The organism is Collinsella aerofaciens, from assembly GCF_028209885.1.
Lineage (GTDB): Bacteria > Actinomycetota > Coriobacteriia > Coriobacteriales > Coriobacteriaceae > Collinsella > Collinsella aerofaciens_BA.
The window spans coordinates 1-95,318 of the sequence record NZ_JAQLEM010000005.1 but is presented as its reverse complement, the minus strand read 5'-3'; the positions used below and the strand labels follow the sequence as shown (position 1 = coordinate 95,318).

Genomic DNA, 95,318 nt, shown 5'->3' with positions numbered 1-95,318 from the left:
TGGGGATGACCCTGCGTCCCCGCGCGGGCGCCCCCGGTTATCCAACCTCTTCGATAGGAGCTTTTCCCACATGGCAGACATCGCATTCGAGAAGGACCTCTCCGTCGCCGAGACCGGAATCGAGGGCCTCAAGGTCGTCGACCTCGCCGTCCACGGCGACTCGCGCGGCTGGTTCAAGGAGAACTGGCAGCGCGCCAAGATGACCGCCCTGGGCATCCCGGACCTCAGGGTCGTCCAGAACAACATCTCCTACAACGACAGCCGCGGCGTCACCCGCGGCATCCACGCCGAGCCCTGGGACAAGTTCATCTCCGTGGCGCGCGGCAGCGTCTTCGGCGCCTGGGTGGACCTGCGCGAGGGCAGCGAGACCTACGGGAAGGTGTTCACCTGCACGCTCGACCCGTCCAAGGCCATCTACGTCCCGCGCGGCGTGGGCAACTCCTTCCAGGCCCTGGAGGACGGCACCGCCTACACCTACCTGGTGGACGCCCACTGGTCCCTCGAGCTCAAGAAGACCTACACCTTCGTGAACCTCGCCGACCCGGAGCTTAACATCCAGTGGCCCATCCCGCTGGACCGGGCCACCGTCTCCGAGGCCGACCTCAACCACCCGATGCTCAAGGACGTCGTCCCCATGGCGCCCAAGAGGACGCTCGTCACCGGCTGCAACGGCCAGCTGGGCCGCGCGGTGCGCGCGCTGGCGGAGGAGCGCGGCGTCGCCAAGGACTTCGACTTCTGCGACATCGACACCTTCGATATGTCAGACCCGGACGCCTACACACAGTACGACTGGTCGCTCTACGGCACCGTGATCAACTGCGGCGCCTACACCGCCGTGGATAGGGCGGAGACCGCCGAGGGCCGTGCGACCGCCTGGAAGGCCAACGCGACCGGCCCCGCCCTCCTCGCCCGCACATGCTCTGATCACGGGATCACCCTCGTCCACGTGTCCAGTGACTACGTCTTCGACGGCACCGCCGAGGTGCATGACGAGGACGAGCCCCTCAGCCCGCTGTCCGTCTACGGCCAGACCAAGGCCGCCGGCGACATCGCCGTGGCCGGGTGCCCGCGCCACTACATCATGCGCTCCAGCTGGGTCATCGGCGAGGGCCGCAACTTCGTCAAGACGATGAAGGGCCTGTCCGACCGCGTCGCCGACCCCGAGGACGGGCTCGAGCAGGTCACGGTCGTTGACGACCAGCTGGGCCGCCTGACCTTCACGCGCGACATGGCCGAGGCCATCTTCCACGTGCTGGGGACGCACGCCCCCTACGGCACCTACGACTGCACCGGCTCCGGCACCGTCAAGTCCTGGGCCGATATCGCCCGCGCCGTCTTCGAGGCCGCCAACGGCAACGGGGACAGGGTCGTGCCGGTATCGACCGCCGACTACTACGCGAGCGCCGAGGGCCCCGTCGCCCCGCGCCCGGTCCACTCCGCGCTCGACCTGTCCAAGCTCGAGGCTGCCGGCTTCCACATGCCCGACTGGGAGGAAGAGCTGGGGGAGTACATCAAGACGCTCTAGCCGCTATTAACTTTTCGAGAGTAAAAGCCGCCGTTCTTTAACGGCGGCTTTTCTTGTTGGTGGCTATCTGCGCAGTGGTGCCAATAGTATTTTGCGGAAGATCTACCTCTCGCTTGGCATGGAAGTAGGGTGGCCGGGCTGGTCGTCGTAGGCGTATTTGCTGTACACGTTGACCTCCCACTGCTTTTTTTCGACCTTTGCTACAGAATCTAGGATGAAGCCGGTCGCAAGGCTCAGGCCGCACAGGAACATAAACGAGGCGGCGAGCATAGCGGTGGGGAAGCGCGGGACGAGGCCGGTCTGGAAATATTCGACAACGATGGGCATGCCCAGGGCGAGGCCGAATACCGCGAACAGAAGCGCAACGAGGCTGAAGAACTTCAGCGGGCGGTAGTCCTTGAACAGCGTGCCGATCATCGCAACGACTTTAATGCCGTCGCTTACGGTATTGAGCTTGGACTCGGAACCTTCCGGACGGTCGCGGTACTCGATGGGCACATCCTTGATGCGCCAGCGGTGGTCGACGGCGTGGATCGAGAGCTCGGTTTCGATCTGGAAGCCCTCGGAAAGCACAGGGAAGGTTTTAACGAACGGGCGGCTCATGGCACGGTAGCCGGTCATGACGTCATCGAAGCTGTAGCCATAGATCCACTTGATCATGGCGCGGACCAGATTGTTGCCAAAGCCGTGGAAGGCACGCTTGTTCTCCTCGGCATAGGTGCCGTTGGAAAGGCGGTCGCCTACGGTCATATCGGCCGTGCCGTTGAGGATAGGCTCGCAGAGGGCTTTGGCCGCCTCGGCGGGGTAGGTGTCGTCTCCGTCGACCATCAGGTAGCAATCGGCGTCGATGTCGCGAAACATCTGGCGGCACACGTTGCCCTTTCCCTGGCGCGGCTCAAAACGCACCGTGGCGCCGTGCTCTGCCGCGATGTGTGAGGTGTCGTCCGACGAGTTGTTGTCATATACGTAGACCGTCGCTTGAGGAAGCTCGCGATGAAAGTCGTCGACGACCTTACCGATTGTGAGCGCTTCGTTGTAGCAGGGGATGATGACGGCGATGGATTCAGAATTCACTCAATGCTCCTTACTCATTCAATCCTTGAAAGTATAGCCGTTTGGACTTGTCATCCTTAGATGTGGGTTAGTTCTCCAGTTTTGTTGCGCGAATCGTTTGCAGGGCCGTCGGGTCTATACTGTTCGTTTGTCAACGATTACGAGTAAAGGAGTTGCATCCGTGTCGGATCAGACAAAGCAACAAGAAACTCGCAGTCTGCCTGCGACGTTTGCTAAGAACGAATTTGAGAAGGACGCGTTTATCCTTCGTCAGCTGGTTACCAAGGATTTTAAGATCAAGTATCGCCGTAGCGTTCTGGGCGTCGCATGGTCGGTGCTCAATCCGTTGCTGATGATGATTGTCATGGCCATCGTGTTCTCGACGATTTTTGCCCAGGGCCGCAATGGCTCGATTACGCCCGAGATGTACCCGCTGTATTTGATCGTGGGTAACGTCACCTTTGCCGTCATGTCCGAGTCTACGAACCAGGCTCTGACGTCGATCGTGGGTGCTGCCCCGCTGCTCAAGAAGGTTAAGGTGCACCGCTGGGTCTTCCCGGTGCAGAAGGTGCTCTTCTCGCTGGTTAACTTTGCCTTCTCTCTGGTCGCCGTAGCTATTGTTATGCTGTGGTTCCGTGTTATGCCTTCTTGGCACCTTATTCTGCTGCCTGTCTGCCTACTGCTGCTTATGTGCTTCTGCATGGGCCTGGGCATGATGCTCTCCGCCCTCACGGTTTTCTTCCGCGATGTCATGCATCTGTGGAGCGTCGTCATTACGGCTTGGACCTACATTACGCCCATCTTCTGGACGACCGACTTCGTTGCGCAAATGCCGCATCTCGTGCGCATTCTGGTCTATGCGAACCCCATGTATAACTACCTGCAGTTTATGCGTGATATCTTCCTGTTCCAGACTACGCCCTCGCTTATGACGTTTGGTATGTGCGTCGCTTGGGCGGTTCTTGCGCTTGTTATTGGCTACACCGTGTTCCATAAGTCCGAGCGCAAGTTCATCCTCTACATCTAAGGAGTGCTGTGATGACTGAACCTGTTGTTGATTACAGCGAGCAGCCTCTGGCTGTCGAGGTCGACGACGTCACCATGATCTTTAACATGGCGTCCGAGTCGCTGACCAACCTCAAGGAGTACTTCATCAAGCTTGCCAAGCACGAGCTGTTCTTTGAGGAGTTTAGGGCGCTTAAGCACATCTCGTTCGATATTCATCGCGGCGAGGTCGTGGGTCTGGTCGGCACCAATGGCTCCGGCAAGTCTACGATGCTCAAGATTATCGCTGGCGTGCTTGAGCCTAGCGAGGGCAGCGTTAAGGTGCACGGCAATATCGCACCGTTGATTGAGCTTGGTGCCGGCTTTGACCCCGAGCTGACTGCCCGTGAGAACATATATCTGAACGGCGCCCTGCTTGGCTATACCAAGGAGTTCATCGACGCCAACTTTGACGGCATTATCGAGTTCGCTGAGCTGCAGAACTTTGTCGATATGCCGCTTAAGAACTTCTCCTCGGGCATGGTGGCGCGTATCGCCTTTGCAATCGCGACGATTACCGAGCCCGATATTCTGATCGTTGACGAGACGCTGTCCGTCGGTGATGTGTTCTTCCAGCAGAAGTGCGAGGCCCGCATCCAGCACTTTATCCAGAGCGGCGACGTGACGGTTCTGTTCGTTTCGCACTCTATGGAGCAGGTTGAGCGCATCTGCCAGCGTGCCGTTTGGATTGAGAAGGGTGACCTTCGCATGGACGGCCCGGTCGATGAGGTCTGCAAGGCGTACCGCGAGCAGTTCAACTAGGTTATAATTACTTGCGCTTGACAGGCTTGCGCTTGCTTGGGCGTGCGGTTATTTGCTCCATTAGCTCAGTTGGATAGAGCAGGGGACTTCTAATCCCAAGGTCGACGGTTCGAATCCGCCATGGAGCACCATCGTTTATTAAGCCCAGACCGCTTGGTGGTCTGGGCTTTTTTCATCTTGTGTGCTGCTGGAGCCGAGCGCGAGCAAGCCGCTGCTGTTTGTTGGGGTTGGCATTTTACTTTTCGAGATGCTCCCTCAGCAGCTCCAGCGCGTGGGCGTAGCCCTGGAGGCCTTCGCCGGTGATGGTGGCGAAGCAGGCCAGACGGGCGTAGCTCACCTGGCGGAAGTCTTCGCGGGTCTCGACGGCGCTAATGTGGACCTCCACAGCCGGGATGGCGACGGCTTTGAGGGCATCCAAGATGGCCACGCTTGTGTGCGTGTAGGCGGCCGGGTTGATGACGATGCCGTCGACCTTGCCGTAGGCCTCCTGGATCTTGTCGACGATGCTGCCCTCGTGGTTAGACTGGAAGACATCGACCTCGTCAAAGCCCTGTGCGGCGCCCGCTTCCTGGCAGATCTGCACTAAGCGGTCGTAGTTGTCGCTGCCATAGATGCCCGGCTCGCGAATGCCGAGCATGTTGAGGTTGGGGCCGTTGATGACGAGTGCTTTCATGGTTGCTTCCTTTGCGGTTGAAAAACCACCACAAAGGTGCCTGTCCCCTTTGTGGTGGTTTTGGTTAGAGAGCGGGTGGGAGGGTGTCGAGGAGGGCATGGGCGGTGTTGGCAGCGCAGTCGCGTGAGTCGATGATGTAGTCGGCCCAAGCGCGATAGCGCGGCATGCGCTGTTCGGCCAGCTTATCGATTCCGTCGCGTGCGGTGATGGGGCGGCCCTTGTGTGCGAGCTCATCGAGCTTACGGTTGAGCATCACAATCTGGCTGTTTTGGTGCAGTAGCGGGTAGTTCTCGTCGCGCGTGACCACGCCGCCGCCGGTGGAGAGCACCAGGCCGCTGCGCTTGGAGATGTCGGCCAGCGCCGCCGTCTCCTGCTCGCGGAAGGCTGCCTCGCCGCGCTCGACGATAAAGTCGGCACAGGGCATGCCCAGACGCTTCTCAAGCGCGGCGTCCAAGTCGATGTGCTCGCGACCCGTGCGCAGGGCAATCTGCTCACCCACGCGGGTTTTGCCCGAGCCCGGCATGCCAATCAGGGCGATGTTCTGCTCTTGGCGCGACAGGCGCTCCGTTACGTTCAGGATACGCTCGCGCGGGGTGACCTGGCCGGTATAGCGCTCGACGGCCTGTGCCGCCTGTGCCACGAGCATCAGCAGTCCGCCGATGTAGGGGATGCCGCGGCGCTCGGCCTCGAGCATCAGGCCCGTGCGGGCGGGGTTGTAGACAATGTCGATGACGCCTTCGAGCGCATCGAGTCCTTCGAGCGTGCAGGGGGCGTCGGGGCAGTGGGGGAACATGCCGGCAGGCGTGCAGTTGACGAGCAGCGCGGCATCGGATTGCTGCGCGATGTTGTCGTAATTGACCTCGCTTGTGCGACCCACGGGTACGACGATGGCGCCCAGGTCGGCGAGTACCATGCTGGCCGTAGTGCCGGCACCGCCGGTGGCGCCGAGCACGAGGGCCTTCTTACTGGCAACCTCTACGCCCAGCTCCTCGACCAGGCACTGAAAACCGAAGTAGTCGGTGTTATCGCCGCGCAGGCGGCCGTCGGGCAGGCGCGTGATGGTGTTGACGTTGCCCATGCGCTCGGCGAGCGGGCTCAGCTCGTCCAGGTACTCCATGACGGCGCGCTTGTAGGGGATGGTCACGTTGGTGCCCTCCCACTCGTCGCCCGTCATAAAGGCCGCGAGGTCCTCGGGCTCGCGCTCAAATCGCACGTAATCGAGCCCAGCGAGCTCTTTGTAGATGGTTGGGGTGTAGCTGTGGCCCAACACGCGGCCCAGCACTCCGTAGGGGCGGGTTGCGGCGGTATCGGTCATCTAGAGCACCTCCGTGTAGCTGCCAAAGTAGGTGAAGCTTTCGCACACGTCGTCGATGGAATCGAGCAGGTCGTCGAGGGCCTTGCTGCCAAAGGGGCAGTCCAGATCAAAGTAGAACATAAACTCAAAGTCGCGGCCGGGGATGGGGCGGCTCTCGAGCTTGATGAGGTTGATGTTGAGTGCGTAGAAGCGCTCGAGCACGCGATAGAGGGCGCCCGGCTCGTTGGCCGTGGTGATCATGAGCGAGGTGCGATTAGCGCCGGGGTAGACGCGCGGCTCGCGGCTGATGACGACAAAGCGCGTGTAGTTGTTGTCCGAGTCTTGGATATTGGGCTCCAACACCTCGAGGCCATACAGCGTGGCACAGCTGCGCGATGCGATGGCGGCAACATCGGTGCGTTCGGAGTTGGCGACCATCTCAGCCGACATGGCCGTGTTGGGGTACTTGGTGGCGCGCAGGCCGTGGTTCTCGATAAAGCCGGCGCACTGGGCAATGGCTTGGCCGTGGCTGTAGACCTCGCGCACGTCGGCGAGCTTGGTGCCGGGCTTGACGAGCAAGTTGTGGTCGATCTTGAGGCGAAGCGAGCGCACGATGTGGAAGTCGAACTGGGCGAGCAGGTCGTAGACGGCGTTGACCGAGCCGGCGGTGGAGTTCTCGATGGGCAGCACGCCAAACTCGCAGAACCCGTCGCGCACAGCGCGCATAACGCCTTCGAAGGTCTCGAAAAACGCGATGTCGGGCACGTCGAAGAGCTTGCACGCGGCGATTTGACTGTAAGCGCCCTCAACGCCCTGGCAAGCGACGGTGGCAGTTTGAGGGAAGGGCGTGTCGGAGGCTGCAGCCGTGGCGTGGGCCTTTTGCGAGACAGTGATGCCCTTGAGTTCGTTGATGTAGCGCTGCTGCTCGGCCTTGCTCATGCTCATGAGGAGACGGAACAGGGTGATGGTCTGCGCCTCGTAGCGCTCGGGCGCGCGGCTGGCGAGGTTGTTGAGCTTGGAGCGCTCGCGGGCGGGGTCGAAGACGGCCTTGCCCATCTCGATTTTTGACTTGGCGACTTCGGTGGCAATGTCCATGCGCTCGATAAAGCTGTTGAGGAGCGTGGTGTCGATGCCATCGATGGCCTGGCGGATATCGGCAAGGTCCATGGAGGCCCCTTTCACGTAATGGCAGAGTTGACGGGCAACCCAGGTGAGTCGGGTTAGCGCTGGGCGGCGTCCTCGAGGAGGGCGTCCCAGATGGCGAGCGCCGCGGCTGCTTCGGCAACGGGGACAGCTCGGGGGACGATACAGGGGTCGTGGCGGCCGTGGACCGAGAGCTCGGCATTTTCCATGGCGTCCATGTCTACGGTCTGCTGCTCGCGGCCAATGGAGGGCGTCGGCTTTACGGCCATGCGCCACATGACGGGCGCGCCGGTGGAGATGCCGCCCAGAATGCCGCCGGCGTTATTGGACTCGATCTCGATCTTTTCGGTCTCGGCATCGATGCGATACGGATCGTTGTTCTCGCTGCCGCGCATGGCGGCCACGGCAAAGCCCATGCCAAACTCCACGCCCTTTACGGCGGGAATGCCAAACGCGATTTGCGCGATGCGGTTCTCGATGCCGTCGAACATGGGGTCGCCGATGCCCGCGGGAAGCCCGTAAATGCCGCACTCCACGATGCCGCCGATGCTGTCGAGTTCGTCGCGCGCGGCTAGGATCTCCTCGCGCATGCGGCCGGCTGCGGCGGCGTCAATGCACGGCAGATCGTTCGTAAGGATCGCCTTGCGGTCGGCCTCGCGATAGGCCATATCGTCCATCGGCAGGTCGGAGATGCCGCCGATCTGCGCGACGTGCGCCATGACCTGAATGCCGCGGGCCTCGAGTGCCTGCAGCGCAATGCCGCCAGCGATGCATAAGGGTGCCGTTAGGCGGCCGGAAAAATGCCCGCCACCAGCGACATCGTGCATGTTGTGATACTTCACGCGCGCAGGGAAGTCCGCATGTCCGGGACGGGGCTTGCGGCGCAGCTCGGAGTAATCATTGGAGCGCGTGTTGGTGTTCTCGATAATCGCGGCGATGGGCGCGCCGGTGGTATGTCCATCGACAACACCGGCGATGATGTGGACGGCGTCAGCCTCGCGGCGTTTGGTCGCGGTCTCGTCGCGACCGGGGGCGCGACGGTCGAGGAAGGCCTGCAGCTTCTCCTGGTCCACGGCGATGCCCGCCGGGATGCCATCGAGCGAGCAGCCGATAGCGGGGGAGTGCGACTGGCCGAAGATGCTTAAGTGCAAGACGTTGCCAAAAGTCGAGGACATGCTAATCCTCCTCGAGCGTGACCTTGCCGCCCAGTAGGCGGTAGTGGTCGAAGAAATCGGGATAGGACTTGTTGACGGCCTCGGCGCCGTGGATCACGACCTCGCCGGTGGCGCGGCTCGCGGCGATGGCGGCCATCATGGCGATGCGGTGGTCGTTGTGCGAATCGACCTCGCCGCCGGTGAAGGCATCGACACCCTTGATGATGAGGTCGTCACCGGCGATGCGCACCTGCGCTCCCAGCGCGGTGAGCTCGCGGGTGGTGGTGGCCAGGCGGTCGGATTCCTTGATGCGCAGGCGTGCGCAGTCACGGATGAACGTGCGGCCCTGAGCCAGCGATGCCACGGCCGAGATGACGGGCACCAGGTCCGGAATGTCGTGGGCGCTCATCTCAAAGCCGGCGAGCTTGTCGGACTGCACAGTGGCGGCGTTCGTGGAGCGCACGATGCGGGCGCCAAAGCGCGAAAGCGCGGCGAGCACGTTGCGGTCGCCCTGTGCGGAGCTCAGCGACACGCCCTCGACGGTGATGGGGTCGGTGCCGATGGCGCCGGCGCACAGCCAAAAGGCGGCGTTGGACCAGTCTCCCTCGACGGCTACGCTGCCGGGCGTGCGGTACGATCCGCTGTTTACGCGGAAGTTCGTGACCTCGGGCTGGCCGTCCCTGGCGGGAATACGCTCGACGTTGACCTCGACGCCAAAGGCCTTCATGGCCTGGATGGTCAGGTTGATATAGGGGCGGCTCTCGATGAGGCCGGTCACTTGCACACAGGAGGGCTGGGCCAGTAGCGGGGCCGCCAGCAGCAGGCCGGAGATATACTGCGAGCTCACGTTGCCCGGAAGCACAAAGGTGCCCGGGCGCATGCGGCCGCTCGTCTTGAGCGGAAAACCGCCCAGACCCTGTAGGTCGCAGCCGGCGGCGATGATCTCGTCCGAGAGCGGGGACAGCGGGCGGGCGCCCAAGCGTCCCTGACCCACAAAAGTTGCTTCTGCGCCCAGCGCGCAGGCGACGGGCAACATAAAGCGGAGCGTGGAGCCACTTTCGCCGCAGTCAAGCGTTCCGCCGGCAAGTGCCTTAAGCAGGCCAAACTCAATGCTCTTCATAGTGGGGTGGACCTGGAAGCCGTCCTCGACGGTCTCGATGCGAGCACCCAGGGCCGTAAGGCAGCGCACCGTGGCCTCGATGTCGGCGCAGGTGGTGTTGCAGGTGACGTGCGTCTCGCCGTTGGCAAGCGCAGCGCAGATGATGAGACGGTGCGCCATCGACTTGGACGCGATGGCGGGAACGGTGCCCTTAAGCGGGGACGGGGTGATGCGGGCTAGCATGCGGATGCGTCTCCCTTCTGGCCGAGGCCCTCGGCAATGAGTTCGTGGAAAGTGGAAAGCGGCGTGCGGTCGATGCTGCAGCGGCCAATGCCGTGCGGAATCACCAGGTCGATGGTGTCGCCCGCGCGCTTCTTGTCGTGGAGCGCCTCGGCAAAGACGGCATCGGCATCTAGGTCACAGCGGGTCTTGAGGCCATGGCGGGCGCAGAGCTCCTCAATACGACCGGGTAGTGCAGCATCGCAAACGCCGTGCAGGGCCGCGGCGCGCGTGATGATGCCCATGCCGATCGACACGCAGTTGCCGTGTCCGAGCTCAAAGTGCTCGCAGGCCTCGACGGCGTGGCCGGCGCTGTGTCCAAAGTTGAGGAGCTTGCGCTGGTTGGTCTCGCGCTCGTCGGCGACGACCACGGCGCGCTTGATGTCGATATTGCGGGCGATGATGAGCGCTACGCGGGCCACATCGCGGTTGAGTAGCTCCAGCGTGAGCGGGGTCTTCTCCAACTCGGCGAAAAGCTCCGGGTCGGCGATCACGGCGTGCTTGACGACCTCTCCGCAGCCGTCGGCGAACTGCTCGGGCGTAAGGGTGGCCAGGCACCCCACGTCGGCGATAACCACGCTCGGCTGCCAAAAGGCGCCGGCCAAGTTCTTGCCGGCAGCCAGGTCGATGGCGGTCTTGCCGCCCACCGACGAATCCACCATGGCGAGCAGACTCGTCGGGATCTGCACAAACTTGCAGCCGCGCATGTAGGTGGCGGCCACAAAGCCCGCCACGTCGCCCACGACGCCGCCGCCGAGTGCCGCGATCACGTCGGAGCGCGAAAGCTCGTGCTCGGCCACAAACTCTAAAATGGCAATATAGGTTTCGGCGCGCTTATGGGCCTCGCCGGCCTCGAAGGTGCAGATGCTCACCTCGTAGCCTGACGCCTCCAGGCTCTGCTTAACGGGCATCTGGTAGAGCGGGCCCACGTTGGTGTCCGTCACGATGACGGCCTTGGTACCGCCGGCAGTGGCGCGCACGAGCGGTCCCGCCTGCTCCAGCAAAAACGTGCCAACATGCACCTGGTAGGGGCGTGCAGTGTCGATATCGATGGTAATCGCCATAAGCTTCGGTCCTTTCGACCTGGCGTGATAGGTGGTCTAGTGGGAGGTCTCGTCGTCGAGCGCGCGCTTAATGCGGTCGCCCTCGGCAAGGAGATTCTCCAGATAGCGCTGGTCGCGGTCCTTGAGCGCACGGCTGTAGGCGCCAAGCGACTCGATTAGATGGTCGATCTCGAAGGCGAGCGCGTCGGCGTCGTCGATCATGAGCTCGGACCACATTTGCGGGTTGAGGTGCGCCACGCGGGTGAGATCGCGGTAGCTACCGGCCGAAAAGCCGTGGTGGACCTGGGCGGTCGGGCTCTTTACGTAGGCGTTGGACACCACGTGCGCAAGCTGGCTCGTGAAGGCGATGACGCGGTCGTGCTCGGCGGCGCTGGTCACGCTGAACTTGCCAAAGCCCAAGGGGCGCACCGTCTCGCGCACCTGGCCCAAAAGCTCCAGTTTGAGTGCATCGTCCACCGCGGGCGGCACGAGCACGAGCGGCGCGCCCTGGAACAGGTCGGCGCGGGAGTGCGCATAGCCCGAGTACTGCGTGCCCGCCATGGGGTGCGCGCCCACAAAGTAAAAGCCGTGCTCGCGGGCAAGCTCAAAGGCGCGATCGCACACGATGCCCTTGACGCCCACCGTGTCGATCACCACGGGGCCCATAATGGCCTCGGTGTCGGTGGCGTCGGCGAGTGCCTGGGCATGCTCCTCGAGCCACTCGATGCAGGCCTCGGGGTAGCAAGCCAGGACGATGATGTCGCATTCGCCGAGTGTCTTGTCGTTGAGCTCTCCGGCGACAGTGCCCATGCTGGCGGCCGTCATGACATCGTCATCGGGGTCCCAGGCCAGCACGCGGACGCCCGCCTGCGCATAGCCGCGGGCAAAGCTACCGCCGATGAGGCCAAGGCCGACGATGCCGGCGCACTTGGGGCCGCCCTGGTTAACGCGCGCGTTTCTCACCGTACCCATGGGCTACTCCATGGTCTCTTGGCAGACAACCTCGCGGATGGCTCGGATGCGGCGCATGGTGTCGTCGAACTGATCGGGGGTGAGGGCCTGGGCGCCGTCGGACCAGGCTCGGCTCGGCTCGTCGTGGACCTCGATCTCCAGGCCGTTGGCACCGCAGGCGGTCGCGGCGAGCGCCATGGGCTCAACGTAGCGGGTGTAGCCGGTGGCGTGGCTGGGGTCGGCGACGACGGGCAGGTGCGATAGGTGGTGCAGCACCGGCACGGCGTTGAGGTCAAAGGTGTTGCGGGTGCGGGTCTCGAAGGTGCGGATACCGCGCTCGCACAGGATGACGTTGTCGTTGCCCTCGCTCATGATGTACTCGGCTGCCATGAGCAGCTCATCGATCGTGCCGGACATGCCTCGCTTAAGCAGGATCGGGGTCTGGGTCTTGCCGACCTCCTTGAGCAGGGGGAAGTTCTGGGCGTTGCGGGCGCCGATCTGCATGACGTCAATCTTCTTGTTCAAGAAGACCTGCACGTCGCGCGGGTCCATGATCTCGGTGACGATCGGCATGTCGAGCTCGGCAGACGCCTCGCACAGCAGGTCGAGGCCGGCGGGGCCCATGCCCTGGTAGGCGTAGGGGGAGGTGCGGGGCTTGTAGGCTCCGCCGCGCAGCATCGTGGCGCCGGCGGCCTTTACGCGGCGTGCGATGCGGATGAGGTTCTCGCCCTCGACGGAGCAGGGACCGGCGATGACCTGGAACTGGTCGCCGCCGATCTTGACGCCGTGACCGCAGTCGATGACGGAGTCCTCGGGGTGGAACTTGCGGTTGGCGCGCTTGAATGGCTCGGAGACGCGCTGCACGCGCTCGACGACATCCATGGACTCGAGCAGGAACGGGTCGATCTTGGTCGTATCGCCCACCAGGCCGATAATCGTCTCGTTCTCGCCGCGCGAGACGTCGGTCTTCAGGCCTTTTTTCTCAATCCAGCTGACGATATGGCTGACGGCCTCGTCGCTGGCGCTCTGCTTTAGAATTGCAATCATGGTGTGCCTCTCACCTCGATGGATAACTTTTGCAAAAACGGCCCGCATTGCGAGCCGTGAATATATGGTGCATGAGAGTTTATACTATCCGACTCGCTTTTGCCTTCTAAAGTGGGCCGTTGCGCCGCGTCTTCCTCGGAATTGCAAAGCTTTTTCTTTTATTTTGATAGCCCGTGGCGCACTTGGGTATAATGCCAAACGTTGGCCCTATTAGCTCAGGGGATTAGAGCGTCTGCCTCCGGAGCAGAAGGCCGTTGGTTCGAATCCAACATGGGGCACCATCGAACGTAAGACCGTCCGAACCTCGCATGGTCCGGGCGGTTTTTCTTATACCGACGCGACGTGATGGGACGTGGTATGGCAGCAACGGATATCGAGCGCGGACTCTCGACCGCCGAGGTCGAGGAGCGCATCGCCGCCGGTAAGATCAACCGCAACATGGAGCTCAAGACCAAGTCGGTCAAAGAGCTCATCATCGAGAACCTCTGCACGCTGTTCAATTTGATCAACGTGATCTTGGCGTTCCTGGTCATTTTGACCGGTTCGTTTAAGAATCTGACGTTCCTGTTCGTGGTGTTCCTCAATACCGCCATTGGCGTCATTCAGTCCATGCGTTCCAAGAAGATGGTCGATAAGCTCACGCTGCTGACCTCCAAGAAGGCCATCGCGGTGCGCGACGGCGCCGAGGTGGAGCTCGACTTGGACCAGATCGTGCTCGACGACATCATTCGCTTGGGGCGCGGCGACCAGATTCCCGCCGACGCCGTGGTGGTTTCGGGCGAGGCACTCGTGAACGAGAGCCTGCTGACGGGCGAGAGCGACCTTATTAAGAAACAGCCCGGTTCCGAGCTCATGAGCGGTAGCTTTATCGACTCGGGCCTGCTGCGCGCCCGCGTGATTCATGTCGGCGCCGACAACTACGTGGCCAAAATTAATAACGAGGCCAAGTACGTCAAAAAGGTTAATTCCGAGATCATGAACGCGCTGAACGCCATCGTGCGCTTTGCGAGCATCATCATGATCCCGCTCGGTTTGGCGTTGTTTGCCTCGAGTGTGAGCGAGCTGTGGGATGCCGCGGGAACCCCGGGCGATAGCGCGCTTTCGTGGTGTTTCTCCGAGCTGTTGGCTGGTCATGTGCCTTCGTCGGCGCTACTGTCCACGGTGGGCGCCCTGCTGGGCATGATCCCGCAAGGCCTGGTGCTGCTGACCTCGTCGGTGCTCGCCATCGCCACGGTGCGCCTGGCCCGCCGCAAGGTGCTGGCGCAGCAGCTCTACTGCATCGAGACGCTCGCTCGCGTCGACGTGCTGTGCCTGGACAAGACGGGCACCATCACATCGGGCCGCATGGAGGTCGAGGGCACGTATCCGCTGCCGGTTGAGGGCGTGAGCCTAGGCGCCGGCTCGGACGAGGCGGCCGTTCCCGTCGATACCACGGTGCTCGATTTTGCGCTGGCTAACGTCGCGCGTGCGACTTCGGCCGATGCCAACGAGACCTGCCAGGCGCTGCTCAACTATTACGCCGATCGCCCGGTCGAGGTGTCTGAGCCGCTGTCGGTCATTCCGTTCTCGTCGTCTAAAAAATGGAGTGGTGCTTCGTTTGCGCAGGGCTCCTATGTGATGGGCGCCGCGCAGTTTGTGCTCTCTGATCGTGCGTTTGCCCAGGTCGAGAACCGGGTGGCCGAGCTTGCCGATACCTGCCGCGTACTTGTGGTGGCGCGCGTGGACGGCTTTTCGCCCGATGGCGATATGGTGGGCGAGGCCGAGCCCGTGGGTTTTGTGACTATTCGTGACGAGATTCGTACCTCGGCAGCCGAGACTATCGGCTACTTTAACGAGCAGGGCGTGACCCTCAACGTGATCAGCGGCGACGACCCGCGTACGGTGTCGTCGATCGCGCGCGTGGTGGGCGTGCCGGGCGCCGATGCTTACGTGGACGCGACAACCCTCGATACGCCGTCCAAGATTGATACGGCTGTGGACCGCTATCACGTTTTTGGGCGTGTGACGCCGCAGCAGAAGCGCGAGCTCGTACAGGCGCTCAAACGCCGCGAGCACACCGTGGCCATGACGGGCGACGGCGTCAACGACGTGCTGGCGCTCAAGGAGGCCGACTGCTCCGTCGCCATGGCGGCCGGCTCCGATGCCGCGCGTAATGTGGCCGAAATCGTACTCGTCGACAACGATTTTGCCTCGATGCCCGCCGTGGTGGCCGAGGGCCGTCGCTCCATCAACAACCTGCAGCGTTCGGCCTCACTGTTCCTGACCAAGACGCTGTTCTCGATGGGCCTGGCGGCGCTGTGTATCGCGCTGCCGCCGTACCCCTTCGAGCCCATCCAGATGACGCTCATTAACTTCTTCTGCATCGGCGCGCCGGGCTTTGTGTTGGGCCTGGAGCCCAACAATGCTCGTGTGAAGGGTGCGTTTTTGAGCAACGTACTCAAGCGTGCACTGACGGCGTCGATTGCGGTCATTTTGGCTGCGGCGCTCGACATCTTTGTGGCGCGCGTGTTTGGCTTTAGCCAGCTCACGCTGTCTACGATGTGCCTGCTTACGTCGTGCGCGGCGAGCGTCAGCCTAATCTGGCGCATCTCGCAGCCTCTCACGCCCTTACGTGTGGTGCTCTTTGTGTTTGTAGTCGCCGGCATCCTGGTGGGCGTTATCGGATTCCCGGAGCTGCTGTCTATTGCCAACCTGTCGATGGGCCAGATGGTTATCTTGGCTGTTATCGTGGTCTTTACCTGCTCGGTGTTCTTTAAGCTCGCCACGATGATGGATTCGCTCAAGCCGCGTCGTCGTCATGCCGCAACTGGTTTTGGGCGTGGTGTGCGCGTTCACCTGGGTCGCGGTGGCGGCAAGGTGAGCTCGACGGGTTCGACGGCCGAGCGTTTTGCCAAGCGCGTCGCCGCCGACATGGCGCAGCGCCGCGAAGATCGCACCGCTCGCGAGGCCGAGGCCCGTGCACTCGAGGGCGTGGCCCAGGCCCAGCCCAAGAACAAGAAGGGTGCCGGAGCCAAGCGCTCTCGCGTGACCAAGTCCGCCCAAGGCATCAAAGTCTCGATGCCAAGCAAAAAGAAGAAGTAGCTACGCGCCCTGGCGATGTTGAATTGGTGCCTTGTTCCTGTGGGGCCGTGGCGATGTTATGCTCTAACCTCGATTGTTTGAATTGCTTCGAAAAGAGGATGCCGTGATCTGCCCGCATTGCCTTAAGACTATCGAGGACGGCGCCTCGTTCTGCCCCTACTGCAACGCCTATGTGGGTCCGGGCGATGGTCCCGAGCACACCGAGTTCGTGTTCTGTGAGGGCTGCGGTGCCCGTCTTTCTCCGCATGATCGTACGTGCCCCAAATGCGGACGCCCCGCTCCGGGTATCCTCTCCGAGGACGCGGCCGCATCCGACCTGGCAGCGGGCCGCACGGCGGGCTTTCCGCGCCTAACGCAAGAGCAGATCGATACCGAGGTGCCTCATGCGCCGGCCTCTGCCGCTGCGGTGCTTTCGGACGCCGCCGATCCTAACGAGACCTGCGTGCTGCCGGCTTTCGATAAGGATTTCGGTATCCCCAAGGTCGATATTCCCACGCCGGTTTCCCTGCATGACGATGCTCAAAAACCCAAGCGCAAGGTGCATCCCGACGAGGACGCCTATCACAAGCACAAGCGTCATATTCCCAAGCCGCTCATCGTCATCGCGGTCCTTGCCGTCGTTTGCGGCGGTGCCTATTGGTTCGTGACGGCCGATCCCATGGGTGTCATGCCTGGCTTCTATGACCAGTTTGGTCAGGCCGCGCAGACGACCTTCCCTACGCGCCAAAAGGGCGAGGCGACTGAGGACGATACCAAGCAGGACGATTCTGCCGAGGTGGTCCAGGAAGAAACCGTGCTTACCGATGATCAGCTCTATACCAGGCTCGACGGTCTGTATCAGACCATCGTGTCCTACGGTGATGAGGACCAGATCGGCGAGGTCATCGATTCCTTTAACAACGGCTATCTTCGAACGCCGCTGTCCACCCGCCAGGAGTTGTCGCAGAGTGCCTACGCCCTGCGCGACCAGATCAAAAAGACGCAAGATGAGCTCAACAACCTTAAGCACCAGGACGATACGGTCTATGCGGATGACATCGCCCACTTAAAGCAGCTTGCCGAGTGGATGTACGAGCGCGTCGACGTGATCTGCCAGAGCTGGGATATCTCGCTGGCCATTCCCGATGGCGAGTCGATGGGTTCCCACCAGAGCGAGATCCTGGCGCCCATCGCACAGGGCGGCAACAGCGCGCTGAATCAGTACGACGCCAACGTGGGCTCCTGGAAGCCGCAGCAGCGTTCCTAAAATTAGTTCGCCATAGTCGGCATAACCTACGTGCGCAATTGATGTAAGCGCATGCTTATTGCTACAATTCGTACAAATATGCTTTAAACGCACGAGGAAGGAACCACATGTTTGGTTTTAAGAAAGAGCTCTACACGCCCGAGTATCAGCTTGCCGGCGACGAGTGCGCCGTAATCGAGACGTCGAAGGGTACCATCAAGGTCAAGTTTGACGGCGAGGGCGCTCCCATTCATGTCGCGAACTTCTGCGAGCTTTCCACGATGGGTTTCTATGATGGCCTTAAGTTCCATCGTTATGTTCCCGGCTTTGTCATTCAGGGTGGCGACCCCAATACCCGCGATATGTCCGGCGCCGACGTCGCTGCCGGTCTTGAGGGCCCCGACGGCATGCCCGGTACCGGTGGCCCCGGCTACTGCATCAAGGGCGAGTTTGCCACCAATCCGCGCAACAGCCATGTCGATGGTGCCCTTGCCATGGCACGCTCCATGGACCCCGATTCCGCGGGTTCGCAGTTCTACTTCTGCTTGGGTGCCCAGCATAACCTCGATTCCGGTTACACCGTCTTTGGTACCACGGTCGAGGGTCTCGATGTGATTTCGCAGCTGCGTGCCGGCGACGAGATCGTCCATGTCGAGATCGTTCACGAGTAAAGGGGACTTCCTTGAATAGCCAGCTGATCCAACAGGGCCGCGCCGCTTACCGCGCGGGTGATTTTTCCGCTGCAGCCCAGATGCTTGGGGCGGCAAAAACTCCCGATGAGATTATGGGCGAGGCCGATCACCTTCGTGGCAACGCCTTGATGCACCTGGGTATGTATGCCGAGGCCGCCGAGGCCTACGCCGCCGCCCTCAACGACGGCACCTACGGCAAGCGCGGCGCGCTGCTCACCAACCGCGGCAAGGCGCTCGCCGCCGTGGGCGACTACACGACGGCCGCTCAGGCGTTCTCTGCTGCCACGCAGGATGCTTCCTATGCCACGCCGTTCAAGGCCTATCTGGGCCTGGGTAATGCGCTGTTCCAGTCGGGCGACTATGCCAACGCGGGTACCGCCTTCCGTCAGGCTGCCATCGACGGCGCCAATCCGGCTCCTGCCGCCGCGCTCGGCGAGCTTGGTCGTTGCTTCATTAAGCTCGGCCGTCCGGCGGATGCCGTGGAGACCTACCGCACGGCTATCGACTTTGCCGGCCCCCGCGACGACACGCGTGCACTCAACGCCGGCATGGGTCAGGCGCTTTCTGCCGCCGGCTGTCCCTCCGACGCACTCGACGCCTTTAACGCCGCTACTGCCGATGGCATCTACCAGCTCACCTCCGAGCAGGCCGATGAGCTTGCCCGCGTGCACGATTCGCTTGCCGCGCTGTCTGCCCAGACGGCTATGGCCACGGCTCCGGCGCCCGCGATGGACGCTCCTGCCGTCGATCCACTCGATCCTACGGGCGCGACCGGTCAGTTTATGCCCGATCCCTCGGACACTGGCTTCTTTACGCTGTCCGAGTCCGAGATGGTTCAGCAGGACCGTCAGGATCGTAAGCAGGCCAAAGTCCGTCGTCGCCATCGCCACACGGGTCTCAAAGTCTTCATCGTGCTGCTTCTGCTCATTTTGATCGCCGCGGGCGGTCTGGGCTTTGCCTACACGCGCGGCTTTGGCTTCCCGTCCCAGGAGTCTGTCGTTACCGATCTGTTCCAGGCTGCCGGCGACGGTGACACGGCAAAGGCCGAGTCTTGCCTGGCCTCGAGCCTGTCCGAGGACGCTAAGTCGATGATCATCTCCTCGATTCCGCAGGGTGCCACCGTGTCCGTCGAGGGCATGGATCAGTCCATGACCGAGACGACCGCTAAGGTGAAGGCATCGCTGTCCAAGGGCGGCGAGCAGGAGTACACCGTCAAATTCGTGCGCTCTGACAACCATATCGGCTGGGCCGTTTCCTCGCTCGATATGGATTTCTCGGCTGCTGACAACCAGTAGTGACCTTATGGGATTTAGCTTTGCCCGGCGCTTCACCGCAAGTGAGGTGCCGGGCTTGCGCTAGTATGATGAGCTAGTAGTTTTCCAGCAATCATCCAACACATCAGGAGTTGCGTTGTTTTCTTTGATGGATATGTTCTTCGGTAGCTATGCGGGCGATCTTGCCATCGACCTCGGCACCGCAAATACGCTTGTCTCCGTGCGTGGCAAGGGCATCGTCATTCGCGAGCCCTCTGTTGTCGCCATCGACAAGAACGACGAGCGCATCCTCGCGGTCGGTATCGAGGCAAAGCGCATGCTCGGCCGTACGCCCGGCAACATCGTGGCCGTTCGTCCCCTGAAGGACGGCGTCATCGCCGACTTCGATGTTACCGAGGCCATGCTCCGCTACTTTATCGACAAGGCGTCCGAGAAGCGCTATCCGTGGACCCCGCGTCCGCGCGTTGTCGTCTGCGTTCCCTCCGGCGTCACGTCTGTCGAGAAGCGTGCCGTCTTTGAGGCTACGATCCAAGCCGGCGCTCGCCAGGCCTACCTGATCGAAGAGCCTATGGCCGCCGCTATCGGCGCCGACCTGCCCGTCGAGGAGCCTACCGGCTCCATGGTCATCGACATCGGTGGCGGTACCACCGAGGTTGCCGTTATCGCTATGGGCGGCATCGTCGTCTCGCAGTCCATCCGTATTGCCGGCGACGAGTTCGATCAGGCCATCCTCACGCACGTTCGCGATGCCTACAACCTTGCCATCGGCGAGCGTACGGCAGAGGACATCAAGATCAAGGTCGGTTCCGCCGTGCCGCTCAAGGACGAGCTCGACGTCGAGGTCAACGGCCGCGACGTGATCACCGGTCTGCCCAAGACCGTGCGCATCGAGAGCGAGGAGATTCGTCGCGCGCTCAACAAGCCGCTCGACGAGATGGCCAAGGCCGTCAAGGACGCACTCGACGCTACGCCTCCCGATCTTGCCTCGGACCTTATGTACTACGGCATTTTGCTGACTGGTGGCGGCGCGCTGCTGCGCGGTCTCGACGTGCGCCTGCGCGATGAGACCGGTGTTTCGGTCAACGTCAGCCCCACGGCGCTCGATAACGTCGTTAACGGCTGTGCCCGCGTGCTCGAGGCCAATGCGTTTGATGGCGGCTTCGTCCAGACCAATGCTTAATTTCCAAAAGGTGGATTCCATTTGGCACGATCTTCGGGTTTCTCCACAAATCTGAATACCAAGCGACAATCAACGGGTATGCGCCCGTTGATTGTTTTCAGCCTGATTTCGGTGTTGCTGCTCACGTTTTACATCCGCGAGGGCGAGGCAGGGCCGATTCATGCCGTGCGTTCGGGCGTAACGACGATTACCTCTCCGGTGCGCTTTGTGGGCTCGGCTGTGGCGGCTCCCTTCAATGCGATTGGCAACGTGTTCTCTAACCTAACGGCGTCGCAGGACACGCTCGACGAGCTCAAGAAGCAAAATGAGGAGCTGACCTCTAAGGTCGCCGAGCTTTCTGAGGCTCAAAAGACTGCCGAGCGCCTGGAGGGCCTGGTCGGGCTGCAATCGACCTACAACCTCAAATCGACCGCAGCTCGTATCGTTGGTGCCTCCGGCGATGCCTGGACCTCGACCGTTACCATCGACAAGGGCTCTGCCGACGGCCTTACCATCAACATGCCCGTGACGAGTTCTGCCGGTGTTATCGGCCAGATTATCGAGGTATCGGCCAAGACCTCTACCGTGCGCCTGATTGGCGACGAGAACTCGGGCGTGTCCGCCATGGTGCAGGACACGCGCGCCCAGGGTATGCTGCAGGGTCAGGCTGACGGCACGCTGCGTCTTGAGTACGTGAGCGTCGACTCCGATGTTAAGGTTGGCGATATCATCGTGACCTCTGGCATCGGTGGCGTGTTCCCCAAGGGCCTTCCGCTTGGCACCGTCTCGTCGGTTGAGAAATCGGCAAACGACGTGTACTACACCATTGTGGTGCGCGCTCAGACCACGGCCGAGAACAACGAGGAAGTGCTGGTCATCACCTCGCTGACCGACGAACAGTCGGCCTCGGATGAGGACGTGAGCACGGCCAACAGCACGCCGCAGGGAACGTCGCGCGATGCTGCGACCAAGACGAAGGACGAGAGCTCGGATGACAGTTCCGACACGTCCGAGACGACCGATTCTGGCTCGAGCGAATAGGGGGCATGTCCATGGATCTACACGAGCAGGGGATGAGCTCCCGCACGTTTGTAATCGCCGCCATTGTGTGTGTGCTGCTGCAGGCAGGCCTGGCACCGCAGATCTCCATTGCGGGAGGTCGCGTCAACTTCATGATTATCCTGGTGTGCCTAAGCGTGTTCTCGGGCGACCCGACCCGTGCCGTCGTGTGCGGTTTTTGCAGCGGCTTGTTTTATGACCTGTCCGCTGCCGTGCCGGTGGGCGTTATGTCGCTCCTGCTGACCGTGGGTTCTTTTGCCCTGGTGCACAGCGCCGTCGGTCAGACGGGCGGTACCCCGAGTGCGCGCGGCGTCACCGTGGGCGCCTTTGCGCTCGTCATTAATGTGATCTACAGCATCATCTTGCTGTTTATGGGTTTGGAGACGAGCTTTGTCGTGGCGATCTTCGGCCATGCGCTGCCGTCCTCGATCCTGACGGGTCTGGTTGCCATTCCGTTTTTGATGTCCGGCGTCGTGCCGCAGTCCGGCTATGGATTCTCCGCACGTGGCGGACGCCAGACGGGTATGCGCTTTAAGCCCAAGACCCGCAAGCTCAAATAGGGGAGGCCCGTAGATGTCTTCCCAGATGACGGTTATTATCGCCGGTATCGTGCTGGTTGTGGCCATCGTGGTCGCGCTGCTCATCATGCGTCGAGGCGATTCCCGTTTTACCTACGATACACAGCATGGAACGGCCCCGCGCGCCACCGAGGGCGAGGGCAATACCGCGGCGACCGCCTTTAAGGGCCGCTTTTCCATCCTCACCACGGGTGTGGGCGCGATGTTTGCGGCACTTGCCGTCAAGCTGTGGGGCATGCAGATGGTCTCGTCGGACTATTACGAGAAGCAGGCCAATAGTAATCAGACTCGCACCGTTACCACACCCGCTGTGCGCGGCCGCATCCTCGACCGCAATGGCGTGGCGCTTGTCCAGAACCGTCCCTCACTTGCTGTCGTGGCCTACCGCGACCTTGCCGAGGATGAGGTTCTGGTTCGCCATCTTGCCAACGTGCTTGGAATGCCTTATGTGGCGGTCCTTCGCAATATTCAGGACAATACAGAGGGCGCTCAGAGCCTGCATACCATCGCGACGGACGTCCGTCGCTCCACGGTTGCCTATATCAAGGAACACGCCGGCGAGTTCCCGGGCGTCAAGATTGCCGAGCGTACCGAGCGCCAGTATCCATACGGCGAGACGGCATGCCATATCTTGGGCTATACCGGCACCATTACCTCCGAGCAGCTCGAGGCCCAGAATAAGAAAACCTCTGGCGATGATGATGCTTCTGCTGGCAAGATTACGTACCAGTCGGGCGATATCGTGGGCCAGGCGGGCGTTGAGAGCTACTACGAAAACCTGCTGCAGGGTATTCGTGGCGAGCAGACCGTCAAGGTCGATGCCTCGGGCAATGTGACCGGTCAGGCCGGCGCCGTGCCCGCGAAGGCCGGCTCCGACATTAAGCTCACGCTCGACCTTAAGATCCAACAGGCCTGTGAGACGGCGCTGGCGAGCGCTATCGAGCTTGCCAAGACCACTGGCTACAGCAATGCCGGCAACGGCGCTGTGGTGTGTCTCGATCCCAACAATGGCGAGATCCTGGGCATGGCGAGCCAGCCCAAGTTCGATCCGTCCGTCTTTATCGGCGGCGTCTCAAATGACGTGTGGACCGAGCTCAATGATGACAAGGGTTCGCACCCGCTGCTCAACCGCGCCATTAGCGGACAGTACATGTCGGCCTCGACCATCAAGCCGCTCTCGGCACTGGCCGGTCTTGAGTTTGGAACCTACACTTCAACGCAGACAACCAACTGCACGGGTTATTGGACGGGTCTGGGCAAGGCTTGGGGCAAGCGCTGCTGGCTGACGTCTGGCCACGGCACCATGACGCTGCAGTCGGGTATCGCCAACTCGTGCGACCCCGTCTTCTACGACATGGGTAAGGCGTTCTTTTATGACGAGCAACATCCCGAGGGCCTGCAGGAGGTCTTTCGTCGCTGGGGCCTAGGCAAGACCTGCGGTATCGATCTGCCGAGTGAGGGCGCGGGTCGTATTCCCGATGCCGAGTGGAAAGAGTCATACTTCACCGACGCCTCTGCCGAGGACCGCAAGTGGAATGCCGGCGATATGACCAACATTGCTATCGGCCAGGGCGACATCCTGGTGACGCCCCTGCAGATGGCGTGCGCCTATATGGGTCTTGCCAACGGCGGCAAACAGTACGTGCCTCACGTATTTTTGTCTGCCGTGTCGCGCGATGGCGACGGCGATGCCTATAAGTACAATGGCAAGGGCAAGAAGAAGCGCCTGGAGGCCAAGATCAACAGCGATTCGGATTTGGCTCTTGTTCGCAACGGCATGCACGACGTGATTTACACGGCATCGACGTCCCTGGCGGCGCACTTTGGCACCCTGACGCCGCAGGTATACGGCAAGTCGGGCACGGGCGAGAAAAGTGGCGAGGACGAATACGCGTGGTTCTGCGCCTATGCACCGGCCGACGATCCCAAGTATGTCATCGCTACCGTCCTGGAGCAGGGCGGCGGTGGCTCAGATACCGCGATGCATGTCGTGCGCGACGTGCTCGGCGTGATTTATGACGAGCCCGATACCTCTTCGGCCTCGGGCGATTCTTCGGTTCGATAGGAGGTTGCGATGGATTTTTCTCCGGCGGATCTGTTCCGTTCAACCAAGACCGGCTCTCGCAGCAGCCTGGACCGCGTCAACAAGCAACTTTCGGCCTCGCGCGGCACGTTTCGCCAAAAGGTGCATATCGGTGTGCTCGTGGCTACTGTGGCGCTCGTCGCCTACGGTGCCATCATTATCTGGTCGGCTTCGCAGTTTAAGGCCGATGCTTCGTTCTCGCGCCATTTGCTGGGAATTGGCATCGGAGCGGTGCTGGCGGTGCTCGTCTGGCGAACCGACCTGCGCGGTATTTCCAATTTCTCGACGGCGTTGCTCGTCATCGACCTGATCGTGATCTTCTCGCCCAAGATTCCGGGCCTGTCCTATACGGGCGGTCTGGGCATGACGGGCTGGATCAAGATTCCCGGTATCGGCTTGACATTCCAGCCGGTTGAGCTTGCCAAGCTCATCACCATCTTCTTTATTGCTACGCTTGGCTCGCAATATAACGGTCGCATCGATACCGTTCGCGACTACGTCAAGCTCTGCGGCATGCTGTCCATTCCGTTTTTGGCCGTCGTTGCCATGGGCGACCTGGGCTCGGGCCTGGTCGTGCTTGTTTCGGGCGCCATCGTCATCTGCATGAGCGGTGCACGCCGCGAATGGGTGCTGTCGACTCTGGCCCTGCTCGTGGGCTTGGTGGCCCTCGTTCTGGCGCTCGATTCGGTCTTTGATTCGTTGCTCGGCCACGATGTGCTCATCAAGCAGTATCAGATGAACCGTCTGACGGTCTTTATCGACCCCGATAATGCCGATTCGGACGATGCCTACAACCTGCAGCAGTCGCTTATCGCCGTTGGCTCGGGCGGCTTCTTTGGTAAGGGTTTGGGCCATGCGACGCAGTCGGCCGGCGGCTTTCTGCCTGAGTTCCACACCGACTTCGTCTTCGCCTTTTTGTCCGAGACCTTTGGCTTTTGCGGTTCCTTTTTGCTGCTGTGCTTGTACGTGCTGCTCATCTTCTCGACGATCCGCGTTGCCTTTAAGTGCGAGTCTCTGTTTTTACGTCTTTCGTGTGTGGGCATCGTTGGCATGTGGGCGTTCCAGACCTTCGAAAACATCGGCATGTGCATCGGCATGATGCCGATTACCGGTATTCCGCTACCGTTTATTAGCTTCGGTTCGTCTTCGATGATGATTCAGCTGCTGACGGTGGGTATCGTACAATCCATATGGCGGCATCGTTCGGGCGCCGCGTAACCGCTGGAGGGGTTTGCTATGAAAATTCCCGTAGATAAACTGACCCGCGCTTTTAAGATGGGCGCGTCCGTTAAGAAGGATTCCGATACGCCGGTGCGCGTTTCGGTCTATCTGGATTCGTCCGCCTCGCGCTTTCTGGCCGAGACGGTGCGTGACGCCTTTGTGCCGCAGACGACCTCGGGCATTGTGCGCGTCGAGCGTCTGGGGGAGGAGCGAATAGCTCCAAAGACCGATACCGATGTGGTGCTGGTGCTCTCGTGTGGTTCCGACCGCTTGGAGAGTGCCGTGCAGGAGCTCGTGATCGCCGGCGCGCCCGTGTGCGTGCTTGCCGAGTCTGCTGTGGAGGTGCCGTTTATCGAGGAGTCCACGCCCATGCTCGGCGTGGTGGCGGCAACCGATAAGACGTATCTGCTCGAGACGCTTGCCCGCTGGATTCTCGATCGCACCGACAAGGAAACGGCTTTTGCGGCGAACTTTGCCTTCATGCGCATCGCGGCGGCCAATCGTATTATCACCTCGTGTGCGCTCACCAATATGGCGACCGGTGCGCTGGTGTTTTTGCCGGGCGCCGATTATCCCGTTATGGCGCTGGCGCAGGTGGGCATGCTCTTTGAGCTCGCTGCCGTCTTTGGACGCGGCATTAAGCCTGAGCGCGGCTACGAGGTCGCCGGCGTGCTTGCCGGCGGTCTTGTGATCCGCGCGGTCACCCGCGCGCTCGTCAAGCAGACGCCGCATATTGGGTTTGCCGTCAAGGCGCTCACTGCCGCCGCGGGCACCTATGGCATGGGCCGTGCGCTCGTTTCACTCTACGAGCGCGATGTTGACTACGGCCGTGCCAACGAGGTGGTCGCTGCCACGTTCTCCCGCGTTCGCAATCTGGTGACCACGGTCGCTGGCGCTACCCGTCCTATGGCGTCCTACCAAGACGCATCCGATCTCGCTGCTTAGGGGTTTTCCGTTGCGCGTTGCATACCAAGACTGTTTTCATTTAATTGAGCCGTTGCTCGCCAAGGTCGAGAAGCCGAGCCGCTATATCGATCACGAGTGGGGCACGCTTTCCAAGGCCGATGCCGACTACCGTTGCTGCCTGATCTACCCGGATGTGTACGAGGTCGGTCTGCCCAACCAGGGTATCGCCATCCTCTACAACATCCTTAACCAGGCCGAGGGCATCTCCTGCGAGCGCGGCTATGTGCCGTGGCCCGATATGGGTGACGCCATGCGCGAGGCAGGCATTCCGCTGCTCTCGCTCGAGGGTGCAGCGCCGGTCGCTTCGTTCGATATCGTCGGCCTGCATGTGCCGCACGAGATGGCGGTGACGAACTTCCTCGAGGCACTCGACCTCGCTGGCATTCCGCTGTTAGCGGCCGACCGCACCGAGGACGACCCCATTATCATCGCCGGCGGCCCCTCGGTGTACAACCCCGAGCCGTACGCGGCCTTCTTCGATGTTATCCTCATCGGTGAGGGCGAGGAATCGCTGCTCGAGACCTGCCAGCTGCATCGCCGCCTGCGTGACGAAGGAGTCCCGCGCGCGCAGATTGTCGAGCAGCTTGCATCTATTGCCGGCAACTACGTGCCGTCACTCTATGAGGTTCGTCACGACGAGCCTTGCTCGCCGCATGGCTACACCGTGCCGCGTGAGGGCAAGGATGCGCCGACCGTGGTCTACAAGCGCGTCGTCGAGGATTTCGGCGCCACGAATCCGCTGTCGCAGTCGTGCGTGCCCTATGCGCAGCTGGTTCACGACCGCCTGTCTATCGAGATCCTGCGCGGCTGCGCCCGCGGCTGTCGTTTTTGTCAGGCCGGCATGACGTATCGCCCGGTGCGCGAGCGCTCGGCCGACCAGATCGTCTCGTCGGTGATTCAGGGTCTGGAAAAGACCGGCTATGACGAGGTGTCGCTGACCTCGCTCTCCACGACCGACCACTCCTGCATTCGCGACGTGCTCGGCAGGCTCAACCGTCGCCTGGAGGATACGGGTATTCGCGTGTCTATTCCGTCGCAGCGCCTGGATTCGTTTGGCGTGGATATGGCCGAGTCGGTCGCCGGCGAAAAGAAGGGCGGCCTGACGTTCGCGCCCGAGGCCGGCAGCCAGCGCATGCGCGACATCATTAACAAGAACGTGACCGAGGAGGACCTGGACCGTGCGGCCAAGGCGGCCTTCGAGGCCGGCTGGAACCGCATGAAGCTCTACTTTATGATGGGCCTTCCCGGCGAGCGCGACGAGGACATCGTGGCCATCGCCAATCTGGCCGATCACGTGCTGGAGCTCGGTCGTTCCGTGGTGCCCAAGGCTCGTCGCGGCTCGATCTCGGTGTCGATCTCGGTTTCGGTCTTTATCCCCAAGGCCGCCACGCCGTTTCAGTGGTGCCCGCAGCTCGACTATGAGGACGTCAAGCGTCGCCAGAAGTTGCTTATCACGAGCGTTCGCAACCGTGCTGTCCGCGTGCATTACCACGATGCCGAGACCTCGCTCATCGAGGCCGCGCTGTCCCGCGCCGGTCGTGACATGACGCCCGTCATCATCGACGCTTGGCGCTCGGGCTCTCGCTTTGACGCCTGGGTAGAGCATTTCTCGCTCGATAACTGGAAGGAGGCTGCTGCCAAAAACGGCATCGACCTCAATGAGCTCGTGCACCTGCCCTACGAGTTGGACTGGCGCCTGCCGTGGGAGCACGTGAGCCCCGGCTGCACGCGCGGCTTCCTCGAGCGCGAGTACCGTCGCTCGCTCGAGGGCGTCACGACTCCCGACTGCACCCGCACGTCGTGCACCGGCTGCGGGATCTGCCCCACGCTCCACGCCAAGAATGTATTGATGGGTGATCGCGCATGAGTGAGCGCCTGACCGACAACCCCTCGCTCTTTAGGCTTCGTGTTCGCTATGGCAAGCGCGATCGCCTTAAGTACCTGGGCCATCTCGAAGTAATCCATACCATTGAGCGCATTGTGCGCCGTGCGGGACTTCCCTATGCCGTCACGCAGGGCTTCTCTCCGCACATGCGCGTGGGCTTCTCTTCGGCGCTGCCGGTGGGTACGTCGTCGACCTGCGAGTGGTATGACCTGTTTATGACCGAGTTCGTGGCGCTCGACGAGGCGTTTGAGCGACTGTCTGCGGCATCTCCGGCCGATCTGGCGCCCATCGAGGCGGCGTACATCGACGTGCGCACGCCGGCGTTGACGGCGCAGCTCACGCGCCTGTCGTATCGCATCGACCTGCACTTGGATCCCGAGGCGCCCGTAAGCGCCGACGAGGTGCGTCGTGCGATCGACACACTGCGCGCGGACCATGGCATCGACTACGCGCGCGGAAAAAAGAGCAAGCGCTTGGATTTGGATCACACGCTCGTTGGCTATGAGCTCGCGGTGGGGGAGTGTGAGGACCATCTGGTGCTCATGCTCGACACCCATGCCGACAACGAGGGCTCCATGCGTCCGGAGATTTTGCTTTCTGCTGCTGATGTTTTGTTGCAGGGCTTGACCCCGGGCGTCGATGCACCTATTGTTTCCACCGGTATGCAAGACCTCGTGACCATCTGCTCCTACGATGTCGAGCGTCAGAATCAAGCATGCGAGGACGACGAGGGCCGACTCGTCAGCCCCATACCTGTGCGAACTTGTGGATTTGCTCCACATACTCGTTGACGGGGGTATTTTCGCCTGCTACTATATTCGGCTGTTGCACTAACTGATGCATGAAGGGCAAGTAAACATGTACGCAATCGTTAACACGGGCGGCAAGCAGTACAAGGTCGCCACCGACGATGTCATCACCGTCGAGAAGATCGAGGGCAATGAGGGCGACAAGGTCACCCTGCCGGTTATCTTCCTCAACGATGGTAAGAAGATCGTCACCGATCCCGACAAGCTGGCCAAGGCCAAGGTTACCGCTCAAATCGTTGAGCAGTTCAAGGGCGAGAAGCAGCTGGTCTTCAAGTTCCACAAGCGCAAGCGCTATCGTCGTCTGAAGGGTCACCGTCAGCAGCTCACCAAGCTGAAGATCGTGAAGGTTCAGGCTACCTCCCGCGCCAAGAAGGCTGTCAAGGCAGAGGCTGAGGCTGTTGCCGAGGCTCCCGTCGCCGAGTAGATTACACTCGTAACGAAAGAGTAGGTATACACAATGGCACACAAAAAAGGACTCGGTTCCTCCCGTAATGGCCGTGACTCCCGCGGTCAGCGCCTTGGCACGAAGCGCTATGCCGGCCAGACGGTAACCACGGGCACGATTCTCGTCCGTCAGCACGGCACGCACATCCACCCGGGTGAGAACGTTGGCCGTGGTAAGGACGACACGCTGTTCGCGCTGGTCGACGGTACCGTTGAGTTCCACAAGGGTATCAAGCACAGGGTCAGCGTACGCCCGCTCGCGAACGCGTAATTCACCCTTCATAGAGCACATATGTGGGAGGCACTTGAGTTTTAGGATTCAAGGGTCTCCCTCTTTTTTGTAGGAGGCGATTCTGTTGTCACAGTTCACCGATATCAGCCGCATTAACGTGTGCGGCGGCGACGGCGGAGCCGGATGCATGTCGTTTAGGCGCGAGGCATTTGTCCCCAAGGGCGGCCCCGATGGCGGCGACGGCGGTCGTGGCGGCAATGTCGTCATCCAGGCCGATGCTCAGCTGTCTTCGCTGATCGATTACCGCTTTAAGCATCACTTCCGCGCCGAGCGCGGCACGCACGGGCAGGGTGCCCGTCGTAACGGTAAGAGCGGCGAGGACCTGATTCTCAAGGTCCCTATGGGTACCGTGGTACGCGAGCTCGACCCCGAGACGCAGACCCCGATGTTCGAGATTGCCGACCTGGTGCACGACGGCGAGCGCGTCGTCGTGGCGCCCGGCGGTGCCGGCGGTCTGGGCAATACCCACTTTGTGACGTCGGTGCGTCGCGCTCCGGCCTTTGCCCAGCTCGGCGAGCCTGCCGAGGAACACTGGATCGAGCTCGAGATGAAGCTTATGGCCGATGCCGCGCTTGTGGGCTTTCCCTCGGTGGGTAAGTCATCGCTCATTGCGCGCATGAGTGCCGCCCGTCCCAAGATTGCCGACTACCCGTTTACCACGCTCGTGCCGAACCTCGGCATGGTGCGTGCCGGCGAATATTCTTACGTCGTTGCCGACGTCCCCGGTCTCATCGAGGGCGCGAGCGAGGGCAAGGGCCTGGGTCACCAGTTCCTGCGCCACATTGAGCGTACGGCCCTGATCATGCATGTCGTCGACATGACGGGCGGTTTTGAGGATCGCGATCCGGTTGAGGACTATCGCATCATCAACCGCGAGCTCGAGCAGTATGGCGCCGAGCTTTCGGAGCGCCCGCAGATCGTTGTCGCCAACAAGTGCGATGCGCCGGGCACGGCCGATAAGATTGCCGACCTCAAGCGCGCAGCGCTCGACGATGGCCATATGTTCTTTGCCGTGTCTGCCGTGACGGGCGCCGGTCTCAATACGTTGATGCTAGCCGTAGGTGAGCAGGTGGCCAAGCTCCGCGCCGAGTTGGCGGTCTCCGATGAGCCGGTCGACCTGCGCGACGATGAATGGGAGCGCCGTCGCCTGCAGCGAGAGAAGCGTTTCCGCATTGTCCAGGAAGAGCCCGGTGCCTTCCGCGTGGTCGGTCGTGCCATCGAGCGCATGGTCATTCAGACCGACTGGGAAAACGAAGAAGCCGTCATTTACCTGCAGCATAAGTTTGCGCGTATGGGTGTTGACGACGCGCTCGAGAAGGCCGGTTGTCGTGCGGGCGACGAGGTCCGCATTTGCCAGCGCGCCTTTGACTTTGAGGGCGCCGAGGACTTCTCGGAGTACGAGGAGCTCGAGGATGCTGGCGAGGACGTTGCCGTTGAAGCCATTGACGTGGCCGATGCTGCGGATGAGGGCGTCGAGGTTGTCAATGCGGCGGATGCCGCGGGCGATGCCGAGACCTCGGAGGGCGAGTAAGCCATGTCGCTGCGCGGTGGAATCGGTCTGCCCGAGCTTCCTCTAGAGGACGGGCAGGAGTTTAGGCTCGGCATTATGGGTGGCACCTTTGATCCCATTCATTACGGGCACCTGGTGACCGCCGAGCAGGCGCGCGAGTCCCTCGACTTGGACGCTGTGCTCTTTATGCCGGCGGGCTCTCCTGCTTTTAAGCTTGACAAGCCGGTGACGCCTGCCGAGGACCGTTATGCCATGACGGTCCTCGCCACCGCCGCGAACCCGGCCTTTTTGGCGAGTCGGTTCGAGATCGACCGTCCGGGCGTAACCTACACGGCCGATACGCTTCATGCCCTTCGCGACTTTTATCCGCCGCAGGTAAAGCTCTACTTTATTACGGGCGCCGACGCGATTATCGATATTGTTACCTGGCATGATGCCGACCGAATCGCCGAGCTTGCCACGTTCATTGCGGCGACGCGACCGGGCTTTGATATCGATACTGCTCGCGCGCGAATCAAAGAGTCGGGCCTGCCGTTTGACGTGCGCTATATCCAGATTCCGGCGCTGGCGATTAGCTCGACCAACATTCGTAAGCGAGTTGCCCGTGGCATGAGCGTGCGCTATCTTACGAGCGAGTCCGTTCTCGGCTATATTCGCAAACGCGGGTTGTATGCCGATCTGGGTCAAGAAGATTTTGAGTGATGGGGGTCTACGTTGTCGGTAGAGGATCAGTTTGAGGGCGATGAGCGCGCGCTCCTCAAGCGCATTCAAGAGCTGCTCGATGTGCGTATGAAAGATAAACGTAAGCGCTACGTGCATTCGCTCGGGGTTGCCGAGACTGCGCTGCATCTAGCCGAGGTATACGGTGTCGACCGCTTTGATGCCGCCGCCGCCGGCCTGATTCATGACTGGGACAAGGTGCTCTCCGACGACGAGCTGGTCACGCGCGCTCTGCATTACGGCATTAAGATTGCCGGCTCTCCGTCTGCCGCGACGCCGCTTTTGCATGGCCCGGTTGCCGCCTATGAGCTTCCGCAGCTTTTTCCCGAGCTGTCGCCGGCGGTCTTTCAGGCTGTCGACCGTCACACCGTGGGCGCCTGCGATATGACGCCGCTCGATATGGTGGTCTTTGTTGCCGATGCCATCGAACCCAACCGCCATGGTGATTATGCCCACGCGCTGCGCAAGATGGTGGGGGAGTCGACGCTTGACGAGTTGTTCTTCTCCTGTTTTGCGCAGGGTCTGGTCTACGTGATCCAGTCCGGGCGCTATCTTTATCCCACGGCTATTACGATTTACAACCATTACGCCCAGCTACGCTAGCTCGGGTGCGTCTAGAAAGAGGTATTCCATGGCCGACGAGACCATGACCGACGAGCAGATTCTTGAAGGTGTGGAGCACAAGAGCTTCGTTGCCACGTCCGACCGTACCGCCGCCTCGCTGTCCACGAGCGGTGTCGCCGCCGAGGATGTCGCCCGCGCCGCCGCGCAGGCTGCCTACGACAAGAAGGGCGAGGACGTTCAGGTGCTCGACCTGACTGAGCTCTCCGACGTGTGCGACTACTTTGTGCTCGCCACCGGTACCAACAACCGTCAGGTCGATTCTATCGTCGACGAGATCGAGGAGAAGGTCGCCGAGGCTTGCGGTGAGCACCCGTTCTCCATCGAGGGCCGCGAGCAGAAGACCTGGATGCTCATGGATTACGGTTCAGTCGTCGTCCACGTCTTCACCCCCGAGGCACGTGACTTCTACCGTCTCGAGAAGCTCTGGGGCGACGCCCCCCAGCTCCCCCTCAACCTCCTCTAGAGCTTTGCTTGGGCCAGGGCTTTTTTAGCTACCCTTATCCGTTTGCCGGGCAGTTGCACCATTTGCAGCTGCCCGGCTTTCTTTTGCCCAAAAGTAGCTAATTTGGGACGGGGCTTTTTTAGCTACCACCTACCGTTCGCCGAACAACGCGATTTGTCGCACCCAGTACGTTTTTTTCTGCTCTGGCTCGGGTAACGTAATTCTTGTCTGTAGAGGAGGGAATGCGTATGACTCGGACTGCGCGAGAAATCTCTGAATATGGCTTTTACCATGTCGTTCAAAAGGGGTGTGGTGGTCAGCTGATATTTGAGGATGAGGATGATCGACTCTATTTGATTCGGCTGATTGCTTCGAAATGCCAGAAGTTCAAAGTTGATGTCATCGCGTGGTGCCTTATGGATAACCATATTCATCTTCTGCTTGACGATGAGCATGCTCATCTGAGTGATTGCATGCATTCGATTACGACGGGGTATGCCATGTATTTCAATTCTAAGACAGGCAGAAAGGGTCCACTCTTCCAGGATCGATTTAAGAGCGTGCCGATTCTTGATGATGATCAGCTGCTCAGCTGCGTTCGTTACATTCACGATAACCCTGCGAAAGCCAGAATTGACACTGCTTCGCTCTATCGCTGGAGCAGCTTTAGCGAGTATATGGGCTATCCGGGTATTTGTAAGACTGATTGCGTGCTCGAGTTGCTCGGGAATTCCCAGAGGTTTTTTGCATTTAGTACCTCGGGCGAGCCCAATGGCTATTGCTTCCGTTATGGCGCTCACGTGAGTGATGCTGACGCGCTTGAGTTTGCGCAGGCGTTGCTCAAACCTTACGAGCCTCACCATCTCAAAGCTCTGCCAAAGGGCGTGCGTGATGACTGTATCCGCAAGCTCAAAAGCGAGGGCTTTTCGATCAAGCAGATCGTGCGCCTCACGGGCATCGGCCACTGCACGATTCAAAAAGTCAAAGTTGAAAAGTAGCTCATTTCAGGCGGGGTAATTTTGCTACGGCCACCAAACCGGGCATCCGGGGTAGTCAATTTGGGACGGGGCTATTTTAGCTACCCTTTGCCTGACGGTGAATGATTGTGGGCCGGGATGAAGTTCAACCGAGATATAGAGGTAGCTAAAATAGCCCCGTCCCAAATTGACTACCCATGCCGTGTCGGACGGAAGGCAGCAAAAAGCCCCGTCCAAAAAAGATTAGTTTTTGAAGCGGGATTGGCGGCCGAAGGAAAGGGCGGTGTCGCCGAATTTGTCTCGGACGGCGTCGATGGCGACCGAGAGGTCGCGACGGTCGCTGGATTGGGCTCCGCGGTCGTCGACTTCGCAGAACAGGTCGGTCTGGATGCCGCCCTGATGGTCGAAGTCGCTCATGCCGATGCCCGCCAGGCGCACATGCATGCCTTCCTGCCAGATGTTGTCGAGCAGCTCGAGCGCCACCGCTACAAAGATGTTCTCATCGTCGGTCGGATGCGTCAGCCGGCGCTGTGCCGTACGCCCGCTGCCATACGAATACTTAAGCTTGAGCGTTACCGTGGCACCCGTCAGCCCCTGACGGCGCAGACGGCGTCCCACTGACTCTCCCAACAGCGCAATCGCCGCTTCGATGTCCCCGCGCTCAGTCAAATCTTTCGCAAAGGTGCGTTCATTGCTGACCGACTTGACCTCGCGCTCTTCATCGAGACTTGTGACTTCGGAGATTTCGAGCCCCAGCGCACGTTGGCGCATGCGTTCGCCGTTGACGCCAAAAATAGAGGCCAAGGTGGATTCCGGTGCGCGTGACAGCTCGCCAAGCGTGTAGATGCGCATGCGGCGCAGCCGTTCCTCGGCCGAGCGTCCGATGCCGCTCATAGCAGATACCGGCAGCGCGGCCAAAAAGCGCTGCTCGGTTCCAGGGCGCACGATGGTCAGCCCAAACGGCTTGTCCCGCTCGCTTGCGATTTTTGCGACCGTCTTGTTGCAGCCCACGCCAATGGAGCAGGTCACCCCCAGCGCTGCCACGCGATCGCTGATGCGCTGCGCAACCAGCAGCGGGTCTTCGGGCGCAAAGCGACCCGGTGTGATATCGATAAAGGCTTCGTCGATGGATACGCGTTCAACGCGCGGGGTCTCGTCGGCGAGAATCGCCATGACCTGCGCGCTCACCTCGTGGTAGCGATCAAAGTGCCCGTGCGTCCAAATGGCTTGCGGGCACAGGCGCCGCGCCTCGGCCGAGGCCATGGCAGAGTGCACGCCAAAGCGACGCGCCTCATACGAACACGTGGACACGACGCCACGCGAATCGGCGTCTCCGCCCACGATGAGCGGCTTTCCGCGCCATTCGGGATGATCGAGCATTTCCACGCTCGCAAAAAACGCATCAAGGTCCATCAGGCCCACCGCCGGACCCGTCCAGGGAGGCGGCGTGACGCCCATGGCATCCTCATAACCGTATGTATGTTCGCGTCTTTCCATGTCATGAGTATACCGCGCAGCTCATGTGGGGTGCGTGTATGTGCTTGCAAATCCCGAATTCTTGTCTAAGATATGGATTTGCCCTCGACTACACCGAAGAAGTTGGTCTCACGGACTTCACCTGCCCGCGTCGATGGCGTATTATGTTCAACTGTTTGTTTGTAGTTGCAGCCTAAAGCTGCTTGGTTGGAGGAGTTTCCTTTGGCAGTCAAGATTCGCCTTGCTCGTCACGGCGCTAAGAAGCGTCCGTACTACCGTGTCGTCGTCGCCGATTCCCGCGCCCCGCGTGACGGTCGTATCATCGAGGAGGTTGGCCGCTACAACCCGATGACCGCCCCCAAGACCATCAACCTCGATCTCGAGAAGATCGCCGACTGGCAGTCCAAGGGCGCTCAGCTCACCGACGCCGTCGCCGCTCTGGTCAAGGCCGCCAACGAGGGCGAGAAGACCGAGACCGTCGTCAAGAAGTCCAAGAAGCAGCTCGCCAAAGAGGCCGAGGCCGCTAAGGCTGCCGCTGAGGCCGCTGAGGGCGCCGAGGAGTAAATCGTGCCTGAGGTTGACGCTGCACAGCTCGAGGGTGAGGCAATGCTCTCAGATCGCATCGCCGATCTCGTCGAATATCTCGTTGTTCAGATCGTCGACGACCCGGATTCCGTGAGCCTTGAGGTCATCGATGGTGACGACGCCTCTACGATTGAGGTTTCGGTCGCCGAGGATGACGTCGCTAAGGTCATCGGCCGTCGTGGCCGTACCATCAAGGCCATTCGCACGCTCGCCCGTGCACTGGCCGCTCGCCTCGACACTGCTGTCGAGGTAGAGGTTCTGGGCTAGGACCTTGAGGTTCCAGTACAAAAACATCGCCCGTGTTGTCAAGCCGCACGGAAGGAAGGGGGAAGTCCTCGCGCAGCCGCTGCGGGGGCTTCCTTCTGTATTAGAGCCGGGTATGCGCGTCGCCCTGACGCCGCCGGCGCTCAAGCGCGACCGCTTTTGCACGGTCGTGTCCGTCACCGATACGGGCGATGGCGATCTGGTCTCGTTTGAGGGCATTGACGACTTGACGGCCGCCGAGGGCATCACGGGATGCTACGTGCTGGCAAATCGTGACGATTTTGAGCTCGATTCGCTCGACGCTGCCTATACCGACCTGATGGGTCGCGAGGTGGTCGACGAGCGCTTCGGTTTGCTCGGCACGATCGTAGAGATCATGTCGACGCCCGCTAACGATGTTTGGGTTGTTGAGGGCGATCGGTACGGCGAGGTACTGATTCCCGTGATCGAGCAGGTCGTGCTCGATCTTCCCGACACAGGAACAATTTCCGTCCACGTTATGGACGGCCTGATCGATATGGACAAGTAGGGAGGACAACATGCTGATCGAGACCCTTTCGGTCTTTCCCGAGATGTTTGAGCCCGTCATGTCCACATCGATCTTGGGCCGCGCCCGCAAGGCCGGCCTTTTTGATTTTAAGGCGTATAACCTGCGCGACTGGACGCACGACCGCCATCGTACCGTCGATGACGAGCCGTACGGCGGCGGGCAGGGCATGCTCATGAAGGTCGAGCCTATTGCCGAGGCCATCGAGGCCATCAGCTCCGAGGGTCCCAAGCCCACCGTAGTGTTCTTCACCCCCTGTGGCGAGCCCTTTACGCAACATGTGGCCGAGCGCCTGCTCAAAAGTGAGCGCCTGCTGTTTGTGTGCAGCCGCTACGAGGGCGTCGACGAGCGTGCGTATGCGTATGCCGATGAGCGTCTGTCGATCGGCGACTACGTGCTTACGGGTGGCGAACTTCCCGCTATGGTCGTTGCCGATGCCGTCGTACGCCTGATTCCCGGCGCCCTGGGCGACGAGATGAGCAATGTGGACGAGTCGTTCTCGACCGCCGAGGACGGAGGCCTGCTCGAGTACGCGCAGTACACCCGTCCCGCCGAGTTCAACGGCGAGGGCGTGCCGCCGGTGCTTGTGAGCGGCGATCACGCCAAGGTCGATGTCTGGCGTCGCAAGAACGCCATCGAGCGCACCTGCCGCTGGCGTCCCGACTTGATCGAGACGGCGCGGCTCACGCCCGAGGAGCGCGCTTACGCGCAGGAGATTTTGGACGCTTCGTATTCGCAGAGCGAGGAGTGAGAATGGTTCCATCGCAGCATTCCGCGTTGAGGGGCGCTTTTGAGTGGATCGCGGTCATCGCGATCGCACTGGTCGCCACCTTCTTGATTCGCTCGTTTGTGGTCGAGCCCTTTGTGGTGCCCACCGGCTCCATGGAGTCCACGATCGAGATTGGCGACCAGATCCTGGCACAAAAGGTGAGCCTCGAGCTCGGTCAGCCCGTCAAGCAGGGCGATATCGTGGTGTTTCACAACCCCGATGGCACCTCCGAGCATGATGTTCTTGTCAAGCGTGTTATTGCCACGGCCGGCCAGACGGTCGACCTGCAGGATGGCAAGGTGGTCGTTGACGGCCAAGCGCTCGACGAGGACTATACGACGGGCATGAGCTGGCCACTTTCGGTCCAAGCACCCGGCACTCAGGTAAGCTATCCCTACACCGTTCCCGACGGGTGCGTGTGGGTGATGGGCGACAACCGCGAAAACTCTGCCGACTCACGCTACTTTGGTCCCGTCGATCGCTCTGATTTGATTGCTGTGGCACTCGTTCGCTACTGGCCGCTCAACCGCATCGGCGCTATCGACTAAAAACCGCTATAGTACAGTACCTAACCGTGTAATCGTTTCGACGAGGGGATATTAGAGGCATGAACGCTTCATCGCTTTCCTTCCAAGACATCATCCTGCGCCTCCAGCAGTACTGGGGCGAGCAGGGCTGCGTCATTATGCAGCCCTATGACTCCGAGGTCGGTGCCGGTACCTTCCATACCGCGACCACGCTGCGCTCGCTCGGTTCCGCCGAGTGGCGCACCTGCTATGCGCAGCCCTGCCGCCGTCCCGCCGACGGCCGCTACGGCGAGAACCCCAACCGCATGCAGCACTACTATCAGTTCCAGGTGCTCATCAAGCCTTCTCCGGTTAACGCCCAGGAGCTCTACCTGGGGTCTCTTGCCGCTATCGGTCTGGACCCCAACGACCATGACGTCCGCTTTGTCGAGGACGACTGGGAGAGCCCGACGCTCGGCGCCTGGGGTCTTGGCTGGGAGGTCTGGCTCAATGGCATGGAGGTCACGCAGTTTACGTACTTCCAGCAGGTGGGCGGCATCGAGGTTGACCCCGTGCCCGTCGAGATCACCTATGGCCTGGAGCGTATCGCCATGTACGCCCAGGGCGTTAACTCGGTCTACGACCTGGTGTGGAGCTACCTGCCCGACGGCACGCCCATGACCTATGGCGACGTGTTCCTCGAGAACGAGCGCGAGTTCAGTGCCTATAACTTTGAGGTCGCCAACGTCGAGATGATGCGTCAGAAGTTTGACGACTACGAGGCCGAGTGCCACTCCTGTCTGGAGCGCAAGCTGCCGCTGCCGGCGTACGACTGCGTCATGAAGTGCAGCCACGCCTTCAACCTGCTCGATGCCCGTGGCGCGCTGTCCGCGGTCGAGCGTGCCAACTACATCCTGCGCGTCCGCGCCGTCGCCAAGGCGTGCTGCGAGGCCTACATGGCCGAGGTCGCCGGAGTCAACGAGAATGCCGACCAGGAAGGCGAGGTGGCGTAAGCCATGGCAGACGCTAAGGATTTCCTGTTTGAGATCGGTACGGAGGAAATGCCCTCTGCACCGCTGAACAATGCCGTCAAGCAGCTTGGCACCATGATCGCCAAGGGTCTCGACGAGGCCGGTCTGGCCCACGGCGAGGTCCGCGTGATCTCGAGTCCGCGTCGCCTGGCTGCACTCGTTGCCGACGTCGCCACCGCGACCGATGAGGTTCACGAGGTCAAGCGTGGCCCCGCGGCCAACATTGCCTTCGACGCTGACGGTAACGCCACCAAGGCCGCCCAGGGCTTTGCCCGCAAGTGCGGTGTGGCTGCCGAGGACCTGGTCCGTCGCGAGGATACTGACGGTCGCGAGTATGTGTTCGCCGAGAAGAACATTCCCTCCGCTCCGGCTACGCCGATCCTGACGTCTCTGTGCGAGAAGACTATCGCCGGCCTGCAGTGGCCCAACTACCGCAGCCAGCGCTGGGGTCACGAGCATGCGACCTTTGTTCGTCCGGTCCGCTGGATCTGCTGCCTTCTGGGCGAGGACGTTGTGCCCGTGTCGTTTGCCGACGTGACGAGCGGCAACACCACGCGTGGTCATCGCGTGCTTGGCCCCGGTGACCATGTGGTCGCTAGCCCTGCCGTCTACGAGCAGGTGCTCGAGGATGCCGGCGTGCTTTCTGCCGAGCGCCGTCGTGAGGCCATCCTCGCCGGTATCGCCGAGGTCGAGGCCGCCCGTCCCGGCTGCCATGTCGATACGCCCAAGAAGGTCTTTGAGGAGGTTATTAACCTCTGCGAGTGGCCGACGGTGCTCGTCGGTACCTTCGATGAGGAGTTCCTCAAGGTCCCGCACGAGATTATCTGCGAGTCCATGCTCACCAACCAGCGCTACTTCCCGATCTATGACGGCGAGGGTAAGCTCACGCGTGAGTTCGTGGTCGTTTCCAACAGCAAGCCCGAGAATGCCGAGCGCGTGATCGACGGCAACGAGCGCGTTGTGCGTGCACGTCTGGACGATGCCAAGTTCTTCTACGAGGAGGACTTGAAGATCTCCCTCGACGAGTTCCGTGAGCGTCTGGCCAAGGTTGCCTTCCAAGAGAAGCTCGGTAGCGTGCTCGCCAAGTCCGAGCGCATCGAGCAGCTCGCGCTCGCTATTGCCCGTGAGGCACACCTGGGTGCTCACCTGGCAGCCGATGCCGCTCGCGCCGCGCACCTGTGCAAGGCCGACCTGGTATCCAACGCCGTCGTCGAGTTCACGAGCCAGCAGGGCGTGATGGGCGGTTATTACGCGACCGCGATGGGGGAGAACGACGAGGTCGCTCATGCTATTCGCGATCACTATCGTCCTCGCTTTGCCGGTGACGAGCTGCCCGAGGGCACCGCTGGCTGCATCGTGGCCTGCGCCGATAAGCTCGATACCATCGCCGGTATCTTTGCCATCGGCGAGCCCCCGACCGGCTCTTCGGACCCCTACGCGCTGCGTCGTGCCGCTATCGGCATCATCAACATCCTGCGCGACCGCTTGCCGATCGACCCCACGTCGCTCATCGACTTCGCCCTCGAGCTCTATAGCGAGCAGGGTATTGAGTTCGACGCTGCCAAGGTCGCCCAGCAGGTTCGCGACTTCTTCCATGGCCGCCTGGTGAGCATGGCCCGCGACGAAAAGATCCCGGCCGATACCGTTGCCGCCGTCTCCGCGGTGCATATCATCGCCCCGTCCGTCTTCTTCGCCCGCTGCGCCGCCCTCGACGAGGCCCGCAAGAACGACGCCGAGACCTTTGACAACCTTGCGACCGCCTATGCCCGCGCCGCACACATCTCCAAGCCCGAGCTGGGTGCGGAGTACGACCGCGGCCTGATGGGCGAGGCCGGGCTCGCGCTTGCCGATGCCTCCGAGGCTGCTCAGACCGCTGTCGATGCCGCCCTTGCTGCCGAGGATTACCCGGCCGCATTTGCCGCCCTTGCCGCCCTGCGCGCGCCCATCGACCGCTTCTTCGATGAGGTTATGGTCATGGACAAGGACGAGCAGCTCCGCGATAATCGCCTTAAGCTGCTCAACCGCTTCGAGGCCGTTTTCTCCGGCATCGCCAACATCGGTGAGCTTGCCCGCAAAAAGTAAGCCAGCCTGCGCATAAGCGCAAAAGGAGCCCCGCATGGATTGCCCGGTCACCGCTCGTCCCACCGTTATCGTTATCTCCGACTCGCTCGGTGATACCGCTTGTGAAGTGGTGCTTGCGGCGTCCGGGCAATTTGATGAAGGGGCTTTTCTTCTCTTGCGCCTGCCCAAGGTGACCTCGGTGGAGCAGGTGGAGTCGTTTGTGGGCCCGCGCGTCGATGCGGACCATCGCGATATTGCCGTGTTTCACACCATTGTCGATCCGGCGCTTCGCGCCCGCGTGCTCGATTACCTGGGTATGCTGCATATTCGTTCAGTCGACCTGATTGGCCCGACGCTTGCCGTGCTGTCGTCGCTCATCGGTGTGCCGCCCAAAGGCGTTGCGGGCGTGATTCACAGGACCGATGACCGCTATTTCCATCGTATCGAGGCCATGGAGTATTTCGTTGAGCACGATGACGGGCACGGCTGCGACGATCTGTCGGGAGCCGATATCGTGCTGCTGGGCGTATCGCGTACGTCCAAGACGCCGCTGTCGATGTATTTGGCCTATCAGGGCTACAAGGTCGCCAATGTCCCACTGGCGCATGGCATGGAGCCGCCCAAGTCGATTTACGAGGTCGACCCGATGCGCCTGTTCGGCCTGATTTCGACCGTCGATGTGATTTCCGAAATTCGCGATAGCCGCTTGGGCGATGACTACGCTCGTGCCGTTGCCGGCTCCTATGCCGAGCCTGAGAGCGTGCACAGCGAGCTCGATGAAGCCCGTGCGCTCATGAAGCGCCTAGGCTGCTTTGTGGTGCGTACCGACGGCAAGGCCATCGAAGAAAGCGCTGCCGAGATCATTAGCCACTTGGAGGAAATCCAAGAAGTCCGTGCCCGCCGCGCCGCCCGTCGAGCCCAGCAAAAGTAGCTAATTTGGGACGGGGTTTTAGCTACCCCGGCTGAAGTCGCGACCATTTTGGTCGATTGCCTGCGGGGGCAGCTAAAAAAGCCCCGTCCCAAATTAGCTACTTATGGTAAAGCGATTTAGCAAGAAACTAGCATTTGACCTGCAAGTTTGCTGCATTGGTATCTTCATAAGGTAACCACCTTTACCTACCGTTTACCGCCAGTTTTAGCACGTTTACCAAACCGCGCACCCTCTGCTCAAGCCTGCCCAAAACGCGCCGTATAGTTCCCTCACGGCCCGCATCCGGTGGGTCGATTCGTTACCACGGTCGTGCGCGTAAGTGCATGGAAGGGGAAGTATCGTGAGCGATTGCAAGAGGGTTTACCGTTTTGGAACCGACGCCCAGGGCACCTGTGTCACTGAGGGCGACAAGTCCATGAACTTCGTGCTTGGCGGCAAGGGCGCAAACCTTGCCGAGATGAGCCGCATCGGCCTGCCGGTTCCCGGTGGCTTTACCATTACCTGCCAGACTTGCGTCGAGTACTCCGGTGCCGGCAACGTGTGGCCCGGGGGCGCACTCGATGAGATCGTTGCTGCCGAGGCGGACCTCGAGGCCCGCTGCGGCAAGAAGCTCGGCGACGCCTCCGATCCGCTGCTCGTGTCGGTTCGCTCGGGCGCTCCGTTCTCCATGCCCGGTATGATGGACACGGTCCTCAACTTGGGCCTCAATGACGATTCCGTCCAGGGCCTCATCGCGCAGACGCAGAACCCGCGTTTTGCCTGGGATAGCTACCGCCGCTTTATCCAGATGTTTTCCAATGTCGTCATGGGCGTTGATGCCGACCTGTTCGAGAACGCGCTGACCCAGGCCCGCCTGGTTGCCGGCGTTCGCGTCGATTCCGAGCTTTCGGCCGAGGATCTGCAGGAACTCGTCGAGACCTTTAAGGGCATCTTCTCCGAGAACGTCGAGGCTGCCCTGTATCCCGAGCTCGAGGTCGCTGACGGCAAGCCCGTCTTCCCGCACGACCCGGAGCTTCAGCTACGCCTTGCCATCCAGGCCGTCTTTGGCAGCTGGATGAACGAGCGTGCGTGCATCTACCGCAAGCAGCATGGTATTTCCGACGAGCTCGGTACCGCCGTCAACGTCCAGGCCATGGCCTTTGGCAACAAGGGCGAGACCTCTGCGACCGGCGTCGCCTTTACGCGCAACCCGGCCGACGGCACCAAGGAGTTCTACGGCGATTTTCTGGTTAACGCCCAGGGCGAGGACGTCGTCGCCGGTATCCGCAACACCGAGCCCATTGCCGACCTCAAGACCACCCCGGGCCTCGAGTCCGCAGGTGAGGAGCTCGAGCGCGTGTTCCTGACGCTCGAGGATCATTATCGCGATATGTGCGATATCGAGTTCACCATCGAGCAGGGCAAGCTCTGGATGCTCCAGACCCGCGTGGGCAAGCGCACCGCCACCGCCGCCCTGCGCATCGCCATCGAAATGGTCGAGGAAGGCCTGATCACCCGCGAAGAGGCCGTGAGCCGCATCGATCCCGCGCAACTCGACCAGCTCCTTCACCCGCAGTTCAACGCCTCCAAGAAGTACGAGGCTCTCGCCAGCGGTCTTAATGCCAGCCCCGGTGCCGCCGTGGGCGAGGTTGTGTTCTCGAGTGATGACGCCGTCGCGCGCGCCAACGAGGGCCACAAGGTCATTCTGGTTCGTTGGGAGACCAACCCCGACGACCTGAAGGGTATGGTTGCCGCCGAAGGCATTCTGACCAGCCACGGTGGAAAGACGAGTCATGCCGCCGTTATCGCTCGCGGCATGGGTACGCCCTGCGTCTGCGGCGTTGAGCGCTTCCATATCGACGCTGCTGAGAAGGTCGTGCGTATCGAGGGCAGCGACCGCGTACTGCACGAGGGCGATGTCATCTCCATCGACGGCACCCAGGGCATCGTCGTCGACGGTCCCGTCGACCTGGTCTCCGCCGAGCTTACCGGCGACCTGGACACCATCCTGTCCTGGGCCGACGAGATTCGCCTGGACGAGACCTGCGGCCATGCCAACCATGTGCGCGTCAACGCCGACAACCCCGAGGATGCCGAGCTCGCCCTCGAGTTTGGTGCCGAGGCCATTGGCCTATGCCGCACCGAGCACATGTTCCTGGGCGATCGCAAGAACATTATCCAGAGCTTCATTCTGTCCGATGATGAAGCCGTGAAGCAGCAGGCCCTGGCCGACCTGCTCAAGGTTCAGACCGAGGACTTCCTGGCGATGTTCAAGACCATGTCCGGTCGCGATGTGGTCGTCCGCCTGCTCGATCCGCCGCTTCATGAGTTCCTGGATAATCCTCGCGAGCTCGAGGTCGCCATCACCAAGAAGGAAGCCGCTGGCGCCAGCGAGAAAGAGCTTGCCGTCCTGCGCGCCCGCTTGCGTCGTATCGACGGCATGGTCGAGTCCAACCCGATGCTCGGCCTACGGGGCGTGCGCCTGTCCGTCGTCTTTGGCGATCTGCCGCTCATGCAGGTTCGCGCCGTCGCCACGGCTGCTGCCCACCTTATCAAGGAGGGCGTCGACCCGCGCCCCGAGATCATGGTTCCGCTTGTTTCCATCACGGCCGAGCATGTCCAGACCCGCGAGGTTATCGAACGCGTGATCGCCGAGGTTTCTGACGAAGAGGGCGTCGAGCTCAATATTCCCGTGGGCACGATGCTCGAGCTGCCGCGCGCCTGCATGGTCGCTGACGAGATCGCCCATTACGCAGACTTCTTCTGTTTTGGCACCAACGACCTCACCCAGACGACCTTCGGTTTCTCGCGTGACGACGCCGAGGCTAAGTTCATCCCGCTGTACATGCATAAGAAGATCTTGAAGGACAATCCCTTCGAGACCATCGACGCGGCGGTGCTCGAGCTGGTGCGCATGGCTGTCGAGAAGGGCCGCGCCACCAACCCGGGCATGCACTTTGGCGTGTGCGGCGAGCACGGCGGCGACCCCAAGTCCATCAAGGGCCTGTTTAACGTGGCCGACGTGGACTACGTGTCCTGCTCGCCCTACCGCGTGCCCCTCGCACGCCTGGCTGCCGCTCAGGCCAAGCTCGAGGCCAAGCGTTCCGCCTAACGTTTTGGGTTTAGACGCCTAGCGTAGCCCCCCCCTTCATGCCGCCCGTCTCATTCGTGAGACGGGCGGTTGTCATGTGCGGGTTTTGTCTTTTTGTCTGCGTAAAAAATTGTTCTTGCAGCAGAAACCCGCGCGTGTATACTCGAATACGTTTGTTCAACTACGTGCCGGCCAAGGTGGTACGGCACCTCTAGAAGAGTAAGGAATTGCACATGGATTACATCCGCGCAATCGAGCGTCAGCAGATCCGCGAGGACATTCCTCAGGTTCGCGTCGCCGACAACGTCAAGGTTCACTACCGCATTAAGGAAGGCGACCGCGAGCGCATCCAGGTCTTCCAGGGCGACGTCATCCGCATGGCCGGCGCCGGTGCCCGCGAGACCTTCACCGTCCGCAAGATGTCCTTCGGTGTCGGTGTTGAGCGTACCTTCCCGCTTCACAGCCCCAAGATCGCCAAGCTCGAGGTCGTTCGTCATGGTCGCGTCCGTCGCGCCAAGCTGTACTACCTCCGCGACAAGGTGGGCAAGGCTGCTCGCATCCCCGAGAAGCGCTAAGAAGATCGCAGCGTCTGTCCACTCGTTTGGACACAAGGGTCACCTTCGGGTGGCCCTTCTTTTTATCTGATTTGCATGCAAGGAGGGCCTGGTATGGCCAACATGACGAGCTCGGTTTCGGCATCGCAGGTTGCCGGAGAGCTGGCGAGCGCAACGTTTGAGGAGATCCCCGCCCTCGTGGAGCATTATCGCGAGGACCCGCGCCAGCAGGTGATCAAGGCTTGCGAGCGTGCTCTTAAGCGCCATGCCAAGGAACTTGCCGAGCGCGAGCGCGTCAATGACATGTACGAGCTTATGCATGAGCTTGGCGGTGATGGTGTGGTCGTTGGTGTCGACGAGGTGGGTCGCGGATCGGTGGCCGGTCCTTTGACGGTATGCGCCGTCTGCCTTCCTATGGAGCCGCGCGTCTGGGGCATCAACGATTCCAAAAAGCTCACGCCTGCGCGCCGCGAGCTGCTCTCTGTGAAGATTGCCGAGGTGGCGACGGCGATCGGTTTTTGCCATATCGCGCCTAAGGATATCGATGAGATGGGCATGGCCCGTGCTATCCGTACCGCCGTTGCGGGCGCCGTGGCCGATACGGGGCTTGAACCCGACTGCGTCCTCATGGATGGCAACCCCTTGGGCGCCGTTCCCAACGAGCGCGATGTGGTGAAGGGCGATGCCAAGATCGCCTGCATCGCCGCGGCGTCCATCATGGCCAAGGTCACGCGTGACGAGATGATGGTCGAGTACGACGCCGAGTATCCCGAGTACCATCTGGCCGAGTCGAAGGGCTATGCGAGCCCCGAGCACATCGAGGCCATTCGCAAACGTGGACTTTGTCCGCTGCACCGCGTGAGCTTTTGCGGAAACTTTCTGCAGACTGAGCGCCTTTTCTAGGTCAATTGTGGAGACAGGGACCTCTGGGGTTTTATAAACCTGCTGGTAGCGGGCCGTGTGCAACAGCATTGCTGCGTACGGCCCTTTTTTTGACGGCATTTGGTCAGCTTTTGGTTTGCTTCCTGTACTTACCCGCATGAAAGGTGCCCTCATCATCGGGGCAATGCAGTGTGCGGGAAAGGAGACCCCATGAGTGCCGCAAGCAAAAAGAGCAAGACGCAGCAGCTCAAGGAGCGTTGGGAAAACGGCGAGCTCGACTGCGGGGCGATGACGCCCGAGTTTATCAAGGGACTCAGTCCCCGTGAGCTGGGCATGCTGGGCGAGCTGACCACCATCGACTACTTTAACGAGCGCGGCTACACCTTGCTGGAGCAGGGTTATCGTTGTACCGAGGGCGAGGCCGATCTGGTGCTGCTCGATGAGCTTGACGATGTCGTGGTGATGGCCGAGGTCAAGACCAGGCGCGTCGCCCTGGATTGCACCACGAGGGTCTTTCCGGAGGAGGCCGTGGATGCCCAAAAGCAGCGTCGGTATCGCCGTATCGCAAGTTGCTATCTCATGGAGCACTATCCGCTCAAGGCGATCCGCTTCGATGCAGTGGGTGTCACCATTCGCGGCGGGCATATCGCCGAGATCGAGCATCAGTACAACGCGTTCGATTGGCAGGTGTCGTGATGGCGTTCGAGACGTTTGCCGTTCACGCGGCCTGCATCCGCGGCGTCGAGGCGATTCACGTCACGGTCGAGGTCTCGCTTGCCGGCGGCGTTCCGGGCATTCAGATGCTCGGCATCCCGAGTATGGAGGTGATGGAGTCACGTGGTCGTATTCGCTGTGCGATGCGCTCGGCCGGCTTTGAGATCCCGCGCTCGGGCATTACGGTCAATCTGGCGCCCGGCGATATTCGCAAGACCGGTAGCGGCTTTGATCTGCCCATCGCCATCGCGGTTCTAGCGGCCGATGGTCAGATTCCCCGCGACAACCTCGATCGTTGTCTTATCGCCGGCGAGCTCGGCTTGGACGGCACGGTGCTTCCTGTCAAAGGCGAGGTGGCGTTTCAGCTATTGGCTCGCGACATGGGGCTGTCTTTTATCGCCGGCAGGTCCGACCAGCATGTGCCACTCGCGGGCGTGGATTGCGGCTTTATCGACCATCTGTCTCAGCTTGCTTACGGCATGGGCGATGCCGCACGGCACTACTTGGATTCCGAGGGTGTCGAGGCGACCTTTGAGCCCGAGCTCGACTATGCAGACGTGCTGGGGCAGGAAGTCGCTAAACGCGGCATGGCGCTTGCGGCGGCAGGAGAACTCGGCTTGCTCATGATCGGGTCTCCGGGATCGGGCAAGACGATGCTCGCACGCCGTATGACCGGCATCCTGCCCGAGCTTTCCGTTGAGGATCAGCAGGAGGCGCTTTGCATCCATTCGGTTTTGGGTGAGAACATTGATGGCTTGTTGGCGGGGCACCGCCCCTTCCGCAGTCCCCACCACAGTATTTCGACCGCGGGCCTTATCGGCGGCGGGCGCCCGGTGCACCCGGGTGAGATCAGCCTTGCTCATGGCGGCGTGCTCTTTTTGGACGAGCTTGCCGAGTTTCCCACTGGCGTGTTGCAGACGCTGCGTCAGCCCATCGAGCGCGGCTACGTGAGGATCGTACGCGTCGACGGGGCTTTTACCTTCCCGTCGCGCTTTCAGCTGCTGGCTGCGAGCAATCCCTGCCCCTGCGGCTTTTTGGGCGATCGCGAGGTGCCGTGTCGCTGCTCGGCGGCGATGGTCGAGCGCTATCGGTCTAAACTGCGCGGTCCTTTGGCCGACCGTATCGACATGATGATTGATGTGACCCGTCCCGACCCTCAAGTGATTATCGAGGGTGCGGAGGGTATGTCGTCGGCCGAGTTACGTGACTACGTTGTGCGCGGTCGCGCCTTTCGAGCCTGGCGCGAGTCCCGTATGGACGATGCGGATGCCGAGGTCGAGGATGACGAGACGCGGTCCATTGACGGCGTCGTTTCGACCTTTGAGCTCGATGATGCGGCGGAGAAGTGTGTGCTCGGTCTGTCCAAACGCACGCATCTCACAGGGCGTGGCATCGTGCGCCTGGTTCGCATTGCGCGTACGATCGCAGATGTCGCCGAGAGCGAGCAAGTGACGCAGGACCACGTGCTCGAGGCGGCGATGTACCAGGGAAGGAGGGACCAATGATGGCCGAGGGGACATTCGAGCTGCATCCAGGTGATGCGTTGTATCCCGAGACCGTTTTGGAGCTTTCTGATATACCCCAGACGCTTTATGTGCGCGGCAACCCCGAGGTGCTTTCGACGCCCGCGCTCTCCATCATCGGCGCGCGCAAGGCCTCGCCGTATGGTCTTGCCGTGGCAGAGCTTGCGGCGAAGGTGGCGGTTGAGGCGGGAGTGACGGTTGTTTCGGGCGGCGCGGTCGGTTGTGACCAGGCCTCGGGTTGGGCTGCGGTCAACGCCGGCGGCAAACACGTCGTGGTGCTGGGGACGGGCGCCGACGTGGTCTACCCGCGTTCGAGCGCGGGGCTGATTACTCGCACGCTCGATACGGGTGGCGCGGTCGTGTCGATCTCTCCGTGGGGCATGGGTCCGCGCAAGTTTGCCTTTCCGCGCCGCAATCGCGTGATCGCGGCCCTGTCGCAAGCCCTCTTTGTTTCCGAGGCGGGTATGCCTTCCGGGACGTTTTCTACAGCCGAGGCTGCTATGGATTTGGGGCGCGAACTTCTTGCCGTGCCGGGGTCGATCCTATCGCCCGAGTCGCGTGGCACGAATTACCTCATTGCGAACGGTGCCTGCTGCATCGTCGACGAGGAATCTATCGAGATGGCTATCTCACGCATCTACGGAACCCTGCGCTACTCGCGCCCCGATGCTCCCGGCATTGCCGACCTGGATCCAACGCAGCAGACCGTGATGCATGCGCTCATCGCCTCTCCGCTCAAGGTCGACGACATCGCGGCGCTCGTCTCGCTCGATGCTGTCGGCGTACTCAAACTCTTGGGTTCGCTTGAACTCGAGGGCCTTATCGAGCGCATGATGGATGGAAGGTATGCGCCCTCCAAGTTTGCCCTTCACGCCCAGACACCCTTCGGTCACAATGGAAAACGTGTCAATTAGAAAGGTGTTTGCAGATGCAGTTCGATCAGGTGACAGTTATCGGTGGCGGTCTGGCGGGTTCGGAGTGCGCGATCCAGCTGGCAGATCGCGGGTTTGCCGTAAAGCTGTGCGAGATGCGCCCCCAGGTGAGCTCCCCGGCCCACCATACCGATCACCTGGCAGAGCTCGTCTGCTCCAATTCGTTTAAGTCGACCCGTCCGGATTCCGCGGCTGGTTTGCTGAAAGCTGAGCTTGAGCGCATGGGTTCAGTCCTGCTCGATTGCGCCCATCGCGCGGCTGTTCCCGCCGGTGGCGCCCTGGCGGTCGACCGCGTCAAGTTTTCCGAGCTTGTCGAGGCCGAGGTTGCCGCTCGTCCCAATATCGAGGTCGTGCACGGCGAGGTCACGCAGATTCCCGAGGGTCACGTGGTCATTGCCGCGGGCCCGCTGTGTTCACCGGCGCTGAGCGAAGAGGTTATGAAGCTCGTCGGTGGCGATGCCCTGGCATTCTTTGATGCGGCGGCGCCGATCGTCGATGCCTCCACGCTCGATATGGACGTTTTGTTCTCGCAGTCGCGCTACGAGGAGCAGGGGAGCGGCGACTATCTCAACGCTCCGCTCAATAAGGAGGAGTACGAGGCCTTTATCGAGGCGCTTACCACGGCCGACCGCGTGGTGCTCAAAGACTTTGAGGGCGGCGATCTGTTCCAGGCCTGCCAGCCTGCCGAGGAAGTTGCGCGCACCGGCAAGGACGCCATTCGCTTTGGCGCCATGAAGCCCGTCGGCCTCACCGACCCGCGTACCGGACGTCGCCCTTGGGCGGCGATTCAGCTGCGTGCCGAGAACAAGGAGAAGACCGCCTATAACCTGGTGGGCTTCCAGACCAACCTGACCTTTGGCGAGCAGAAGCGCGTCTTCCATATGGTGCCGGGCCTGGAGAACGCTGAGTTCTTCCGCTACGGCGTCATGCACCGCAATACCTTTGTCGACGCCCCGCACGTGCTCGATGGCACCTTTGCCGTGCCTGGTACCGGCGTGCGCCTGGCCGGTCAGATCACCGGCACCGAGGGGTACATGGAAGCCGTGGCGACCGGTCTGCTCGCGGCGCTCAACACCTATGCCGAGGCTATCGGCGCCGCGGGCGTCGAGTTGCCCCGCGTGGGCGCCCTGGGCGCGCTCGTGGGCTATGCGACCGATCCTGCCACCGTGGGCTACCAGCCCATGCATGTCAACTTTGGCCTGGTGCCGCCACTCGAGGATGGTAAGCGCCGCAGCAAGCGCGACCGCTACCAGGCCTATGCGGACCGTGCGCTCGAGGCTCTTGATGCCTATCTGGCCACTCGCCCCGATCTGTTTGGAGGCGACCGGTCATAGCCTTTGACCTGTACGATGTCGTCGACTCGTTTATCGCCTATATCGCACGTGTCGAGGGTCTTTCTCCCAACACGGTGACGGCCTATGGCTCGCGGTTGGAGCGCTTTGCTGCCTGGTGCGAGCGCGAGGACGTCGACGCTCGCGCCGCCGACGTGCGGACCGTTCGCTCCTATTTGGCCGAGTTGTCGCGTGACCAGGTGGCGGCTCGAACCCTTGCGGCGCATCTGTCTGCCATTCGCTCGTTCTATCGCTGGATGGCTGCCGAGGGGATTGTCGAGGGTGATGCGGTCTCGGCGATCGCATCGCCCAAGCTGCCGCGTGACCTGCCGGGCGTCCTTACGACCAAGCAGGTTGAGGCGCTGCTCAAGACGCCTGATACCTCAACACCCGCGGGACTGCGCGATGCGGCGATGCTCGAGCTGCTCTATGCCTCCGGCGCGCGAATCTCGGAGCTCGCAGCACTCAATGTGGAATCCATCGCTTGGTCCGAACGCACGCTGCGACTTTGGGGCAAGGGGAGCAAAGAACGTATCGTCCCTCTGTATCGTCGTGCGCTCGAGGTGACGCGTCTCTATATTGAGGAGGGGAGGCCGGAGTTGCTCGCTCGGGCAAAGCGCCGTGACCTCGCTATCGGGCCGCATCCGCTGCTTATATCGGCGCGCGGCAATCGCATGAGCGCCGCCATGCTCCGGCGGCGGTTCCATACGCTGGCGACGCTCGCCGGCATTCCGGCCGACATCGCCCCGCATGCGATGCGCCATACCTTTGCGACCGACTTGCTCGAGGGCGGTGCGGACTTGCGCTCGGTTCAAGAGCTGCTGGGTCATGCGAGTCTGTCCACGACGCAGATCTACACGCATCTCACACCCGATCGGCTCAAACGTGCCGTGGCTCAAGCCCATCCCCGCGGCGAATAGTGGCTGGGACGTCTCGCGCCGCACTCAGGTGTGTGGTTTTGATTGCGGGTTGGCAGGAAGATGCATTCCTGCTATCATTCATCGGGTTGCTTCACGGCAACATGTTTTTATCACGCACGCGCGGCTACTTCATACCGTGGTGCCCGGGCTTTGGTAGCACATGTCCGGGTTGGTTTTGGAGGATGACCCCGCGCGGAGGCAAACCACAGGAGGTTTAACATGGCTACCAAGATTAATATCCGCACCCTGCTCGAGGCCGGCTGCCACTTCGGTCACCAGACCCGTCGCTGGAACCCCAAGATGAAGCCGTTCATCTTCGGTGAGCGCAACGGCATCTACATCCTCGACCTCAAGCAGACCATCCTCGACGCCGACCAGGCCTACACCTTCGTCAAGAACGTCGCCAAGGGCGGCAACGTGCTGTTCGTCGGCACCAAGAAACAGGCTCAGGAGGCCGTCAAGAACGCTGCTGAGCGCGCCAACATGCCTTACATCAACCAGCGTTGGCTCGGCGGTATGCTGACCAACTTCGTCACCATCCGCTCCCGCATTAACCGCATGGAGGAGCTCGAGGCCATGGTCGAGGACGGCCGCATGGCTGTTCTGCCCAAGAAGGAGCAGGCTGTGCTCGGCAAGGAGCTCACCAAGCTCCAGACCAACCTCGGTGGCGCCCGCGACATGAAGGGTCTGCCCCAGGCTCTCTTCGTCATCGACACCAAGCGCGAGGAGAACGCCATCAAGGAGGCTCAGCGCCTGAACATCCCCGTCGTCGCTCTGATCGACACCAACTCCGATCCCGACGAGGTCGAGTACGGCATCCCCTGCAACGATGACGCTATCTCCGCTGTCACCCTTATGTGCGAGCTCATGGCTGACGCCTGCCTCGCTGGCTCCGGCAAGGAGCAGGTCTCCGAGGCCGAGATGGCCGCTGAGCCCAAGGCCGAGTAAATCAGTCTTAGTTAATTCTTTTTCATCTCTTTGAAAGGAACCACAATGGCCCAGATTACCGCCGCTATGGTCAAGCAGCTCCGCGAGATGACCGACTCCCCGATGATGGAGTGCAAGAAGGCTCTCGTTGAGGCTGACGGCGACATGGACGCCGCTGTCGACGTTCTGCGTAAGAACGGCCTTGCCAAGGCTGCCAAGAAGGCTGGCCGTGAGACCAACGAGGGCGCTGTCGCCGCGTTCGTCTCCGAGGATGGCAAGACCGGCGCTCTGCTCGAGCTCTCCTGCGAGACCGACTTCGTTGGCTCCAACGCCAAGTTCACCGGCTTTGCTTCCAAGGTCGCTGAGGTTGTCGCTACCACCGAGCCTGCTGACGTCGACGCTCTGCTCGAGAAGCCGATGGGCGAGGAGACCGTTTCCTCCGAGCTCACCGAGATGATTCACATCATGGGCGAGAACATGAAGATCTCCCGCTTCGCTGCTCGCAAGGCTGAGAACGGCGCGCTCGCTTCTTACATCCACATGGGTGGTAAGATCGGCGTCCTCGTCGAGTTCGCCTTCGAGAAGGCCGAGACCGCTCAGGCTGAGTCCTTCAAGACCTTCGCTCACGACGTTGCCCTTCAGGTTGCCGCCGTCGCCCCGATCTGCGCTACCCGCGATCAGGTTCCGGCCGAGACCGTCGAGCACGAGAAGCAGATCTACATGGCTCAGGCTGCCGAGTCCGGTAAGCCCGAGGCTATCCAAGAGAAGATGGCTGTCGGCCGTCTGGAGAAGTTCTACAAGCAGTCCGTGCTCACCGAGCAGGAGTTCATCAAGGACAGCTCCCTCACCATCAAGAAGTACGCTGAGCGGGTCTCCAAGGAGCTCGGCGACACCATTACCGTCGTTGCCTTTGACCGTCTGGTCCGTGGCGAGTAAATAAGCTCTTGTAGCTGGTAATGAGCAGGCTGTGGGTTTTACTCACAGCCTGCTTTTTCATGGCTCTTCTTAGAGCCTTTGATAGAATGTTGAGAGTTCAATCTAAAGGAGGATCGCTTTGTCCGACATCCGATATAAACGCGTGCTTCTTAAGCTTTCTGGCGAAGCACTGATGGGCGACGGCCAGTATGGCATCGACCCCAAGGTTACCGACCTTCTTGCCAAGCAGGTCAAGGAGCTGCTCGCCGTTGGCCATGAGGTCGGCGTCGTTGTCGGCGGTGGCAATATTTTCCGCGGCATGGCCGGCGCTGCCGGTGGCATGGAGCGTGCTCAGGCCGACTACATGGGCATGCTGGCAACCGTTATGAACGCGCTCGCCCTGCAGGATGCCTTCGAGCACAACGATGTTCCCTGCCGCGTTATGAGCGCTATCCAGATGAACGAGATCTGCGAGCCCTATATTCGCCGTCGCGCCATCAACCACCTTTCCAAGGGCAACGTCGTTATCTTTGCCGCCGGTTCGGGCAATCCGTACTTTACGACCGACACCGCCGCGGCTCTTCGTGCGTGCGAGATCGGCGCCGAGATTCTGATTAAAGCCACCAAGGTTGACGGCATCTACGACAAGGATCCCGTCAAGTGCGCCGACGCCGTCCGTTTTGACAAGATTACCTATCACGAGGTGCTCATCCGCGGCCTGCGGGTTATGGATTCCACGGCTACGGCACTGTGCCAGGACAACCGTATGCCGATTTTGGTCCTCAACATCGATGGCGAGGACACCGTCAAGCGCGCGCTCGCGGGTGAGCCCGTCGGCACGCTCGTCTATCAGGAGGATTAAGCATGGCAGAGAACATCACCGCCCATATGGACAAGTCGCTCGAGTCCCTCAAGCATAACTTCTCCAAGGTCCGTACCGGCCGCGCCAATGCCAACATTCTGTCCGACATCACCGTCGATTATTACGGTGTTCCCACGCCGGTCACGCAGGTTGCCGCCGTCAAGACCCCCGAGGCCCACATGCTGCTCATCGAGCCGTGGGACAAGGCACTTATCAACGCTATCGTCAAGGCCATCGGCGCTTCCGATCTGGGTATTACCCCCAACTCCGATGGCACCGTCGTTCGTCTGCCGTTCCCGGCTCCCACCGAGGAGCGCCGTCGCGAGCTCGTCAAGGAGTGCCGCGAGTACGCCGAGCAGGCCAAGGTGTCTATCCGTAACATCCGTCGCGACTTCAACAACAAGCTCGAGCGCGATGAGGAGCTCACCGAGGACGATGTCCGTCGCGAGCAGGCCAAGGTCCAGAAGCACACCGATGAGTATGTCGCCAAGGTCGAGGAGCTTCTGAAGGAAAAAGAAGCCGAGGTCATGGAGATCTAAGGTGCAATACGACGAGCATAAACTGGTCGAGTACTTTGCCGACGCCCCTGCGGGCGTCGGTTTTTCCGACCTTGACCTCAATAACATTCCGCACCATATCTCGTGCATCATGGACGGCAACGGTCGTTGGGCCACGTCGCGCGGTCTTGCACGCACTGAGGGCCACAAGGCGGGTATCGTCTCGCTGTGCGAGATCATTACCGCCTGCGTGCGCCTGGGCGTCGACGTGCTTTCGGCCTATGCGTTTTCTACCGAAAACTGGAACCGCCCGCAGCATGAGGTCAACGTCTTGATGCACCTGTTTGCCAAGACGTTCATCGACGAGTTGCCGCTTCTGAAGCGCGAAAACGTGCGCGTTGTCTTTTTGGGTGATATTTCCGCGCTGCCCAAGAAGACCCGCGACGTTTTTGAACGCGGTCTTGCCGAGTGCGCCGATCACACCGGTATGACGCTGGCGCTTGCCGTCAACTACGGCGCGCGTGCCGAGATTACTCGCGCTGTCCGTCAGATCGCACTCGACGTTGCCGCCGGTAAGATCGACCCTGCCGCAATTGATGACGACATGGTGGCTTCTCACCTTTATACCGCCGGTCTTCCCGATCCTGAGCTTGTGATTCGCACCTCTGGTGAGCTGCGCCTTTCGAACTATCTGCTGTGGCAGGTGGCTTATTCCGAGTTCTACGTCACCGATACCTATTGGCCCGACTTTGATCGTTGGGGCCTTGTCGACGCCATTTTGGCCTATCAGGGCCGTGACCGTAGGTTTGGTGGACTGAGCAAGACCGAGGAGGCTTAATCGTGTCCGATCGTCCCAAGGCATCTGCTCCCAAGATGCCTGCGCGCAAAGCTGCCACTTCGGGAGCGCCCGCAGCGAAGAGCGGCACCGGTTCGTGGCTGGCGGGCTTTATCACCCGTGCCGCCGCCGGTATCGTCTATGCCGTTGTCTTTATCCTGTGCCTGGTTTTGGGTATCGTGCCCACGGCCATCTTTGTTTCTGTCATGAGCGGTCTGTGCTGCTATGAGTTTTTCCGTATGACGAGGCTCGATGGCAAGATGGCTAACGAGCGCATGGGTATCGCTGCCGCCGTACTCTTTCCGCTGTCGGCGTTGGGCGATTCGATGTTGCTGAATGCCCTGCTTTTTGCCCTGATGCTCGCTGTGGGCATTTGGTATGTCTGGTCGCCGCGTACCCGCATCTCTGATGTGGCCGTGACGCTCATGGGTCCCATCTACACTGGCTTTATGCTGTCGGCTATCGTGCTGCTGCGCGATGCCGTGCCCGGTTTTGCCGGCGCCCTGCTTTCGGTGGGCGTTTGCGCGTCCCTTTGGGTCTCCGATTCGTTTGCCTACATCGTGGGTAGTCGTATCGGCCAGCACAAGATGGTTCCCAAGATCTCTCCCAAAAAGAGCTGGGAGGGGTTTGTCGGCGGCATCCTGGGCTCGGTTTTGATTTGGCTCATCCTGTGGGCGACGCACTTCTACAAGCTCAGCCTGCCCTATGCGCTGCTGTGCGGCGTGGTCGTGTCCGTTCTGGGCGTTATCGGCGACCTCATCGAGTCGCGCATCAAGCGCGGTGTGGGCGTCAAGGATTCCGGCAACCTTATCCCGGGCCACGGCGGCATGCTCGATCGTAGCGATTCGCTTATCTTTGGCTGCATTACCGCGCAGCTGCTTTTGATGATCGGAGGCGTGCTGTAATGTCCTTCCAGACGACGTATGGCCCCGATGGACGTCTCCGTGTTGCCATCCTGGGTTGTACGGGCTCTATCGGTACCCAGGCGCTCGATGTGTGCCGCCAGCATGCCGATCGCCTGCAGGTGACGGCGCTGTCCGTTAACTCCAGTACCTCCGAGCTCGTTGCCGCTGCCCGCGAGTTCTCGGTTCCGGCGGTTGCCGTGGCCGATGTCGCTCATGGCGATGACGCCGTGCTGCAGGAGTTGCCCGAGGGAACGAAGCTCGGCGTTGGCGCGCAGGCGGTTTGCGAGCTCGCGCGTCGCGACGATGTCGACTGCGTGCTCGTTGCTATTGTGGGCGCCGCCGGTCTCGAGGCGAGCCATGCGGCTTTGACCTCGAATAAGCGTCTTGCCCTTGCCAACAAGGAGTCCCTCGTCGTCGGCGGCGACTTGCTTATGCCGTTGGCGCAACCGGGCCAGCTTATTCCAGTCGACTCTGAGCACTCCGCCATCTACCAGTGCTATCTGGGGGAGAACCCGCGCGAGGCTCATTGTATTTGGCTCACCTGCTCGGGCGGTCCGTTCTTTGGCCGCACGCGCGACGAGCTAGATCGCGTGACGCGTGCCGATGCCCTCGCACATCCCACGTGGGCCATGGGTGCTAAGATCACCATCGACTCCGCCACCCTCATGAATAAGGGCCTGGAGCGCATTGAGGCCATGCATCTGTTTAACTGCGACCTCGATTTCATTAACGTGGTCGTGCAGCGTCAGTCCAAGATTCACTCTATGGTCGAGTTTGCCGACGGCTCCGTGATGGCGCATCTCGGTGCTTCCGACATGCGTATTCCCATCCAGTTCGCGTTCTCGTATCCCGAGCGTTGGGATACCCCGGCGCCTCGTATCGATTTCCGCGAGCTGGGGCAGCTCACGTTTGATGCTGCCGACATGGATACCTTCCGCTGTCTGGCACTGGCCGAGCGTGCCGGCAAGACGGGTGGCACCATGCCGTGCGTGCTCAATGCCGCCAACGAGGTCGCCGTCGATGCCTTCCTGCACGATGGCTGCAGCTTTACCGATATCGATCGCATTGTGGAATCCTGCATGGATGCCCACGATATGCAGGCGGTCGATTCGTTTGAGCAGCTTCGCGACATCGATGCGTGGGCGCGTGAAAAGGCTGCGCAGGTACTCGCCGCAACCCGTTCCTAACCCATAAGGATTGCTTTTTCGTTTTATGGATACTGTTCTGAGCGTTCTCTCATCGGTCTTTTGGGGCCTGCTGATGCTTTCCGTCCTCGTGTTTTTGCACGAGGGCGGCCACTTTTTGGCGGCGCGTGCCTGCGGCGTCCGTGTGACCGAGTTCTTTTTGGGCCTGCCGTGCCGCTTTGACATCCATTACACGTCGCGTCGCATTGGAACCAAGTTTGGCGTGACCCCGCTGCTGCTGGGTGGCTACGCTGCCATCTGCGGTATGGATCCGACCGATGTCTCCTGCGCCGATCGCGTGCTCGCGGCTATCTACCGTCATGGTCGCGTGACCGTGGCCGACCTTGCTGTCGAGCTCGAGCTTTCCGAGGAGGATGTGCTCGAGGCTTGTGCTCTGTTGCTGGGCTGGGGCTCCATCGCTCCCTGGTATGAGGAAGGGGAGAAACCCTCGCCGAGCTACTATCCCACCAAGTATCAGACGCTGCCGCGAGACGCGGCGGGTTACACCACCTTTGACGGCCGCCGGTTCGATCGAGAGCATGCGACTACCGAGGGCGATGTGTGGGAGCTGCCGTGCGGCGAGGCTGATTTCTTGGCGCAAGAGCGCTCGCACACTTATCTTGGCCAGGGCTTTCTCAAGCGCGCCTTTATGCTGCTCGCGGGCATTCTCGTCAATATCCTGACGGGTTTTTTGCTGCTTATGAGCATCTATTCCATTGCGGGCGTCACCGTGCCGATCGATACCAACGTGATCGGTCAGGTTGACGAGGGGTCTATTGCCGCCAAGGCGGGTATCGAGGCTGGTGATGCGATCCTTTCGGTTGACGGTGTATCGTGCTCCACATGGATGAACGTTTACGATGCCATCGGCAAGGCCGCCGGTAAGGACGATATCGCCATCGAGTACGAGCGTGACGGCAAGCAGCATTCGACCACGGTTGCGCTCAAAGAGGACGAGCGCCTAGGTGTGTATGCCTCTACGCAGGTAGTCCGTTTGGACCCCATCACCTCGGCGCGTCTGTCATTCTCCTATGTTGTGCAGACCGCGGAGGGCGTGATGCGCCTCCTCCAGCCGCAGCATACGATGGAGATTCTCGATCAGTCTTCTTCGATCGTGGGTATTAGCGTTATGTCCTCACAGGCTGCTGCTGCCGGTCCTGCCACATTCCTTTCGTTTGCCGCCCTCATTTCGTTCTCGCTTGGCTTTATGAACCTGCTGCCCATCCCACCACTCGATGGCGGCAAGCTGGTCATCGAGATCATTCAAAAGATTGTGGGCCGCGAGCTTCCGCTCAAGGTCCAGACGATTGTGAGCTATGTGGGCATCGCGCTCTTTGTGCTGCTGTTTGTCTATATGCTTCGTTCCGACATCCTTCGATTTATTCTGTAGGGGAGTGTTTGGATTGTCTTTATCCCATCCTTTGCCTCGCGATTTGACGCGCCCCGTGCATGTGGGCGGTGTGCAGATCGGTGGCGGTGCGCCGGTGGTGGTCCAATCCATGACCTGCACCGATACCGCTGATGCCAAGGCAACACTTGCGCAAGTGTGCGCGTTGGCGCAGGCTGGCTGCGATATCGTGCGTGTGAGCGTGCCCACTGAGGCCGCGCTTGAGGGTTTCCGCGCCATCTGTGCCGAGTCTCCGGTGCCAATCGTTGCCGATATCCACTTTAACCACAAGCTGGCCATTGGCGCTGTGGAGGCCGGTGCCGCCAAGCTCCGCATCAATCCCGGCAACATTGGCGATTGGGCCAAGGTCGATGCGGTGATCGATGCTGCGGGTTCTGCGGGCTGTGCGATTCGCATTGGCGTGAACGCGGGCTCGCTTGAGCAGGATATCGCCGAGCGCGACGACCTCACGCAGCCCGAAAAGCTCGTGATGTCGAGCGAGCGCTTCGTCAAGCACTTTGAGGACCGCGGCTTTACGAACATTGTGCTTTCGGCCAAGGCCCACAGCGTGCAAACGACGCTCGATACCTATCGAGCCCTGTCGCGTGAGATTCCCCACGTTCCGCTTCACCTGGGCGTGACGGAGGCGGGGACCAAGCTCCAGGGCACCATCAAGAGCTCTGTAGGCTTGGGTATCTTGCTTTCCGAAGGCATTGGCGACACCATGCGTGTGTCGCTCACAGCCGATCCGGTCGAGGAGCCGCCGGTTGCCTGGGGTATTCTGCAGTCGCTGGGCCTGCGTCGCCGTGGCCCCGAGATTGTCTCGTGCCCCACGTGCGCCCGCTGCCAGGTTAACCTCATTCCCATCGCCGAGGAGGTCACCGAGCGGCTTAAGAACTACTCCGCGCCGCTTTCGATCGCCGTGATGGGGTGTGCCGTTAATGGCCCCGGCGAGGCTTCTGATGCCGACCTGGGCGTTGCTTGCGGACGTGGTCAGGCCTTGCTCTTTTCGCATGGCCAGATCATTGGTAAAGTAGCTGAGGACCAAATTGTCGACGCGCTTATGGCCGAGGTCGACAAGCTTATTGAGGAGAAATAAATGACCCGAGCAATGTATATGTCTAAGCTCTATGCGCCGACGCTTAAAGAGGATCCGGCGGACGCTGAGCTCGCCAGCCACCGCCTGCTGCTCCGTGCCGGCATGATCCGCAAGGAGGCCGCCGGTCTGTATTCCTACCTGCCGCTTGCTTGGCGCTCGATCCGCAAGATCGAGAACATCGTGCGCGACGAGATGGACGCCGCCGGCGCCCAGGAGCTTATGATGCCTATCATGGTCGACGCCGAGTTGTGGCGCGAGTCCGGCCGCATCGACGCCTATGGCAAGGAGCTTGTGCGCTTTGACGACCGTCATGGTCGCGAGTTCGTCCTGGGCCCCACGCACGAGGAGACCGTCACGGCCCTGGTGCGCAATGAGCTGCGCTCCTACAAGCAGCTGCCCGTTAACCTCTACCACATCCAGGATAAGTTCCGCGACGAGTTCCGCCCCCGCTTTGGCCTGATGCGCGGTCGCGAGTTCATCATGAAGGACGCCTACAGCTTCTCCGCCACGCAGGAGAGCCTGCAGGAGGAGTACGACAAGATGAAGCAGGCCTACGCTAACATCTGCGAGCGCTGCTATATCAAGGCCCTGCCCGTTGTTGCCGACTCCGGTGAGATCGGTGGCGATACCTCCGTCGAGTACATGGCTTTGGCCGACGCCGGCGAGGCTTCGCTCGTCTACTGCGACGATTGCGGCTTTGCTGCCGATGACGAGGCGGCAAGCACCAAGGTCGTCGTGACCGAGGGTCCTGGTGGCGGTACGCTCACCAAGGTTGAGACTCCGGGCATGGGCACCATTGAGGCTGTTGCTAAGTTCTTTGGGTTCCCCGAGAATGGCACGCGCAAGTCGCTGGCACTCATCGACGCCGAGGGCAAGCCGGTTGTGGCCATTGTCCCGGGCGATCACGAGCTCAACGATTGCAAGGCCGAGCATGTCTTTGGCAAGGGCTATCGCATGATGACCGACGAGGAGCTTCAGGCGAACGGTCTGCATAAGGGCTTTATCGGACCGGTTAACCTGCCCGAGGGCATTCGTCTGGTGTGTGACGAGAGCCTGCGCGAGTCCAAGCAGTGGGCCTGCGGTGCCAATGAGGTCGACTATCACTTTACCGGTGCCTGCCCCGAGCGCGACTTTACCGTCGACGAGTGGGCCGACCTGGTCACCGTCGTTGCCGGCGACCCCTGCCCGCACTGCGGCAAGCCGCTCTCCGCTGCCCGCGGCATCGAGGTCTCTCAGGTCTTCCAGCTTGGCACCAAGTATTCCGAGGCCATGGGTGCCACCTTTATGGACGAGGACGGCAAGGAGAAGCCGCTCATCATGGGTTGTTACGGCGTGGGCGTGTCCCGCTCGCTCGCTGCCGTCGTGGAGCAGCACAACGACGAGCACGGCATCGTCTGGCCGGTCTCCGTTGCCCCGTTCGAGGTCGCGGTGATTCCGCTCGATCCCAAGAAGGAGGAGTGCGCTACCGTCTGCGAGCAGATCGTTGATGGCCTGTGCGCCGAGGGTATCGAGGTTGTCGTCGACGACCGCGACGAGCGTCCCGGCTTTAAGTTTGCCGACAACGACCTTATGGGCTTCCCGTATCAGGTCGTTCTGGGTAAGCGTGGTCTCAAGAATGGCACCGTTGAGCTCAAGGACCGTGCCACGGGCGAGCGCGAGGACGTGGCGATCGATGAGGTCGTCGCCAGGGTTGCCGAGCTTGTTAAGGCGGCTCGCCGTTAATCGACGATTTCGCTTGTAGTTCGATATACGGGACGGCCCCGCATTTCTCCAGATTGGGGAGATGTGGGGCCGTCCTTTTATCTTGTGGCATCCTTGATATCTAAAAGGAAAACCCCGCAGCCCATATGAGCTGCGGGGTTTTCTTGTGCCTCCGATGCGAAATGAATCGCTCAGAATTTACTGATAATCGACGACGTCGATCCAGTTCTTCAGGAACTCATCGTTCACATTGCGCTTACGAGCGAGCTCGGAGGCGGCGACGATGCTCGTCCACTGACGCACGACCTGCATGGGCATGTCGGCGCGGTCGCAGTAGAGCTCCAGGTAGGCCTCGGCCTGATCCTTGCTGTTGAGGGCGAAGAGCAGGTAGGTGGTGGCAACGTCGGCAGCAGGGGAGCCCTGGGTGGCGTGTGCCCAGTCGCACACATAGAGCTGGCCGTCGTCGCCGACGATGACGTTGGAGGGGTTGAAGTCGCCGTGGCAGACCTTGAACTCCCTGGTCATGCCGTCCAGACGCTCCTGAAGGTTGTATCGAGTGGTGGCATTGAGCTGATCAAGGCTGTCGATCATGCGGGCGTACTTGTCGCGCTGACGGTTGAGCAGCGGGGAGGTGTAGCCGTGGATCTCGATCTGGAGGTCGACGAACATCTCGAGGTACTCACCAAAGCGCTGGGGCTCGGCAGTCATCTTCTCGGCAAGGGTGGTGCCCGGAACCTTCTCGGTCACGAGCGCCCAGCCGTTGGCGTTCTCGAGCTGGGAAACCTCGAGAGCCTTGGGGCTGCGGATGCCGCACTCATTGATGCGGGCAAGATTCAAAGCCTCGTTGAACACGTCGGAGACAGGCTTGGTCTCGTTAAAGACCTTGACGATCTTGTCGCCCAGGTCGTAAACGACCTTGTTGCCACGGCGGACGAGCTCGGTCTTGGAATCGGGTAGCAGCATGGTTGCATCCTTTCAACGATGCGATAGAAGCGACGGCGGGGGTGTGTGAAACACCCGTGCACCCCCGCCGTTAAAAACCGTGCTAAAACTAGCAGACGGCGTAATCCTGGGGCTCGCGGCCGTAGTAGGCGTCCAGGTAGAGCTCCTTGATCTCGCTCATGAGCGGGTAGCGCGGGTTAGCGCCGGTGCACTGGTCGTTGAATGCCTGCTCGGTCATCTCGTCGAGGGTGTCGAGGAAGTACTGCTCGTCAACACCGTAGTCGGCGATGGTCTTCTTGACACCGATGAAGTCCTTGAGCTCCTCGAGCTTCGTGATGAAGTTCTCGAAGACCTCCTTGTCGTCCTTGCCCTCGATGCCGCAGTACTTGGCCATCTCGGCGTAGTTGTGCAGCGCGTTGGGGTAAGGATACTGGGAGAACGTGCCCATCTTGACGGGAGCCTCGGCGGCGTTGTAGCGCATAACGCGGGTCAGGATGACGGCGTTGGCGATGCCGTGGGGCAGGTGATGGAAGGCGCCGAGCTTGTGAGCCATGGAGTGGTTGAGGCCCAGGAAGGCGTTGGCGAAGGCCATACCGGCCATGCAGGAGGCGTTGTGCATCTCCTCGCGGGCATGCGGGTCCTTGGCGCCGTTCGTGAAGCTGGAGGGCAGGTTCTCAAAGACGAGCTTGGCAGCGCGCTCGGAGAGGCCCTTGGTGTAGTCGGAGGCCATGATGGAGACGTAGGACTCGATGGCGTGGGTCATGACGTCGATGCCGGAGGCAGCGGTCAGACCGCGCGGGGCGGTCATGCAGTTGTCGGCGTCGACGATAGCCATGTTGGGGAGCAGCGCGTAGTCGGCGAGCGGCCACTTGATGCCGGTCTCCTTGTCGGTGATGATGGCGAACGGCGTGCACTCGGAGCCAGTACCCGAGGAGGTCGGGACGGCGACGAAGTAGGCCTTCTTGCCCATCTCGGGGAAGGTGAAGATACGCTTGCGGATGTCCATGAAGTCCATGGCCATGTCCTCGAACTTGCACTCGGGGTGCTCGTACATCATCCACATGATCTTGCCGGCGTCCATAGCGGAGCCACCGCCGACGGCGATGATGACGTCCGGCTCAAAGAGAGCCATCTGCTTGGCGCCGCGACGTGCGCACTGCAGCGACGGATCGGGCTCGACGTCGTAGAAGCAGTCGTGGGCGATGCCCATCTCGTCGAGCTTGGCCTCGATGGCGCGGGTGTTGCCATTCTTGAAGAGGAACTGGTCGGTGACGATGAAGGCGCGCTTCTTGCCCATGACGTTGCCCAGCTCGTCGAGGGCGACGGGCGTGGAACCCTTCTTGAAGTAGACCTTCTCGGGAGCGCGGAACCACAGCATGTTCTCACGGCGCTCGGCCACAGTCTTAACGTTGATCAAGTGCTTCACCCCAACGTTCTCGGAGACGGAGTTGCCGCCCCAGGAGCCGCAGCCCAGGGTCAGAGACGGCTTCATGCCAAAGTTGTACAGGTCACCGATGCCGCCGTGCGAGGACGGGGTGTTGATGACGATGCGGCAGGCCTTCATGACGTGCTCGAACAGGCTGATCTTCTCGGCCTGGGCGGGGTGCACGTACAGAGAGGCGGTGTGGCCCGGGCCACCGGCGAGCACCAGGTGCTCGGCCTTGTCGACGGCCTCCTGGAAGTCCTTGGCGTGGTACATGGCCAGGACCGGGGAGAGCTTCTCGTGGGAGAACTCCTCCTTGGCGGGATCGGTGGAGGTGACCTCGGCGATCAGGATCTTGGTCTTGGCGGGAACCTCGATGCCGGCGAGCTCGGCGATCTTGGCAGCGGCCATGCCGGGGATGCGGTGATCGAGAGCGCCGTTCTTGAACATGGCGGCACGCAGGGCCTCCATCTCGGCACCCTGCTTGACGAAGTAGCAGCCGCGCTTCTGGAACTCGGCCTTAACCTGGTCATAGATGCTGTCGATGACAGTCACGGACTGCTCGGAAGCGCAGATCATGCCGTTGTCGAAGGTCTTGGAGTGGATGATGGAGTTGACGGCGAGCAGCACGTCGGCGGTGTCGTCGATGATGACCGGGGTGTTACCGGCGCCAACGCCCAGGGCGGGCTTGCCCGAGGAGTAGGCGGCCTTGACCATGCCCGGGCCACCGGTGGCGAGGATGATGTCGACGTCGCGCATGACCATGTTGGTCAGCTCGATGGAGGGGACATCGACCCAGCCGATGATGCCCTCGGGGGCACCAGCCTTGACGGCGGCGTCAAGCACGAGCTTGGCGGCGGCGATGGTGCACTTGGCGGCAGCCGGGTGCGGGGAGATGATGATGGCGTTGCGGGTCTTCAGGCTGATCAGCGTCTTGAAGATTGCGGTGGAGGTGGGGTTGGTCGTCGGGATGACGGCGCCCACGATGCCGATGGGCTCGGCGATCTTGGTGATACCGTAAGCCTCGTCGCGCTCCAGGACACCACAGGTCTTGGTGTTCTTGTAAGCGTTGTAGATGTACTCTGCGGCGTAGTGGTTCTTGATGACCTTGTCCTCAAGAACGCCGCGGCCGGTCTCCTCGATGGCCATTTTCGCCAACGGGATACGAGCCTTGTTGGCGGCCATGGCGGCCTCATAGAAGATCTTGTCGACCTGCTCCTGCGTGTACGTAGCAAAAAGCGCCTGGGCCTCTCGCATCTGAGCGAGCTTAGCCTCAAGCGCCTCTACGTTGTCCACAATTGCGGGAGTAGTGTTTTCCGGTGACTTTTTCACCATTTGTGTCTCCTTGCGATCGGAGATTTACCCTACAAGATGCATGATAGCAAGAAATAATTCGGTGAACGGTCAGATTCCCGTAAAAGACAAACTAAAACGCTTCAATCAAATGAACCGTTTCAACTAAAACTATGCCCAATGCATCGCCTCGCTCATTGGGGACAGACATCGATTTGCCATTTTGCCGTTCTGGGCCTGTTTTTGCCGCTCATTGGATATAAATAGATCACAGGCTCAGCATTTCGCGTTCCTTCTCTCCTTTTAGGTGTTGCCTGTTCAGTTTTGAAAGGAGAGATTTATGCCTCGATGCGCCCGTGCCGTTTCGCTCACCGGCTATTACCACGTCTTTGACCGTGGCAACTCTAAACAGATTATTTTTGAAGATGACTCCGACCGTTATCGTTTCTTATCGGATATCTCGGACAGGTTTGCGCGCCATGACGTGGCGGTGTTAGCTTGGTGCCTTATGGACAACCACTTCCATTTGATGATTGATGACCCATTTGACAACCTTTCAAAGGCAATGCAGTGCGCGCTGACGGCATATGCTAAGTATTTCAATGGGAAAACGGGGAGAACGGGACATCTGTTTGACAATCGCTATTCGCGTGTTGCGGTTGAGTCGGACACACAGGCGGTGCAGCTACTCGATTATATCCATCTCAATCCTGTGAAAGGTGCGATCGACTCTCTCGAAGCATACCGCTGGTCAAGCTTTAGGGCATACCAGCTGGGCTACGATCCCTTTGACATCTGCGATGCGGCCCCTATGCTCGATATTGTCGGGGGGTCTCGTCACTATTGTGAGCATCTTAAGGAAGTTGCCGGGCGGATCTGGTCAGTTGAGATTCTTCCACGCCGACGGATCCTCGATGAGGATGCTCTTTCCGTTGCGCGCGAAGTCCTTCCGAGCATAGATCCTGCGCTGCTCAAGGCCCTGCCACGCCCCGATCGTGATGCGTGTCTGCTGAGGCTCAGGCGGGCACATCTCACGGTCAAGCAAATTGCCCGTATCACCGGCATCGGCGCTACAAGCGTGACCAAGGCCACCGTAGGCTGGAGGGAGGCTGCGTGAGGCAGGGGCCGAACCGTTGCCGGCATGCGTAATGTCTGTCCCAAATGCGTGAAAACACTCATGTAAGTCTGTCCCCAATGAGTGCAAAAAGGCGCCCTCATTGGGGAGGGCGCCTTTGGTAAGTTCTATATGAACGCGAGGTCTTTGACCCGGAGAGTCCGAGGTACTTGTTGGTAAGACTTTATTTAGGAGCGCGCAACCTTGCCGGACTTGAGGCAGGTGGAGCAAACGTTCATCTTGCGACGGTGACCATCGACGACGACGTAGACGCGCTGGATGTTGGGGCGGAACTTACGGTTGGTGACGCGGTGAGAGTGGCTGATGGAGCGACCGGCAACGGGGTGCTTACCGCAAACTTCGCAAACTTTGGACATAACTGACCCTCCTTGGGCGACAAACGAACATGTCGCGTTAACAAACAAGCCTGAACTATAGCACAGAAGCAGCTCCCTGTGCGTAATCTACACAGAGATATTCCTCTTTTGGCGATAGTGCTCACGCCACGGCCCTGGACGTAGATCCGATTTGCGTGCAGCAGAGGGGATTATGCCAGCTCGTGCGTGCGTTTTCAAGCTCGTCCCACAAATATATATAGGTTTATGGAGCATTGGGCTCCGTTTACGGATTGCTCTGTATTTATGCTCGCATTTAAGCTCGAGGTTGGCTACACTATCTCTTGACCATTAAAGGGGTACGAGATACCCGCATGGAATTACATTGCTGCCAAAGAGCAGCCCTTCCTGTGGGTGTCTGGTCCGCTTTGAGCGGTCGGGCATCTATTTTTTTGACTGTGTCAGCAGTCAAGACATGTGAGGAAGGAGATCGATGGGCACGACTTCCCCCAAGGCGGTCATCATGGACGAGACCGCCGTCAATCGAGCGATGACCCGCATCGCGCACGAGATTCTCGAGCGCAACGAGGGCTGTGAAGATCTCGCTCTGGTCGGCATCGTCACGCGCGGCGACCTTCTGGCAAAGAAGCTCGCCGAGGAGATCAAGGAGATCGAGGGCGTCGACGTTCCGCTCGGCAGCCTGGACATCAGCTTCTACCGCGATGACTATGCGACCAATTTCGCTCCCGCGATCCACGCTACCAACATTCCCTTCAGCGTCGACGGCAAGCGCGTCGTGCTGGTGGACGACATCCTCTATACGGGTCGTACCATCCGCGCCGCTCTCGACGCCGTCATGGACCTGGGCCGTCCGAGCCGCATTGAGCTGGCAGTTCTCGTTGACCGCGGCCACCGCGAGCTCCCCATCTCGCCGGACTTTGTCGGCAAGAACGTTCCCTCGTCGCATGAGGAGAACGTGCACCTATATATGAAGGAAGTCGACGGCCACACCGCCGTCGAGATTAACGACGTCGCGCCGGGTTCCCACGTGGGCTCCGCGCCGCTGGGAGGTGAGTAGTACCGTGGCGTTCAACCATAAGCACCTGATCGACATTACCGAGTACTCCGAAGAGGACATCAAGCTCATCCTCGAGACCGCCAAGGCGTTCTCCGAGGTCAACGAGCGTGCCATCAAGAAGGTCCCCACGCTCAAGGGCAAGACCATCGTCAACATGTTCAACGAGCCCTCGACGCGCACCCGCAGCTCCTTCGAGCTCGCCGAGAAGCGTCTTTCGGCCGACAGCCTTAACTTTGGCGGCTCCTCGACCTCCACGGTCAAGGGCGAGAGCCTCGTCGACACCGTCGAGACCCTCAACGCCTATAAGATCGACTGCATTGTCGTGCGCGATAAGCACGCCGGCGCTCCCTACATCGTCACGCAGAACTCGCCCGCAAGCGTCATCTGCGCCGGTGACGGCAAGCACAACCATCCTACGCAGGCCCTGCTCGACCTGTACACCATCTGGGAGCACAAGGGTGACTTCCATGGTCTGAAGGTCGCCGTCGTCGGCGATATCGCCCACTCCCGCGTCTGCGGCTCGCTGATCCCCGCCCTTAAGATCATGGGCTGCGAGACCTACGCCGTCGCCCCCGGCACGCTGCTGCCGCCGTCGCCCGAGGTCTTGGGCTGCGACCACGTGACGAGCGACCTCGATTCCGTCCTGCCCGAGCTGGACGTCGTCTACATGCTGCGCGTGCAGCAGGAGCGCCTCGAGGGTGCCCCGTTCCCGACCATTCGCGAGTACCACAAGCTCTTTGGCCTGACCAAGGACCGCGAGAAGCTCATGAAGCCCGATGCGATCATCTGCCACCCGGGCCCCATCAACCGCGGCGTCGAGTTCGATTCCTATATGGCCGACCACCCGCAACGCTCCGTCATCCTGGAGCAGGTCTACGCCGGTATCTGCGTGCGTATGGCTATCCTGTATCTGCTGCTTGGAGGTGCCGATAATGGCCTTGCTTCTTAAGAATGCCCACGTCGTCGACCCGTCCGTCGAGCTTGACGGTGTCGTTGACGTCCTGATTGACGGCGACAAGATCGCCGAGGTCGGCGAGAATCTCGCCGTCGAGGGAGCCGAGGTCCGCGACCTTTCCGGCAAGTACCTCGTCCCTGGCCTGGTGGATATGCACGTTCACCTTCGCGAGCCCGGCTACGAGGTCAAAGAGGACATCGAGAGCGGCACCCGCGCAGCTGCCAAGGGCGGCTTTACCGGCGTGTGCGCCATGCCCAACACCGATCCCGTCACCGATAACGGCACCGTCGTGGAGTTCGTCAAGTCCCGCGCTGCCGAGGTCGGTCACTGCCGCGTCTATCCGTCGGGTGCCATGACTCGCGGTCTTAAGGGCGAGGCCATGTCCGAGATGGGCGATATGGTCGCCCACGGCGCCGTCGCCTTCACCGACGACGGTCGCGGCGTGCAGGGCGCGGGTATGCTCCGTCGTTGCATGGACTACGGCAAGATGTTCGGCAAGGTCTTTATGAGCCACTGCCAGGACGAGGACCTGGTCGGCCATGGCCAGATCAACGAGGGCAAGGTCTCGACCCGTCTGGCTCTCGAGGGCTGGCCGGCTGCCGGCGAGGAGCTCCAGATCGCTCGCGACATCGAGATTGCCAAGCTGACCGGTGCCAAGCTGCACATCCAGCACATCTCCACCGCCCATGGCCTGGAGATCGTGCGTGCCGGTAAGGCCGCTGGCGTTCAGGTCACCTGCGAGGCCACCCCGCACCACATGTTCCTGACCGAGAACGACCTGGACGAGACCTACAACACCTCGCTCAAGGTCAATCCGCCGCTGCGTACCGAGGAGGATGCCGAGGCCATCCGTCAGGGCGTCATCGACGGCACCGTCGACGTTATCGTCACCGATCACGCTCCTCACACCCCGTGGGAGAAGGCCCGTGAGTTCGAGCTTGCGCCCTTTGGTATGATCGGCCTCGAGACCTCGCTGTCGCTCGTACTCACCGAGCTGGTCAACACGGGCAAGATGAGCATGGGCCGCATGGTCGAGCTCATGGCCATCAAGCCGCGTGAGATCCTGGGTCTCGACCAGGTTCAGGTCAAGGCGGGCTCCGTTGCCGACCTGACCGTGTTCGACCCCTCCGCAACCTGGACGGTTGGCGAGGACGGTTACGAGTCGCGCGCCGAGAACTCCGGTTTTGCCGGCCGCACGCTCACCGGTCGTGCCACCGATGTGTTTGTCGGCGGTAAGCAGACGCTTGCCGACGGCTGCATCTGCTAGCATAGCCTTATCGCTTTTGTGCGCGGCGCCCTTGCGGTGCCGCGCTTTCTATTCGTTTGGACCATGCAACCGCATGGGGGATTGGAGCGTTTATGCCCACACCTTCCACTGCACGCATGCACGACTTCGAGGTCGTCTCGAACCGGGAGATTGCCGACGGCGTCTTCTCGCTCGTCATCTCGGCCCCCAAGCTTGCAAGTGCGCTCAAGCCCGGTCAGTTTGTGAACATCGCCGTACCCGGCGATGCGTCCTCGCTGCTTCGCGTGCCCCTGAGCTACTACCGCGCCGACGCCGAGGCCGGCACCGTCGAGCTGTGGTACGCCGTCGTGGGCGACGATACCCGTCGTTTGTCCCAGATGGGCCCTGGCTCCACCTCTAACCTGCTGGGCCCCGGTGGCCGTGGCTGGATGGTACCCGAGGGCACCAGGAAGGCCCTGCTCGTCGCCGGTGGCATCGGTGTTCCGCCCGTGCTGTGCCTTGCCGACAAGCTTGCCGAGCAGGGTGTGGCCGTCGACGTGTGCCTGGGCTTTGGCACCGCGTCCAAGGCCGTGGGTGTCGATGAGTTCCGCGCGCTGGGCGCCACGGTCAACGTTTGCACCGATGATGGCACGCTGGGCACGCACGGTTTTTGCACCGACCCGGCAGCCGAGCTGCTCGGCGAGGGCGGCTACGACTATGTGGCCAGCTGCGGCCCCGCTGTCATGATGAAGAAAGTCGCCGCCGCTGCCGCCGAGGCCGGTGCGTACTGCGAGGTGTCGCTCGAGCGCATGATGAGCTGTGGCTTTGGCGCCTGCAACACCTGCAATGTCGAGACGGTCGACGGTATGAAGGGTGCTTGCATGTGCGGCCCCGTGTTCGATGCTTCCAAGGTGGTGGTCTTCTAGTGGGTACCGTGAACATGGCCGTCGATTTCGGCGGCGTCAAGATGCAAAACCCCATCAACACCGCAGCCGGTACCTTTGGCTACGGTTGGCAGTTCCAGAACTTCTTTGATGTTTCCCAGCTGGGCGCCATCACCACCAAGGGTTGCGCAGCCGAGCCCTGGCCCGGCAATCCCGCGCCCCGCATGGCTGAGATTCCCGGCGGCATGATCAACTCCGTGGGCCTTCAGAACCCCGGCGTGGCCGCCTTTGCTCGCGAGTCCGGTCCGTGGCTCGAGCAGCTCTCCAAGGACGGCTGCCAGGTCATCTGTCAGGTTGCCGGCCACTCCGTTGACGAGTTTGTCCGCGCACTCGAGATGTATGTCGAGCTGTGCCCCTGGGCTGCCGGCTACGAGATCAACGTGAGCTGCCCCAATATCGCCGCCGGCGGTGCCGCCATGGGCTCCACGCCCGAGGGCGCCTCTTCCGTTATGGCTGCCTGCCGCAAGGTGACCGATAAGCCGCTGTTCGTGAAGATGGCGCCGGTCAACGTCGCCGAGATCGCCAAGGCCCTCGAGGCTGCCGGCGCCGACGGCCTTTCGGTCATCAACTCCATCCAGGGCATGGCCATCGACGTCCATACCCGCAAGTCCCGCGTTGCAAAGCCCAAGGGCGGCCTTTCGGGCCCGCTGTGTCATCACATCGCCGTGCGCATGGTCTGGGAGGTTGCCCAGGCCGTCGATATCCCCATCAACGGTGTCGGCGGTGTCATGACCGGTGAGGATGCGGCTGAGTTTATCCTGGCCGGCGCCACCTGCGTGTCGGTCGGTATGGCCAACTTCGTCGATCCGTGCGCTTCGCTCAAGATCGCGCACGAGCTCGAGGCCTGGGCCGAGTCCCAGGGCGTTAAGGACATTAACGAACTGGTAGGTGCTTTCGAATGCTAGAGACCGATGCCCGCGACCGCGTAATCGTCGCCCTCGACTGCGACCGTGAGCGTGCGCTCGAGCTTGCCCACGAGCTTTCGGGTCATGCCGCCTGGCTCAAGGTTGGCATGACGCTCTATTACGCCGAGGGTCCCCAGATCGTCAAGACATTCAAGGACCTGGGCTTTAAGGTCTTCCTTGACCTTAAGTTCCATGATATTCCGCATCAGGTTCGCGGTGCCGCCCGCTCGGCCTCGCTTGCCGGTGCCGATCTGCTTTCGGTCCACGGTTTGGGTTCGGGCGCCATGCTCGCTGCCTGCCGCGAGGGTGCCGAGGAGGCGCGCGAGGACCGCGCCAAGCTCGTCGCCATCACCGTTCTTACGAGCATGAATCAGGATGCCTTGAGCGAGATCGGCGTCGAGTCGCCCGTGGCCGAGGAGGCCGCCCGCCTGGCAAAGCTCGCTCAGGCCAACGGCATCGACGGTATCGTGTGCTCGCCGATGGAGGCTCACGACATGCGTGAGCTGTTGGGTCCCGATGCCCTGATCGTGACTCCGGGTGTGCGTCCGGTTGGTGCCGCCCTTGGTGACCAGTCCCGTGTGGCGACGCCTTCCCAGGCTATCGAGCGAGGCGCAAGCCACATTGTGGTGGGCCGTCCCATCACCGGTGCCGACGATCCGGTTGCCGCCTTTGACGCCATCGTCGCTGAGCTGGTCGAAAACGTCGCGTAAAAGATTCCCCTAAGTCACCACTTTTGGGTCTCATTAGCACAAAATAGCCCCTGTGCCTGCGTAAACTTTCCCATCCTTTGTGTGGAATCGCAGGTCAGGGGCTTAACTTTGGGCGCAGTATATTGCACTTTTTGCGGGTATCGTCTAACCTATGGAGCCGCGATTGGGCATTTTGTACGTTCTACGTGCTAAAATGCCAATTATTGAATCAGATATAACCCAACTATTTGGAGGTACGAATGGCACTCCCTCAGCTTACCGATGAGCAGCGCAAGCAGGCTCTTGAGAAGGCTGCTGCCGCACGTCACGCCCGCGCTGAGCTTCGCGAGCAGATCAAGAAGGGCGAGAAGTCCCTCGAGTCCGTGCTCAACTCCGATGACCCCATCGCTTCCCGCATGAAGGTTTCCACCCTCATCGAGTCTCTTCCTGGTTATGGCAAGGCCAAGGCCGCCAAGATCATGGAGGAGCTCGGTATCTCCGCTACCCGTCGCGTCCAGGGCCTCGGCGTCCGTCAGCGCGAGCAGCTCCTCGAGCAGCTGACCAAATAAGTGAGCGCTCAGGATTCCAAGCTCTTTGTGATTTCTGGACCGTCAGGCGCAGGCAAGGGTACGCTCGTCACTCGTGTGCGCGAGCGCCGCTCGAACCTGGGCCTGACGGTTTCGGCTACCACGCGAGCACCACGCAAAGGTGAGGTCGACGGCGTCAACTACTTTTTTCTGACGCGCGAGGAGTTCGACCGCCGCGTGGCAAACGGCGAGTTTGTTGAGTGGGCCGAGGTCCACGGTAACTGCTACGGCACGTTGGTGAGCGAGGTCACATCCAAGCTCGCCTCGGGCGCGTCTCTGATTTTGGAGATCGATGTCCAGGGCGCCCTTCAGGTGAAGGAGCGTTTCCCCGAGGCCGTGCTGATCTTTATCAAGCCGCCTTCGCTTGAGGTACTCCGCGAGCGTCTAGTCGGTCGCGGTACCGAGACGCCCGAGACAATCGAGCTGCGTATGGCAAACGCCGCCGATGAGCTTGCCCTTGCCGACCGCTACGACGACGTCGTGGTTAATGACGATCTCGACCGCGCGACCGATGAGCTCGTTCGCGTTCTCGATATGCATGAAAGGATCTGAGGTCCGTGTCCGTTGTAAAGCCTTGCATTGACGATCTTCTGGAGAAGACCGATCACAACCGCTTCCTGCTTGCTTCGCTTGCCTCCAAGCGCGCCTGCGACATCAATAGCATGCTCCGTGGCCAGCACAACCGCGTGCTTGCCGTCCAGGATGTCGATGACATCACCATCGGGCTTTCCGGTGCCGATACCATCTCGATGGCTATGGACGAGATTGTCGACGGCGACATCTCTTACGACGAGGCCCGTTACGAGAAAGCGCTCGGCCACAAGGTTGCTGAAGCCTAAATGGCGGCTCGCGTCTGCCTGGTCCACTATCACGAGGTTGGACTGAAGGGTAAGAACCGCGCACATTTTGAGCATATCCTCATGGACAACATCAAGGCGGCCTTGGCCGCCTTTTCCGTGAATGCCGTGTCTCGAATTTCCGGTTATATCCTCGTGACCTTTAACGAGCATCAGGCCGACGAGGCGGCGCGTGTCATTCGCACCGTTCCCGGCGTTGCTCGTGTGTCTTTGGCGTATCACACCAATCGCGACCCTCAGGAGTACTGTGCTGCCGCCGTGAAGGCGCTGCGTGAGTTTGGTTCCTTCGATTCGTTTAAGGTGCACGCCAAGCGTTCCAATACCGACTATGAGCTCACCTCGATTGACATCAATCGTCAGGTGGGCGAGGTGCTGTGCGAGGCCTTCCCCGATAAAAAGGTTCTAATGCACGACCCCGATGCGATGGTGCACGTACTGGTGGTCCAGGGTAGCGTTTATGTGTACGCGCGCTCCGAGCGCGGCGTGGGCGGTCTGCCGGTGGGTTCTGCCGGCAAGGTCGTGACGCTGCTGTCGTCGGGTATCGATTCTCCGGTGGCGACCTGGATGCTCGCACGTCGCGGCGCGGTGTGCGTGCCGGTACATTTCTCTGGTCGTCCGCAGACGCCCGATACGAGCGAGTATTTGGTGCAGGACATCATCCGTGCGCTTGAGCCGGGTGTCCAGATCGGCCGCCTGTACGTGGTGCCGTTTGGCGACTGCCAGCGTGAGATTTCGGTCACCTGTCCCAGCAACCTGCGCGTGATCATGTATCGCCGCATTATGTATTCGGTTGCCGAGCGCATTGCACACATCGAGGGCGCCAAGGCTATCGTGACTGGTGAATCGCTCGGTCAGGTTGCCTCCCAGACGCTCGAGAACATCATGGCCGTCAATGAGGCCGTGAAGATCCCCGTGTTCCGTCCGTTGATCGGTTCGGACAAGCAGGAGATCATCGCACGCGCTGAGGAGATCGGTACGTTCGATATCTCGACCGAGGCTGCTCCCGACTGCTGCACGCTGTTTATGCCGCGCCGTCCCGAGACGCACGCTAAACTCGATGCCGTGCATGAGGCCTGGGAGTTGTTCGATCACGAGGAGATGATCGAGCGTCTGCTCAAGCAGACCGAGTACATCGACTTCGAAAGCAACACGTATAAGGCCCCTAAGACCTTAAAACGCAAACATTCGGAGCTTGCTCCGCGTGAGATTTACCAAGATCACGAGTAAATTTGTGCATAGACCGATGATGCGCCTGCATCGTCGGTCTTTTGCTATCTGGGCTTTTTGCGGCTAAGTGCTCATTTGCTGACGTGTGCCTGAATAAATGGACAGATTTGTGCAAGGTTTTGGTCGGTATTTGGTTTGACCGCTAAAACCGGTTTTGGAGCGTGGCTGTTGCAGGGCTTTTTTCCTGACACGATGGTGTTGGGAGGTTTTGCTATGGCGCAGCGCGAACAACACGAACGGGTCAAAAAGATGGACCGCTGGGCGGACAAGCTGCTCGGTCACAAGGCAGTGGTGATGGCGATACTGGTCGTCATTGCGATGGCGAGCGGCTTGGCGATGGCGAGCCTTGGCGGCGGTACTGGCGGCGTGTCGTTTGAGCGCACTGATGGTTCGGGCTCGTTAGTGGAGCCGGGATCCGGCGATGCCTCGAGCGGAAAGACATCCGAAGGCTCTTCGCCTAAGGCGTCTGCCGCGGCAGAGGTCTATGCCGATGTTGATGGCGCCGTTGTGTCGCCCGGTGTATATCGCCTCAAGGACGGAGCGCGGGTGGCTCAGGCGATTGATGCCGCCGGCGGGCTGGCGCCTGAGGCAGACGTTACGGGGCTCAATCGGGCATCTAAGGTCACTGATGGACAAAAAATCCACGTTCCAACGGTAGGGGAGCAGCAGGCGTCTATTGCGGAAGCCGGTGTTGATGGCGGGGCTTTCGCATCATCGGGCGTGAGTGGCGCAACAGGACTGGTAAACATCAATACGGCAAGCGCGGCAGAGCTACAGACGCTTTCGGGCATCGGCCCCTCCATGGCCCAGTCGATTATCGATGAGCGGACAAAGAACGGTGCTTTTGTCTCGGTTGACGATCTGATGCGTGTGTCGGGAATTGGCGAGAAGAAGCTTGCCAAAATCAAAGATTGCATCTGCGTATGAGTGCGACCGAGCGCGAGCATGTGATGCCTCCGCGGCCCCTGATTCCGTGGACGATGGCCCTGTGTGCCGGCATGTGCATGAGCTGCGCCTTGGTGCTCAACGTGGCAGCTGATGCGCTGCTGAGGGAGCAGGCGCCGGCGGTCGGGTCGCTATGGGCCATTCCCGTTGCGGCGGCGGTATTCGTTGTGCTGGCTCAATCTTGTGCGCGGCTTGCCCCTTGGAAGCGGTGGCTGTATGCCGCGTCCGTCGGTCTCGTGGCGGGAGCGGTCGTCTCGGCGTGGTGGGCTGTGGGCGCGTTAAGCGCCTCGAAGGCGCTCGACGGTCGAGCGGCAAGCAGCCTCGAGTTTGTCGTGCAGGGCGATCCATCCATAAACGACGACGTGTATTCCTATACCTGCGAGGCACGTGCGGACGGTAAGAACTTGGCAACGGTTCGCCTATCGTGTGACCGCGAGCTCAAGGTCGGGGCGCACGCGCGTGTTATCGGTCGCGTTTCACGTTTTGAGAACGATGCATATGGACGATCGCGCGTGCTCCGAGGCGAGGTGCGCAAGGTTAAACCCGTTCGGATTGTGTCGGTCGACGAGGGCTCTCCGGGGCCGCTGCTTCGGCTGCGAAATGGGCTGCTTGCGTCCATCGCGCCTGCGACCGACCCGGCGCGTGCGCTCATAGCCGGTGTCGCCTGCGGTCGTTCGGCCGAGCTGCGCGCCCAGCCGGCGGGCGACTGGTTTTCGGTGACGGGAACGGCGCATCTTATCGCCGTCTCGGGCAGCCATTTGGCTATCGTGGGGTCTGTAATCGAGGGTGTATTGCAAAAGACTCGGTGCTCACGTGGTCTTCAGCGGGCGATATTGGCGATAACGCTTGTGGGCTACGCTGCTTTTACGGGCGCGTCTCCCTCGGCCGTGCGCGCGTGCTGCATGGTGTTCGCGACGCTTGTCGTAAATGGCGCAGGGCGTCGCCGGCACGGCGCATCGGCACTCTTCGCAACCATATCCATCTTTGTGCTACTGCGGCCGACGGTGCTGTTCGAGATTGGCTTTCAGCTTTCATGTGCCAGCGTCTTAGCCATTCTGTGCTTTTGCCCCTATGGGACCTTCGCTTTGGGTGGGCTGGGTGTGCCATCGGGCGTCGCCAGCATGCTTTCCGTCACGCTGTGCTCACAACTGGCGACTCTTCCCATTACCATTCCCGCTTTCGGTACGTTCTCGCTCATTGCTCCGCTGGCAAATGCGGTCATCGGTCCGGTGGTGAGCGTACTGCTTGCTGTGTCGATTGTGATGGTTCCCTTTTCGCTCGTGGCACCGTTGCGGACTTGGGCGCTCGTTGTGCCCATGATTGCCGCCCGTTGCGCGCTGTTCTTCGAGCAGCTGTTTGCCGCCGTGCCGGGTGCATCCGTGAGTGCGCCGCCCGATAGCATGTGGATTTACCTAGTGCCGTGTTTGCTGGCGGTTCTGCTGGTCTGGTGGCCGCGTCCCCGTGCACGTCCTATGGCGGTGGGGCTTGCATGCCTGGTGCTCTTGGCTGCGATTCCGTACGTCTACTGGGATCGCTTCGCTCCGCCTTCGGTGACAGTGCTCGATGTGGGCCAGGCCGATGCGATTCTTATCCGCCAGGGCGGCGTAGTAGCGCTCGTCGACTGCGGGCTCGACGAGCGCGTGGTAGCGGCGTTGGTTCGCAATAACGTGCACCATATCGATGCCGTCTTTGTGACGCATTGGGATGAGGACCACTGGGGTGGTCTGCCTGCCGTGCTCGAACAGTTTTCGGTCGGAACGATTGCCGTGGCGGCGGATGCGCTGGAGGATGCTCCTGCCGAGGTATTGAACCGACCTGGCGTGGAGTATCGGCAGGTGCGCCGTGGGGATACGGTCGACATCGGCTCATTTTGCGCCCGTGTGATGTGGCCATTCGAGTCCGTGGATGGCGAGGGAAATGAGGACTCGCTTGTCCTGCTGCTCTCTTATGTTCAGGAAGGCAAGAGCCTGCGCATGCTCCTCACCGGTGATGCCGAGCTCGACCAAGAACGGGAATTCGTGCAGGAGGTGGGGGATATCGATGTACTTAAACTTGGGCATCACGGCTCCAAGGTTTCAGTTGATGGTGAGTTGCTGGACGTCCTGAAGCCCGAGCTTTCCCTTGCGAGTGCGGGCGAGGGGAATCGATACGGCCATCCGTCCGATGCCTGCATCGATGCCGTTAAGGAAGCGGGTGGTGTGTTCGCGTGCACCATCGAACACGGCGACATTACCGTCACGCCGACTGCGAATGGCTTTGCGATGCGATGCCAACGACCGTGATGCTGCCGTTGGCGCGGGACCAACCCCTGGGCTAAAATGGCACGGTACGAATTCGAGAGTCTGCGGGAGGGGAGCGCAATGTCCGAAATCGGTCTGCTGCCGGCATATCTGATCGTCGGTACCGACGGAGTCAAACGCGATCACGCCGTCTCGCGTATGAAAGCGCGTCTGGAAAAGACGGGCATGGTCGAGTTCAACCTCGACGAGCGCGATATGACCAAAGACCCCGATATCGAGTCGATTATCGGATCGCTCAACACCTTTCCCATGGGCAGCGAGTTTCGCCTGGTAATCCTTGATGGCTGCTCAAAGCTCGCTAAGGCTGTCTCGGAGCCGCTCGTCGAGTACCTCGCAAGTCCCAGCCCCACAACGGTCTGCCTCATCATCGCCGACTCGCTTGCCAAGAACACGCGCCTGTATAAGGCGATCGCCAAGATCGACAAGAAGGCCGTGATCGATTGCTCCGGCACCAAGCGCTGGGAGCTACCGCGCCGCGTTCAGCAGATGGCGACGCAGCATGGCAAGTCGATCTCGACGGCGGCCGCCGAGGAACTCGTCTCGCGTTCGGGTGAAAACACTCGCATGCTCGATAACGATTTGGCTAAGCTTGCCCAGATGGTCGAGGCGCCCCAGATTGAGCTTGCCGACGTTGAGCGCTGGATTGTACGTACGGCCGAGGTTCAGCCCTGGGACTTTCTCAATGCGGTCTCGGCCCGTGACATGCGCCGCTCGCTCGAGCTCTTCAATCTACTGCCCGCCAAGAGCTACGTGTGGACTTACACATTGCTGTGCGGCCGTATTCGCGAGCTTATCGTTGCCAAGGCGCTCGATGCGCGCGGACAGGGTCGTGAGCTGGCCGCAACGCTTAAGCTCCAGTCCTGGCAGGTCAAGAATCACCTGACCTGGGCTCGCCGCTTTTCGATGGCAGAGCTCGTCGCAGCGCTCGAGGGAGCGGTCGATGTGGAGCTCGCGCTCAAGGGTTCGGCCGATTCTCAGACCGCGCTTTTGCTCTGGATTACGAACATCTTGAGAAAATCGTGATGATACCTGCCTATTTGGCAAATTCGTTCTATCCCTTTGAGGGGGAGCGTGCTATAGTAGGCGCTTGCATGACCTCACCGTGTCTCAGAGGTGTCATACATTTTTTGCAAGGAACTCGAAAGGAACTCCAGAAGTGGCAAACATCAAGTCTCAGAAGAAGCGTATCCGCACCAATGAGGCAGCTCGCATGCGTAACAAGGCTGTCAAGTCCGAGCTCAAGACGCTGACCAAGCACGTCCAGTCCGCCGTCGCCGAGGGCGACGCCGAGAAGGCCCAGGCCGCCCTCAAGACCGTCACCAAGCGTCTCGACATGGCTGCCGCCAAGCATGTTATCCACAAGAACCAGGCTTCCAACCGCAAGTCCGGTCTTGCCAAGCTCGTGAACAGCATCAACGCCTAAGTTGTAAATTTCACACCACACAGATTACGCGCATAAATGGAGCCTGTTTTATGGAACAGGCTCCATTTTTTGTATCGCTCGGGTAAGATAGTCCGCATGAATACTTCAAATGACATTTCCCACATCCGCAACTTCTCGATTGTTGCGCACATCGACCATGGCAAGTCAACGATCAGTGACCGCATCCTCGAGCTCACCCATACCGTCGACGAGCGCGACATGGAGTCGCAGCTGCTCGACACCATGGATATCGAGCGCGAGCGCGGCATTACGATCAAGTCCAATGCCGTTCGCGTGTCCTATGACGCCGACGATGGCGAGACGTATCAGTTCAACCTGATCGATACGCCGGGCCACGTGGACTTTACCTATGAGGTCTCGCGCTCGCTGGCAGCCTGCGAGGGCGCGGTGCTCGTTGTCGACGCCACGCAGGGCGTCGAGGCGCAGACCGTCTCCAACGCGACGCTCGCCATGAACGCCAATCTGGACATTGTGCCGGCCATCAACAAGATCGACCTGCCCTCGGCACACCCCGACGAGGTTAAGACCGAGATCGAGGATGACCTGGCGATCCCTGCCGATGATGCCGTGTGTGTCTCGGGCAAGACCGGCGAGGGCATCCACGATCTGCTGGAGTCCATTGTCTTTTTGATCTCCCCGCCCAAGGGCGATGCGAACGCGCCGCTCAAGGCACTTATCCTGGATTCGTACTTCGATGAGTATCGTGGCGTCGTCGCCACGGTGCGCGTCTTTGACGGCTCAATCAAAAAGGGCGATAGCCTGCGCATGATGCAGGCAAAGGGCGACTTTTTGGTCGATGGCGTGGGCGTCAAGCGTCCCGCCGAGACCCCGGTCGACGCGCTCACGGTCGGCGAGGTCGGATACGTGGTCACGGGCCTGAAGGACCCCGAGGCCGTTCGCGTGGGCGATACCCTCACGTGGGCGTCGAATCCCTGCCCCGAGCCGCTTCCCGGCTACCGCGAGGCCAAGCCCATGGTCTATACGGGCCTGTTCCCGATCGATAACAAGGACTACGAGAACCTGCGTGACGCGCTCGATAAGCTGCACGTCAACGACCCGTCGTTGGTGTGGGAGCCCGAGACCTCGGTGGCGCTCGGCTTTGGCTTCCGCGTGGGCTTCTTGGGCCTGCTGCATATGGAGGTCGTCAAGGAGCGCCTGGAGCGCGAGTTCAATCTTGACCTCATTGCCACGAGCCCCTCGGTGGACTATCACGTGTACAAGACCGATGGCGAGATGATCGATGTCCGCAGCCCGCAGGATCTGCCCGAGGCTACGCGCATCGAGCGCATTGAGGAGCCCTACCTCAAGGCAAAGATCATCTGCCCGCCTGAGTACACGGGTGCCGTCATGCAGCTCGCCATCGAGCACCGCGGCGTTACGACCGACATGATCCACCTGACGAGCAAATCGGTCGAGATGCGCTTCGATATGCCGCTCGCCGAGCTCATCTTGGACTTCTTTGACCAGCTCAAGAGCCGTACCAAGGGCTATGCCTCGCTCGACTACGAGTTCAACGAGTACCGTCCCTCCGAGCTCGTTAAGCTCGATATCTTGCTTTCGGGCGACGAGGTGGACGCGCTTTCGTTTATCGTTCACAAGGACAAGGCCTATGGCCTGGCCCGCGGTCTATGCGACAAGCTCAAGGAAATCATTCCGCGCCAGCTGTTCGAGGTGCCTATTCAGGGTGCCATCGGCAACAAGATTATCGCCCGCTCCACCGTCAAGGCGCGCCGCAAGGACGTTTTGGCCAAGTGCTATGGCGGCGATATCTCGCGTAAGCGCAAACTGCTCGAGAAGCAGAAAGAGGGCAAGAAGCGCATGAAGGCCATCGGTTCGGTCGAGGTCCCGCAGGAGGCCTTTATGGCGATCCTCAAGGTGGACGAGTAGGTCCATGGCGCTTTGTGAATACAGTACGCGGTTGCTGGGTGCCTATGCCGAGCAGCCGTTCCTTATGGCTCCCATGGCCGGCGTGACCGACCCTGCCTACCGCATCATGTGCCGCCGCCGCGGTGCCAACCTTGCCTATAGCGAGATGGTGAGCGTGGCGGGCCTTGCCTATGCCAGCAACAAGACCTGGCGCCTGGTGCTACCGGCCGACGAGGAGCAGCAGATTTGCGTGCAGCTCTTTGGCTCCAAGCCCGAGCAGTTTGCGAGTGCCGTCGCTGCTGTCGAGGAACGCGTGGGCGATCGCCTGTCATTGATTGATATCAACATGGCCTGTCCGGCGCGCAAGGTCGTTACCAAGGGCGAGGGCTCGGCGCTTATGCGCACGCCCGATCTGGCCGAGAAGATCGTCGAGGCGGCGGTGGGCGCGGCACTTGTGCCCGTGACTGTAAAGATCCGCAAGGGCTTTTATGCCGAGGACCGTAATGCCGCGACGTTTGCCCAGATGCTCGAAGGCGCCGGTGCCGCCGCAGTCGCCGTGCACGGTCGTTGTGCCACGCAGCTCTATACGGGCCAGGCCGATTGGTCTGTCGTCGATGAGGTTGCCGACGCTGTCGAGATTCCCGTGATTGGTTCGGGCGATGTGTTCTCGGCCGAGGACGCTGCTGAGCATCTGAGCGGCTCGGGTGCCAGCGCGGTGTTTATCGCGCGCGGCATCTACGGCAATCCATGGGTGTTCGGCGATGCCCGAGCCCTTGCACTCGATGGCACGCCGGTTCCTTCTCGCTCCTCGGTCGAGCGCCTGGAGGCTCTGCGTGAGCACCTGACGTTGACGCACGAGCTTCTGCCGCTTATGTCGCGCGCCCGTACGTATGCAAGCTGGTACTTAAAGGGCATGCCCCATGCCGCCGCCTGGCGCGCTCGGGTGGTGCGCTGCTCCACGTACGAGGAGTTTATGGCGCTGGTCGATGATATCGAGCGCGACGTGGTGGCCTGCGAGGCCGCGCTTGCCGCCGGTGAGTCGGTGCCCGCTCATCCGCTGGAGGCTTAAGGGTGGCCGTTACCGCGCTGTATGTGCACGTGCCGTTTTGCGCTCAAAAATGCCGCTATTGCGATTTTGACTCGCGCAGCTTCGCTCCGTGCGACCTGGGTGCTGCGCTCGATGCCTATTTTGAGCAGCTGTATGCACGCCTCGATGCCTTTGGAGACGCCGGGGCGCTTGCGCAGGTCCGCACCGTCTATCTTGGCGGCGGCACGCCGTCGCTGGCGGGGGAGCGTCTGGTAGAACTCGCCCGGCGTATCTCTGCGTGGTGTAAGCCCGTTGAGTTTACCTGCGAGGCTAATCCTGAGTCACTGACCTCCGAGCTTGCCACTGCGCTTGCCGAGGTTGGTGTCACGCGTGTCTCTCTGGGCGTCCAAACGCTCGATAACACCGAACTTGCGACCATCGGCCGTATTCACGATGCCGATCGGGCGCTTGAGGCTATCGCGACGGTGAAGGATGTTGGGCTCGATGCGTCGTGCGACCTTATGTGTGGACTTCCCGGCCAGACCGCAGCGAGTTGGAAGAGCACGCTCGATGACGTGCTGGCGGCGGCTCCGCACCATGTGTCGGTCTATCCGCTCACGCTCGAGGAGGGTACGCCGCTTTACCGCATGGCGTGCCGTGACGAGTCGCTCGAGCCCGATGAGGATTTCCAAGCTGCATGCATGGACGTTGCGCGCGAGCGGCTGTGTTCGGCGGGCTACCATCCGTATGAGGTGGCGAGCTACGCGCTCGATGGGCATGAATGCGCTCACAATATCGCCTACTGGACTGGTCGGGGCTATCTGGGTTTGGGCCGTTCTGCCGCGGGTATGCTCGATGCCGAGGATTTCGATCGCTTGGCTGGACTGTTTCCTGACGTTCCTGCTCGCGGTGATGCACACCGCGTGCGTCTGGTGCAACGTGATGATGGCGCGACGGCGTTTGAGGCCGAATATCTGTCGCAGCGCGAGGCTGCGGCCGAAGACATGATGCTCGCTTGCCGCATGACGCGCGGTGTTGCGTCCGATCTGTTGGTTCGCGCGGCTTGTGTCATCCCAACGGGCGAGCTGGCGGCGGCCTGCGACCGTGCGCTCGAGTTGGGCCTTGCCACCTGGGTGACCGATCATGTTGAAGGACATGCGGGGCGCGTCACCTCAAAAGACGTTATCGCAGGTCGCGCCCGTGCCCGTTTAGCGCCGACCCACCTGGGCTGGCTCGATGGAAATATGCTGTTCGAGCTGTTTTGGGGTCTAGCCTAGGCCGCTCGGGTAGAATTACCGCAATATATACGCTGCTGTGAGCAGGAGGTTGCCGCGCATGGCGACGATGAACGAAAAAGATTACTACGAGATTTTGGGCGTCTCCAAGGACGCCACCTCGCGTGATATTCAAAAGGCTTTCCAGCAAAAGGCCCGCAAGCTCCATCCGGACGTCAATAAAGAGCCGGATGCCGAGGAAAAGTTTAAAGAGGTTTCCGAGGCCTACGCCGTGCTCTCGGACGAGCAGAAGCGTGCGCGTTACGACGCCATGCGGTCGGGTAATCCCTTTGCCGGTGCACCGACGGCTTCGCCCTATGGCGGTGGCTATGCCGGCAGCGCCGGTTACGGCAATCCCTTTGACGGCGGTTTCCCCTTCGGGGGCGCCTGGGGCCAGCCCCGTCGCGGCCAGGCGGCCTACAACCCCGAGAGTGGCGCCAACGTGGTCGTCGATATCAAGCTCGACGCCAAGGAGGCTAAGGGCGGTGCCCACAAGACCGTTCGCTACACCCGCTTTGACACCTGCGGACATTGTGGCGGATCGGGCTCCGTTTCGTCAGAGCATGCCCACACCTGTCCGAGTTGCGGTGGTCGCGGCCATATCGATGTTGACCTGTCCTTCCTGTTTGGTGCGGGCACGTTCCAGACGGTTTGTCCTGAGTGCGGCGGTTCCGGCAAGGTCGTTGCCGACCCCTGCCCCGATTGCAGTGGCAGCGGCCGTGTCCGTGTGACCTCCGAGCAGACGATTGAGTTTCCCGCCGGCACGCATGATGGCGACGAGGTGCGCATCCCCAACATGGGTCACGCCGGCACGAACGGCGCTTCGGGCGGCGATCTGGTCGGTCGTGCGCACGTCGAGGCCGAGCGCCTGGAGGGTAAGGCTCGCACCGGCTTCTACCTCATGGGCATTATCGCTCCGTTTTTGGTGCTGTCGGCCATCTCGGGCGTGTTCTCCGCCTTCGCCATGATGTGCTTCATTCCGTTTGCCATGGGCTTGTTCATGGTGCTGTCGGACGGCGTGCTTCATCGCAGCCTGCTGTGGTGGAAGCGCGGCGCGATGCAGTTTGCCAATGGTTTTGCCAACGGCTTTATGTTTGCGCTCGTGTCGGTCTGGTTTGCGAGCTGCTCGCAGCAGGCCATGCTTTCGCCCTACGGGATGCAATAACATCAAACCCTCTGTTTGCGGCCGGCCCAGCTTGGGTATAGGACGCACTGTGACAATAATGAAAGTTGGAAGGATTCGGTCGTGTCGGAAAATAGGGATTACTACGAGGTACTTGGCGTTGACAAGGATGCCGACGCGCGGACGATCAAGCGCGCGTTTCTAAAGAAAGCCCGTACGGTACACCCGGATGTTTCGGACGACCCCGAGGCCGAGGCCAAGTTCAAAGAGCTCAACGAGGCCTATTCCGTTCTTTCCGACGAGCAGAAGCGTGCTAACTACGACCGTTACGGCACCGCTGACGGCCCTGGTGGCTCTGGCTATGTCGACATCAACGATATCTTTGGCGGCATGGGCATGGACGACCTCTTCTCGTCGTTCTTTGGCGGCGGTGCCGGCGGTGGCGCCCGAAATCGCCGCGAGCGTCGTCGCGGCCGCGATATGGCCATTTCCCTTTCGGTGACGCTCGAGGAGGCGGCGCTCGGCTGCAAAAAGACGATTAGCTACGACCGTCTTGCCCCTTGCGATGACTGTAATGGTACCGGCAAGGCCGAGGGCGCGACCGAAAAGCAGTGCAGCCGCTGTCACGGCACAGGCTATGTGACGACGGTCCAGCGTTCTTTCCTGGGCCAGGTTCAGTCCTCTTCGCCCTGTCCCGACTGCCACGGCGAAGGCACGGTCATCGATCATCCCTGCGAGACCTGTGATGGCCAGGGCCGCACGCCTTCTCACGAAAAGATTGACATCGATATTCCCGCCGGTGTTTCGACCGGTCGTCAGCTGCGCGTGAGTGGTTTTGGCGAGGCTGGCCTTCGTGGCGAGCCGTCAGGCGACCTGATCGTCAACGTGCGTGTCGCCGACCACGAGCGTTTTAAGCGTAATGGCGATGACTTGTATCTGGTGAGCGATATCTCGATTGCGCAGGCCGCGCTCGGTTGCGAGATTGAGGTCGAGGGCATTATGCCTGACGAGGTCGTCAAGGTTGCGGTTCCCGCCGGCACGCAGTACGGTGACACCGTGAGCGTCAACAATTACGGCATGCCGCGTATCGGCGGTGGCGGTTCGCGCGGTCGTCTGGTCGTGCAGCTGCGCGTTGTCGTCCCCACCAATCTCTCCAACAAGCAGCGCGAGCTGCTTCGCGCCTTTGCCGACGAGATGGGCGATGACGTCGCATCCGGTAAGAAGTCGGTGACCGACCGTATCAAGAGCGCCCTCGACGACATCCTCGATTAAGGAGCCCGTGTGCTCGCACCCCATATTTCCGTCGTCAACCTCGGTTGTCGTGTCAACCGGGTTGAGTCTGACCGTATCACTGCCGATCTTATGCGCTTGGGTTTTGCAATGGTGGAGCCCCGGGACGCCGAACTGATCGTTATCAATACCTGTGCCGTGACGGGGGAGGCCGAGGCCAAGACCCGCAAGGCCGTCCGTCACGCCCTGGCATATCCGGGCGAGCCTTACGTGGTCGTAACCGGCTGCGTCGTCAACCTGCATCCCGAGGAGCTGTTGGAACTCTCCGACCGCGTGATCGCCGAACCATCCAAGATTGACGTCGCCGAGCGCGTCTGCGAGGTGCTGGGTGTCGAATCCGATAGCGTGCCCGCCTGCAGCGATGGCGACGTGGTCGATGCGCTCGGCCGTTCGCGGCTGGGCGTGAAGATCCAGGATGGCTGCAACCACCGCTGCACCTATTGCATCGTGTGGAAGGCCCGCGGCCCCGAGCGTTCCGTACCCGTCGAGTCCGTGCTCGAACAGGTGCGTGAAGCTCAGGAGGCCGGCGTGCCCGAGGTCGTGCTGACCGGCGTGAATCTGGGCGCCTATGACGGCAAGAGCGCGACCGACGAACATGTTGAGATCGATGAGTTGCTCCAGGCCATCATGGAGCGCACCGAGATCGCCCATGTGCGCATCTCCTCGGTCGAGCCCATGGATATCTCCGAGCGCCTGCTTAAGGTTATGGCGCGCTACCCGCAGCGTATCGCCCCGTTTTTGCACCTGCCCGTGCAGTCCGGCTGCACGGCGACCCTGCATCGCATGGGCCGCCCCTATAGCGCCGAGGCCTTCGAGGACACGGTGCGCATGATTCGCGCCAACCTGCCGCAGGCGTCTCTTTCGTGCGACGTTATCGTCGGTTTTCCCGGTGAGACGGACGAGGAATTCGAGGAGTCGCTGGCACTGTGCCGCCGTGTGGGTTTCTCGCGTATGCACGTGTTCCGCTACAGCAAGCGTCCCGGCACCCTTGCTGCCGAGATGCCCGGCCAGGTGCCGCCCGAGGTTATGGCCGAGCGCAGCCGCCGTATGCGGGCCGCCGCACAGGAGCTCGCCATTGCCGACGCTCGTCGTCGCGTGGGCACGGTCGAGCGTGCCGTGCTCGAGTATGGTGACAACCTGACGCTCGGCTCGTTCCATCATGCCCGTCTTGACGATACCTGTGGACTTACAGCCCCGTGCCTGCTCGATGTTGCTATCATCGGAGTCGATGATTCCGGCTTGGTCCATGCACGCAGGGAGGTTCATGGAAGCCTCGAAGATTAGACTTACCGTTCCCGAGGGAATTGATCCCTCGCGCGTTTTGGGCGCCGGCGACGGCGTCCTTCGTGCGCTCGAGAGCTTGGTTCGCGCTCATGTGGTCGCCCGTGGCGATAGCATCGCCGTGAGCGGCGACCCGGACGAGGTCGAACTCGTGGCGCGCTTTTTCGAGCACGCTTTTCGCGAGGCGGCCGCCGGGCGCACGCTGTCTGCCGACGATGTCTCTCGCTGCCTGGCTGTCTTGCGCGACGGTGAGCACGAGGCTACGTCGCTTCGCGATGACGTGCTGCTTTCGTATCGCGGCCGCGTCATTCGCCCCAAGACGCTCGGGCAAAAGCGCTATGTGGATGCCATCCGCTCGCATACCATCACGTTTGGCTTGGGTCCTGCCGGTACCGGTAAGACCTATCTGGCTATGGCGCTCGCCGTTGCCGCGCTCAAGCGTCACGAGGTGGGCCGTCTGATCTTGACACGTCCGGTTGTCGAGGCGGGGGAGAACCTGGGCTTTTTGCCCGGTACCCTTGAGGAAAAGATCGATCCCTACATGCGCCCGCTCTACGACGCCCTATTTTGCATGATGGATCGCGAGCGCACCGATGAGCTTATGGAGCGCGGCGTGATTGAGATCGCCCCGCTTGCCTACATGCGCGGCCGCACGCTGAGCGATGCTTTCGTGGTGCTCGACGAGGCGCAAAATACCACGCCCGAGCAGATGAAGATGTTCCTGACGCGCCTGGGCTTCAACTCCAAGTTTGTGATTACCGGCGACCTGAGTCAGCGCGACCTGGTGGGTCGTCGTGGTGGTTTGGCCGATGTCGAGAAGATTTTGGGCCGTGTCGACGATGTCGCATTTTCGCACCTGGAGCGCGCCGACGTGGTGCGCCATGCCTTGGTGGGACGTATCGTCGAGGCATATGATTCTTATGATGACGTGCGCGAGCAGCGCCCGCGCGACCGAAAGGAGTCCCGTTGAGTGTATTGATCAGCAACGATGCCGAGCTCGATACGCTGCTCGATGCCCAGGAGGTGGAGCACATCTGCGAGGTTGTGCTTGCCGCCGAGGGCGTTGAGCGTGAAGTCGAGATTTCCCTTTCGTATGTCGACGAGGACGAGATGCACGAGCTCAACCACGAGTGGCGCGGTATCGACCGCACCACCGATGTGCTCTCGTTTGAATGCGACTCGGCCTTTGACGAGGATATTCCCGCCGACGAGACGCTCGAGCTCGGCGATATCATCTTGGCCCCGCAGGTTATTGCCCGTCAGGCCCCCGGTTTTGGCAATAGCTCCGCTGACGAGTGTCGTCTGATGCTCGTACACGGCATGCTGCACTTGCTGGGCTATGACCATATCGAGGACGACGAGGCCGAGGTCATGGAGGCCCGCGAGGACGCCATCCTGCGCGATCTGGCGTTCGAGCGCGGCGAGGACCCCAAGCTAGTCCACGTCGGCCCCATCACCAACCACGCCCACGACTAGGAGCCGTCTATGATTCCCGGATCGAACAAGGACCATCCGTCCTTCTTAAAGTCGTTTTCCTACGCCATGGAGGGCTTCGTTACCGCCGTCAAGACCGAGCGCAACATCAAGGTCATGCTCGTGGCGGGCGTGTGCACCGTCATTGCCGGCTGTATCGTGGGCCTCGACATTGCCGAGTGGGCCACGATTATCATCTGTTGTGGCCTGGTGATTCACGGCGAGCTGTGCAACACCGCTATGGAGGCTATCGTCGACCTAGCGACCCAGGAGCTCCATCCGCTGGCCAAGCGTGCGAAGGACATCGCCGCCGCCTCTGTTTACATTCTTTCCATCACCGCCGCAATTGTGGGCGTGCTGGTATTTGCCCACGCGCTCGGCTTTATTTAGAAAGGGATTCCCATGTCCGACAATATGCAGTCTGCCGATGAGATTTTGGACGACGAGTCCCTGGACGCGGTGGATACCGAGGAGCTCGAGGAAGTCGAGGAGTTCGACCCGTTTGAGGGCATGAGCGATGAGGAGCTCGACGCCCTGTGCGACGAGGACGACAACCTCGCGGGCTTTGGCGACGTGGAGCCCGGTTTCCGCAGCGGCTTTGTGGCCCTGGTCGGTCGTCCCAACGCCGGCAAGTCTACGCTGCTCAACGCCTGCTATGGCAAGAAGGTCGCCATCACTTCGCCGGTGGCCCAGACGACCCGCCGCCGCATGCGCGCCGTCGTCAACCGTCCCGGCTACCAGCTGGTCTTTGTCGATACCCCGGGTATTCATAAGCCCAAGGACGGCCTGGGATCCGAGCTCAACAAGAGCGCGCTGTTCGAGCTGAACGATGTTGATGTCGTCGCGTTTTTGATTGATGCCACCAAACCGATCGGCAGGGGAGACGCCTGGGTTGCCGAGCGCGTCAGATGCGCCCGTTGCAAGAAGGTCCTGGTGCTCACTAAGGCCGATGAGGCCGACCCCGCACAGGTCATGGAGCAGCTCAAGGCAGCCCACGAGCTCATGGAATATGACGACGAGATCGTGACGTCGTCGGTCAAGAACTTCAACGTCGATGCCTTTATCGAGACCGTTGCGCACTTTTTGCCCGAGGGTCCGCGTTGGTTCCCCGAGGATATGGGTACCGACGCTTCCGACGAAACGCTCGTTGCTGAGTTTGTGCGCGAGAAGGTCTTGCGCCGCACCCGTGATGAGATCCCGCACTCCGTTGGCGTGATCTGCGATGCACTCGAGCAGACCAAGAAGGTACTGCGCGTGCACGCCACCATTTACGTCGAGCGCGAGGGCCAAAAGGGCATCATCATCGGCAAGGGCGGCGAGATGATCAAGCATATCGGTATCGACGCCCGTCGCGATCTTGAGCGTATCTTTGGCACGCAGGTCTTTTTGGAGCTGGACGTGAAGGTCAAGGCCGGCTGGCGTGACGACGAGGCCCAGATTCGCCGCTTTGGCTACAACGCCGAGGACTAAGGGCGCGCGGCGCGCATGGCAGGCTCCCGGACATATCGCACGAAGGTACTCGTCCTCGACAAGACGAAGCTCAAAGAGACGGACTTGATCCTGACGATGCTTGACGAGCGGGGTCGGCAGGTTCGTGCCGTGGCAAAGGGCGCCCGCAAATCCGGTGGACGCCTGGCTGCGCGCTGCGAGCTGTTCTGTACCGTCGATATGCTGCTTGCGCATGGACGGTCGCTCGACGTGGTTTCCCAGGCCGAGCTTATGGAGGCGCCGCTCGGCGTTGCGCCCGATTACGAGACGACATGCGCCGCAAGCGCGATCGCCGAGGTCGCGCGCGTGTGCTCGTTCGAGGACGCCGAGGACCCGTTTACCTTTGCTATCACGCAGCGGGCGCTCACGCTTGTCGGCAGCGGGCTCGACGCGGCACATATGGACCTACTTGTGGCGGCATATGTCTTTAAGCTGCTATCGCACGTTGGCTATCGTCCCGATTTTTCGGCCTGTGTGCTGTGCGGAGACCCCATGCTGTCGTATTTTTCAGCCCAGGCGGGCGGTCTCATGTGCGGGTCGTGCGCGTCGAGCGTTCCAGGTGCCGAACTGGTGTCGACCGGTGAGACCGCATGGCTGCGCGCCCTCATGTCCATGACCTTCGATGCGCTCATGGCCGAGCGAATCGACCCGCATACGGCGGCATTCCTGCTCGGGCTTTCGCATGTTTGGGCTGCGACGCACACCGATCAGCGCCTCCGCGCGATGGAATTCATGTTGGGTCGGTGATGATGCGCAGGCGCGGGCTGCTTGTGGTAACATACCGACCTGTTGGTACCTCGACCTTGGTTGTTCGCTCCACCGGCGGCTTCCCAGTCCGAGGCGAATCGAGTCGCCCGTGGGCGACGCAAAACGAAAGGTGAAACAATGACTGTTTCCAAAGAGCGCAAGGCGGAGCTGACTGCCCAGTTCGGTAACACCCCGGTCGACACCGGCAACCCCAAGGTTCAGGTCGCCATCCTGTCCGAGCGCATCAAGGAGCTGACCGAGCACATGAAGTCCCACCAGAAGGACTTCCACACCCGTCGTGGCCTGCTCATGCTCGTCGGCCGTCGTCGTCGTCTTCTCTCCTACATCAAGAAGAACGACATCGTCGAGTACCGTGAGCTCATCAAGGCTCTGGGCATCCGCGACAACATCCAGTAGGATTTGTACATGCTAAGAGCGTCCTGCGCAGCGGGGCGCTCTTTTTGTGTAAGGGCGCGAACAATCACGCTCTGAAGCGTGGCGGGGGCAGGGGGCCCGCGTCACATGAGAAGCCCGCAGACAAGGGGTCTGCGGGGTTAAGGAGAACAATGACACTCGTATCCAAGACCTTTGAGCTGTACGGCAAGACCTACACCTTTGAGTCGGGCGAGCTTGCCAAGCAGGCCACCGGCGCCTGCCTGGTCAAGCAGGGCGACACCACGATGCTCGACACCGTGGTCGTCTCCAAGGAGCGCAAGAACTACGACTTCTTCCCGCTGACCGTCGACTTCAACGAGAAGATGTACGCAGCCGGCCGCATCCCGGGTGGCTACCTCAAGCGTGAGGGCCGTCCCAGCGAGAAGGCCACGCTCACCGCGCGCATGATCGACCGTCCGATTCGCCCGAGCTTCCCGGACGGCTTCCGCAACGAGGTACACATTGTCGCTACCTCGCTCGTCGCCGACCAGGTCAACCCCTTCGACGTCATCAACGTCATGGGTGCCTCCCTGGCCATGACGCTCGGCGGCGTGCCCTTCGAGGGCCCGCTTGCCTGCGTGCGCATCGGCCGTAACGTGGAGACCGGCGAGTTTATCGTCAACCCCACCTACGAGGAGCGCGAGAACTCCGATCTGGACCTGGAGCTGGGCGGATCCGCCGACTTCATCTCGATGGTCGAGGCCGGCGCCGAGGAGATCTCCGAGGACGACATGCTCGCCGCTATGAAGTTTGGCCAGGAGGCCCTTGCTGCTTTCTGCCAGGCTCAGGACGAGTTCGTCGCCGAGTGGGAGCAGGTTAACGGCCCCATCGTCAAGAAGGAGTACCCGCTCGACCAGCCCGTCGAGGAGGTCCAGGAGCGCATCTTCGCCCACTACGACGAGATGGCTGCCGCCCTTCGCGACGCCGACAAGCTCTCCCGTATCGGTAAGGTCGAGGCTCTGAAGGAGTCCATCCGCGCCGAGTTCACCGAGGAGGAGCAGGCCGCTTGGGAGCGCGAGATCCCCGTGGCGCTCAAGAAGCTCGAGAAGAAGGCCATGCGCACCATGGTCGTCGAGACCGGCGAGCGCGTCGACGGCCGTGCTGCCGACGAGATCCGTCCCATCATGGTGAAGGACAACTACCTGCCGCTCGTTCACGGCTCTGGTCTGTTCCAGCGTGGCCAGACCCAGGTGCTTTCCGTCCTGTCGCTCGGTATGCTCAACGAGGGCCAGCGCTTGGACACCATCGAGCCCACCGAGGGCAAGCGCTACATGCACCACTACAACTTCCCGCCTTTCTGCACCGGCGAGACCGGCCGCATGGGCAGCCCCAAGCGCCGCGAGATCGGCCATGGCAATCTGGCCGAGCGCGCTCTGCTTCCGGTGCTTCCCGACGAGAACGAGTTCCCCTACGCCATCCGCGTCGTCTCCGAGGTCATGGAGTCCAACGGCTCCTCTTCGATGGCTTCGACCTGCGGCTCCACGCTCGCCCTTATGGACGGCGGCGTGCCCATTAAGCGCCCGGTCTCCGGTATCGCCATGGGCCTGATCCAGGAGGAGGGCAAGACCGTGGTCCTGTCCGACATCCAGGGTCTCGAGGACTTCCTGGGCGACATGGACTTTAAGGTCACCGGCACCACCGAGGGCATCACCGCCCTGCAGATGGACAACAAGGCCACCGGCCTCACCTTCGACATCCTGGCCCGCGCCCTGCAGCAGGCCAAGGAGGGTCGCGCCTTCATCCTGCAGAAGATGCTCGATGTGATCCCCGAGCCGCGCCACACCACGCGCAGCACCGCTCCGCGCATCGTTTCCATCCAGGTTCCGACCGACAAGATCCGCGACGTCATCGGTTCCGGCGGTAAGGTCATCCGCGGTATCCAGGACGAGACCGGCGCCTCGGTCGACATCCAGGAGGACGGTACCGTCTTTGTCGGCGGCACCGGCGAGTCCGTCGACCAGGCCGTCGAGCGTATCAAGCTCATCATCAAGGTTCCCGAGCCGGGCGAGGAGTACACCGGTCGTGTGGTCTCCATCCAGCCCTTCGGCGCCTTCGTCAACCTGCTGCCCGGTAAGGACGGCCTGCTGCACATCTCCCGCGTCGCCAAGGGCCGCGTGGAGAAGGTTGAGGACGTCCTCAACGTGGGCGACGAGGTCAAGGTCGTCGTCATCGAGGTCGACGATCGCGGCAAGATCTCGCTCGATCGTCTTGATAAGCCCGAGGCCCCGGCTCGTGCCGAGGGTGCCTCCGAGGGCGACGGCGAGCACTTCCAGCGTCGTGAGCGTCCGCGTCGCGAGCGCTCCGAGCGCAGCGACCGTCCGCGCCGTCCCGGTGACAACGGAGGCCGCAAGCCCCGCCGTCACCACGACGCCGAGTAACAGCCGCACATAAGCAGTTCAACAAGGGCGACTCCGCAATGGGGTCGCCCTTTTGCTTGCGCCCGGGAGGGACGCATATGAAGTTTCCTGCTCTACAGTCCTGCGCAAGACGGAAAGCACATTAAGTGCTTTCCTTTGCGTGCGGAACTCGCGATAA

The 95,318-nt window shown here is 61.1% G+C and carries 89 protein-coding genes and 2 tRNA genes; 78 read left to right on the top strand and 13 right to left on the bottom strand.

Features of this window, described 5'->3' with window-relative positions; translation table 11 throughout:
* Positions 1 to 70 precede the first annotated feature (70 nt).
* The gene (locus PMX21_RS02340) at positions 71 to 1,525 is read left to right on the top strand and encodes a sugar nucleotide-binding protein (RefSeq protein WP_271757803.1); all 1,455 of its coding nucleotides are present in this window, start codon (positions 71 to 73) and stop codon (positions 1,523 to 1,525) included.
* A gap of 102 nt (positions 1,526 to 1,627) precedes the next feature.
* Here the strand turns inward: PMX21_RS02340 and PMX21_RS02335 are convergent, their stop codons facing one another.
* Positions 1,628 to 2,599, bottom strand: a complete 972-nt coding sequence (locus tag PMX21_RS02335; RefSeq protein ID WP_271757801.1) for a glycosyltransferase family 2 protein — start codon at positions 2,597 to 2,599, stop codon at positions 1,628 to 1,630.
* Positions 2,600 to 2,759: 160 nt separating this feature from the next.
* On the opposite strand from PMX21_RS02335, the gene PMX21_RS02330 reads away from it, so the two are divergent.
* The 3 genes from PMX21_RS02330 (at position 2,760) to PMX21_RS02320 (ending at position 4,515) form a co-directional block, all read left to right on the top strand.
* On the top strand, positions 2,760 to 3,605 hold the full coding sequence (locus PMX21_RS02330) for an ABC transporter permease (protein ID WP_238022459.1): 846 nt from the start codon (positions 2,760 to 2,762) through the stop codon (positions 3,603 to 3,605).
* An 11-nt stretch (positions 3,606 to 3,616) separates the two neighbouring features.
* On the top strand, positions 3,617 to 4,384 hold the full coding sequence (locus tag PMX21_RS02325) for an ABC transporter ATP-binding protein (protein WP_271757799.1): 768 nt from the start codon (positions 3,617 to 3,619) through the stop codon (positions 4,382 to 4,384).
* Positions 4,385 to 4,438: 54 nt separating this feature from the next.
* Positions 4,439 to 4,515: transfer RNA gene (locus PMX21_RS02320), tRNA-Arg, on the top strand.
* Between the two features lie 104 nt (positions 4,516 to 4,619).
* Here the strand turns inward: PMX21_RS02320 and aroQ are convergent.
* The 8 genes from aroQ to aroF form a co-directional block, all read right to left on the bottom strand.
* Positions 4,620 to 5,057 (bottom strand): type II 3-dehydroquinate dehydratase, encoded by a 438-nt coding sequence (aroQ, locus tag PMX21_RS02315; protein WP_271757798.1) that lies wholly within the window; start codon positions 5,055 to 5,057, stop codon positions 4,620 to 4,622.
* 64 nt (positions 5,058 to 5,121) lie between these two features.
* Positions 5,122 to 6,372, bottom strand: coding sequence for a shikimate kinase (locus PMX21_RS02310; RefSeq protein WP_271757796.1), 1,251 nt, complete (start codon positions 6,370 to 6,372; stop codon positions 5,122 to 5,124).
* Positions 6,373 to 7,518 carry a prephenate dehydratase gene (gene pheA, locus PMX21_RS02305; RefSeq protein ID WP_195361291.1) on the bottom strand — a complete coding sequence of 382 codons (1,146 nt, stop codon included), beginning with the start codon at positions 7,516 to 7,518 and terminating at the stop codon, positions 6,373 to 6,375.
* Between the two features lie 53 nt (positions 7,519 to 7,571).
* Complete coding sequence (gene aroC / locus PMX21_RS02300; RefSeq protein WP_271757794.1) at positions 7,572 to 8,669, bottom strand: chorismate synthase; 1,098 nt, start codon at positions 8,667 to 8,669, stop codon at positions 7,572 to 7,574.
* 1 nt (position 8,670) lies between these two features.
* Complete coding sequence (gene aroA, locus PMX21_RS02295) at positions 8,671 to 9,990, bottom strand: 3-phosphoshikimate 1-carboxyvinyltransferase (protein WP_271757792.1); 1,320 nt, start codon at positions 9,988 to 9,990, stop codon at positions 8,671 to 8,673.
* The gene (gene aroB / locus PMX21_RS02290; RefSeq protein ID WP_271757791.1) at positions 9,984 to 11,090 is read right to left on the bottom strand and encodes a 3-dehydroquinate synthase; all 1,107 of its coding nucleotides are present in this window, start codon (positions 11,088 to 11,090) and stop codon (positions 9,984 to 9,986) included. Before aroB ends, aroA begins: the two co-directional genes overlap by 7 nt.
* Before the next feature lie 36 nt (positions 11,091 to 11,126).
* The gene (locus PMX21_RS02285) at positions 11,127 to 12,041 is read right to left on the bottom strand and encodes a prephenate dehydrogenase (RefSeq protein ID WP_271757789.1); all 915 of its coding nucleotides are present in this window, start codon (positions 12,039 to 12,041) and stop codon (positions 11,127 to 11,129) included.
* Between the two features lie 3 nt (positions 12,042 to 12,044).
* The gene (gene aroF, locus PMX21_RS02280) at positions 12,045 to 13,067 is read right to left on the bottom strand and encodes a 3-deoxy-7-phosphoheptulonate synthase (RefSeq protein WP_271757786.1); all 1,023 of its coding nucleotides are present in this window, start codon (positions 13,065 to 13,067) and stop codon (positions 12,045 to 12,047) included.
* Positions 13,068 to 13,271: 204 nt separating this feature from the next.
* Here aroF and PMX21_RS02275 point away from each other — a divergent pair.
* The 20 genes from PMX21_RS02275 to PMX21_RS02180 all read left to right on the top strand — a co-directional run bounded on the left by PMX21_RS02275 (position 13,272) and on the right by PMX21_RS02180 (position 34,129).
* Positions 13,272 to 13,348 (top strand) — tRNA-Arg (locus PMX21_RS02275).
* Positions 13,349 to 13,424: 76 nt separating this feature from the next.
* Entirely contained in the window at positions 13,425 to 16,148 is a 2,724-nt protein-coding gene (locus tag PMX21_RS02270; RefSeq protein WP_271757785.1) for an HAD-IC family P-type ATPase, read from the top strand.
* A gap of 103 nt (positions 16,149 to 16,251) precedes the next feature.
* Positions 16,252 to 17,394, top strand: coding sequence for a zinc ribbon domain-containing protein (locus PMX21_RS02265; protein WP_271757783.1), 1,143 nt, complete (start codon positions 16,252 to 16,254; stop codon positions 17,392 to 17,394).
* 107 nt (positions 17,395 to 17,501) lie between these two features.
* Entirely contained in the window at positions 17,502 to 18,044 is a 543-nt protein-coding gene (locus PMX21_RS02260; RefSeq protein ID WP_006236059.1) for a peptidylprolyl isomerase, read from the top strand.
* A gap of 11 nt (positions 18,045 to 18,055) precedes the next feature.
* A complete protein-coding gene (locus PMX21_RS02255; RefSeq protein ID WP_271757781.1) occupies positions 18,056 to 19,360 on the top strand; it encodes a tetratricopeptide repeat protein in 1,305 nt (434 codons plus the stop codon).
* A 127-nt stretch (positions 19,361 to 19,487) separates the two neighbouring features.
* Entirely contained in the window at positions 19,488 to 20,519 is a 1,032-nt protein-coding gene (gene mreB, locus PMX21_RS02250) for a rod shape-determining protein (protein ID WP_006236061.1), read from the top strand.
* Between the two features lie 78 nt (positions 20,520 to 20,597).
* On the top strand, positions 20,598 to 21,539 hold the full coding sequence (mreC, locus tag PMX21_RS02245; protein WP_082421788.1) for a rod shape-determining protein MreC: 942 nt from the start codon (positions 20,598 to 20,600) through the stop codon (positions 21,537 to 21,539).
* A gap of 11 nt (positions 21,540 to 21,550) precedes the next feature.
* Positions 21,551 to 22,117, top strand: a complete 567-nt coding sequence (locus PMX21_RS02240) for a rod shape-determining protein MreD (RefSeq protein ID WP_022094761.1) — start codon at positions 21,551 to 21,553, stop codon at positions 22,115 to 22,117.
* A gap of 13 nt (positions 22,118 to 22,130) precedes the next feature.
* Complete coding sequence (mrdA, locus tag PMX21_RS02235; protein ID WP_271757779.1) at positions 22,131 to 24,200, top strand: penicillin-binding protein 2; 2,070 nt, start codon at positions 22,131 to 22,133, stop codon at positions 24,198 to 24,200.
* A 9-nt stretch (positions 24,201 to 24,209) separates the two neighbouring features.
* Positions 24,210 to 25,436 (top strand): FtsW/RodA/SpoVE family cell cycle protein, encoded by a 1,227-nt coding sequence (locus PMX21_RS02230; RefSeq protein WP_022094759.1) that lies wholly within the window; start codon positions 24,210 to 24,212, stop codon positions 25,434 to 25,436.
* Between the two features lie 18 nt (positions 25,437 to 25,454).
* Entirely contained in the window at positions 25,455 to 26,384 is a 930-nt protein-coding gene (locus tag PMX21_RS02225) for a YcjF family protein (RefSeq protein WP_271757777.1), read from the top strand.
* A gap of 10 nt (positions 26,385 to 26,394) precedes the next feature.
* A complete protein-coding gene (locus PMX21_RS02220) occupies positions 26,395 to 28,272 on the top strand; it encodes a TIGR03960 family B12-binding radical SAM protein (RefSeq protein WP_271757775.1) in 1,878 nt (625 codons plus the stop codon).
* Positions 28,269 to 29,081 (top strand): TIGR03936 family radical SAM-associated protein, encoded by an 813-nt coding sequence (locus tag PMX21_RS02215; protein WP_271757773.1) that lies wholly within the window; start codon positions 28,269 to 28,271, stop codon positions 29,079 to 29,081. Before PMX21_RS02220 ends, PMX21_RS02215 begins: the two co-directional genes overlap by 4 nt.
* A gap of 67 nt (positions 29,082 to 29,148) precedes the next feature.
* Positions 29,149 to 29,523 carry a 50S ribosomal protein L21 gene (rplU, locus tag PMX21_RS02210; RefSeq protein ID WP_035138585.1) on the top strand — a complete coding sequence of 125 codons (375 nt, stop codon included), beginning with the start codon at positions 29,149 to 29,151 and terminating at the stop codon, positions 29,521 to 29,523.
* Positions 29,524 to 29,556: 33 nt separating this feature from the next.
* Entirely contained in the window at positions 29,557 to 29,814 is a 258-nt protein-coding gene (rpmA, locus tag PMX21_RS02205) for a 50S ribosomal protein L27 (RefSeq protein WP_006236075.1), read from the top strand.
* Positions 29,815 to 29,899: 85 nt separating this feature from the next.
* Positions 29,900 to 31,366, top strand: a complete 1,467-nt coding sequence (obgE, locus tag PMX21_RS02200; protein WP_271757771.1) for a GTPase ObgE — start codon at positions 29,900 to 29,902, stop codon at positions 31,364 to 31,366.
* 3 nt (positions 31,367 to 31,369) lie between these two features.
* On the top strand, positions 31,370 to 32,047 hold the full coding sequence (gene nadD, locus PMX21_RS02195) for a nicotinate-nucleotide adenylyltransferase (protein WP_271757770.1): 678 nt from the start codon (positions 31,370 to 31,372) through the stop codon (positions 32,045 to 32,047).
* 87 nt (positions 32,048 to 32,134) lie between these two features.
* Complete coding sequence (yqeK, locus tag PMX21_RS02190) at positions 32,135 to 32,668, top strand: bis(5'-nucleosyl)-tetraphosphatase (symmetrical) YqeK (RefSeq protein WP_193221482.1); 534 nt, start codon at positions 32,135 to 32,137, stop codon at positions 32,666 to 32,668.
* Positions 32,669 to 32,696: 28 nt separating this feature from the next.
* Complete coding sequence (rsfS, locus tag PMX21_RS02185; protein ID WP_117629161.1) at positions 32,697 to 33,152, top strand: ribosome silencing factor; 456 nt, start codon at positions 32,697 to 32,699, stop codon at positions 33,150 to 33,152.
* Positions 33,153 to 33,379: 227 nt separating this feature from the next.
* Positions 33,380 to 34,129 (top strand): transposase, encoded by a 750-nt coding sequence (locus PMX21_RS02180; protein WP_271757767.1) that lies wholly within the window; start codon positions 33,380 to 33,382, stop codon positions 34,127 to 34,129.
* A gap of 222 nt (positions 34,130 to 34,351) precedes the next feature.
* On the opposite strand, the gene dinB is transcribed toward PMX21_RS02180, so the two are convergent.
* The gene (gene dinB, locus PMX21_RS02175) at positions 34,352 to 35,605 is read right to left on the bottom strand and encodes a DNA polymerase IV (protein WP_271757764.1); all 1,254 of its coding nucleotides are present in this window, start codon (positions 35,603 to 35,605) and stop codon (positions 34,352 to 34,354) included.
* A 201-nt stretch (positions 35,606 to 35,806) separates the two neighbouring features.
* On the opposite strand from dinB, the gene rpsP reads away from it, so the two are divergent.
* From rpsP to PMX21_RS02045, 26 genes are all read left to right on the top strand, one after another.
* Complete coding sequence (gene rpsP / locus PMX21_RS02170) at positions 35,807 to 36,148, top strand: 30S ribosomal protein S16 (protein WP_022094749.1); 342 nt, start codon at positions 35,807 to 35,809, stop codon at positions 36,146 to 36,148.
* A 42-nt stretch (positions 36,149 to 36,190) separates the two neighbouring features.
* Positions 36,191 to 36,436, top strand: coding sequence for a KH domain-containing protein (locus tag PMX21_RS02165; protein WP_171021534.1), 246 nt, complete (start codon positions 36,191 to 36,193; stop codon positions 36,434 to 36,436).
* 4 nt (positions 36,437 to 36,440) lie between these two features.
* Complete coding sequence (gene rimM, locus PMX21_RS02160) at positions 36,441 to 36,962, top strand: ribosome maturation factor RimM (RefSeq protein ID WP_271757760.1); 522 nt, start codon at positions 36,441 to 36,443, stop codon at positions 36,960 to 36,962.
* 10 nt (positions 36,963 to 36,972) lie between these two features.
* Entirely contained in the window at positions 36,973 to 37,731 is a 759-nt protein-coding gene (trmD, locus tag PMX21_RS02155; RefSeq protein ID WP_271757757.1) for a tRNA (guanosine(37)-N1)-methyltransferase TrmD, read from the top strand.
* 2 nt (positions 37,732 to 37,733) lie between these two features.
* On the top strand, positions 37,734 to 38,297 hold the full coding sequence (lepB, locus tag PMX21_RS02150; RefSeq protein ID WP_271757755.1) for a signal peptidase I: 564 nt from the start codon (positions 37,734 to 37,736) through the stop codon (positions 38,295 to 38,297).
* 59 nt (positions 38,298 to 38,356) lie between these two features.
* Positions 38,357 to 39,268 carry a glycine--tRNA ligase subunit alpha gene (locus PMX21_RS02145; RefSeq protein WP_271757752.1) on the top strand — a complete coding sequence of 304 codons (912 nt, stop codon included), beginning with the start codon at positions 38,357 to 38,359 and terminating at the stop codon, positions 39,266 to 39,268.
* A 3-nt stretch (positions 39,269 to 39,271) separates the two neighbouring features.
* Positions 39,272 to 41,368: a glycine--tRNA ligase subunit beta gene (gene glyS / locus PMX21_RS02140; RefSeq protein WP_271757750.1), complete on the top strand. Its 2,097-nt coding sequence runs from the start codon at positions 39,272 to 39,274 to the stop codon at positions 41,366 to 41,368.
* A gap of 34 nt (positions 41,369 to 41,402) precedes the next feature.
* A complete protein-coding gene (locus tag PMX21_RS02135; protein ID WP_271757747.1) occupies positions 41,403 to 42,278 on the top strand; it encodes a pyruvate, water dikinase regulatory protein in 876 nt (291 codons plus the stop codon).
* 340 nt (positions 42,279 to 42,618) lie between these two features.
* The gene (gene ppdK, locus PMX21_RS02130) at positions 42,619 to 45,369 is read left to right on the top strand and encodes a pyruvate, phosphate dikinase (protein WP_271757744.1); all 2,751 of its coding nucleotides are present in this window, start codon (positions 42,619 to 42,621) and stop codon (positions 45,367 to 45,369) included.
* Positions 45,370 to 45,581: 212 nt separating this feature from the next.
* Positions 45,582 to 45,923 carry a 50S ribosomal protein L19 gene (gene rplS, locus PMX21_RS02125; RefSeq protein WP_006236098.1) on the top strand — a complete coding sequence of 114 codons (342 nt, stop codon included), beginning with the start codon at positions 45,582 to 45,584 and terminating at the stop codon, positions 45,921 to 45,923.
* 93 nt (positions 45,924 to 46,016) lie between these two features.
* Positions 46,017 to 46,805 (top strand): ribonuclease HII, encoded by a 789-nt coding sequence (locus PMX21_RS02120; protein WP_271757741.1) that lies wholly within the window; start codon positions 46,017 to 46,019, stop codon positions 46,803 to 46,805.
* 189 nt (positions 46,806 to 46,994) lie between these two features.
* Positions 46,995 to 47,480 (top strand): YraN family protein, encoded by a 486-nt coding sequence (locus PMX21_RS02115; protein WP_271757738.1) that lies wholly within the window; start codon positions 46,995 to 46,997, stop codon positions 47,478 to 47,480.
* Positions 47,480 to 49,003 carry a YifB family Mg chelatase-like AAA ATPase gene (locus PMX21_RS02110; RefSeq protein WP_271757735.1) on the top strand — a complete coding sequence of 508 codons (1,524 nt, stop codon included), beginning with the start codon at positions 47,480 to 47,482 and terminating at the stop codon, positions 49,001 to 49,003. The genes PMX21_RS02115 and PMX21_RS02110 overlap by 1 nt, the downstream gene beginning before the upstream one ends.
* A complete protein-coding gene (locus tag PMX21_RS02105) occupies positions 49,003 to 49,935 on the top strand; it encodes a DNA-processing protein DprA (protein ID WP_271757733.1) in 933 nt (310 codons plus the stop codon). Before PMX21_RS02110 ends, PMX21_RS02105 begins: the two co-directional genes overlap by 1 nt.
* Before the next feature lie 14 nt (positions 49,936 to 49,949).
* Positions 49,950 to 51,287: a methylenetetrahydrofolate--tRNA-(uracil(54)-C(5))-methyltransferase (FADH(2)-oxidizing) TrmFO gene (gene trmFO, locus PMX21_RS02100; protein WP_161144691.1), complete on the top strand. Its 1,338-nt coding sequence runs from the start codon at positions 49,950 to 49,952 to the stop codon at positions 51,285 to 51,287.
* Entirely contained in the window at positions 51,284 to 52,204 is a 921-nt protein-coding gene (locus PMX21_RS02095) for a tyrosine recombinase XerC (protein ID WP_271757807.1), read from the top strand. Before trmFO ends, PMX21_RS02095 begins: the two co-directional genes overlap by 4 nt.
* Before the next feature lie 219 nt (positions 52,205 to 52,423).
* The gene (rpsB, locus tag PMX21_RS02090) at positions 52,424 to 53,152 is read left to right on the top strand and encodes a 30S ribosomal protein S2 (RefSeq protein ID WP_006236109.1); all 729 of its coding nucleotides are present in this window, start codon (positions 52,424 to 52,426) and stop codon (positions 53,150 to 53,152) included.
* A gap of 45 nt (positions 53,153 to 53,197) precedes the next feature.
* On the top strand, positions 53,198 to 54,067 hold the full coding sequence (tsf, locus tag PMX21_RS02085) for a translation elongation factor Ts (RefSeq protein WP_118387967.1): 870 nt from the start codon (positions 53,198 to 53,200) through the stop codon (positions 54,065 to 54,067).
* A 118-nt stretch (positions 54,068 to 54,185) separates the two neighbouring features.
* Complete coding sequence (pyrH, locus tag PMX21_RS02080) at positions 54,186 to 54,908, top strand: UMP kinase (protein ID WP_271757729.1); 723 nt, start codon at positions 54,186 to 54,188, stop codon at positions 54,906 to 54,908.
* A 2-nt stretch (positions 54,909 to 54,910) separates the two neighbouring features.
* Positions 54,911 to 55,447: a ribosome recycling factor gene (gene frr, locus PMX21_RS02075; protein WP_006236112.1), complete on the top strand. Its 537-nt coding sequence runs from the start codon at positions 54,911 to 54,913 to the stop codon at positions 55,445 to 55,447.
* A gap of 1 nt (position 55,448) precedes the next feature.
* Positions 55,449 to 56,243, top strand: coding sequence for an isoprenyl transferase (locus tag PMX21_RS02070; protein ID WP_271757726.1), 795 nt, complete (start codon positions 55,449 to 55,451; stop codon positions 56,241 to 56,243).
* Positions 56,244 to 56,245: 2 nt separating this feature from the next.
* Entirely contained in the window at positions 56,246 to 57,145 is a 900-nt protein-coding gene (locus PMX21_RS02065) for a phosphatidate cytidylyltransferase (protein WP_271757725.1), read from the top strand.
* Positions 57,145 to 58,332, top strand: a complete 1,188-nt coding sequence (gene dxr, locus PMX21_RS02060; protein ID WP_250787311.1) for a 1-deoxy-D-xylulose-5-phosphate reductoisomerase — start codon at positions 57,145 to 57,147, stop codon at positions 58,330 to 58,332. The genes PMX21_RS02065 and dxr overlap by 1 nt, the downstream gene beginning before the upstream one ends.
* A 25-nt stretch (positions 58,333 to 58,357) precedes the next feature.
* Positions 58,358 to 59,719 (top strand): M50 family metallopeptidase, encoded by a 1,362-nt coding sequence (locus tag PMX21_RS02055; RefSeq protein WP_271757720.1) that lies wholly within the window; start codon positions 58,358 to 58,360, stop codon positions 59,717 to 59,719.
* Positions 59,720 to 59,732: 13 nt separating this feature from the next.
* Positions 59,733 to 60,815 carry a flavodoxin-dependent (E)-4-hydroxy-3-methylbut-2-enyl-diphosphate synthase gene (gene ispG, locus PMX21_RS02050; protein WP_271757715.1) on the top strand — a complete coding sequence of 361 codons (1,083 nt, stop codon included), beginning with the start codon at positions 59,733 to 59,735 and terminating at the stop codon, positions 60,813 to 60,815.
* Positions 60,816 to 62,537, top strand: coding sequence for a proline--tRNA ligase (locus PMX21_RS02045; protein ID WP_271757712.1), 1,722 nt, complete (start codon positions 60,816 to 60,818; stop codon positions 62,535 to 62,537).
* A gap of 177 nt (positions 62,538 to 62,714) precedes the next feature.
* Here PMX21_RS02045 and PMX21_RS02040 read toward each other — a convergent pair whose 3' ends face one another.
* On the bottom strand, positions 62,715 to 63,479 hold the full coding sequence (locus tag PMX21_RS02040) for an aminoglycoside phosphotransferase family protein (protein WP_271757709.1): 765 nt from the start codon (positions 63,477 to 63,479) through the stop codon (positions 62,715 to 62,717).
* A gap of 88 nt (positions 63,480 to 63,567) precedes the next feature.
* The gene (gene adhE, locus PMX21_RS02035) at positions 63,568 to 66,216 is read right to left on the bottom strand and encodes a bifunctional acetaldehyde-CoA/alcohol dehydrogenase (protein WP_271757706.1); all 2,649 of its coding nucleotides are present in this window, start codon (positions 66,214 to 66,216) and stop codon (positions 63,568 to 63,570) included.
* Between the two features lie 298 nt (positions 66,217 to 66,514).
* Here adhE and PMX21_RS02030 point away from each other — a divergent pair, with 298 nt between their 5' ends.
* Complete coding sequence (locus tag PMX21_RS02030; protein ID WP_271757703.1) at positions 66,515 to 67,291, top strand: transposase; 777 nt, start codon at positions 66,515 to 66,517, stop codon at positions 67,289 to 67,291.
* Between the two features lie 185 nt (positions 67,292 to 67,476).
* Here the strand turns inward: PMX21_RS02030 and rpmB are convergent, their stop codons facing one another.
* Positions 67,477 to 67,665 (bottom strand): 50S ribosomal protein L28, encoded by a 189-nt coding sequence (gene rpmB / locus PMX21_RS02025; protein ID WP_022094725.1) that lies wholly within the window; start codon positions 67,663 to 67,665, stop codon positions 67,477 to 67,479.
* A 451-nt stretch (positions 67,666 to 68,116) separates the two neighbouring features.
* On the opposite strand from rpmB, the gene pyrR reads away from it, so the two are divergent.
* The 27 genes from pyrR to PMX21_RS01890 all read left to right on the top strand — a co-directional run bounded on the left by pyrR (position 68,117) and on the right by PMX21_RS01890 (position 95,161).
* Complete coding sequence (gene pyrR / locus PMX21_RS02020; RefSeq protein WP_006236123.1) at positions 68,117 to 68,701, top strand: bifunctional pyr operon transcriptional regulator/uracil phosphoribosyltransferase PyrR; 585 nt, start codon at positions 68,117 to 68,119, stop codon at positions 68,699 to 68,701.
* A gap of 4 nt (positions 68,702 to 68,705) precedes the next feature.
* Positions 68,706 to 69,650: an aspartate carbamoyltransferase catalytic subunit gene (locus PMX21_RS02015; protein ID WP_055309882.1), complete on the top strand. Its 945-nt coding sequence runs from the start codon at positions 68,706 to 68,708 to the stop codon at positions 69,648 to 69,650.
* On the top strand, positions 69,634 to 70,923 hold the full coding sequence (locus PMX21_RS02010) for a dihydroorotase (RefSeq protein WP_271757700.1): 1,290 nt from the start codon (positions 69,634 to 69,636) through the stop codon (positions 70,921 to 70,923). The genes PMX21_RS02015 and PMX21_RS02010 overlap by 17 nt, the downstream gene beginning before the upstream one ends.
* Positions 70,924 to 71,039: 116 nt before the next feature.
* Positions 71,040 to 71,807 (top strand): dihydroorotate dehydrogenase electron transfer subunit, encoded by a 768-nt coding sequence (locus PMX21_RS02005; RefSeq protein WP_271757805.1) that lies wholly within the window; start codon positions 71,040 to 71,042, stop codon positions 71,805 to 71,807.
* Between the two features lie 14 nt (positions 71,808 to 71,821).
* Positions 71,822 to 72,730 carry a dihydroorotate dehydrogenase gene (locus PMX21_RS02000; RefSeq protein ID WP_006236128.1) on the top strand — a complete coding sequence of 303 codons (909 nt, stop codon included), beginning with the start codon at positions 71,822 to 71,824 and terminating at the stop codon, positions 72,728 to 72,730.
* Positions 72,724 to 73,440: an orotidine-5'-phosphate decarboxylase gene (gene pyrF, locus PMX21_RS01995; RefSeq protein ID WP_022094720.1), complete on the top strand. Its 717-nt coding sequence runs from the start codon at positions 72,724 to 72,726 to the stop codon at positions 73,438 to 73,440. Before PMX21_RS02000 ends, pyrF begins: the two co-directional genes overlap by 7 nt.
* 239 nt (positions 73,441 to 73,679) lie before the next feature.
* A complete protein-coding gene (mihF, locus tag PMX21_RS01990; protein ID WP_006236130.1) occupies positions 73,680 to 73,988 on the top strand; it encodes an integration host factor, actinobacterial type in 309 nt (102 codons plus the stop codon).
* A complete protein-coding gene (gene gmk, locus PMX21_RS01985; protein ID WP_006236131.1) occupies positions 73,989 to 74,558 on the top strand; it encodes a guanylate kinase in 570 nt (189 codons plus the stop codon).
* Between the two features lie 5 nt (positions 74,559 to 74,563).
* Positions 74,564 to 74,845, top strand: a complete 282-nt coding sequence (locus tag PMX21_RS01980) for a DNA-directed RNA polymerase subunit omega (protein ID WP_035138532.1) — start codon at positions 74,564 to 74,566, stop codon at positions 74,843 to 74,845.
* On the top strand, positions 74,846 to 76,090 hold the full coding sequence (gene thiI / locus PMX21_RS01975) for a tRNA uracil 4-sulfurtransferase ThiI (RefSeq protein WP_271757697.1): 1,245 nt from the start codon (positions 74,846 to 74,848) through the stop codon (positions 76,088 to 76,090). It abuts the gene before it with no gap.
* Between the two features lie 135 nt (positions 76,091 to 76,225).
* A complete protein-coding gene (locus tag PMX21_RS01970; protein ID WP_271757694.1) occupies positions 76,226 to 77,017 on the top strand; it encodes a ComEA family DNA-binding protein in 792 nt (263 codons plus the stop codon).
* Complete coding sequence (locus PMX21_RS01965) at positions 77,014 to 79,317, top strand: DNA internalization-related competence protein ComEC/Rec2 (RefSeq protein WP_271757691.1); 2,304 nt, start codon at positions 77,014 to 77,016, stop codon at positions 79,315 to 79,317. Before PMX21_RS01970 ends, PMX21_RS01965 begins: the two co-directional genes overlap by 4 nt.
* A gap of 78 nt (positions 79,318 to 79,395) precedes the next feature.
* Positions 79,396 to 80,358, top strand: coding sequence for a DNA polymerase III subunit delta (gene holA / locus PMX21_RS01960; protein ID WP_271757689.1), 963 nt, complete (start codon positions 79,396 to 79,398; stop codon positions 80,356 to 80,358).
* Between the two features lie 133 nt (positions 80,359 to 80,491).
* Entirely contained in the window at positions 80,492 to 80,758 is a 267-nt protein-coding gene (gene rpsT, locus PMX21_RS01955; protein WP_022094714.1) for a 30S ribosomal protein S20, read from the top strand.
* A gap of 96 nt (positions 80,759 to 80,854) precedes the next feature.
* Positions 80,855 to 82,666 carry a translation elongation factor 4 gene (gene lepA / locus PMX21_RS01950; protein WP_271757686.1) on the top strand — a complete coding sequence of 604 codons (1,812 nt, stop codon included), beginning with the start codon at positions 80,855 to 80,857 and terminating at the stop codon, positions 82,664 to 82,666.
* 4 nt (positions 82,667 to 82,670) lie between these two features.
* Positions 82,671 to 83,714, top strand: coding sequence for a tRNA dihydrouridine synthase DusB (gene dusB / locus PMX21_RS01945; protein WP_271757683.1), 1,044 nt, complete (start codon positions 82,671 to 82,673; stop codon positions 83,712 to 83,714).
* 2 nt (positions 83,715 to 83,716) lie between these two features.
* Positions 83,717 to 84,949 carry a radical SAM family heme chaperone HemW gene (hemW, locus tag PMX21_RS01940; protein ID WP_271757682.1) on the top strand — a complete coding sequence of 411 codons (1,233 nt, stop codon included), beginning with the start codon at positions 83,717 to 83,719 and terminating at the stop codon, positions 84,947 to 84,949.
* Between the two features lie 58 nt (positions 84,950 to 85,007).
* Positions 85,008 to 86,111, top strand: coding sequence for a DnaJ domain-containing protein (locus PMX21_RS01935; protein WP_271757679.1), 1,104 nt, complete (start codon positions 85,008 to 85,010; stop codon positions 86,109 to 86,111).
* A gap of 81 nt (positions 86,112 to 86,192) precedes the next feature.
* Positions 86,193 to 87,341 (top strand): molecular chaperone DnaJ, encoded by a 1,149-nt coding sequence (gene dnaJ / locus PMX21_RS01930; protein WP_271757677.1) that lies wholly within the window; start codon positions 86,193 to 86,195, stop codon positions 87,339 to 87,341.
* Between the two features lie 9 nt (positions 87,342 to 87,350).
* Positions 87,351 to 88,643, top strand: coding sequence for a MiaB/RimO family radical SAM methylthiotransferase (locus tag PMX21_RS01925; protein ID WP_271757675.1), 1,293 nt, complete (start codon positions 87,351 to 87,353; stop codon positions 88,641 to 88,643).
* Positions 88,624 to 89,610, top strand: coding sequence for a PhoH family protein (locus PMX21_RS01920; protein WP_271757672.1), 987 nt, complete (start codon positions 88,624 to 88,626; stop codon positions 89,608 to 89,610). Before PMX21_RS01925 ends, PMX21_RS01920 begins: the two co-directional genes overlap by 20 nt.
* A complete protein-coding gene (ybeY, locus tag PMX21_RS01915) occupies positions 89,607 to 90,116 on the top strand; it encodes an rRNA maturation RNase YbeY (RefSeq protein ID WP_055285156.1) in 510 nt (169 codons plus the stop codon). Before PMX21_RS01920 ends, ybeY begins: the two co-directional genes overlap by 4 nt.
* A gap of 9 nt (positions 90,117 to 90,125) precedes the next feature.
* Positions 90,126 to 90,503, top strand: coding sequence for a diacylglycerol kinase family protein (locus PMX21_RS01910; RefSeq protein WP_035138512.1), 378 nt, complete (start codon positions 90,126 to 90,128; stop codon positions 90,501 to 90,503).
* A 12-nt stretch (positions 90,504 to 90,515) separates the two neighbouring features.
* Positions 90,516 to 91,583: a GTPase Era gene (gene era / locus PMX21_RS01905; RefSeq protein ID WP_172676295.1), complete on the top strand. Its 1,068-nt coding sequence runs from the start codon at positions 90,516 to 90,518 to the stop codon at positions 91,581 to 91,583.
* 15 nt (positions 91,584 to 91,598) lie between these two features.
* Entirely contained in the window at positions 91,599 to 92,348 is a 750-nt protein-coding gene (gene recO / locus PMX21_RS01900) for a DNA repair protein RecO (protein ID WP_271757664.1), read from the top strand.
* 138 nt (positions 92,349 to 92,486) lie between these two features.
* On the top strand, positions 92,487 to 92,765 hold the full coding sequence (gene rpsO / locus PMX21_RS01895; protein ID WP_035138510.1) for a 30S ribosomal protein S15: 279 nt from the start codon (positions 92,487 to 92,489) through the stop codon (positions 92,763 to 92,765).
* Between the two features lie 149 nt (positions 92,766 to 92,914).
* Complete coding sequence (locus tag PMX21_RS01890; RefSeq protein WP_055309899.1) at positions 92,915 to 95,161, top strand: polyribonucleotide nucleotidyltransferase; 2,247 nt, start codon at positions 92,915 to 92,917, stop codon at positions 95,159 to 95,161.
* The last annotated feature ends 157 nt before the right edge of the window (positions 95,162 to 95,318 follow it).

Excerpts from the sequence above, each read along its gene's own strand:
- PMX21_RS02340 (WP_271757803.1), top strand. The coding sequence starts at position 71 with ATGGCAGACATCGCATTCGAGAAGGACCTCTCCGTCGCCGAGACCGGA.
- PMX21_RS02325 (WP_271757799.1), top strand. The coding sequence starts at position 3,617 with ATGACTGAACCTGTTGTTGATTACAGCGAGCAGCCTCTGGCTGTCGAG.
- aroQ (WP_271757798.1), bottom strand. The coding sequence starts at position 5,057 with ATGAAAGCACTCGTCATCAACGGCCCCAACCTCAACATGCTCGGCATT.
- PMX21_RS02310 (WP_271757796.1), bottom strand. The coding sequence starts at position 6,372 with ATGACCGATACCGCCGCAACCCGCCCCTACGGAGTGCTGGGCCGCGTG.
- pheA (WP_195361291.1), bottom strand. The coding sequence starts at position 7,518 with ATGGACCTTGCCGATATCCGCCAGGCCATCGATGGCATCGACACCACG.
- aroC (WP_271757794.1), bottom strand. The coding sequence starts at position 8,669 with ATGTCCTCGACTTTTGGCAACGTCTTGCACTTAAGCATCTTCGGCCAG.
- aroA (WP_271757792.1), bottom strand. The coding sequence starts at position 9,990 with ATGCTAGCCCGCATCACCCCGTCCCCGCTTAAGGGCACCGTTCCCGCC.
- aroB (WP_271757791.1), bottom strand. The coding sequence starts at position 11,090 with ATGGCGATTACCATCGATATCGACACTGCACGCCCCTACCAGGTGCAT.
- PMX21_RS02285 (WP_271757789.1), bottom strand. The coding sequence starts at position 12,041 with ATGGGTACGGTGAGAAACGCGCGCGTTAACCAGGGCGGCCCCAAGTGC.
- aroF (WP_271757786.1), bottom strand. The coding sequence starts at position 13,067 with ATGATTGCAATTCTAAAGCAGAGCGCCAGCGACGAGGCCGTCAGCCAT.
- PMX21_RS02270 (WP_271757785.1), top strand. The coding sequence starts at position 13,425 with ATGGCAGCAACGGATATCGAGCGCGGACTCTCGACCGCCGAGGTCGAG.
- PMX21_RS02260 (WP_006236059.1), top strand. The coding sequence starts at position 17,502 with ATGTTTGGTTTTAAGAAAGAGCTCTACACGCCCGAGTATCAGCTTGCC.
- mreB (WP_006236061.1), top strand. The coding sequence starts at position 19,488 with ATGGATATGTTCTTCGGTAGCTATGCGGGCGATCTTGCCATCGACCTC.
- mreC (WP_082421788.1), top strand. The coding sequence starts at position 20,598 with ATGCGCCCGTTGATTGTTTTCAGCCTGATTTCGGTGTTGCTGCTCACG.
- PMX21_RS02240 (WP_022094761.1), top strand. The coding sequence starts at position 21,551 with ATGGATCTACACGAGCAGGGGATGAGCTCCCGCACGTTTGTAATCGCC.
- mrdA (WP_271757779.1), top strand. The coding sequence starts at position 22,131 with ATGTCTTCCCAGATGACGGTTATTATCGCCGGTATCGTGCTGGTTGTG.
- PMX21_RS02230 (WP_022094759.1), top strand. The coding sequence starts at position 24,210 with ATGGATTTTTCTCCGGCGGATCTGTTCCGTTCAACCAAGACCGGCTCT.
- PMX21_RS02225 (WP_271757777.1), top strand. The coding sequence starts at position 25,455 with ATGAAAATTCCCGTAGATAAACTGACCCGCGCTTTTAAGATGGGCGCG.
- PMX21_RS02215 (WP_271757773.1), top strand. The coding sequence starts at position 28,269 with ATGAGTGAGCGCCTGACCGACAACCCCTCGCTCTTTAGGCTTCGTGTT.
- rplU (WP_035138585.1), top strand. The coding sequence starts at position 29,149 with ATGTACGCAATCGTTAACACGGGCGGCAAGCAGTACAAGGTCGCCACC.
- rpmA (WP_006236075.1), top strand. The coding sequence starts at position 29,557 with ATGGCACACAAAAAAGGACTCGGTTCCTCCCGTAATGGCCGTGACTCC.
- nadD (WP_271757770.1), top strand. The coding sequence starts at position 31,370 with ATGTCGCTGCGCGGTGGAATCGGTCTGCCCGAGCTTCCTCTAGAGGAC.
- yqeK (WP_193221482.1), top strand. The coding sequence starts at position 32,135 with ATGAAAGATAAACGTAAGCGCTACGTGCATTCGCTCGGGGTTGCCGAG.
- rsfS (WP_117629161.1), top strand. The coding sequence starts at position 32,697 with ATGGCCGACGAGACCATGACCGACGAGCAGATTCTTGAAGGTGTGGAG.
- PMX21_RS02180 (WP_271757767.1), top strand. The coding sequence starts at position 33,380 with ATGACTCGGACTGCGCGAGAAATCTCTGAATATGGCTTTTACCATGTC.
- dinB (WP_271757764.1), bottom strand. The coding sequence starts at position 35,605 with ATGGAAAGACGCGAACATACATACGGTTATGAGGATGCCATGGGCGTC.
- PMX21_RS02165 (WP_171021534.1), top strand. The coding sequence starts at position 36,191 with ATGCTCTCAGATCGCATCGCCGATCTCGTCGAATATCTCGTTGTTCAG.
- trmD (WP_271757757.1), top strand. The coding sequence starts at position 36,973 with ATGCTGATCGAGACCCTTTCGGTCTTTCCCGAGATGTTTGAGCCCGTC.
- lepB (WP_271757755.1), top strand. The coding sequence starts at position 37,734 with ATGGTTCCATCGCAGCATTCCGCGTTGAGGGGCGCTTTTGAGTGGATC.
- PMX21_RS02145 (WP_271757752.1), top strand. The coding sequence starts at position 38,357 with ATGAACGCTTCATCGCTTTCCTTCCAAGACATCATCCTGCGCCTCCAG.
- glyS (WP_271757750.1), top strand. The coding sequence starts at position 39,272 with ATGGCAGACGCTAAGGATTTCCTGTTTGAGATCGGTACGGAGGAAATG.
- PMX21_RS02135 (WP_271757747.1), top strand. The coding sequence starts at position 41,403 with ATGGATTGCCCGGTCACCGCTCGTCCCACCGTTATCGTTATCTCCGAC.
- rplS (WP_006236098.1), top strand. The coding sequence starts at position 45,582 with ATGGATTACATCCGCGCAATCGAGCGTCAGCAGATCCGCGAGGACATT.
- PMX21_RS02120 (WP_271757741.1), top strand. The coding sequence starts at position 46,017 with ATGGCCAACATGACGAGCTCGGTTTCGGCATCGCAGGTTGCCGGAGAG.
- PMX21_RS02115 (WP_271757738.1), top strand. The coding sequence starts at position 46,995 with ATGAGTGCCGCAAGCAAAAAGAGCAAGACGCAGCAGCTCAAGGAGCGT.
- PMX21_RS02110 (WP_271757735.1), top strand. The coding sequence starts at position 47,480 with ATGGCGTTCGAGACGTTTGCCGTTCACGCGGCCTGCATCCGCGGCGTC.
- PMX21_RS02105 (WP_271757733.1), top strand. The coding sequence starts at position 49,003 with ATGGCCGAGGGGACATTCGAGCTGCATCCAGGTGATGCGTTGTATCCC.
- trmFO (WP_161144691.1), top strand. The coding sequence starts at position 49,950 with ATGCAGTTCGATCAGGTGACAGTTATCGGTGGCGGTCTGGCGGGTTCG.
- rpsB (WP_006236109.1), top strand. The coding sequence starts at position 52,424 with ATGGCTACCAAGATTAATATCCGCACCCTGCTCGAGGCCGGCTGCCAC.
- tsf (WP_118387967.1), top strand. The coding sequence starts at position 53,198 with ATGGCCCAGATTACCGCCGCTATGGTCAAGCAGCTCCGCGAGATGACC.
- frr (WP_006236112.1), top strand. The coding sequence starts at position 54,911 with ATGGCAGAGAACATCACCGCCCATATGGACAAGTCGCTCGAGTCCCTC.
- dxr (WP_250787311.1), top strand. The coding sequence starts at position 57,145 with ATGTCCTTCCAGACGACGTATGGCCCCGATGGACGTCTCCGTGTTGCC.
- PMX21_RS02055 (WP_271757720.1), top strand. The coding sequence starts at position 58,358 with ATGGATACTGTTCTGAGCGTTCTCTCATCGGTCTTTTGGGGCCTGCTG.
- PMX21_RS02045 (WP_271757712.1), top strand. The coding sequence starts at position 60,816 with ATGACCCGAGCAATGTATATGTCTAAGCTCTATGCGCCGACGCTTAAA.
- PMX21_RS02040 (WP_271757709.1), bottom strand. The coding sequence starts at position 63,479 with ATGCTGCTACCCGATTCCAAGACCGAGCTCGTCCGCCGTGGCAACAAG.
- adhE (WP_271757706.1), bottom strand. The coding sequence starts at position 66,216 with ATGGTGAAAAAGTCACCGGAAAACACTACTCCCGCAATTGTGGACAAC.
- PMX21_RS02030 (WP_271757703.1), top strand. The coding sequence starts at position 66,515 with ATGCCTCGATGCGCCCGTGCCGTTTCGCTCACCGGCTATTACCACGTC.
- rpmB (WP_022094725.1), bottom strand. The coding sequence starts at position 67,665 with ATGTCCAAAGTTTGCGAAGTTTGCGGTAAGCACCCCGTTGCCGGTCGC.
- pyrR (WP_006236123.1), top strand. The coding sequence starts at position 68,117 with ATGGGCACGACTTCCCCCAAGGCGGTCATCATGGACGAGACCGCCGTC.
- PMX21_RS02010 (WP_271757700.1), top strand. The coding sequence starts at position 69,634 with ATGGCCTTGCTTCTTAAGAATGCCCACGTCGTCGACCCGTCCGTCGAG.
- PMX21_RS02005 (WP_271757805.1), top strand. The coding sequence starts at position 71,040 with ATGCACGACTTCGAGGTCGTCTCGAACCGGGAGATTGCCGACGGCGTC.
- PMX21_RS02000 (WP_006236128.1), top strand. The coding sequence starts at position 71,822 with ATGGCCGTCGATTTCGGCGGCGTCAAGATGCAAAACCCCATCAACACC.
- pyrF (WP_022094720.1), top strand. The coding sequence starts at position 72,724 with ATGCTAGAGACCGATGCCCGCGACCGCGTAATCGTCGCCCTCGACTGC.
- mihF (WP_006236130.1), top strand. The coding sequence starts at position 73,680 with ATGGCACTCCCTCAGCTTACCGATGAGCAGCGCAAGCAGGCTCTTGAG.
- thiI (WP_271757697.1), top strand. The coding sequence starts at position 74,846 with ATGGCGGCTCGCGTCTGCCTGGTCCACTATCACGAGGTTGGACTGAAG.
- PMX21_RS01965 (WP_271757691.1), top strand. The coding sequence starts at position 77,014 with ATGAGTGCGACCGAGCGCGAGCATGTGATGCCTCCGCGGCCCCTGATT.
- holA (WP_271757689.1), top strand. The coding sequence starts at position 79,396 with ATGTCCGAAATCGGTCTGCTGCCGGCATATCTGATCGTCGGTACCGAC.
- lepA (WP_271757686.1), top strand. The coding sequence starts at position 80,855 with ATGAATACTTCAAATGACATTTCCCACATCCGCAACTTCTCGATTGTT.
- dusB (WP_271757683.1), top strand. The coding sequence starts at position 82,671 with ATGGCGCTTTGTGAATACAGTACGCGGTTGCTGGGTGCCTATGCCGAG.
- PMX21_RS01935 (WP_271757679.1), top strand. The coding sequence starts at position 85,008 with ATGGCGACGATGAACGAAAAAGATTACTACGAGATTTTGGGCGTCTCC.
- PMX21_RS01920 (WP_271757672.1), top strand. The coding sequence starts at position 88,624 with ATGGAAGCCTCGAAGATTAGACTTACCGTTCCCGAGGGAATTGATCCC.
- PMX21_RS01910 (WP_035138512.1), top strand. The coding sequence starts at position 90,126 with ATGATTCCCGGATCGAACAAGGACCATCCGTCCTTCTTAAAGTCGTTT.
- era (WP_172676295.1), top strand. The coding sequence starts at position 90,516 with ATGTCCGACAATATGCAGTCTGCCGATGAGATTTTGGACGACGAGTCC.
- recO (WP_271757664.1), top strand. The coding sequence starts at position 91,599 with ATGGCAGGCTCCCGGACATATCGCACGAAGGTACTCGTCCTCGACAAG.
- rpsO (WP_035138510.1), top strand. The coding sequence starts at position 92,487 with ATGACTGTTTCCAAAGAGCGCAAGGCGGAGCTGACTGCCCAGTTCGGT.
- PMX21_RS01890 (WP_055309899.1), top strand. The coding sequence starts at position 92,915 with ATGACACTCGTATCCAAGACCTTTGAGCTGTACGGCAAGACCTACACC.